At 59.8% G+C, this 108,990-nt stretch carries 118 protein-coding genes and 2 tRNA genes (2 of these 120 running past the window's edge); 54 read left to right on the top strand and 66 right to left on the bottom strand.

Annotated elements, in window-relative coordinates:
* Together DSM14862_RS12420 and gap are read left to right on the top strand one after the other, a co-directional pair.
* Positions 1–471, top strand: partial view of an amidohydrolase family protein gene (locus tag DSM14862_RS12420; RefSeq protein WP_007117599.1) — the 3' portion only. 810 nt of this gene lie to the left of the window's left edge; 471 of the gene's 1,281 nt are visible here — the last part of the coding sequence; the start codon falls outside the window, past its left edge; the stop codon is at positions 469–471.
* Between the two features lie 146 nt (positions 472–617).
* The gene (gap, locus tag DSM14862_RS12415; protein WP_007117598.1) at positions 618–1,619 is read left to right on the top strand and encodes a type I glyceraldehyde-3-phosphate dehydrogenase; all 1,002 of its coding nucleotides are present in this window, start codon (positions 618–620) and stop codon (positions 1,617–1,619) included.
* Between the two features lie 39 nt (positions 1,620–1,658).
* Here gap and DSM14862_RS12410 read toward each other — a convergent pair whose 3' ends face one another.
* Positions 1,659–2,186 (bottom strand): winged helix DNA-binding protein, encoded by a 528-nt coding sequence (locus DSM14862_RS12410; RefSeq protein WP_007117597.1) that lies wholly within the window; start codon positions 2,184–2,186, stop codon positions 1,659–1,661.
* Positions 2,187–2,383: 197 nt separating this feature from the next.
* On the opposite strand from DSM14862_RS12410, the gene DSM14862_RS12405 reads away from it, so the two are divergent.
* Positions 2,384–3,457, top strand: coding sequence for a Hint domain-containing protein (locus DSM14862_RS12405; protein ID WP_007117596.1), 1,074 nt, complete (start codon positions 2,384–2,386; stop codon positions 3,455–3,457).
* A 35-nt stretch (positions 3,458–3,492) separates the two neighbouring features.
* Here the strand turns inward: DSM14862_RS12405 and DSM14862_RS12400 are convergent, their stop codons facing one another.
* A complete protein-coding gene (locus DSM14862_RS12400) occupies positions 3,493–4,062 on the bottom strand; it encodes a TlpA family protein disulfide reductase (RefSeq protein ID WP_007117595.1) in 570 nt (189 codons plus the stop codon).
* 23 nt (positions 4,063–4,085) lie between these two features.
* On the opposite strand from DSM14862_RS12400, the gene argH reads away from it, so the two are divergent.
* The 6 genes from argH to DSM14862_RS12370 are packed head-to-tail and all read left to right on the top strand — an operon-like array spanning position 4,086 to position 10,009.
* Positions 4,086–5,477, top strand: coding sequence for an argininosuccinate lyase (gene argH, locus DSM14862_RS12395; protein ID WP_007117594.1), 1,392 nt, complete (start codon positions 4,086–4,088; stop codon positions 5,475–5,477).
* On the top strand, positions 5,474–5,653 hold the full coding sequence (locus DSM14862_RS12390) for a hypothetical protein (RefSeq protein WP_007117593.1): 180 nt from the start codon (positions 5,474–5,476) through the stop codon (positions 5,651–5,653). Before argH ends, DSM14862_RS12390 begins: the two co-directional genes overlap by 4 nt.
* Positions 5,650–5,811 (top strand): hypothetical protein, encoded by a 162-nt coding sequence (locus DSM14862_RS12385; RefSeq protein WP_165481263.1) that lies wholly within the window; start codon positions 5,650–5,652, stop codon positions 5,809–5,811. The genes DSM14862_RS12390 and DSM14862_RS12385 overlap by 4 nt, the downstream gene beginning before the upstream one ends.
* 1 nt (position 5,812) lies before the next feature.
* The gene (locus tag DSM14862_RS12380) at positions 5,813–6,130 is read left to right on the top strand and encodes a DUF2834 domain-containing protein (protein ID WP_007117592.1); all 318 of its coding nucleotides are present in this window, start codon (positions 5,813–5,815) and stop codon (positions 6,128–6,130) included.
* 28 nt (positions 6,131–6,158) lie between these two features.
* Complete coding sequence (gene lysA, locus DSM14862_RS12375; RefSeq protein WP_007117591.1) at positions 6,159–7,424, top strand: diaminopimelate decarboxylase; 1,266 nt, start codon at positions 6,159–6,161, stop codon at positions 7,422–7,424.
* Between the two features lie 35 nt (positions 7,425–7,459).
* Positions 7,460–10,009: a DUF4175 domain-containing protein gene (locus DSM14862_RS12370; RefSeq protein ID WP_007117590.1), complete on the top strand. Its 2,550-nt coding sequence runs from the start codon at positions 7,460–7,462 to the stop codon at positions 10,007–10,009.
* 6 nt (positions 10,010–10,015) lie between these two features.
* On the opposite strand, the gene DSM14862_RS12365 is transcribed toward DSM14862_RS12370, so the two are convergent.
* Complete coding sequence (locus DSM14862_RS12365) at positions 10,016–11,107, bottom strand: zinc-ribbon domain-containing protein (RefSeq protein ID WP_040700554.1); 1,092 nt, start codon at positions 11,105–11,107, stop codon at positions 10,016–10,018.
* Positions 11,108–11,269: 162 nt separating this feature from the next.
* Here DSM14862_RS12365 and DSM14862_RS12360 point away from each other — a divergent pair, with 162 nt between their 5' ends.
* The 4 genes from DSM14862_RS12360 to DSM14862_RS12345 all read left to right on the top strand — a co-directional run bounded on the left by DSM14862_RS12360 (position 11,270) and on the right by DSM14862_RS12345 (position 14,224).
* Positions 11,270–11,947 (top strand): cell division ATP-binding protein FtsE, encoded by a 678-nt coding sequence (locus DSM14862_RS12360; RefSeq protein ID WP_007117588.1) that lies wholly within the window; start codon positions 11,270–11,272, stop codon positions 11,945–11,947.
* Positions 11,948–11,958: 11 nt separating this feature from the next.
* Positions 11,959–12,852, top strand: a complete 894-nt coding sequence (locus DSM14862_RS12355; protein WP_007117587.1) for a cell division protein FtsX — start codon at positions 11,959–11,961, stop codon at positions 12,850–12,852.
* Complete coding sequence (locus DSM14862_RS12350; protein ID WP_007117586.1) at positions 12,849–13,595, top strand: lysophospholipid acyltransferase family protein; 747 nt, start codon at positions 12,849–12,851, stop codon at positions 13,593–13,595. The genes DSM14862_RS12355 and DSM14862_RS12350 overlap by 4 nt, the downstream gene beginning before the upstream one ends.
* Before the next feature lie 305 nt (positions 13,596–13,900).
* On the top strand, positions 13,901–14,224 hold the full coding sequence (locus DSM14862_RS12345) for an RcnB family protein (protein WP_007117585.1): 324 nt from the start codon (positions 13,901–13,903) through the stop codon (positions 14,222–14,224).
* 65 nt (positions 14,225–14,289) lie between these two features.
* Here the strand turns inward: DSM14862_RS12345 and lpdA are convergent, their stop codons facing one another.
* The 16 genes from lpdA to DSM14862_RS12265 form a co-directional block, all read right to left on the bottom strand.
* Entirely contained in the window at positions 14,290–15,678 is a 1,389-nt protein-coding gene (lpdA, locus tag DSM14862_RS12340) for a dihydrolipoyl dehydrogenase (protein WP_007117584.1), read from the bottom strand.
* A gap of 94 nt (positions 15,679–15,772) precedes the next feature.
* On the bottom strand, positions 15,773–16,168 hold the full coding sequence (locus tag DSM14862_RS12335) for an MAPEG family protein (RefSeq protein WP_007117583.1): 396 nt from the start codon (positions 16,166–16,168) through the stop codon (positions 15,773–15,775).
* Positions 16,165–16,428 (bottom strand): hypothetical protein, encoded by a 264-nt coding sequence (locus tag DSM14862_RS12330; RefSeq protein ID WP_007117582.1) that lies wholly within the window; start codon positions 16,426–16,428, stop codon positions 16,165–16,167. Before DSM14862_RS12330 ends, DSM14862_RS12335 begins: the two co-directional genes overlap by 4 nt.
* Before the next feature lie 12 nt (positions 16,429–16,440).
* Positions 16,441–16,824 (bottom strand): MAPEG family protein, encoded by a 384-nt coding sequence (locus DSM14862_RS12325; protein WP_007117581.1) that lies wholly within the window; start codon positions 16,822–16,824, stop codon positions 16,441–16,443.
* 21 nt (positions 16,825–16,845) lie between these two features.
* On the bottom strand, positions 16,846–17,382 hold the full coding sequence (locus tag DSM14862_RS12320; RefSeq protein WP_007117580.1) for a hypothetical protein: 537 nt from the start codon (positions 17,380–17,382) through the stop codon (positions 16,846–16,848).
* A gap of 43 nt (positions 17,383–17,425) precedes the next feature.
* The gene (gene odhB / locus DSM14862_RS12315; RefSeq protein WP_007117579.1) at positions 17,426–19,012 is read right to left on the bottom strand and encodes a 2-oxoglutarate dehydrogenase complex dihydrolipoyllysine-residue succinyltransferase; all 1,587 of its coding nucleotides are present in this window, start codon (positions 19,010–19,012) and stop codon (positions 17,426–17,428) included.
* Positions 19,013–19,015: 3 nt separating this feature from the next.
* Positions 19,016–21,976: a 2-oxoglutarate dehydrogenase E1 component gene (locus tag DSM14862_RS12310; RefSeq protein WP_007117578.1), complete on the bottom strand. Its 2,961-nt coding sequence runs from the start codon at positions 21,974–21,976 to the stop codon at positions 19,016–19,018.
* An 89-nt stretch (positions 21,977–22,065) separates the two neighbouring features.
* Positions 22,066–22,953, bottom strand: coding sequence for a succinate--CoA ligase subunit alpha (sucD, locus tag DSM14862_RS12305; RefSeq protein WP_007117577.1), 888 nt, complete (start codon positions 22,951–22,953; stop codon positions 22,066–22,068).
* 52 nt (positions 22,954–23,005) lie between these two features.
* Entirely contained in the window at positions 23,006–23,683 is a 678-nt protein-coding gene (locus DSM14862_RS12300; protein ID WP_007117576.1) for a hypothetical protein, read from the bottom strand.
* A complete protein-coding gene (locus DSM14862_RS12295) occupies positions 23,680–24,177 on the bottom strand; it encodes a hypothetical protein (RefSeq protein ID WP_208855085.1) in 498 nt (165 codons plus the stop codon). Before DSM14862_RS12295 ends, DSM14862_RS12300 begins: the two co-directional genes overlap by 4 nt.
* Before the next feature lie 8 nt (positions 24,178–24,185).
* The gene (locus DSM14862_RS12290; RefSeq protein ID WP_007117574.1) at positions 24,186–24,479 is read right to left on the bottom strand and encodes a hypothetical protein; all 294 of its coding nucleotides are present in this window, start codon (positions 24,477–24,479) and stop codon (positions 24,186–24,188) included.
* A gap of 127 nt (positions 24,480–24,606) precedes the next feature.
* Entirely contained in the window at positions 24,607–25,800 is a 1,194-nt protein-coding gene (gene sucC, locus DSM14862_RS12285) for an ADP-forming succinate--CoA ligase subunit beta (protein WP_007117573.1), read from the bottom strand.
* Between the two features lie 224 nt (positions 25,801–26,024).
* The gene (locus tag DSM14862_RS12280) at positions 26,025–27,056 is read right to left on the bottom strand and encodes a MaoC family dehydratase (RefSeq protein ID WP_007117571.1); all 1,032 of its coding nucleotides are present in this window, start codon (positions 27,054–27,056) and stop codon (positions 26,025–26,027) included.
* Entirely contained in the window at positions 27,056–27,259 is a 204-nt protein-coding gene (locus tag DSM14862_RS12275) for a DUF1737 domain-containing protein (protein WP_007117570.1), read from the bottom strand. The genes DSM14862_RS12280 and DSM14862_RS12275 overlap by 1 nt, the downstream gene beginning before the upstream one ends.
* A 13-nt stretch (positions 27,260–27,272) precedes the next feature.
* On the bottom strand, positions 27,273–27,830 hold the full coding sequence (locus tag DSM14862_RS12270; protein ID WP_007117569.1) for an NnrU family protein: 558 nt from the start codon (positions 27,828–27,830) through the stop codon (positions 27,273–27,275).
* Positions 27,827–28,693: an HpcH/HpaI aldolase/citrate lyase family protein gene (locus DSM14862_RS12265; protein ID WP_007117568.1), complete on the bottom strand. Its 867-nt coding sequence runs from the start codon at positions 28,691–28,693 to the stop codon at positions 27,827–27,829. Before DSM14862_RS12265 ends, DSM14862_RS12270 begins: the two co-directional genes overlap by 4 nt.
* 304 nt (positions 28,694–28,997) lie before the next feature.
* Here DSM14862_RS12265 and DSM14862_RS12260 point away from each other — a divergent pair, with 304 nt between their 5' ends.
* From DSM14862_RS12260 to DSM14862_RS12220, 9 genes are all read left to right on the top strand, one after another.
* Complete coding sequence (locus tag DSM14862_RS12260) at positions 28,998–29,324, top strand: hypothetical protein (protein ID WP_007117567.1); 327 nt, start codon at positions 28,998–29,000, stop codon at positions 29,322–29,324.
* Between the two features lie 186 nt (positions 29,325–29,510).
* Positions 29,511–30,599: a PRC-barrel domain-containing protein gene (locus DSM14862_RS12255; RefSeq protein ID WP_007117566.1), complete on the top strand. Its 1,089-nt coding sequence runs from the start codon at positions 29,511–29,513 to the stop codon at positions 30,597–30,599.
* A gap of 154 nt (positions 30,600–30,753) precedes the next feature.
* Complete coding sequence (mdh, locus tag DSM14862_RS12250; protein ID WP_007117565.1) at positions 30,754–31,716, top strand: malate dehydrogenase; 963 nt, start codon at positions 30,754–30,756, stop codon at positions 31,714–31,716.
* 244 nt (positions 31,717–31,960) lie between these two features.
* Positions 31,961–32,344 carry a succinate dehydrogenase, cytochrome b556 subunit gene (gene sdhC, locus DSM14862_RS12245; protein WP_007117564.1) on the top strand — a complete coding sequence of 128 codons (384 nt, stop codon included), beginning with the start codon at positions 31,961–31,963 and terminating at the stop codon, positions 32,342–32,344.
* Between the two features lie 11 nt (positions 32,345–32,355).
* Positions 32,356–32,727 (top strand): succinate dehydrogenase, hydrophobic membrane anchor protein, encoded by a 372-nt coding sequence (gene sdhD, locus DSM14862_RS12240; RefSeq protein WP_040700195.1) that lies wholly within the window; start codon positions 32,356–32,358, stop codon positions 32,725–32,727.
* A 29-nt stretch (positions 32,728–32,756) separates the two neighbouring features.
* A complete protein-coding gene (sdhA, locus tag DSM14862_RS12235; RefSeq protein WP_007117562.1) occupies positions 32,757–34,562 on the top strand; it encodes a succinate dehydrogenase flavoprotein subunit in 1,806 nt (601 codons plus the stop codon).
* Complete coding sequence (locus tag DSM14862_RS12230) at positions 34,562–34,897, top strand: hypothetical protein (RefSeq protein WP_007117561.1); 336 nt, start codon at positions 34,562–34,564, stop codon at positions 34,895–34,897. The genes sdhA and DSM14862_RS12230 overlap by 1 nt, the downstream gene beginning before the upstream one ends.
* 10 nt (positions 34,898–34,907) lie before the next feature.
* Positions 34,908–35,687 carry a succinate dehydrogenase iron-sulfur subunit gene (locus tag DSM14862_RS12225; protein ID WP_007117560.1) on the top strand — a complete coding sequence of 260 codons (780 nt, stop codon included), beginning with the start codon at positions 34,908–34,910 and terminating at the stop codon, positions 35,685–35,687.
* 54 nt (positions 35,688–35,741) lie between these two features.
* Positions 35,742–35,957, top strand: a complete 216-nt coding sequence (locus DSM14862_RS12220) for a hypothetical protein (RefSeq protein ID WP_007117559.1) — start codon at positions 35,742–35,744, stop codon at positions 35,955–35,957.
* 127 nt (positions 35,958–36,084) lie between these two features.
* On the opposite strand, the gene deoD is transcribed toward DSM14862_RS12220, so the two are convergent.
* The 3 genes from deoD to DSM14862_RS12205 all read right to left on the bottom strand — a co-directional run bounded on the left by deoD (position 36,085) and on the right by DSM14862_RS12205 (position 39,389).
* The gene (deoD, locus tag DSM14862_RS12215) at positions 36,085–36,789 is read right to left on the bottom strand and encodes a purine-nucleoside phosphorylase (RefSeq protein WP_007117558.1); all 705 of its coding nucleotides are present in this window, start codon (positions 36,787–36,789) and stop codon (positions 36,085–36,087) included.
* 204 nt (positions 36,790–36,993) lie between these two features.
* Positions 36,994–37,338 carry an H-NS histone family protein gene (locus tag DSM14862_RS12210; protein WP_007117557.1) on the bottom strand — a complete coding sequence of 115 codons (345 nt, stop codon included), beginning with the start codon at positions 37,336–37,338 and terminating at the stop codon, positions 36,994–36,996.
* Between the two features lie 83 nt (positions 37,339–37,421).
* On the bottom strand, positions 37,422–39,389 hold the full coding sequence (locus DSM14862_RS12205; protein ID WP_007117556.1) for a protein meaA: 1,968 nt from the start codon (positions 39,387–39,389) through the stop codon (positions 37,422–37,424).
* Between the two features lie 167 nt (positions 39,390–39,556).
* On the opposite strand from DSM14862_RS12205, the gene DSM14862_RS12200 reads away from it, so the two are divergent.
* From DSM14862_RS12200 to DSM14862_RS12185, 4 genes are all read left to right on the top strand, one after another.
* On the top strand, positions 39,557–40,954 hold the full coding sequence (locus DSM14862_RS12200) for a 1-acyl-sn-glycerol-3-phosphate acyltransferase (RefSeq protein ID WP_007117555.1): 1,398 nt from the start codon (positions 39,557–39,559) through the stop codon (positions 40,952–40,954).
* A 125-nt stretch (positions 40,955–41,079) separates the two neighbouring features.
* Positions 41,080–42,360 carry a crotonyl-CoA carboxylase/reductase gene (gene ccrA / locus DSM14862_RS12195; RefSeq protein ID WP_007117554.1) on the top strand — a complete coding sequence of 427 codons (1,281 nt, stop codon included), beginning with the start codon at positions 41,080–41,082 and terminating at the stop codon, positions 42,358–42,360.
* A 348-nt stretch (positions 42,361–42,708) separates the two neighbouring features.
* Complete coding sequence (locus DSM14862_RS12190; protein ID WP_007117553.1) at positions 42,709–43,428, top strand: helix-turn-helix transcriptional regulator; 720 nt, start codon at positions 42,709–42,711, stop codon at positions 43,426–43,428.
* 80 nt (positions 43,429–43,508) lie between these two features.
* The gene (locus DSM14862_RS12185) at positions 43,509–45,047 is read left to right on the top strand and encodes an ATP-dependent DNA helicase (RefSeq protein ID WP_007117552.1); all 1,539 of its coding nucleotides are present in this window, start codon (positions 43,509–43,511) and stop codon (positions 45,045–45,047) included.
* Here DSM14862_RS12185 and DSM14862_RS12180 read toward each other — a convergent pair.
* The 12 genes from DSM14862_RS12180 to DSM14862_RS12125 form a co-directional block, all read right to left on the bottom strand.
* Positions 45,044–45,811, bottom strand: a complete 768-nt coding sequence (locus DSM14862_RS12180) for a TIGR02186 family protein (protein ID WP_007117551.1) — start codon at positions 45,809–45,811, stop codon at positions 45,044–45,046. The two genes, DSM14862_RS12185 and DSM14862_RS12180, sit on opposite strands and share 4 nt — an antisense overlap.
* Positions 45,808–46,722: a sulfite exporter TauE/SafE family protein gene (locus DSM14862_RS12175; RefSeq protein WP_007117550.1), complete on the bottom strand. Its 915-nt coding sequence runs from the start codon at positions 46,720–46,722 to the stop codon at positions 45,808–45,810. The genes DSM14862_RS12180 and DSM14862_RS12175 overlap by 4 nt, the downstream gene beginning before the upstream one ends.
* 114 nt (positions 46,723–46,836) lie before the next feature.
* Positions 46,837–47,805: an ABC transporter permease gene (locus DSM14862_RS12170; protein ID WP_007117549.1), complete on the bottom strand. Its 969-nt coding sequence runs from the start codon at positions 47,803–47,805 to the stop codon at positions 46,837–46,839.
* A gap of 35 nt (positions 47,806–47,840) precedes the next feature.
* Positions 47,841–49,001: an ABC transporter permease gene (locus DSM14862_RS12165; RefSeq protein WP_007117548.1), complete on the bottom strand. Its 1,161-nt coding sequence runs from the start codon at positions 48,999–49,001 to the stop codon at positions 47,841–47,843.
* Between the two features lies 1 nt (position 49,002).
* The gene (locus DSM14862_RS12160) at positions 49,003–50,616 is read right to left on the bottom strand and encodes an ABC transporter ATP-binding protein (RefSeq protein ID WP_007117547.1); all 1,614 of its coding nucleotides are present in this window, start codon (positions 50,614–50,616) and stop codon (positions 49,003–49,005) included.
* Between the two features lie 135 nt (positions 50,617–50,751).
* Positions 50,752–51,753: a BMP family lipoprotein gene (locus DSM14862_RS12155; protein WP_243254259.1), complete on the bottom strand. Its 1,002-nt coding sequence runs from the start codon at positions 51,751–51,753 to the stop codon at positions 50,752–50,754.
* Positions 51,754–51,860: 107 nt separating this feature from the next.
* Positions 51,861–52,316: a GNAT family N-acetyltransferase gene (locus tag DSM14862_RS12150; RefSeq protein ID WP_007117545.1), complete on the bottom strand. Its 456-nt coding sequence runs from the start codon at positions 52,314–52,316 to the stop codon at positions 51,861–51,863.
* Positions 52,313–52,903 carry a tRNA (adenosine(37)-N6)-threonylcarbamoyltransferase complex dimerization subunit type 1 TsaB gene (tsaB, locus tag DSM14862_RS12145; RefSeq protein WP_243254257.1) on the bottom strand — a complete coding sequence of 197 codons (591 nt, stop codon included), beginning with the start codon at positions 52,901–52,903 and terminating at the stop codon, positions 52,313–52,315. Before tsaB ends, DSM14862_RS12150 begins: the two co-directional genes overlap by 4 nt.
* Before the next feature lie 25 nt (positions 52,904–52,928).
* Complete coding sequence (locus tag DSM14862_RS12140) at positions 52,929–53,489, bottom strand: NifU family protein (protein WP_007117543.1); 561 nt, start codon at positions 53,487–53,489, stop codon at positions 52,929–52,931.
* 100 nt (positions 53,490–53,589) lie between these two features.
* Positions 53,590–54,048, bottom strand: coding sequence for a universal stress protein (locus DSM14862_RS12135; RefSeq protein WP_040700546.1), 459 nt, complete (start codon positions 54,046–54,048; stop codon positions 53,590–53,592).
* Between the two features lie 97 nt (positions 54,049–54,145).
* A complete protein-coding gene (locus DSM14862_RS12130) occupies positions 54,146–55,024 on the bottom strand; it encodes a branched-chain amino acid aminotransferase (RefSeq protein ID WP_007117541.1) in 879 nt (292 codons plus the stop codon).
* A 10-nt stretch (positions 55,025–55,034) separates the two neighbouring features.
* Positions 55,035–55,265 (bottom strand): hypothetical protein, encoded by a 231-nt coding sequence (locus DSM14862_RS12125; protein WP_007117540.1) that lies wholly within the window; start codon positions 55,263–55,265, stop codon positions 55,035–55,037.
* 159 nt (positions 55,266–55,424) lie between these two features.
* Here DSM14862_RS12125 and DSM14862_RS12120 point away from each other — a divergent pair, with 159 nt between their 5' ends.
* Complete coding sequence (locus DSM14862_RS12120; protein ID WP_007117539.1) at positions 55,425–56,150, top strand: M48 family metallopeptidase; 726 nt, start codon at positions 55,425–55,427, stop codon at positions 56,148–56,150.
* 4 nt (positions 56,151–56,154) lie between these two features.
* Complete coding sequence (locus DSM14862_RS12115) at positions 56,155–56,511, top strand: YigZ family protein (RefSeq protein ID WP_007117538.1); 357 nt, start codon at positions 56,155–56,157, stop codon at positions 56,509–56,511.
* On the opposite strand, the gene trhA is transcribed toward DSM14862_RS12115, so the two are convergent.
* The 3 genes from trhA to DSM14862_RS12100 form a co-directional block, all read right to left on the bottom strand.
* Positions 56,508–57,128 carry a PAQR family membrane homeostasis protein TrhA gene (gene trhA, locus DSM14862_RS12110; RefSeq protein ID WP_007117537.1) on the bottom strand — a complete coding sequence of 207 codons (621 nt, stop codon included), beginning with the start codon at positions 57,126–57,128 and terminating at the stop codon, positions 56,508–56,510. The genes DSM14862_RS12115 and trhA overlap by 4 nt on opposite strands.
* Positions 57,129–57,199: 71 nt before the next feature.
* The gene (locus DSM14862_RS12105; protein ID WP_007117536.1) at positions 57,200–57,583 is read right to left on the bottom strand and encodes a hypothetical protein; all 384 of its coding nucleotides are present in this window, start codon (positions 57,581–57,583) and stop codon (positions 57,200–57,202) included.
* A 140-nt stretch (positions 57,584–57,723) separates the two neighbouring features.
* Complete coding sequence (locus tag DSM14862_RS12100) at positions 57,724–58,614, bottom strand: LysR family transcriptional regulator (protein WP_040700543.1); 891 nt, start codon at positions 58,612–58,614, stop codon at positions 57,724–57,726.
* A 95-nt stretch (positions 58,615–58,709) separates the two neighbouring features.
* Here DSM14862_RS12100 and DSM14862_RS12095 point away from each other — a divergent pair, with 95 nt between their 5' ends.
* The gene (locus DSM14862_RS12095) at positions 58,710–59,204 is read left to right on the top strand and encodes a lactoylglutathione lyase family protein (protein ID WP_007117534.1); all 495 of its coding nucleotides are present in this window, start codon (positions 58,710–58,712) and stop codon (positions 59,202–59,204) included.
* Positions 59,205–59,221: 17 nt separating this feature from the next.
* On the opposite strand, the gene rimO is transcribed toward DSM14862_RS12095, so the two are convergent.
* Positions 59,222–60,595, bottom strand: a complete 1,374-nt coding sequence (gene rimO / locus DSM14862_RS12090) for a 30S ribosomal protein S12 methylthiotransferase RimO (protein WP_007117533.1) — start codon at positions 60,593–60,595, stop codon at positions 59,222–59,224.
* A gap of 62 nt (positions 60,596–60,657) precedes the next feature.
* Here rimO and DSM14862_RS12085 point away from each other — a divergent pair, with 62 nt between their 5' ends.
* The 5 genes from DSM14862_RS12085 (at position 60,658) to DSM14862_RS12065 (ending at position 65,670) form a co-directional block, all read left to right on the top strand.
* Positions 60,658–62,595, top strand: coding sequence for an AsmA family protein (locus DSM14862_RS12085; RefSeq protein WP_007117532.1), 1,938 nt, complete (start codon positions 60,658–60,660; stop codon positions 62,593–62,595).
* A gap of 96 nt (positions 62,596–62,691) precedes the next feature.
* Complete coding sequence (trpB, locus tag DSM14862_RS12080) at positions 62,692–63,924, top strand: tryptophan synthase subunit beta (protein ID WP_007117531.1); 1,233 nt, start codon at positions 62,692–62,694, stop codon at positions 63,922–63,924.
* Between the two features lie 434 nt (positions 63,925–64,358).
* Entirely contained in the window at positions 64,359–64,625 is a 267-nt protein-coding gene (locus DSM14862_RS12075) for a hypothetical protein (RefSeq protein ID WP_007117530.1), read from the top strand.
* Between the two features lie 41 nt (positions 64,626–64,666).
* Positions 64,667–64,933: a hypothetical protein gene (locus tag DSM14862_RS12070; RefSeq protein WP_007117529.1), complete on the top strand. Its 267-nt coding sequence runs from the start codon at positions 64,667–64,669 to the stop codon at positions 64,931–64,933.
* A 203-nt stretch (positions 64,934–65,136) separates the two neighbouring features.
* A complete protein-coding gene (locus tag DSM14862_RS12065) occupies positions 65,137–65,670 on the top strand; it encodes a helix-turn-helix transcriptional regulator (protein WP_007117528.1) in 534 nt (177 codons plus the stop codon).
* Positions 65,671–65,685: 15 nt separating this feature from the next.
* On the opposite strand, the gene DSM14862_RS12060 is transcribed toward DSM14862_RS12065, so the two are convergent.
* The 8 genes from DSM14862_RS12060 to trpA form a co-directional block, all read right to left on the bottom strand.
* Positions 65,686–66,264 carry a DUF4893 domain-containing protein gene (locus DSM14862_RS12060; RefSeq protein WP_007117527.1) on the bottom strand — a complete coding sequence of 193 codons (579 nt, stop codon included), beginning with the start codon at positions 66,262–66,264 and terminating at the stop codon, positions 65,686–65,688.
* Between the two features lie 2 nt (positions 66,265–66,266).
* On the bottom strand, positions 66,267–66,650 hold the full coding sequence (locus DSM14862_RS12055) for a DUF2237 family protein (protein WP_007117526.1): 384 nt from the start codon (positions 66,648–66,650) through the stop codon (positions 66,267–66,269).
* Between the two features lie 16 nt (positions 66,651–66,666).
* Entirely contained in the window at positions 66,667–67,842 is a 1,176-nt protein-coding gene (locus DSM14862_RS12050) for a serine hydrolase domain-containing protein (RefSeq protein WP_007117525.1), read from the bottom strand.
* Between the two features lie 78 nt (positions 67,843–67,920).
* The gene (pth, locus tag DSM14862_RS12045; protein ID WP_007117524.1) at positions 67,921–68,628 is read right to left on the bottom strand and encodes an aminoacyl-tRNA hydrolase; all 708 of its coding nucleotides are present in this window, start codon (positions 68,626–68,628) and stop codon (positions 67,921–67,923) included.
* A 183-nt stretch (positions 68,629–68,811) separates the two neighbouring features.
* Positions 68,812–69,468, bottom strand: coding sequence for a 50S ribosomal protein L25/general stress protein Ctc (locus DSM14862_RS12040; protein WP_007117523.1), 657 nt, complete (start codon positions 69,466–69,468; stop codon positions 68,812–68,814).
* Between the two features lie 113 nt (positions 69,469–69,581).
* The gene (locus DSM14862_RS12035) at positions 69,582–70,202 is read right to left on the bottom strand and encodes a hypothetical protein (RefSeq protein ID WP_007117522.1); all 621 of its coding nucleotides are present in this window, start codon (positions 70,200–70,202) and stop codon (positions 69,582–69,584) included.
* Entirely contained in the window at positions 70,196–71,386 is a 1,191-nt protein-coding gene (locus DSM14862_RS12030; RefSeq protein WP_007117521.1) for an alpha-hydroxy acid oxidase, read from the bottom strand. The genes DSM14862_RS12035 and DSM14862_RS12030 overlap by 7 nt, the downstream gene beginning before the upstream one ends.
* Before the next feature lie 138 nt (positions 71,387–71,524).
* Complete coding sequence (trpA, locus tag DSM14862_RS12025) at positions 71,525–72,316, bottom strand: tryptophan synthase subunit alpha (RefSeq protein WP_007117520.1); 792 nt, start codon at positions 72,314–72,316, stop codon at positions 71,525–71,527.
* Between the two features lie 154 nt (positions 72,317–72,470).
* Here trpA and DSM14862_RS12020 point away from each other — a divergent pair, with 154 nt between their 5' ends.
* Entirely contained in the window at positions 72,471–72,662 is a 192-nt protein-coding gene (locus DSM14862_RS12020) for a hypothetical protein (protein ID WP_007117519.1), read from the top strand.
* A gap of 59 nt (positions 72,663–72,721) precedes the next feature.
* Positions 72,722–73,819 carry a redox-regulated ATPase YchF gene (gene ychF / locus DSM14862_RS12015; RefSeq protein ID WP_007117518.1) on the top strand — a complete coding sequence of 366 codons (1,098 nt, stop codon included), beginning with the start codon at positions 72,722–72,724 and terminating at the stop codon, positions 73,817–73,819.
* A 91-nt stretch (positions 73,820–73,910) separates the two neighbouring features.
* On the opposite strand, the gene DSM14862_RS12010 is transcribed toward ychF, so the two are convergent.
* The gene (locus tag DSM14862_RS12010) at positions 73,911–74,207 is read right to left on the bottom strand and encodes a hypothetical protein (protein ID WP_007117517.1); all 297 of its coding nucleotides are present in this window, start codon (positions 74,205–74,207) and stop codon (positions 73,911–73,913) included.
* A 434-nt stretch (positions 74,208–74,641) separates the two neighbouring features.
* Between DSM14862_RS12010 and DSM14862_RS12005 the strand changes: the two genes are divergently transcribed.
* Positions 74,642–74,731: transfer RNA gene (locus tag DSM14862_RS12005), tRNA-Ser, on the top strand.
* Positions 74,732–75,341: 610 nt separating this feature from the next.
* Positions 75,342–76,928: a gamma-glutamyltransferase family protein gene (locus DSM14862_RS12000; RefSeq protein ID WP_007117516.1), complete on the top strand. Its 1,587-nt coding sequence runs from the start codon at positions 75,342–75,344 to the stop codon at positions 76,926–76,928.
* 68 nt (positions 76,929–76,996) lie between these two features.
* Here the strand turns inward: DSM14862_RS12000 and DSM14862_RS11995 are convergent, their stop codons facing one another.
* Entirely contained in the window at positions 76,997–77,386 is a 390-nt protein-coding gene (locus DSM14862_RS11995) for a DoxX family protein (protein WP_007117515.1), read from the bottom strand.
* Positions 77,387–77,662: 276 nt separating this feature from the next.
* Between DSM14862_RS11995 and DSM14862_RS11990 the strand changes: the two genes are divergently transcribed.
* Positions 77,663–77,737, top strand: a tRNA-Asn gene (locus DSM14862_RS11990).
* Positions 77,738–77,906: 169 nt separating this feature from the next.
* Positions 77,907–79,379: a DUF6538 domain-containing protein gene (locus DSM14862_RS11985; protein WP_007117514.1), complete on the top strand. Its 1,473-nt coding sequence runs from the start codon at positions 77,907–77,909 to the stop codon at positions 79,377–79,379.
* 405 nt (positions 79,380–79,784) lie between these two features.
* Here the strand turns inward: DSM14862_RS11985 and DSM14862_RS11980 are convergent, their stop codons facing one another.
* Both DSM14862_RS11980 and DSM14862_RS11975 read right to left on the bottom strand, forming a co-directional pair.
* Positions 79,785–81,236 (bottom strand): hypothetical protein, encoded by a 1,452-nt coding sequence (locus DSM14862_RS11980; protein ID WP_007117513.1) that lies wholly within the window; start codon positions 81,234–81,236, stop codon positions 79,785–79,787.
* 391 nt (positions 81,237–81,627) lie between these two features.
* Positions 81,628–81,885 carry a hypothetical protein gene (locus tag DSM14862_RS11975; RefSeq protein WP_007117512.1) on the bottom strand — a complete coding sequence of 86 codons (258 nt, stop codon included), beginning with the start codon at positions 81,883–81,885 and terminating at the stop codon, positions 81,628–81,630.
* Between the two features lie 203 nt (positions 81,886–82,088).
* Here DSM14862_RS11975 and DSM14862_RS11970 point away from each other — a divergent pair, with 203 nt between their 5' ends.
* The gene (locus tag DSM14862_RS11970; RefSeq protein ID WP_007117511.1) at positions 82,089–82,640 is read left to right on the top strand and encodes a recombinase family protein; all 552 of its coding nucleotides are present in this window, start codon (positions 82,089–82,091) and stop codon (positions 82,638–82,640) included.
* Positions 82,641–82,901: 261 nt separating this feature from the next.
* On the opposite strand, the gene DSM14862_RS11965 is transcribed toward DSM14862_RS11970, so the two are convergent.
* Positions 82,902–83,498 (bottom strand): peptidoglycan-binding domain-containing protein, encoded by a 597-nt coding sequence (locus DSM14862_RS11965; protein ID WP_007117510.1) that lies wholly within the window; start codon positions 83,496–83,498, stop codon positions 82,902–82,904.
* Positions 83,495–83,980: a YbjQ family protein gene (locus DSM14862_RS11960; protein ID WP_007117509.1), complete on the bottom strand. Its 486-nt coding sequence runs from the start codon at positions 83,978–83,980 to the stop codon at positions 83,495–83,497. Before DSM14862_RS11960 ends, DSM14862_RS11965 begins: the two co-directional genes overlap by 4 nt.
* Before the next feature lie 988 nt (positions 83,981–84,968).
* Here DSM14862_RS11960 and DSM14862_RS11955 point away from each other — a divergent pair.
* The 4 genes from DSM14862_RS11955 (at position 84,969) to DSM14862_RS11940 (ending at position 88,067) form a co-directional block, all read left to right on the top strand.
* Positions 84,969–85,322: a phasin family protein gene (locus tag DSM14862_RS11955; protein ID WP_007117508.1), complete on the top strand. Its 354-nt coding sequence runs from the start codon at positions 84,969–84,971 to the stop codon at positions 85,320–85,322.
* A gap of 44 nt (positions 85,323–85,366) precedes the next feature.
* Positions 85,367–85,780 carry a c-type cytochrome gene (locus DSM14862_RS11950; RefSeq protein WP_007117507.1) on the top strand — a complete coding sequence of 138 codons (414 nt, stop codon included), beginning with the start codon at positions 85,367–85,369 and terminating at the stop codon, positions 85,778–85,780.
* Positions 85,781–85,914: 134 nt separating this feature from the next.
* Positions 85,915–86,346 (top strand): hypothetical protein, encoded by a 432-nt coding sequence (locus DSM14862_RS11945; protein WP_007117506.1) that lies wholly within the window; start codon positions 85,915–85,917, stop codon positions 86,344–86,346.
* 326 nt (positions 86,347–86,672) lie between these two features.
* Positions 86,673–88,067 carry an MBL fold metallo-hydrolase gene (locus DSM14862_RS11940; protein ID WP_007117505.1) on the top strand — a complete coding sequence of 465 codons (1,395 nt, stop codon included), beginning with the start codon at positions 86,673–86,675 and terminating at the stop codon, positions 88,065–88,067.
* Positions 88,068–88,086: 19 nt separating this feature from the next.
* Here the strand turns inward: DSM14862_RS11940 and DSM14862_RS11935 are convergent, their stop codons facing one another.
* From DSM14862_RS11935 to DSM14862_RS11890, 9 genes are all read right to left on the bottom strand, one after another.
* Complete coding sequence (locus tag DSM14862_RS11935) at positions 88,087–88,488, bottom strand: CBS domain-containing protein (RefSeq protein WP_007117504.1); 402 nt, start codon at positions 88,486–88,488, stop codon at positions 88,087–88,089.
* A gap of 177 nt (positions 88,489–88,665) precedes the next feature.
* Positions 88,666–89,640, bottom strand: coding sequence for an FAD:protein FMN transferase (locus DSM14862_RS11925; protein ID WP_007117503.1), 975 nt, complete (start codon positions 89,638–89,640; stop codon positions 88,666–88,668).
* Between the two features lie 3 nt (positions 89,641–89,643).
* Positions 89,644–90,867, bottom strand: coding sequence for an NADH:ubiquinone reductase (Na(+)-transporting) subunit F (gene nqrF / locus DSM14862_RS11920; RefSeq protein WP_007117502.1), 1,224 nt, complete (start codon positions 90,865–90,867; stop codon positions 89,644–89,646).
* Positions 90,864–91,466, bottom strand: a complete 603-nt coding sequence (gene nqrE, locus DSM14862_RS11915) for an NADH:ubiquinone reductase (Na(+)-transporting) subunit E (protein ID WP_007117501.1) — start codon at positions 91,464–91,466, stop codon at positions 90,864–90,866. The genes nqrF and nqrE overlap by 4 nt, the downstream gene beginning before the upstream one ends.
* On the bottom strand, positions 91,463–92,125 hold the full coding sequence (locus DSM14862_RS11910; RefSeq protein WP_007117500.1) for an NADH:ubiquinone reductase (Na(+)-transporting) subunit D: 663 nt from the start codon (positions 92,123–92,125) through the stop codon (positions 91,463–91,465). Before DSM14862_RS11910 ends, nqrE begins: the two co-directional genes overlap by 4 nt.
* On the bottom strand, positions 92,122–92,931 hold the full coding sequence (nqrC, locus tag DSM14862_RS11905) for an NADH:ubiquinone reductase (Na(+)-transporting) subunit C (RefSeq protein WP_007117499.1): 810 nt from the start codon (positions 92,929–92,931) through the stop codon (positions 92,122–92,124). The genes DSM14862_RS11910 and nqrC overlap by 4 nt, the downstream gene beginning before the upstream one ends.
* Positions 92,924–93,730 carry an RnfABCDGE type electron transport complex subunit D gene (locus DSM14862_RS11900; RefSeq protein WP_007117498.1) on the bottom strand — a complete coding sequence of 269 codons (807 nt, stop codon included), beginning with the start codon at positions 93,728–93,730 and terminating at the stop codon, positions 92,924–92,926. Before DSM14862_RS11900 ends, nqrC begins: the two co-directional genes overlap by 8 nt.
* Positions 93,727–95,016 carry a hypothetical protein gene (locus DSM14862_RS11895; protein ID WP_040700186.1) on the bottom strand — a complete coding sequence of 430 codons (1,290 nt, stop codon included), beginning with the start codon at positions 95,014–95,016 and terminating at the stop codon, positions 93,727–93,729. The genes DSM14862_RS11900 and DSM14862_RS11895 overlap by 4 nt, the downstream gene beginning before the upstream one ends.
* Before the next feature lie 84 nt (positions 95,017–95,100).
* Entirely contained in the window at positions 95,101–96,180 is a 1,080-nt protein-coding gene (locus DSM14862_RS11890; protein ID WP_007117496.1) for a hypothetical protein, read from the bottom strand.
* Between the two features lie 378 nt (positions 96,181–96,558).
* Here DSM14862_RS11890 and DSM14862_RS11885 point away from each other — a divergent pair, with 378 nt between their 5' ends.
* From DSM14862_RS11885 to DSM14862_RS11850, 8 genes are all read left to right on the top strand, one after another.
* Positions 96,559–97,506 (top strand): DnaJ C-terminal domain-containing protein, encoded by a 948-nt coding sequence (locus DSM14862_RS11885; RefSeq protein ID WP_007117495.1) that lies wholly within the window; start codon positions 96,559–96,561, stop codon positions 97,504–97,506.
* Positions 97,503–97,832, top strand: coding sequence for a chaperone modulator CbpM (locus DSM14862_RS11880; protein WP_007117494.1), 330 nt, complete (start codon positions 97,503–97,505; stop codon positions 97,830–97,832). The genes DSM14862_RS11885 and DSM14862_RS11880 overlap by 4 nt, the downstream gene beginning before the upstream one ends.
* A 105-nt stretch (positions 97,833–97,937) precedes the next feature.
* Positions 97,938–99,824, top strand: a complete 1,887-nt coding sequence (locus DSM14862_RS11875; protein ID WP_007117493.1) for a heavy metal translocating P-type ATPase — start codon at positions 97,938–97,940, stop codon at positions 99,822–99,824.
* Positions 99,821–100,951 carry an ABC transporter permease gene (locus tag DSM14862_RS11870; RefSeq protein ID WP_007117492.1) on the top strand — a complete coding sequence of 377 codons (1,131 nt, stop codon included), beginning with the start codon at positions 99,821–99,823 and terminating at the stop codon, positions 100,949–100,951. The genes DSM14862_RS11875 and DSM14862_RS11870 overlap by 4 nt, the downstream gene beginning before the upstream one ends.
* Complete coding sequence (locus DSM14862_RS11865; protein WP_040700538.1) at positions 100,951–101,736, top strand: ABC transporter ATP-binding protein; 786 nt, start codon at positions 100,951–100,953, stop codon at positions 101,734–101,736. The genes DSM14862_RS11870 and DSM14862_RS11865 overlap by 1 nt, the downstream gene beginning before the upstream one ends.
* Positions 101,736–103,451, top strand: coding sequence for an MlaD family protein (locus tag DSM14862_RS11860; protein ID WP_007117490.1), 1,716 nt, complete (start codon positions 101,736–101,738; stop codon positions 103,449–103,451). The genes DSM14862_RS11865 and DSM14862_RS11860 overlap by 1 nt, the downstream gene beginning before the upstream one ends.
* Position 103,452: 1 nt before the next feature.
* Positions 103,453–104,073: an ABC-type transport auxiliary lipoprotein family protein gene (locus DSM14862_RS11855; protein ID WP_007117489.1), complete on the top strand. Its 621-nt coding sequence runs from the start codon at positions 103,453–103,455 to the stop codon at positions 104,071–104,073.
* Between the two features lie 283 nt (positions 104,074–104,356).
* Positions 104,357–104,770 (top strand): c-type cytochrome, encoded by a 414-nt coding sequence (locus DSM14862_RS11850; RefSeq protein WP_243254255.1) that lies wholly within the window; start codon positions 104,357–104,359, stop codon positions 104,768–104,770.
* An 86-nt stretch (positions 104,771–104,856) separates the two neighbouring features.
* Here DSM14862_RS11850 and DSM14862_RS11845 read toward each other — a convergent pair whose 3' ends face one another.
* The 5 genes from DSM14862_RS11845 to DSM14862_RS11825 all read right to left on the bottom strand — a co-directional run bounded on the left by DSM14862_RS11845 (position 104,857) and on the right by DSM14862_RS11825 (position 108,229).
* The gene (locus DSM14862_RS11845) at positions 104,857–105,309 is read right to left on the bottom strand and encodes a hypothetical protein (RefSeq protein ID WP_007117487.1); all 453 of its coding nucleotides are present in this window, start codon (positions 105,307–105,309) and stop codon (positions 104,857–104,859) included.
* Between the two features lie 55 nt (positions 105,310–105,364).
* Positions 105,365–105,772: a universal stress protein gene (locus tag DSM14862_RS11840; RefSeq protein ID WP_040700533.1), complete on the bottom strand. Its 408-nt coding sequence runs from the start codon at positions 105,770–105,772 to the stop codon at positions 105,365–105,367.
* Positions 105,773–105,947: 175 nt separating this feature from the next.
* Positions 105,948–106,364: a universal stress protein gene (locus DSM14862_RS11835; protein WP_007117485.1), complete on the bottom strand. Its 417-nt coding sequence runs from the start codon at positions 106,362–106,364 to the stop codon at positions 105,948–105,950.
* 100 nt (positions 106,365–106,464) lie between these two features.
* On the bottom strand, positions 106,465–107,304 hold the full coding sequence (locus tag DSM14862_RS11830) for a universal stress protein (protein WP_007117484.1): 840 nt from the start codon (positions 107,302–107,304) through the stop codon (positions 106,465–106,467).
* 241 nt (positions 107,305–107,545) lie between these two features.
* Positions 107,546–108,229 (bottom strand): helix-turn-helix domain-containing protein, encoded by a 684-nt coding sequence (locus DSM14862_RS11825; protein ID WP_007117483.1) that lies wholly within the window; start codon positions 108,227–108,229, stop codon positions 107,546–107,548.
* A gap of 171 nt (positions 108,230–108,400) precedes the next feature.
* Here DSM14862_RS11825 and DSM14862_RS11820 point away from each other — a divergent pair, with 171 nt between their 5' ends.
* Positions 108,401–108,990, top strand: partial view of a response regulator gene (locus DSM14862_RS11820; protein WP_007117482.1) — the 5' portion only. It continues 154 nt past the right edge of the window; 590 of the gene's 744 nt are visible here — the first part of the coding sequence; its start codon is at positions 108,401–108,403; its stop codon lies beyond the right edge, outside the window.

Here is a 108,990-nt window from a genome sequence, read left to right as displayed (position 1 = left end):
CCGCTGATCAACATCACCCTCCAAGGCCGCCACGATACCTACCCCAAACGCCGCGGCCTCACCCGCGTGAAAGAGATGCAGGCCATGGGCATTAACGTCGGTTGGGGGCAGGATTGCGTGATGGACCCGTGGTATTCCATGGGGACGGGCGACATGCTCGACGTGGCCTTCATGGGGCTGCATGTGGCGCAGATGACTTCGCCCGAAGAGATGCGCCGCTGCTTTGACATGGTGACCAACGTCAACGCGCGGATCATGGGGCTGCAAGACTACGGCCTAAAAGTCGGGGCCAAAGCCTCGCTGGTGGTGCTCGACGCGGGCAATCCGATCGAAGCGCTGCGCCTGCGGCCTGACCGGCTTTGCGTGGTGGCCAAAGGCCGCGTGATCTCACGCCAATCGCGCAACGATGCGCGGTTGAGCCTGCCGGGACGCCCCGACAGCGTGCGCCGCCGTCATGGCGCGCATTCGTAAAATCTAGCGTTAACTGACACCTAAAGCGGCGTCCCATAGCGGGCGCCGTTTTCGTTTCTATGGCCAATTGAACTCCGCCGTATCTGCTGTTATGTTAGCGCTAACCGCGCCAATCCGCCCGAAACCGGGCCACCGGAGGATTTACCATGACCACAAAAATCGCCATCAACGGCTTTGGCCGCATCGGACGCTGCGTGCTGCGCGCGCTGATCGAAAACGGCTTTGACGGGATCGAAGTCGTTGCCATCAACGATCTGACCGATGCCGAGAACCTGCTGCATCTGCTGAAATACGACTCTGTCCATGGCCGGCTGACCGTGGATGCCGAGTTGAAAGACGGCATCCTGCATGTGGCAGGCCAAAGCATCCGTATGACGGCAGAGCGTGATCCGGCCAAGCTGCCTTGGGGCGACGTTGACGTAGCCTATGAGTGCACCGGCTTTTTCACTGCGCGCGATGCGGCGGCGAAACATTTGGAAAACGGCAGCAAGCGCGTGCTAATTTCGGCCCCCGGCAAGGGTGTAGACCGCACCGTGGTTTACGGCGTGAACCATCAGGAATTGACCGCCGGTGACCTGATCGTCTCCAACGCGTCTTGCACCACCAACTGCCTCGCCCCCGTGGCCAAGGTGCTTGATGATACCTTCGGGATCGAGACTGGCTATATGACCACGATTCATGCCTACACCGGCGACCAGCCGACCCATGACAGCCCGCACCGCGACCCGTATCGTGGCCGCGCCGCCGCCCTGTCGATGGTGCCGACCTCAACAGGTGCTGCTGCCGCGATTTCTGAGGTGATCCCGCATCTTAGAGGGGTTCTTGAAGGCTCCGCCGTGCGGGTGCCGACGGCCAATGTCTCGCTCGTTGATCTGTGCATTATGCCCAAGAAACCCGCCACGGCAGAGGCTGTGAACGCGGCGATGCAAGAAGCGGCCAACGGCGCGATGAAAGGCGTGTTGGCCTATGAGCCCGCGCCGCTGGTCTCAACCGATTTCAATCACGACCCGCATTCCTCGACCCTCGCGCCCGACCAGACCCGCGTGACCGAAGGCGGCATGATCCGCGTGGTCAGCTGGTACGACAATGAATGGGGCTTCTCGAACCGTATGAACGACACGGCCCGCGCGATTGCCGCGTTGATCTAAGCGACATGGGGCGCGGGGGAACCTCGCCCGCGTCCCGCTCTACAGCGAGGCCGCCGCGCGGCTCGCTTGGTCATATTGCCCCGACATCGCCCGCAGTTGAGCCGCGATTTTGCGCAGCTCCTCGCCCGAGATATCGGTGCGCGGCAACCCGTCGAGGAAGCAAGCCTGCCGGATTGCGCGATACGCGTCACAAAGCTCGGCCCCGGCGGGCGAGGTGCGGTAGAACACCTCCTTACCGCGCTTTTCGGCAGTCAGCAGTTCAGCCTTCACCAGTTTGCGCAGCGCGTAGTTCACCGTGTGCGTATCTTCGATATTGAGCAGAAAACAGATATCCGTCAGCCGCTTCTCCCGGCCCCGGTGGTTGGCATTGTGCAGCACGAGGATTTCCAAGGGCGTCAGGTCGCCATTGCCCGCCGCCGCCATGCAGCGCGACATCCAGCGGGTGAAGGCGTTATAGGCGATGATCATCCCGTATTCGAGCTCGGACGCCTCCCAGCCTTCGCCCTCGGCCAAATGCCGCGAAGAGACGATCCGGCGCGACGGGGTGGGGGGAATTTCTTCCGACATGGGCTGCCTCCGGCTATTTGACCTGCATAACGTTACCAAGACGCTGGCGATTTACAAGCGTTCCGGGCGTCCCTGTCTGTTTGGCGCATGAAGATCAAATTGCAACAGATTGAATTGCCACGTTCTTGACATCTTCCGCGAGGGCAGAGGCTTTGCTAGGCTGGCGTTAATAAAAACACGAGGCAGGCAGAGCAGTAATGAAAACGGGCTTTCGAGGCACGTTCGTCATCAGCTGGTCGCAAACAGAGATCGACGGTCTGGAGGCCGCACCGGTGCAGTCGCTCGAACTGGGCTCTGCCTGGGCGTGGCGCGGGGACACTATCCGCGTGGATGGGCCGAATGATGTATTGCGTCTGGATATGGCGGACGGGGCAGAACAGCTGCGCAAACGCGCGGCCCGCATGGTGCAACGCCTGATCGGCGCGGCGTTGGAGGAGGGGGGCGTGATGCCACCCAAAACTTCGCGTGAAGACCATACCGCCCCACCGCTCGACAACAGTTTTATGGTTACCAATGGCGCGCGGACCTACACGGTTACGCTGATCGATGCAGGCCAAGGCCGGACGCCGCTGTTGATGTTTGTCGATGAATTGCCGCCGCGTGATTGCGAGCTTTGGGTGATGCACAGCACGCTTAAACTGACGCGCAATGCGCAGTCAGGGGCGGAGAGCGGTGGTGTCATCTGCTTTACCCCCGGCACCCGCATCCGCACGCCCCTGGGCAGCACCTTGATTGAAGATCTGCGTGAGGGCGATCTGATCCAAACCAAAGACAACGGCGCGCAGCCGCTCGAATGGATCGGCAGCCGCCGCATGAGCGGCGCACGGCTGCATGCCATGCCACATCTACGCCCCGTACGGTTCCGCCCCGGCGCGTTAGGGATCGCGCAGCCCGACGCTTCGCTGCTGGTCTCACCGGATCACCGGATCGTGCTGCAAGGCCCGCAGGCCCGCGACCTGTTTAACTGTGACGAAGTGCTGGTCGCGGCCAAGGACTTAATCAACGGGCGCAGCGTGGCCAGCGATATGTCCCTGCGCGAGGTGACCTATATCCATGTGCTGCTGGCCGAACATCAGGTGATGTGGGCCAATGGGGTGGAGACCGAAAGCTTCCATCCCGCCGCGGCCCCGCTCACCAGCCTTGGCGCGCAGGACCGGGCACGGCTGCTGGCGGCACATCCGCAGTTGGAGGCTGATCCGCACAGTTATGGTGGCTTCGCACGTCGCAATCTGAGCACCTCAGAGGCAGCGATCCTGCGGCATGTGGCGTAAAGCCGGGCGCGGACGCCCGACCTCAACTTCGGGGCTTAGCCCTCGGCGTCTTCTTTAATCAGGGCCGCGATGATCGCTCGGGCGCTTTCGGAATCCCATTCCGCGTCGCCTTGCAAGCGCGCTATCTCGCGACCCTCACGGTCCAAAAGCACGCTGATCGGCAGGCCGAATATGCCCATTTGACTGGCGAGCTTTTGTTTTGGGTCTTGGTGGCGCGGCAGTCTGTCGACGCCTGCTTCTTCAAAGAAACGTTTGATCCCTTCCTCGGAATTGCGGCCCGTGGCGATGGTCAGCACTTGAAAATCATCACCACCAAATTCCTTTTGTAGCGCGTTCAGTTGCGGCATTTCCTTGCGGCAAGGCGCGCACCAAGTGGCCCAGAAGTTCACCAGCACAACTTTGCCTTCGAAATCCGTCAGCGACATCGCCTCGCCATTATCCTCACGCTCAAAGGTCACGTCGGACGCCGCCTGCGGCGCATCGTGGATCACGAGTTTCTTCATGTCCCCGTCGCGCAGCCCTGCGATGTCAGCCGTTCCGGCAAGGGCGGGGTTTGCACCTGCGACAAGCAGCGTATAAACGAAGCCAAGCACCAGATTTTTCATACGTCCCTCCAAGGGTATTCAACATGACCGACACGACCTCGAACAAAATGTGGGGTGGCCGTTTCGCCGCCGGACCGGACGCGATCATGGAGGCGATCAACGCCTCGATCGGGTTCGACAAACGGATGGCCGCACAAGACATCGCCGGGTCGCGTGCCCATGCCGCCATGCTGGCAGCCACGGGCATCCTGACTGATAGCGATGCCGAGGCCATACGGGAAGGGCTTCTCACGATCTTGTCAGAGATCGAAGAGGGCAAGTTTGAGTTCTCGGCAGCGCTTGAAGACATCCACATGAACGTCGAAGCGCGGCTCAAAGACTTGATCGGTGAGCCCGCAGGCCGTCTGCACACGGGCCGCTCGCGCAATGACCAAGTCGCCACCGATTTCAAGCTTTGGGTGCGTGACCAGTTGGACGCCGCCGATGAGGGTCTGCAAGCGCTGATCCGCGCGCTTTTGTCTCAGGCCGAAGCGGGCGCGGATTGGGTCATGCCCGGTTTCACTCACCTGCAAACCGCGCAGCCCGTCACATGGGGCCATCACATGATGGCCTATGTTGAGATGTTTGGCCGCGATCTGTCGCGCTTCCGCGATGCCCGCAAGCGGATGAACGAATGCCCGCTGGGCGCTGCCGCCTTGGCTGGCACGTCCTTCCCGATTGACCGGGACATGACGGCCGAAGCGCTTGGCTTTGACCGCCCCGCCGCCAACAGCCTTGATGCCGTAAGCGACCGCGACTTTGCGCTGGAGTTCATGGGCGCGGCCAGCATCTGCGCCATGCACCTGTCGCGCTTTGCCGAAGAACTGGTGATCTGGTCCTCGGCGCAGTTCCGTTTCGTGGCGCTGTCGGACCGCTTCTCGACCGGCTCCAGCATCATGCCGCAAAAGAAAAACCCCGATGCCGCCGAGTTGATCCGCGCCAAAGTGGGCCGCATCTTTGGCGCGAACACCGCGCTGATGATCGTGATGAAGGGGCTGCCGCTGGCCTATTCCAAGGACATGCAGGAAGACAAAGAACAGGTCTTTGACGCCGCCGACAACCTGATGCTGGCGCTCGCCGCGATGACCGGGATGGTGGGTGACATGACCGCCGAGCGCGAGAACCTCGCTGCTGCTGCGGGCTCGGGTTTCTCCACCGCCACCGATCTGGCCGACTGGCTGGTGCGGGTGCCGAACCTGCCGTTCCGCGACGCGCATCACGTGACCGGCACGCTGGTCGCTATGGCCGAGAAGCAGGGCTGCGATCTGCCCGACCTTACGCTGGAGCAGATGCAATCGGTCCACGCTGAGATCACGCAAGATATTTTTGATGTGCTCGGCGTCGATAACTCGGTAAACTCGCGCATGTCCTACGGCGGCACCGCCCCTGCGCAGGTGCGTGCCCAAGTTGAGCGCTGGAAGGAAATCCTGAAGTGAAACGCGGCCTTGCGATCCTGTCTCTGCTAACCCTTGCCGCCTGCGGCGCGGATGGCGAACCGGTGAAACCGACGGCAAGCAGCACGATCACCATGTCGTCGTCGGGCGTGTCGGTCGGCACCGCTGTGGGTCTGCGGCGCGGGCCGTTCTCGCTGGCGCTTGGGGTCGGCGGGTGAAGCCGCTTTTTCATGTCACGCTGGTGGCCGGGGTGCTCACCTTAGCCGCTTGTACCCCGCTGCAGTCTTCCGCACGCCAAGATACGCCTACACCACCTGCCGAGCCGGGGGTCAGCTTGTCGGGCTATGCCACCGTCGGCGTTGCAAAAAGTTTTTGAGATGTCACCGCTGCGCATGCTCTACCTCGCCCTTGCGGTCTGGGGCACGATCCATCCAATGTATTACTTCATCACGTGGTTCAACACCGAAGGCTGGAGCCTGAGTGCCATGATTGATGCGTGGCACGCCAATGCCGCCGCCAGCGGGCTGGTTTGGGATTTGACCATCGCTGCCGTCACATTAACCATCTGGATCATCGCCGAGGTCGCCGTGCGCCGGAATTTCCTCAGCTTGATTGCCATTCCCGCCACGTTCTGTATTGGGGTGAGCTGTGGCCTGCCGCTCTATCTGTTCCTGCGGACAGCGCCGATCAAATAGAGCCGGGACGACATAAGGCGACGCGCAGATGGATCATTTTCTTTATAAAGACGGTGTCTTGCACGCCGAAGACGTAAGCTTGGCCGAGATCGCCGCCGCCGTCGGCACGCCGGTCTATGTCTATTCCACCGCGACGCTGCTGCGGCATTTTCACCTGTTTGACGACGCGCTTTCGGGCATGGATCATCTGGTCTGCTACGCGATGAAGGCCAATTCCAACCAAGCTGTGCTGCGCACGCTGGCGCAGGCCGGCGCGGGGATGGATGTGGTGTCGGGCGGGGAATACCGTCGCGCCAAAGCGGCAGGCGTGGCGGGGGACAGAATCGTTTTCTCAGGCGTCGGCAAAACCCGCGAGGAGATCGAACTGGCACTCACGGGCGGCATCCGGCAATTCAACGTCGAGAGCGAGCCGGAGATGATCCTGCTTGATATCGTGGCACGCGAGTTGGGCAAAGTGGCCCCAATCACCATCCGCGTGAACCCGGACGTTGACGCCAAAACCCACGCCAAGATCGCCACCGGCAAGAGCGAGAACAAGTTCGGCATCCCGATCGCCCGCGCCCGTGAGGTTTATGCCATGGCCGCCACGCTGCCGGGGTTGGAGATCATCGGCATCGACGTGCATATCGGCAGCCAGTTGACCGATCTGGCCCCGTTTGAGCAGGCCTATGGCAAGGTGGCGGAACTGACCGAAGTGCTGCGCGCCGATGGGCATAACATCCGGCGGCTGGACCTTGGCGGCGGTTTGGGCATTCCTTACGAGCGGTCCAATTCCGCCCCGCCACTGCCGACGGATTACGGCGCGATGGTGCAGCGCACGCTGGGGCATCTGGATTGCGAGATTGAGATTGAGCCGGGGCGCTTGATTGCCGGGAACGCGGGCGTCTTGGTGAGCGAGGTGATTTACCTTAAGTCCGGCGAGGGCCGCGATTTCCTGATCCTTGATGCCGCGATGAACGACCTGATCCGCCCGGCGATGTATGACGCTTGGCATGACATCGTGCCGCTCAATGAACCCGCACCGGGGGCAGAGCCGCGCCCGGTGGATATCGTCGGCCCGGTCTGTGAATCCGGTGATACTTTTGCCAAGCAGCGGATGATGCCGGTGCTGGGCTCGGGTGATCTGGTGGCTTTCCGCTCTGCCGGAGCCTACGGCGCGGTGATGAGCAGCGAGTATAATTCGCGCCCGCTGATCCCTGAGGTTTTGGTCAATGGCGATCAATTCGCGGTTATCCGCCCACGGCCAAGCTTTGACGAAATGATAAACCGCGATACCATCCCTGAATGGCTCTGACGGCACCCCGCCGCCAGAGCGCGGGAGCGTGACGCATGAAAGCATCCACTGACAGGACAGACGGGCTGCGCGCGCTGCGCTGGCCCTTGCGGCTGACCTGGGGGGGGATGCTGGCTGAAGCGCTGGTACAGGCGCTTTGGCCGATGCTGACGCTGCTGCTGGCGGTGCTGGCGCTGCTGATGATGGGGGCGCAGGACAGTCTGGGCGGTGATCTGCTTTGGGGAGTGCTGGTCGCTGTTGGTCTTCTTTTTCTCGGCACATTGATTTTCGCGCTGCGGCGCTTTCGTATTCCCTCGCAGGCGGCGGCCCTAGCGCGGCTCGATGCCAGCCTGCCGGGGCGGCCCATTCGGGCGCTTCTGGACGATCAAGCGATTGGCGCGGGCGATGCGGCCTCGGCAGCGGTCTGGCAGGCGCATCAGAAACGTATGGCCGCGCGGGCGGCAGCGGCCAAGCCGGTGAAGGGCGATCTGCGCGTCTCGCGGGCCGATCCCTATGCGCTGCGCTATGTGGCGCTGCTGGCTTTCGTCGTTGCACTGGTCTTCGGCTCGGTCTGGCGGTTGGGTGAGGTGACGCAGCTGACCCCCGGCGGGGCGGGCGGCACGCTGGCCTCTGGCCCGGTCTGGGAGGGGTGGGCCGAGCCGCCGCGCCATACTGGGAAACCAACGCTTTATCTGAATGACCTTGAGGCCGGGGCGCTGTCTCTGCCTGCGGGCACGTTGATCACCCTGCGGCTTTACGGAGAGTTGGGTGCGTTGACGGTAGAAGAAACCGTATCGGGCCGCGCGGGGGGCGCGACCTCAGAGCCCGCGCAGGATTTCACCCTGCGCCAAAGCGGCGAGATCAGCATCGAGGGCCCGGGCGCGCGAGCATGGCAGATCACGATGCTGCCCGACGCCGCCCCGCAAATTGAGCGACAAGGCCCGCCCGAGGTTACGGCCTTGGGCGAGATGAGCCTGCCCTTCGTTGCGCGGGATGACTATGGCGTCGAAGCGGGTGAGGCACGGATCAGCCTTGATCTGGCCTCCGTCGACCGTCGCTATGGGCTGACCATCGACCCTGACGCGCGGCCCGAGATTGTTGTGCCGCTGCCCATGCCGATCACGGGCGATCGGCGGCAGTTCGAAGAGAACCTGATTGAGAATTTCTCGAAACACCCATGGGCCAATCTGCCGGTGTCCCTTGAGCTTTCCGTGCTCGACGCCGCCGAGCAACAAGCCGCGACCGAGGCGAGCCAATTGACCTTACCCGGACGGCGTTTCTTTGATCCGGCGGCAGCGGCTGTGATCGAGATGCGTCGCGATCTTTTGTGGTCACGCGCCAATGCGCCGCGCATCGCGCAGGTGCTGCGGGCAGTGGTCTATGAACCGGGGGAGGAACTGCGCTCGGATGTTACGGTTCTGCGGCTCAAGCAATTGATCCGCCGTTTGGAAATCCGTGCGCGCTTCGGGTTGGACGAAGAGGTGCAGGCCGAGATGGCCGAAGACATGTGGGCGCTCGCGATTGAACTGGAGGAAGGCGTGCTGGCCGATGCGCTGGCGCGGATGCGCCGCGCGCAGGATCGGCTGAACGAGGCGATGAAGAACGGTGCCTCACAGGCCGAGATTGCTGAGTTGATGGACGAGTTGCGCCGCGCCACCGAAGACTACCTTGAACAACTCCAACGCCAGCAAGCGCAGGAGGGCGAAGGCGAGGGACAGCAGCCCCAAGGCGAATCCATGCAGATGACCCAAGACGATCTGCAACGCATGATGGACCGCATTCAGGAGTTGATGGAACAGGGCCGCATGGCAGAGGCCGCTGAGGCGCTGCGTCAGTTGCAAGAGCTAATGGAGAACATGCGCGTCACCCAAGGCCAGCCGGGCGAGGGTGGCAATTCACCGGGCGAACAGGCGATGGAGGGTCTCTCGGAGACGCTGCGAGAGCAGCAGGGGCTGAGCGATCAGGCTTTCCGCGACCTGCAAGAACAGTTCAATCCCGGCACCGACGCGGGTGAGAGTGACGGCAACGAGGGCCGCAATGGCGGTCAGGGGCGCGGTCAGAGCCATGAGGGTCAGCAAGGGCAGGGCGGCCAATCCGGCGAAGAGGGCGCCGAAGAGGGGCTGGCCGGGCGTCAGCAAGCGCTGCGCGACGAGCTGCGCCGTCAGGAAGGCCGTCTGCCGGGGCAAGGCACGCCTGAGGGCGATGCCGCGCGCGAGGCGCTAGAGGGTGCGGGAGAGGCGATGGACCGCGCCAGCGACGCGCTGCGCCGCGATGAGTTGGCCGAGGCGATCGACAATCAAGCACAGGCCATGGAAGCGCTGCGCGAGGGGATGCGGTCGCTTGGCGATGCGATGGAGCAAGAGCAGGCCGAGGGCCAGCCCGGCCAAGGCACTGCCGAGGGCGACCGCCGGGCCGAGGCGCGCGATCCGCTGGGGCGCGAGCAGGGGGGCAATGGGGCCAATAGCTCGGACGCGCCGCTGGCTCAGGGTCCAGACGATCAGGGCCGCGCGCGGCGCCTGCTGGACGAAATCCGCCGCCGCTCGGGCGAGACGGAGCGGCCAGAGGTTGAGCGGGATTATCTCAATAGACTGTTGGATCGGTTCTAGGCGGGGTTAGCCCTGCGATTGGGTCGCCACGGTGTCAAGCCAGACAAGCAGGTCCTGCAACTGCCCGTCCAACCAAATCCGCGCGTCGTCCATCCATGCCACATAGGACGACAGGTAGGGATCGGCCTGCGGCATTGATTGCGCAATCTGCGGCGCATAGACATAGACCGCCGCCAAGATGGCCGCCAAGGCGATCATCAAGACGAAACCACGCGTGAATCCTCCCGACTTGCGCTTGCTCTCGGGGCTGTCAAGCGCGGCCGTCGGTGTTGGCCCCGCATGCTGGCCTTGGTTGCGATCATGGCGCAGGGTCGAGTTGATCTCTTCGATATCGGGCAGCAGGTCCCGGCGCGAGGCGCTGCCGTAGGCTTCGCTCTCTGGGATCGGCTCCCCCCGCATCTTGGCCATGCGCAGTCGGGCATCATGGGCGCGGCGGGCATCCTCATCCGCGGGCACATGGTCCGCTTCGGCAATGTCGGGCCGGGGGTCTTTTTGGGGTTCAGAGCGCGGGGCGTCATCAAGGCCCAGATCCGGCTGGGTTTCCAGTGGGTCCGACTGACGCTTGCGGCGGGCATCTTGCTCTGCTGCCGCCTCCTGACGCAGGATTTCGGCGATGGCCGGATCCAGCGGGCGTCTCACGGGTGCGGTGGCGGTGGGCGCGGCTGTCGGGCGCTGCGCCTCCTCCTCCGGCTCGAAATCATAGCCATCGTCGAAGTCCGCGTCATCTTCAAAAGACCCGTCATCTTCGAGGCTATCGTTTTCGTAATCCTCATCCCCGAACGGCTGGAGATCAGGCAAGCTATTGGCTGCTTTTTCTTCGTGACCCGCGTCGTCGGTTGCGCGTTGCTTCATGTGCATCACGTCATCGTCGTAATCCGGGTCATCGTAATCCGGGTCGTCGTAACCTGTGCCGTTGCCGCCCGAATGAGCGCGCTCTGGACTGTCATCCTCTGGATAATCTTCTTCTGGCGCATTGTCGGGATGATACTGAAACCACGTCTGCCCGCAGTTGGAACATTGCACGTCACGCCCCGCTACCGGCATCACTTCGTCGGGGACTTCGTATTGCGCGTCGCAGTTTGGGCAGATCAGCCGCATGGTCATTCCTGGGTTCGTTCGGTGCTCTCGGATCGTAACGGACAGCATATGTCCTAGAATTACGTAGGAAAAGTGATATCTGGACAGGGTGCTAGGGTTCTGGGTGATTGAATCCTTTCCGGTGCTGAGGCACAACAGGTCGAAGTGTTTTAAGGTGGATGCGTGATAGAGCTCGAAAATGTGGCCTACAGCTATGGCGGGGGCGAACTGCTGTCCGACATCACGCTGAAACTTGCCCCCGGATCGTTTCATTTCCTCACCGGCCCATCGGGCACGGGCAAGACCACATTGATGAAGCTCTGCTACGGCGCTCTGCTGCCCACGGCGGGGCACCTGCGGATGTTCGGGGCCGATGTGCGCGGGCTGGGGCGGGATGACATTGCGCTCATGCGCCGCCGCGTTGGTGTGGTGCATCAGGATGTAAAATTCCTCGACCATCTGCCGTTAACCGAGAATATCGCGCTGCCACTGAACGTCTCAGGCCGACAGGCCGAGGCCGGCGGCACGGATTTGGAAGAGTTGATGTCTTGGGTCGGGCTGACCCACCGCGCCGATGCCCTGCCGCCCGAGCTTTCTGGCGGGGAACGGCAGCGTGCGGCCTTGGCGCGCGCAGTGATTATGTCGCCAGACGTGATTTTGGCGGATGAACCGACCGGCAACATTGATTGGGAGATGTCCCAACGTCTGCTGCGCCTGCTGATCGAGTTGAACCGGATGGGCAAGACCGTGTTGATCGCCACCCATGACCTGAGCTTGATCCGTGCCACCAAGGCGCATGTGCAAGCGCGCGTGCTGCGCATCGCCAATCGGCGCATTCAATTGGCGGGGGCGGATTTGTGAAGCGGTTCGACATGGGCGCCCTGCGCGCGATTTTCAAAGGCGACAGGCAAGCGGACCGTGTGGTGCCGCCCTCGGGGTTCACCGCGCAGCTGACCCTGTTTGCTGCGGGCGCCATGGCGTTTTTGGCAGTCTTTGCTTTGGCATTGTCGCTCGCCTCGGGCCGATTGGCGCAGGTTTGGGGGCAGGAGCTGGCGCAGTCGGCCACAGTGCGTATCGTGGCCCCGCTGGATCAACGCGCGGCACAGACTGAGGCGGCGTTGAAACTTTTGCAGACGACCAAAGGCGTCGCTTCGGCCCGCGCATTGACGGATGCAGAGCAGGAAGAACTGCTCGCCCCGTGGTTTGGCCCCGAATTGGCGATGGAAAACCTGCCGGTGCCGCGTTTGATCGAAGTGGTTGAGGAAGGCGAGGGGCTGGACCCGGTTGGCCTGCGCCTGCGTCTGTCCGCTGAAGTGCCGGGAGCCGTGCTCGACGATCACAGCCGCTGGCGCGCGCCGCTGGTGGCGGCTGCAAGTCGGTTGCGGCTGTTGGGGTGGATCTCGACCCTGCTGATCGGGGCGGCGGTGGCGGCGATGGTCACCTTGGCTGCACAGGCCGCGCTGGCGGCAAATGCGCAGGTGATCGCGGTGCTGCGCCTGGTGGGGGCGACTGATGACTATATCGCTCGCGCCTTCATTCGCCGTTTCACCCTGCGCGCGCTTTTGGGTGCGGCGGCGGGCACGGTTCTGGGCATGGTGGCGGTCATCCTGTTGCCCGACGCAGGCGAGGCGGGCGGTTTCCTGACCGGTTTGGGCTTTCGCGGCTGGCATTGGGTGGTGCCGCTTCTGGTGCCGCTGCTGGTTGGCGCAGTGGCCTTTGCCGCGACCGGAGCTGCCGCGCGGCGCACATTGAGGGAACTGACATGAAGCTGCTGCAGTGGATCCGCTCGATCCTCTATATCGTGCAAGTTACCGTGGCCATGCCGGTGATCGGGTTGGCCTTCGCACCATGGGCGATGTTCTCTAAACGTGGGGCGTATCGGGCCTGCAAGGCCTATGCCGCTTGGGCCATGTGGTCGGCGCGCTGGCTGATCGGGTTGCGCTGCGAAGTGCGTGGCACGGTGCCTGATGGCGAGGTTCTGGTGGCGGCCAAACACCAATCGTTTCTGGACATCCTGATGATCTTTCATGCCTTGCCGCGAGCGAAGTTCATCATGAAACGCGAAGTGCTTTGGACCCCGGTGATCGGGCAATATGCCAAACGGATGGGTATGATTGCCGTGAACCGCGGCAAGCGCGGGCAGGCGATTACCCAGATGATGGCTGACGTTAACGCCGGTCGGGTCGAGCCGGGGCAATTGGTAATCTATTCCCAAGGTACGCGCGTCGCACCGGGGATCAGTGCGCCCTACAAGGTCGGTACAGCGGTGCTGTATGACCAAATGGGGCAGGTCTGCGTGCCGGTGGCGACCAACGCGGGCCACTTTTGGCCGCGCCGGGGGCTGTACCGCAAGCCGGGTTTGGCGGTCGTCGAGTTTCTTGAACCGATTGAGCCGGGGCTGGACAAGCGTGCTTTCATGGCGCGCTTGGAGGACGAGGTAGAGAGCCGTTCAAATGCGTTGCTGCATGAAGCTGGGTGGCGGCCCGCTGAAGGGCTTAGCCGTTCTTAAAGGGTGAATTGGAAGCGCTCGAGAAGAGCAGCATTCAAAAGAATTATGGCATTACTTTTCAGCGGGCTATCCCGGCTGAGACCGCCAAGAAAGCCTAAGACCTGCTGTTTGGGGGCGATGTACTGGTCGCCCTCAAACGTTCAATCTCTCTGAAACCATAGTTGGTCTGTATGATCCCCCGGTGATCGCGGCGTGTGTTGCGCTCGGGCGCAACGCCGACCGCAATGGCGAGGTTGTCAAAGTTTTAGCGACGGAAATCCACACCCAAACCGTTCAAATTGGACTGAACCAAAGGGATGGACCCAATGCAAACTCTCGTGAAACGATGCGCAACTGTTCTTGTCTTGGCTACCGCAGTAGTGACTGTGGCGCCGGTCACAGCGATGGCCGGCAAAGCGGTCGAAAGACATGCGGAACGCAATCACCACGCCAAAGTAAAGGTTAAGAAGCAGCATCACCACCACAAAGCCGTCGGGCACCGCTTTCGCAAACAAGAGGTGGTTGTCGTGAAAAACTGGCGCGCCCGCGGCCTTCCGCAGCCCGGACGTAACGAAGTATACGTTGTGAATGATAACAGCATTTACTTGGCCGCGGCGACCACGCTGTTGGTCAAGGCGCTGATTAACTGAGCCCGCGCTGAAGAGCCCATAGCTTATACAGAAAAGGGGCGGACCATTGGCCCGCCCCGCATCGCTTACATGTGGATCGCCCCATCGCCGCAGGCCAGCGCGGCTTCGCGCACGGCTTCGGAATAGGTCGGGTGCGCGTGGCAGGTCATCGCCAAGTCCTGCGCCGAGGCGCCGAACTCCATCGCCACGCAGACCTCATGGATCAGGTCACCTGCGCCGGGGCCGATGATGTGGCAGCCGAGGATGCGGTCAGTTTCCTTGTCGGCGATCAGCTTGACGAAACCGTCTCCGGCAAAGACCGCCTTGGCCCGTGCGTTGCCCATGAAGGAGAACTTGCCGACCTTGTACTCCCGGCCCGCATCCTTGAGGGTTGCCTCGGTTTCGCCGACGCTTGCGACCTCGGGGTAGGTGTAGATCACGCCGGGGATGACGCCGTAGTTCACATGGCCGTGTTTGCCGGCGATGACCTCTGCGGCGGCCATACCCTCGTCTTCGGCTTTGTGCGCCAGCATCGGGCCTTCGATCACGTCACCGATGGCATAGACGCCCTTAACGGACGTTTCCCAATGCTCGTTCACGGCGATCTGACCGCGCTCGGTCATTTTGACGCCGAGATCATCCAGCCCCATGCCTTTGATGACCGGCTTGCGGCCTGTGGCGACCAACACGGTGTCGGCTTCGATCTGGTGCTCGCTGTCGTCTTTGCGCAATTTGTAGCTGACCGTGGCCTTGCCCTTGGCCACTTCGGTCTTCTGCACGGCGGCGCCCATGACGAAGTTCAGCCCCTGCTTTTTCAGCATCCGCTGGAAGGTTTTCTGCACCTCAGGGTCCATGCCCGGCGTGATCGCGTCGAGGTATTCAACCACGGTGATCTCGGTCCCCAGACGCGCGTAGACGCTGCCCAGTTCCAGCCCAATGACGCCCGCGCCGATCACGACCATCTTTTTGGGGATCTTGCCCAGTTCCAGCGCGCCGGTGGAGGTGACGACGACCTTTTCGTCGACTTCGACACCGGGCAGGCCTGCGGGCTCCGAGCCGGAGGCGATGATGATATTCTTGGCCTCATGGACCTCGTCGCCGACCTTGACCTTGCCGGCCTCTGGTACTGATCCCCAGCCCTTGAGCCAGTCGATCTTGTTCTTTTTGAACAGGAATTCGATGCCTTTGGTATTGGTCTCGATGGTCTTGTCTTTGTAGGTCAGCATCTGCTTCCAGTCGACGGAAGGCGCGTCGCCCTTCAGACCCATCTCACCAAAGTTATGCTCGGCCTCGTGCAGCATATGCGTGGCGTGCAACAGCGCTTTGGACGGGATGCAACCGACGTTGAGGCAGGTGCCGCCGAGGGTCTCACGGCCCTCCACACAGGCGGTTTTCAGGCCCAGTTGCGCGCAACGGATGGCGGCAACATAGCCGCCGGGGCCGGAGCCGATCACGATGACATCATAGCTCGACATGGGGGGTCTCCTTAGCAGTCGGGTGTTGCAGGCAAGGTAGGGGGCGCGGGTTTCAGGTGCAAGCGCCGCTGCCTGCGGGTGTTGGGGGGAAGGGTTAAACGAGAGCCGCCAGCAGCATCAGCATGGTCGCGGCAAAGCCGATTACCCAGATGAGTGAGCGGTGTGGGCGCAGGCCCATGGCATAGGCGGGGGCGTAAAGCACGCGGGCGATGAGATAGACCCACGCGCAGGCCGCGGTGAAAGCGGTGTTCTGGGCTGACATCTGCACCACGCCCACGGCGATGCCGAAAAGGATCAGCCCTTCGAAGTGGTTATCAAGCGCGCGGCCCAGTCGGGCAGTGCGGTCCGACAGTGCGCGCGACGGATCACGGTCGCGGGCAGACATGGTATAACCGGGGCCAAGCTCACGGTTGGCGGGCACGGCGTAGACCACGAATTGCACTCCTTGCAGCAGGGCTGCAAGGGTCAGGACGGTCAGTTCGGTGGTCATGCGGATTTCACAAAGACGGCTGTCGCGTTGGTCACGGTGCCGTTGTCATCGCTGCTGAGGGCGTCGGAGCGGGTGATCCATTCCTCGGCTCTTTTGCGATCGTTGACATTAAGCAGGACAGTTGCTTTGGCGCTGCTATCGGCGTGTTTCCAGATTTGCAGTACCGACAGCCCGGCAGTGCGGCGCGCTTCGGCGTCAGCGTCGAAGGCGCTTTTCCAAGCGGCGAAGTCGGTAACGTCGAAGTGGCAGATCATCTGCATTTGAATGCCCTTTCAGAGCGCGTGGAAATAAAGGACCGCGGTGGCGGCGTAGCCTGCGAGCCATGCCAGCGTGCGGATTGTCGGCACGCCGAGTGCGTAGACGATCACATAGATGATCCGCGCCAGCAGGAAGACTTGGGCGGCCAGCAGCGTGGCGTTGTTGTTGCGGCCCAGCATCTCGACCAGCAACACGGCAGGCGCGAAAAGCGCCATGGCCACGACGGAGTTATCAACTGCGCGGCCCAGACGGGCGGTCATACCGGTAGTGGTGCGGGTCTCATCGCGAGAGGACATGAGATAGCCCATCGACAACTGCCGGGTCGCGCCCAGCACTTGCAGCAGGATCGTCAGCATGACCAGAAGGCCATAGGCGGCGAGGAGGGTTGTTTCGGTCAAGTTAATGCTCCCGGTTTCGGTTCAGGCATCGTCAGGTGCTGAGATAAATGTCGGAATACCATCCGGCAACTTTTCTCGATATATAGCAACTTCCATCGGCCGCGGCCAAAGGTGCTTGTCGAGCATAAGCATGGCAACTGAAAAGCAAGTTCTCGCGTCGCTTGGCTTATTCTCCACGTTGAAATCGGACAGGAGCGAAATACTAAGCTCCTTAACTGGGCTGTCGTCGAAGGTAGCCTGAAATGTGTGCGCAAATTCATTTCTAATTTTCGCTGCGACGCGGAGCATTCGTCCAGTATTTCGATGAATGATCTTAAGGCAAATGCACATATTTATCCGGGCGACCATGGTACCAAGTGGTCCGGATGGCTTTAAGAGTTCACGCGCTTCAGGTGATCGATCCATATATTCGAATAGGCAATCTTCAAGCTTACCTTCCAAATACGCCATGCAAACTAGCGCCAGTCCACGATCGCTCTCTTGCTCTGTGGACTTCCAGAAATTTTCCTTCTCAGAGTAGAGTGTGTCGATATAGGTATTGAGGTCAGCCTCCGTCATTTCGGAGAATAGCACATTGGAAGGCTGACCTCGTTTCATCCTATCACAGATCCATCAACAGACGGCGCGGATCTTCGAGCATCTCTTTGACGCGGACGAGGAAGGTGACCGCGCCTTTGCCGTCAATGATCCGGTGGTCATAGCTGAGCGAGATATACATCATCGGACGGATCACGACTTCGCCGTTGATCGCCATCGGGCGGTCCTGAATTTTCGCCATGCCGAGGATGCCGGACTGTGGCGGGTTCAGGATCGGCGCGGTCATCAGCGAGCCGTAGACGCCGCCGTTCGAGATGGTGAAAGTGCCGCCGGTCATGTCGGCCATGGTCAGCTTGCCGTCACGGGCTTTCTTGCCCATGGCGTTCACGGCCTTTTCGATCTCGGCGAATGACATCGCGTCGGCGTCTTTGATCACCGGCACCACAAGGCCCGTGGGCGTGCCCGCGGCGACGCCCATGTGGACGTAGTTCTTGTAGATGATGTCGGTGCCGTCGATCTCGGCGTTGACCTCGGGGATTTCCTTCAGTGCGTGGCAGCAAGCCTTGGTGAAGAACGACATAAAGCCCATGCGGACGCCGTGTTTCTTTTCGAAATCAGCCTTGTAGGTGTTCCGCAGCTCCATGACCTCGGTCATGTCGACCTCGTTGAAGGTGGTCAGGATCGCGGCGGTGTTTTGGGCTTCCTTGAGACGACGCGCCATGGTTTGCTTGAGGCGGGTCATCTTGACCCGCTCTTCGCGCGACGCGTCATCGGGAGCAGACGCCGCGCGCGGTGCAGCGGGCTTGGCGTCGGCTTTCGGCGCGGCGGAGGTGCCAGCGGCGATGGCTTTGGCCACGTCTTCTTTCATCACCCGGCCATCGCGGCCTGAGCCTGTGACCTGATCACGGCTGATGCCGGCCTCGGCCATGGCTTTCTTGGCCGAGGGCGCGTCTTCGACGTCTTTCCCATCGGCAGATTTGGTTTCAGGCGCGGCCCCAGCACCGGATTTCGCGTCTTCGCCCTTGGGAGCGGCAGCGCCTGCACCGGAGGTCAGGACGGCCAGAGTGGCGGAGGCTTCAACGGTGCTGCCTTCGTCGGCGAGGATTTCGGCCAACACGCCAGCGGCGGGCGCGGGCACTTCGACGCTGACTTTGTCGGTTTCCAGCTCGCAGAGCATTTCATCGGCTTCGACTTTGTCGCCGACCTTCTTGAACCAAGTGCTGACGGTCGCTTCGGTGACCGACTCACCCAGTGTGGGCACTTTGACCTCGATGGTTTCACCTTCGCGCGCGGCCACATCCGCCGAGCCTGCGTCGATCGCCTTGGGCGCATCGCCGCCACGGTCGGACTGGGAGGCGGCTGCGTCGTCTTTTGCGGCTTCTTTGGCTTTCGGCGCGGCGGCAGAGCCAGAATCGCCTTCGCTGACATTGGCCAGCAGGGCATCAACGCCGACGGTTTCGCCTTCTTGCGCGACGATCTCGCTCAGGGTGCCAGCGACGGGGCTGGGCACTTCGACGGTGACTTTGTCGGTTTCCAACTCACAGAGCATTTCATCCACCGCGACGGTATCGCCGGGCTTCTTGAACCATGTGGCAACGGTGGCTTCGGTGACGGATTCGCCCAGCGTGGGTACGCGTACTTCGCTTGTCATGGTTTAGTTTCCTTTGATGGTCAGCGCCTCGTCGACGAGGGCGGCTTGTTGTGCTTTGTGCTGGCTGGCCAGACCCGTGGCGGGCGAGGCGGCGGTGGCGCGGCCCACATAGGAGGCGCGGCCATGTTTGGCGTCGATGCGGCCCAGAACCCATTCGATATTTGGCTCGATGAAGGACCACGCACCTTGGTTTTTGGGCTCTTCTTGGCACCAGATCATCTCGGCCCCTTTGAAGCGTTCCAGTTCCTTGACCGCCGATTGCGCGGGGAAGGGATAGAACTGCTCGAACCGCAGGAGATAGACGTCGTTGATGCCGCGCGCGTCGCGTTCTTCCAGCAGGTCGTAATAGACCTTGCCCGAACACATCACCACGCGCTTGATCTTGTCATCCGCGACCAGCTTGGTGTCGGAATGGCCCTTTTGGGCGTCATCCCACAGAACTCGGTGGAAGCTCGACCCGGTGGTGAAATCATCCGCGTTGGACACCGCAAGCTTGTGGCGCAGCAGTGACTTGGGCGTCATCAACATCAGCGGCTTGCGGTAGCTGCGGTGCAGCTGGCGGCGCAGGATGTGGAAGTAGTTGGCGGGCGTGGTGCAGTTCGCCACGATCCAGTTGTCGCCCCCACACATGGTGAGGAAACGCTCCAGACGGGCAGAAGAGTGCTCGGGCCCCTGACCCTCATAGCCATGCGGCATCAGGCAGACGAGGCCCGACATCCGCAGCCATTTGCTTTCACCGCTTGAGATGAACTGGTCAAACATGATCTGCGCGCCGTTGGCGAAGTCACCAAACTGAGCCTCCCAGAGCGTCAGCGCATTGGGCTCGGCCAGCGAGTAGCCATATTCAAAGCCCAGCACCGCATACTCGCTGAGCATCGAGTCGATGACCTCATACTCGGCCTGACCCTCGCGGATGTGGTTCAGCGGGTAGTAGCGGTCTTCGTTGTCTTGGTTGACGAATGCCGAATGCCGCTGGCTAAAGGTGCCGCGCGTGCTGTCTTGGCCAGACAGGCGGACCTTGTAGCCCTCGGTCAGCAGGGAGCCGAAGGCCATTGCCTCAGCAGTGGCCCAGTCAAAACCTTCACCGCTTTCGAACATCGCCTTTTTCGCTTCGAGCAGACGACCGATGGTCTTGTGCAGCGGGAATTTGTCGGGCGCGGTGGTGAGCGCCTTGCCGACTTCCTGCAGGGTTTCGGGTGCGATGGCCGTCTTGCCGCGCTGGTAGGACTTTTTCTTTTTGTCCATGTGTGACCACTTGCCGTCCAGCCAATCGGCCTTGTTCGGACGGTAGTCTTTGCCCGCTTCAAATTCCGCGCCCAGATGGTTCTGGAAGGCGGTCTTCATGTCCTCAATCTCCCCTTCGGGGATCAGACCATCGGCGACCAGACGCTGGGTATAAAGGCTCAGCGTGGTTTTCTGTTTCTTGACGCTCTTGTACATCACCGGGTTGGTAAACATCGGCTCGTCGCCTTCGTTGTGACCAAAGCGGCGGTAGCAGAAGAGGTCGATGACCACGTCTTTGTGGAACTTCTGACGGAATTCGGTGGCCACGCGGGCGGCGTGCACGACCGCTTCGGGGTCGTCGCCGTTGACGTGGAAGATCGGCGCCTCAACCACCAGCGCGTTGTCGGTGGGATAGGGCGAGGAGCGCGAGAAATGCGGCGCGGTGGTGAAGCCGATTTGGTTGTTCACCACGATATGCATGGTGCCGCCGGTTTTGTGGCCCTTGAGGCCCGAAAGCGCGAAACACTCCGCCACGACGCCCTGGCCCGCAAAGGCCGCATCGCCGTGCAGCAGGATTGGCATCACCGCCGTACGGTCCTTGTCGTTCAGCTGGTCCTGCTTGGCGCGGACCTTGCCCAACACGACGGGGTTCACCGCCTCCAAGTGCGAGGGGTTGGCGGTCAGCGACAGGTGAACCGAATTGCCATCAAACTCACGGTCTGAGGACGCGCCGAGGTGGTATTTCACATCGCCCGAACCGTCCACATCGTCAGGTTTAAAGCTGCCGCCTTGGAATTCGTTAAAGATCGCGCGGTAGGGTTTCTGCATCACATTGGCGAGGACCGACAAACGGCCCCGGTGGGGCATGCCGATGACGATGTCTTTGACACCCAACTGGCCGCCGCGCTTGATGATTTGCTCCATCGCCGGGACAAGGCTTTCGCCGCCATCAAGGCCAAAGCGCTTGGTGCCCATGTATTTGACGTGGAGAAACTTCTCAAAGCCCTCGGCCTCGACAAGTTTGCTCAGGATCGCCTTGCGGCCTTCCTTAGTGAACTGAATTTCTTTGCCGTAGCCTTCGATCCGCTCTTTCAACCAGCCGGCCTGCTCGGGGTCGGAGATATGCATGTATTGCAGCGCGAAGGTGCCGCAGTAGGTTGAGCGCACGATGTCGACGATCTGCTTCATTGTCGCCACTTCAAGGCCCAGCACCTGATCGATAAAGATCGGGCGGTCCATGTCAGCGTCAGTGAAACCGTAAGACTTCGGGTCAAGCTCGGGCTGGTTGCCGGTCTCGCGCATGCCAAGCGGATCAAGGTCGGCAGCCAAATGGCCCCGGATGCGGTAGGCGCGGATCAGCATGAGCGCGCGGATGCTGTCGAGCACGGCTTGCTTGACCTGTGCGTCGGAAACCTCAACCCCCTTCTCGGCGGCTTTGGCTTTAATCTTGTCGCCAGCGGCTTGTGCTTCGGCAGGTTCGGGCCAGACGCCCGTCAACGCGCCCATCACTTCGCCCGCAGGTGCAGGCGGCCAATCGCGGCGCGCCCAAGACGGGCCAGCGGCCTCGGCCTGCGCGGTTTCGGCGTCGTCGCCCATCGCCGCGAAAAATTCCTGCCAAGCGCCATCGACCGCGTTGGGATCGTTGGCATAGCGGGCGTACATCGCCTCAAGATACTCTGCGTTTTCGCCTTCCATGAAGGAGGAGGCGCGGAATTGTTCGTTGGCGGGTTGGTCGGTCATGAGAGTACCTCGTGTGGGTTGGGACCGTAGGCATAGGGGTCGTGGGGTCTTGCGGCACCGGAAGGGGGGCCGCAAGACCGGAGGGGGGGTTAGCCCTTATCGATCGCTTCTTTGACCGCTTCGCCCAGTGTCGCGGGGCTGTCAGCCACAACGATACCGGCTTCTTTCATCGCTTCGATCTTACTTTCCGCGTCGCCTTTGCCACCGGCGACAATCGCGCCTGCGTGGCCCATGCGGCGGCCGGGAGGGGCCGTGCGGCCCGCGATGAAACCAGCGGTCGGCTTCCAGCGGCCTTTTTTCTTTTCGTCGGCAAGGAACTGTGCTGCTTCCTCTTCGGCGGAGCCGCCGATTTCGCCGATCATGATGATCGACTGTGTCTCGGGGTCAGCAAGGAACATTTCCAGCACGTCGATATGCTCGGTCCCTTTGATGGGGTCGCCACCGATGCCAACGGCAGAGGACTGGCCAAGGCCCATGTCGGTGGTCTGCTTGACCGCCTCATAGGTCAGCGTGCCCGAGCGCGACACAACACCGACCGAGCCGCGACGGTGGATGTGGCCGGGCATGATGCCGATTTTGCAGGCGTCAGGCGTGATGACACCGGGGCAGTTCGGGCCGATCAGGCGCGATTTGGAGCCTTGGAGCGCGCGGGCAACGCGGGCCATGTCCAGAACCGGGATGCCTTCGGTGATGCAGACGATCAATTCCATCTCGGCGTCGATCGCCTCAAGGATCGAATCCGCTGCGAAGGGGGGCGGGACGTAGATCACGGAGGCGTTCGCCTCGGTCACGTGCTTGGCTTCGTGGACGGAGTTGAACACGGGCAGGTCGAGATGCGTCTGACCGCCTTTGCCGGGCGTGACGCCGCCAACCATCTTGGTGCCATAAGCAATGGCCTGTTCGGTGTGGAACGTCCCCTGCGAGCCGGTCAGACCCTGACAGATGACTTTGGTGTTTTCGTTGACTAGTACGGCCATGATTTCTTCCTTGGTCGGTGATATTTGATCCCGGGGGCGGGCCCCGGGGGCGTCAGGCGCGATGCGCCCGGTTGGTGGGATGCGCCGTGGCAGGCGGTGCGCCGGGCCACAGCAGGATGGCGGCGAGGAACATGACCGGGATGCCAAGCTCCCCGATCTCCTCGACGACGAAAGCGGTGCGTTCGGCATCGGCAGAAATCTCGATCCCCAAGGGGGCGAGTTTGCGGGCGATGCCGTCGAGTAGTTTGTAAAGGATGGTGAAGCCGATCCCGAGCAACACGGCCCCGGCCCATGCGCGCCCCTGAAATAGGGCGGCAAAGAAAGGCCGGACGTGGCGCCACAGCATCAGCAGGATTGCACAGATGATAATTACGAGGATCAGCGCTGCGATCAGTCGCTCGCCCAGTGGTACGTCGTCGCCGGTATATTGCCGGGCCTTAAACAGGCCGCGGGTGAACAGCGATTTGTCGAGGTCGAGCTCGCGTGCTGCCATAACGGCCAGCACCAGCGGCAGGTACCAGACCCGCAGAACCGCGCCGCGTAACGTCCAGATCAGCGCTGCGATGCAGAGCCCATAGCCCACAACGGAAAGGCTTTCGTAAAAGCCACCTTCCGCGAGCAAAGTTTCCTGAGTGGTGACGGGCAGTGTGTTCACGGTGAACATCTGCATGGCAAAGGCCAGCCCCAGTGTCAGCAAAAGGGTCCAGCCCTGGCGTTGAGAGGAGGTCATTGCGACACCTCCTTGGGCAGTCCAAGACCATCATAGAGCCGGTCAACGGCCATGAAAGTCTGCATGGCGGCATTAGCGCTGCGCGTGCCAACATGCACGACTGCCACGCGACCACGCAGCAATTCACGGCCCTCGATCAACGCGGTGCCGGGGGCGGCGCTATGGGTGTCGGGCAGGGGGATCGCATCGCCAAAGACGGGCGGGGTGGCCATTTGCGCACGCAGGGCGGTGATGGCCGCGGCGGTGTGGTCGCCGTCAAAAGCCACTTCGCAGCGCCGCTCTACGCCATGTGGGGCGTTGTCGGGGCGTGGCTCTAGGCTGTCGTCCCAGAAGGAGAGGGCGAAAGGTGCCTCATCGGCGGTCATATTAGCTCGGGCTTGCGCCTCGGTCTGGCCAGCCTTGAAGCACCAGTCATTAAAGTTCGAGATCGCCACCTCTTCCGGCCCGCCAAAAGCGGGGCCAGCCAGAAGGCCGGTCAGAAGGAGGGGTGGCATCAGCGACATCAGTAAAGACGCTCGTTATCGTCGGCGAGAAAATCGAGAGCGCGCAGGGCCAACAAACCGGCGCCCATCACCATCAGGCTCCGGCCAATGGAACCGGTGAGGTTGGACGGCAAGATCATCGCCAAGCCGTCACGCGATTTGCGCGCTGCGCGGGACAGACCCCGGTCGAGGCGTTTTTTGTTCTCAGGCTCGGGCAGCCGCAGGGCATCGGGTTGCCACTGACGGATCAAAAGCCCGGCCCCAAATAGCGCAATACCCGCGAGAACGGGGGAGGATTTGGGAGATTGATCCATGCTGACCTCGTTGCATTCTTAGGTTTGCGCGACATTGCTAGGCCGGAATGCCCCTGCCGCAGCGGGGCGGCAAAGACGGTGGTATCGGCCACCCCAAACGCTGGGCAGGGGTGGCCGACCAGGCAGTTTAGCCCTTAACCGCTTTCACGATTTTCTGAGCGCCGTCTTTCAGGTCATCAGCGGCGATAACATCAAGACCGGAGTTGTTGATGATCGCTTTGCCTTCTTCGACGTTGGTGCCTTCGAGGCGGACAACCAGCGGCACTTTCAGACCGACTTCTTTCACCGCAGCGACAACGCCTTCGGCGATGACGTCGCAGCGCATGATGCCGCCGAAGATGTTCACGAGGATGCCTTTGACGTTCTCATCAGATGTGATGATTTTGAAGGCTTCGGTGACTTTCTCTTTGGTCGCACCACCGCCCACGTCAAGGAAGTTGGCAGGCTCGGCACCGTAGAGCTTGATGATGTCCATCGTCGCCATGGCGAGGCCCGCGCCGTTGACCATACAGCCAATCTCGCCATCGAGTGCGATGTAGTTCAGGTCGTATTTGGAGGCTTCGAGTTCTTTGCTGTCTTCTTCGGTCTCGTCACGCAGGTTGGCGACGTCGGGCTGACGGTACATCGCGTTGCCGTCGAAGCTGACCTTCGCGTCGAGCACTTTCAGGTCGTTGCCGGGCATGACGATCAGCGGGTTGATCTCAAGCATCTCCATGTCCTTCTCGATGAAGGCTTGGTAAAGCTGACCCATCAGCTTGACGCATTGTTTGACGGCTGTGCCTTCGAGGCCCAGCGAGAATGCAACGCGGCGGCCGTGGAAAGGCTGATAGCCGGTGGCCGGATCGACGGAGAAGCTGAGGATTTTCTCAGGTGTCGCGTCGGCGACTTCTTCGATGTCCATGCCGCCTTCGGTGGAGCAGACGAATGAGATGCGGCTGGTCTGACGGTCGACCAACAGCGCGAGGTACAACTCACGCTCAATGTCGGAGCCGTCTTCGATGTAGATGCGGTTAACCTGTTTGCCTGCGGGGCCGGTCTGGTGCGTGACCAGCGTCTTGCCCAGCATTTTTTTGGCTTCTTCTGCCGCTTCTTCCACGGATTTGGTCAGGCGCACGCCGCCTTTTTCGCCAGCGCCGGCTTCTTTAAAGCTGCCTTTGCCGCGCCCACCTGCGTGGATTTGCGCTTTGACCACCCAAAGCGGGCCGTCCATCTCGCCAGCGGCGGTCTTGGCGTCTTCGGCCTTAAGCACGACACGGCCGTCGGAGACAGGGGCGCCATAGCTGCGCAGGAGGGCTTTCGCCTGATATTCGTGGATGTTCATGAAAAACGGTCCCGTTTCTGTTCCAGTTGCCCCTTAGTATGGGGGTGACTCTCGTTCCTGTAAGGGTTTTTTCCGAGAAAGTTGGGTTTGACCAGCTAAAAATGGCATTTGTGATCACACGTCAAATGCGTGTGATCACAAATGCGCTCAGCCCGTCCGAATCGGCTGATTTTTGCTTGTAAAAGGGGGGATAGGCGGCCCGACCGTCTGGTCGGGCCAGCGTTTTAGCGCGGCATGAGCGCCCAGTAGTCGAGGTCAAGGAGAACCTCCGGGCGGTATTTGCCCGCCTCATCGCGCAACTCAAAAGGGGCGCCGCCTTTGGTGGCGACCAACCGTAGACGGATTGCCCCGACACCGGGGGCTGCTGTCTCGGCTTTGTCGAGCACTTCGGTCCATGCGCGGATCGTGTCGCCCGAGAGGCAAGGGTTCGCATGCGCGCCACCGTTAAGGCCCGCAATCATCTGCGCATTGGCCAGCCCGTTGAACGACAACGCCCGCGCCATTGAGATGACATGACCGCCGTAGATCAGGCGAGACCCGTCGGGCCTGGCAGAGGTGTCAAAGTGCACTTTCGCCGTGTTTTGCCACAGGCGCGTGGCGATCATGTGCTCGGCTTCTTCGACCGTCACGCCATCGACGTGGTCGATCTTTTCACCCACTTCGTAATCGCCCCAGCGGTGCGGCTCTCCGGCATGGGCGAAATCGTAGTGGGTGAAGTCCAGCCCCTCTGGCACCCTAAGCTGCTCGACAGTCAGGACGTCGGGCAGGTCAGGCACGGTTGTCTCGGGCGCTGCGGCATCCAGATTGCCTTTGCGCACCATCACCCAGCGGACGTATTCCAACACCTTCTCGTTGTGTTGGTTCAGCCCCGTGGTGCGGACCCAGACAACGCCGGTCTTGCCGTTGGAGTTCTGCTTGAGGCCAATGACCTCACTCTCTGCACGCAGCGTGTCGCCAGGCCAGACCGGCAGTAGCCAGCGGCCCTGCGCATAGCCAAGGTTGGCCACTGCATTAAGCGAAACATCCGGCACGGTTTTGCCAAAGACGATGTGAAAGGCGATCAGATCGTCGAGGGGGCTGGCCTTAAGCCCGCTAGATTGTGCAAAACTGTCCGCAGAATAGAGCGCGTGACGCGCGGGGTAGAGCGCATGATAGAGCGCGCGTTCGCCTTCTCCAACCGTGCGGGGCACGGCGTGGTGCAGCACCTCGCCCAGTTGGTAGTCCTCAAAAAAGCGGCCCCGGTTGGTTTTGCTCATCACTGCGCACCCAGTTTGGTGTCTGGCGAATAGGTGCCGGGGGCATCTTTGATCACGGCTTGGCCGCAGCGCATGACCCCGGCTTTGTGGTCCCATGTCTGGGTCGGGGTGCCGTAAAGCTCCCATCCCTTGTTCAGCGCGTCGGTGACCTTGTGACAAAAGGCGGATGTGTCCTCTTCGGAGAGGAAGCGGTAAACTTTCATGGCAGGCTCCGGGTTAATGGGGGAAGGGGATGACGCCCAGCCACATGTGGATGGCGGCGACAAGAGCGAACATGATCGCGGAGATGACGATCAGGCGGATATAGGTGGCGCGGCCCGCGCGAGGCGGAGGGGTCCAGTTTGGCTCGGCGCGGTTGATGAGGATGACTTCGCTCACGGCCCAGCCGAGCATGGTGCCAAAGAGCAGGATCGCGGCAAGGTCGCCGTTGACCAGCAGGTGGGCGGTGGCCCAGATCTTGACCGCCAGCAGTTGCGGGTGGCGGGTTTTATAGGCGGGCCATGCTTTGGCACCTTTGGCCGCACTTGAGCCGAAGACCCAGAAGGCCAGTAGCATCAGCAGGTTGTTGATATGGGTAAAGAAGCTGGGCGGGTTCCAGACCGGGATGAACTCGGCTGTGCGATAGCCCCAGATGATGAGGGCCAGTGCCACGACGAGCGCCGCCGTCACCGCGCCGCGGCCTGCGCTGCCCAGTTGGGCGCGTTGTGCGGGCATCAGGCGTTTGAAGAGGTGGGCGCCGATCCAAAGGATCAGGCCGAGGATGAGAATGGTCATGAGGAGGACTCCGGGGTCATGGCTGTGATTGCCTCCAGTTTTGCCAGTGTTTCGCGGGCGGTGGCAACATGGAGATTTTCGACAATCTTGCCATCAACGACCGCGACACCTTGGCCGGCGGCTTGCGCTTCTTCATAGGCGTCGATTTGGCGGCGGGCGAGGGTGGCTTCGTCTTCCGAGGGGGTGAAGGCGGCATTGGCGATATCAAGCTGCGCCGGGTGGATCAGTGTTTTGCCGTCAAAACCCATGTCGCGGCCTTGGTCGCATTCGGCGCGCAGCCCGTCTTCGTCCTTGAACGCATTATAAACGCCATCGATGATCGCCACGCCATGCGCCTTGGCGGCCAGCAGGCAGAGGCCGAGGCCGGTGACCAGCGGCAGGCGGTCGGGGCGGAAGCGGGTTTGCAGGTCTTTGGCCAGATCGTTTGTGCCCATGACCATCGCCTGCAGCTGGCGATGCCCGGCGATGGCGGCGGCGTTCAGCATCGCGCCCGGAGTTTCCATCATCGCCCAGAGGGGGATGTCGCCGACAATCTCGGTCAGAGCTTCAAGGTCGGGGGGGGAGCCGACCTTAGGCAGCAAAATCGCGTCGGGTTTCATCGCGGCGGCGGCGCGGGCGTCATCAGCGCCCCATTCTGTGTCCAGCCCATTGATGCGCACCACGCGCATCCGCGCACCGTAGCCGCCCGTTGCCAATGCCTCGGCCAGCGTATCGCGGGCGGCGGTCTTCTCATCAGGTGAAACCGCGTCTTCGAGATCAAAAATCACCGCGTCGCAGGCCAGACCGCGCGCCTTATCGAGGGCGCGCGGCTTGGAGCCGGGGATATAGAGGACGGAACGAAGCGGACGGGTGGTGGCGGTCATGTGAGGCTCCTTGGGCAGGGCGGCGCATTGGCCGCCTAACATTGTTGCGTGCAGAGGGGCATTTTTGTGCGAAAACTTCAAGGTCAAATATGCCGCGACGCAGCGAACCTAGGGGCGCGGCGGTTCCGGACGGCGGGTTAACCACTCCTTTAGTACTGAGGCGCAGTCTGCTCTACATCGCATCTGCCGATCCATCCCATCGCACAGATGCAGTCATTTCAACCAAGGCCGCCCGCGGGGTGATGCGGAAGACCGCGCATTGCCAGTCCTTAGGGCCACGCCTTTTGATGCGAAGGCAGAAGCTATGACACGTTTAATGAAGATCATTCATCTTGCGGCCCTTACCGCGGCGTCGGCTTTGGTGCTGGCCACCACAACCGAAGCGCAGACCCCTCGCAGCTGCGCTCCGCGCGATCATGTGGTGCTGCGGTTGGCCGATGGATATGGCGAAACGCGGCAATCCATGGGGCTGGGCGAGGACAACGCAGTGATTGAGGTTTTTGCTTCTGATCAGACAGGAAGCTGGACGATCACCGTGACTGGCACCAACGGAGTTACCTGTCTTGTGGCGTCAGGGCAGGGGTTCGAAGAATTGGCCGAAGGGCTACCCGCGAAGGGCAAGGACGCCTAACGCGAGCCCTGACTTTGGAATACACGAGTTCTGCGGAATGCACAGGGCGGCCATGGGCCGCCCTTCCTATGTCCGGGTGTCTGTGTGCCGCGTCATTTATTTGTTCAGCCGTGGAACTGGATGAGGCCATTCGGGTTGTGGTTGCAGAAGAGCGAACAACACTCGCTCATTGGAAGGAGTATTACAATGAAACGTTTTCTGAGCACCACGGCCATCGTACTGACCATGACCGGCGCGGCCTTTGCTGACGCACATTCCGAAGGCTTCGGCAACGTCGCCATTGAGCAGACAGACTTCCTCGCCTCCGACCTGATCGGCATGCGTATTTACAACGCGGAAGCCGAAGTTGAAGCCGACGCAACCCTCGCAGCGGACGCTGAAAAAGAGTGGGATGACATCGGTGAAATCAATGACATCATTGTAACCCAAGACGGTGACGTGACTGCCGTGATCCTCGGCATTGGCGGCTTCCTTGGTATGGGCGAGCGTGACGTGTCCATCTCCATGGACAAGATCAAAATCCTGACCGACGAAGACGGCGATCGTTTCCTCGTCGTAAACACCTCGAAAGAGATGCTTGAGCAGGCGCCTGAATTCGAACGTCCCATGATGGACGGCAAGGCGATGAACAACGAAGCTATGACTAAGACCGACGATAACGTCACAGTCGTAACTAAAAACGCCGAAACCGAAACCGAGGAAATGGCCAACGAAGTAGAAGCCGAGACCGAGGAATTGGCACAAGACGCCGAGAACGCGGCTGAGAACGTCGAAGCCGAGACCGAAGAGATGGCCAACGAAGTAGAAGCCGAATCTAAGGAAATGGCAACAGAAGCCGAAACCATGATGGAGAATGCCGAAGCTGAGACAGAAGAAGCTGTCAACGAAGCGGAAGCCAACACCACCGTGATCACCGGCGACGAAACTGTTGAGCGTGAACTGCTGCCGCGCCCCGAAGTTGAGCGTGAAGGCTATGCCGCTGCCGAAGTTGGCATGATCGAACAGATGTCTGCCGATGATCTGGAAGGTTCCTATGTATATGGTGCCAACGACGAAACAGTCGGTGAAATCGACACGCTGCTGATCGGCGACAACGGCAAAATCGACCGTGTTGTCATCAACGTTGGTGGTTTCCTTGGTCTCGGCGAAAAGCCAGTTGCCGTAACATTTGACGAACTGCAGGTTCTGAAAAACGTCGAAGGTGATGATGTACGTATCTACATCGACAGCACCGAAGAGCGTCTGGAATCGCAGCCAGAGTACCAGGGCGACTAATATCTACCCCTGAGTTTCAGCAATTGGCCGCCCTTCGGGGCGGCCTTTTTCGTGGCAAGAGCAGGGTTTAGCCGCTGTGCAATGCTGCAACTTGCACGGGACGGTGCATTTCGGTATCTCCGGCGCAAATGAAACCTCTGTCGGAGACATGACCATGGCCAGACCCAAGATAGCGCTTATTGGCGCGGGGCAAATCGGCGGCACTCTCGCCCATCTCGCAGCATTGAAAGAACTGGGCGACGTTGTCCTGTTCGACATCGCCGAGGGGACACCCGAGGGCAAAGCTCTCGATATCGCGTCGTCGGGCCCGTCGGGCAAGTTCGACGCCACCATGTCGGGCACTCAAGATTATGCCGATATCGCAGGCGCAGATGTTTGCATCGTAACTGCTGGTGTGGCCCGCAAGCCGGGCATGAGCCGCGATGACCTGCTGGGCATCAACCTCAAAGTCATGAAGTCCGTGGGTGAGGGCATTGCCAAGCACGCCCCCGACGCTTTCGTGATCTGCATTACCAACCCGCTCGATGCGATGGTCTGGGCGCTGCGCGAATTCTCCGGCCTGCCGCATGAAAAAGTCTGCGGCATGGCAGGTGTGCTTGATTCCGCACGCTTCCGCCACTTCCTCGCCTCCGAGTTCAACGTGTCCATGAAAGACGTCACCGCATTCGTGTTGGGCGGTCATGGCGACACGATGGTGCCGCTGGTGCGTTATTCCACGGTTGCCGGTATTCCGCTGCCTGATCTGGTAAAGATGGGCTGGACCACGCAAGACAAGCTCGATGCGATCGTGCAGCGTACCCGTGACGGCGGTGCCGAAATCGTTGGCCTGCTGAAAACTGGTTCGGCTTTCTACGCGCCCGCGACTTCCGCGATTGAGATGGCGGAAAGCTATCTGAAAGACCAAAAACGCGTGCTGCCTTGCGCCGCCTATGTTGACGGCGCCTACGGTCTGAACGGTTTCTACGTGGGCGTGCCCACAGTGATCGGCGCCGGTGGTATTGAGCGTGTTGTCGAGATTTCGATGAACAAAGACGAGCAGACCATGTTCGACAATTCCGTGACCGCGGTTAAAGGTCTGGTTGAAGCCTGCAAAGGCATCGACGAAAGCCTCGCGTAAGCCATTCATGGCTTGAGATTGAAAAGCGCGTCCCTTGGGGCGCGCTTTTTTCGTTGGGGCATGTGGTGGTCCCGTTTGTGATCACACGTCAATCTGCTGTGATCACAAATATGCACCCTAAAGCCGCAGCCCATCATTTTTCCGCTAAATGACCGGCCAAATCCCGCAGATTCTCGGGAGTTCCCCGTGACAGTCCCGTAAAAACCGCTATCAAGATGCAAAGCACAGGACAAAGGACCGCGCCATGGCCGATGTGAACCGGGGTAACCGCCCGCTTTCCCCGCATATGACAATCTACCGCCCGCAATTGACCTCCATGACTTCGATCCTCACGCGGATCACTGGCAACGCGATGCTGATCACCGCGCTGCTGATCGTCTGGTGGTTCCTCGCCGCGGCCACGTCGGTTGAGTATTTCGATACGGTTAACGGGATCATGACCAGCTGGTTCGGTGACTTGGTCTTCACCCTGTCGCTCTTGGGCCTGTGGTATCACACGCTCGCCGGCATCCGGCACCTGATCTGGGACACGGGCCGCATGCTTGACGTGCCGACCGCTGAGAAGCTGGGCATCGCCGCGCTGATCGGGTCAGTCGTCCTGACCGTCCTGACCGTCATCATCGTTTGAGGAGCGAAACAATGGCTTATATGACAGACCGCAAACGCGCCCTCGGCCTCGGCTCGGCCAAAACCGGCACCGCGCATTTCTGGGCGATGAAAGTCTCCTCGCTGGCACTTTTGGTGTTGATCCCGCTTTTCGTCTTTACCTTCGGCAGTGCCCTTGGCGGCACCTATGAGGAAATCCTCGCCTATTACGCGCGGCCTTTCCCGGCCATCGTGGCGGCGCTGACGCTGATCGTAGGCTTCAAGCACTTCAATGACGGCGTGCAGGTGCTGATCGAGGACTATGTCCACGGCCTTGCCAATAAAATCGCCATCATCGTGATGACCATCATCAGCTACGGCGCAGCAGCAGTCGGCGTCTTCGCCATTGCCAAGCTCGCCCTGTAAACAATCCGCCCAAACGGGAGACCGATTAAATGGCAGCATATGAATATGAAACCCACGAATATGACGTTGTCGTGGTGGGGGCAGGCGGTGCTGGCCTGCGCGCGACATTGGGCATGGCGGAGCAGGGGCTGCGCACGGCTTGTATCTCCAAGGTTTTCCCAACCCGCTCGCACACCGTAGCGGCGCAGGGCGGCATTGCGGCGTCGCTGAGCAACATGGGACCGGACAACTGGCAGTGGCATATGTATGACACGGTCAAAGGCTCTGACTGGCTGGGCGACACGGATGCGATGGAATACCTCGCCCGCGAAGCGCCCAAGGCGGTTTACGAGCTGGAACACTACGGCGTGCCGTTTTCGCGCACCGAAGAGGGCAAGATCTACCAGCGCCCCTTTGGCGGCCACACCACTGAATTTGGCGAAGGCCCGCCCGTGCAGCGCACCTGTGCCGCCGCTGACCGGACCGGCCACGCGATCCTGCACACGCTTTACGGCCAGTCGCTAAAGCAGAAGGCCGAGTTCTTCATCGAATACTTCGCCATCGACCTCATCATGTCGGATGACGGTGTTTGCCAAGGCGTGCTCTGCTGGAAGCTGGACGACGGCACCATGCACCTGTTCAGCGCCAAGATGGTGGTGCTGGCGACCGGCGGCTATGGCCGTGCGTATTTCTCGGCCACCTCGGCCCACACCTGCACCGGCGACGGTGGCGGCATGGCGGCCCGTGCGGGCCTGCCGCTGCAAGACATGGAATTCGTGCAGTTCCACCCCACCGGCATCTATGGTGCGGGTTGCCTGATCACCGAAGGCGCGCGGGGCGAGGGCGGTTACCTCACCAACTCCGAAGGCGAGCGTTTCATGGAGCGCTACGCGCCGACGTATAAAGACCTCGCCAGCCGCGACGTTGTCTCGCGCTGCATGACCATGGAAATCCGCGAAGGCCGTGGTGTGGGCGAGAACAAAGACCACATCCACCTGCACCTGAACCACCTGCCACCCGAAACGCTGGACCTGCGCCTGCCGGGCATCTCTGAATCCGCGCGTATCTTTGCGGGTGTGGACCTGACGAAAGAGCCGATCCCGGTTCTGCCCACGGTGCACTACAACATGGGCGGCATCCCCACGAACTACTGGGGCGAAGTGCTGAACCCAACGGCGGACAACCCCGACGCCATCGCGCCCGGCCTGATGGCTGTGGGCGAGGCGGGCTGTGCCTCCGTGCATGGTGCGAACCGCTTGGGCTCCAACTCGCTCATCGACCTTGTGGTCTTTGGCCGCGCCGCCGCGATCCGCGCTGCCAAGATCGTTGATCCCGAGACTGCCGTGCCAACGGCAAACCCGGCCTCCGTCGCGAAAGCCTTTGACCGCTTCGACGGTCTGCGCCACGCCAAGGGCGGCACGCCCACGGCGGAACTGCGCCTTGAGATGCAAAAGACCATGCAGGCCGATGCTGCTGTCTTCCGCACCGATAAGACGCTGGAAGAGGGCCGCGAGAAGATGATCGAGGTCGCGGGCAAGCTCAACGATCTGCATGTCACCGACCGCAGCCTCGTGTGGAACTCGGACCTGATGGAGACGCTGGAGCTGACCAACCTGATGCCCAACGCCACCGCCACCATCACCGCCGCCGCCGCGCGTAAGGAAAGCCGAGGCGCACACGCGCATGAGGACTACCCGGATCGCAACGACGACGAATGGCGCAAGCACTCGCTGGCATGGTTCGAAGGCAATGACGCGAAACTCACCTACCGCGCCGTGCACCTCGACCCGCTGACCAAAGAAGACGAGGGCGGGATCGACATGAAAAAGATCGCCCCCAAGGCACGGGTGTATTGATGCTGCGCACCGTACTCATTGCAGCCAGCCTCACGGCGCTCACGGCCTGTGTCGAAGTGCAGCAGGTGGTGGATGACACCGCCCGCCAAGGCTCCAAAGGCGTGGTGACCGAGATTTTGGCCACCCGCTTCCCGCAGGTGCCGAAACAGCTGATCACCCCCTTCACGGATTGCATCATCGACAATGCCGACGCGCTGGAACTGCGCGAACTGGCCCGCGCCGCTGTTGTCGGCGTGGAGGACACCACAACGGGCACCGTGCGCACGATCCTGTCGCGCCCCGAGACCCGATCCTGCCTGCTGGCCGCCGCGCCCGCAGCCGGCATGACGCTTTAGGAGACGCACAATGGTTCAACTGACGCTTCCAAAAAACTCCCGCATGACCAGCGGTAAAACGTGGCCCAAGCCTGCAGGTGCCACCAACCTGCGCGAGTTCCATGTCTATCGTTGGAACCCAGACGACGGGAAAAACCCTGCGCTGGATACTTACTTCGTCGATATGGACGATTGCGGCCCGATGATCCTTGATGCGCTGATCAAGATCAAAAACGAGATCGACCCCACGCTGACCTTCCGCCGCTCGTGCCGCGAAGGCATCTGCGGCTCCTGCGCGATGAACATCGACGGGATCAACACGCTGGCCTGCACCTACGGCATGGAAGAGATCAACGGCGTGGTCAAAATCTACCCGCTGCCGCATATGCCGGTGGTCAAGGATTTGATCCCTGACCTGACCCACTTCTACGCCCAGCACGCCAGCATCCAGCCTTGGCTGGAAACAGAGACGCCCGAGCCGCGCAAAGAGTGGAAACAGTCGATCGACGACCGCGCCAAACTTGACGGTCTCTATGAGTGCATCATGTGCGCCTGCTGCTCGACATCCTGCCCCAGCTACTGGTGGAACGGCGACCGCTACCTCGGGCCAGCAGCGCTGCTGCACGCCTACCGCTGGATCATCGACAGCCGCGATGAAGCCACGGGCGAGCGTCTGGACGAGTTGGAAGACCCCTTCAAACTCTACCGCTGCCACACGATCATGAACTGCGCCAAGACCTGCCCCAAGGGCCTGAACCCGGCAGCAGCGATTGCCAATATCAAGAAACTGATGGTCGAACGGACCGTCTGATCAACACCGTCTGACAACAAGGCCCGGCCAAGCGCCGGGCCTTTGGTTTGCACCATGATCCTGCCATTCGTCATCATAATCGTCTTCGTTGTCGTGATGATCTTTGCCCGGCGCAACGCAGCCACACGCGACTGCCGCTGGCGCGAAGACCGCACAGGCGACAAGGGGAGCTTGCGCAAATACAACTGCATCGCCTGCGGGGCCGAAGCTTACCGCAGCGAAGGGCCGCCTGATCGCTGCCTCAAAGGGCTCGATGCACCGCGCCTGTAAGCCGCGCTCAACGTGTCGCCCAAACAAACGCGCCTAACATCCACCACTACAAAGGCAAAAGGCGCGACCTTGCCGCGCCTTTTCATCCTTTTTCAAATACCGTCCGCACTCTCAGCAGGCGTGACCTTCAGGCAAATGCCGCTTCCAGCGCAATCTCAACCATATCGCCAAAGCTCTTCTCGCGGTCCTCTGAAGGCAACGCCTCACCAGTCTGCAGATGATCGCTTACGGTTAATACCGCCAGCGCCCGACGCTTGTGCCGCGCGGCCAGCGTATAAAGTTCAGCTGCTTCCATTTCGACGCCCAGAATACCGTGCCGGACCATCTGCTCATCCAGATCAGGACGTTCGGCATAGAAGACATCCGAGGAATAGATGCCACCCACATGGGTTTTGGCATCCATTTTCTCAGCAGCCGTCACAGCAGCGCGCAAAAGCCCCCAATCGGCACAGGGGGCGTAGTTCAACTCACGAAAAATACCGGAGGAGGGAGAGGTGATTGTGCTGGCTGTCATGGCGATGATCACGTCGCGAATGCCGACATGGGGCTGCATTCCCCCGCACGAACCAATACGGATCAAGGTCTGGGCGCCATATTCCATCATCAATTCATTGGCGTAGATCGACAGCGACGGCATGCCCATGCCGGACCCTTGGATCGTTACACGGTTGCCGCGCCAAGTTCCGGTAAAGCCCAACATGCCGCGCACTTCGTTGACCAGTTCGGCCCCTTCAAGAAAGGTCTCTGCCGCCCATTTTGCACGGTATGGGTCGCCGGGCATCAATACGGTTTCAGCGATATCGCCGGGTTTTGCGCCAATATGGACGGTCATTTCTATCTCCTGATGTTTGGCGCATTTTGCCTGTGAGGCGCGCGGTTCACAAGGGTAGTGATGGGCCGCCCGGGGGATAACGTGATGTCGTCATGGGGCCCGGCAAAACCGTGCCGCGTTCATTTCGGAAATTGAATTCTCACAAAAAAAGACGCCAATGAAATCTAATTCATCGGCGTCCAATTCCCGCAAATCGAGAATAGTTTAGAGCCGCATCGAGTCTGGATCGGTGCCGTTTTCTACCTGGGCGAGAAACCAATTCGGTTGGCGGCCTTTTCCAGTCCAAGTCTGCGAAGAGTTTTCGGGATTGGCGAACTGGGGTTTCGATTTCGGCCCAGCAGCAACCTTGCGCGGCTTTTTCGCTTTCTTTGGTTCAGGTTTGTCGTCTGCCAAGTCGTTGAGGGAAAAGCCATATTCTGCCGCTGCCTTCTCGGCCGCTTTGCGTGCAGCACGCCGCTCGCGTGTCTGCGCCGCCTGCAACGCCTTTTTGACATCCGACAGAAGTTTCTCCAGATCCTTGCGGCTCATGGATTTCAGGTCTTTTTCCATATCTGCTTTTTCCTTTTCCAGATTGTGCTGGTACGGGAATTATAGAGCGAAATAGTTAATTGCACGAAAATTTTTGTGTCAACTCACTCGGCGGCAACTGCGGCAGGGTCTGCGAGCGTTATGATATCGTTCATAATGACGTTCAATTCAAAGTCCTTTGGCGTATAAACCTGCGCCACCCCGGCGGCCCGCAAACGGATTGCATCGGCTTCGGGAATAATACCGCCGACGATAACCGGGATATGGTTTAGCCCGGCGTCGCGCATACGTTTCATCAGGTCTTCGACCAGCGGCACATGCGAGCCAGAAAGAATTGAAAGACCGACCACATGGGCCTCTTCTGCTTGGGCCGCTTCAACAATTTCTGCAGGGGTGAGGCGGATGCCTTCATAGCTGATGTCCATGCCGCAATCGCGGGCGCGCACGGCGATTTGTTCGGCCCCGTTGGAATGGCCATCAAGCCCCGGTTTGCCGACAAGGAACTTAAGCCTGCGACCCAAACGATCGCTGACGGCATCTACGGCGTCGCGCAAATCTTCCAACCCTTCGGTTCTGTTGGACTGACCTGCGGAAACCCCTGTTGGTCCACGGTATTCTCCGTGAACGGCGCGCATCTGTGCGGCCCATTCACCTGTGGTGACACCGGCTTTGGCCGCGGTGATAGACGCAGGCATGATATTGTCGCCCGCACTGGCTGCGGCGCGCAGATCGGCCAGCGCCTGTTTGACCGCACCCTCATCCCGCGCCCCGCGCCATGCCTCAAGACGGGCCAGCTGATCGGCCTCAGCCCCCGGATCGGATTGCATGATATCCCCGGCGCCGGTCATCAATGGAGAGGGGGCACCCTGCTGCCATTTATTAACACCAACCACGATCGTTTCACCGCTTTCAATCCGGCGTAGGCGGTCGGCGTTGCTTTCGACCAGACGGCCTTTCATGTAGTCAATCGCGGAAATGGCACCGCCCATTCCGTCCAAGTTCGCCAATTCGGCGCGCGCGCCTTCTTTAAGTAATTCGACCTTGGCATCGACCGCTGGGTTGCCATCGAAAAGATCGTCGAATTCCAACAGGTCGGTTTCATGGGCCATGATCTGTTGCATGCGCATTGACCATTGCTGGTCCCAGGGCCGGGGCAGGCCGAGCGCTTCGTTCCATGCGGGCAATTGCACGGCACGGGCGCGGGCCTTTTTCGAAAGCGTCACAGCCAGCATTTCAATGAGAATACGGTAAACGTTATTTTCGGGCTGTTGTTCGGTCAGGCCAAGCGAATTGACCTGCACCCCATAGCGGAAACGGCGAAATTTCGGATCTTCCACGCCATAACGCTCACGGCAGATTTCGTCCCAAAGGTCTACGAAAGCACGCATTTTGCACATCTCTGTGACAAAGCGGATGCCGGCGTTCACGAAAAAGGAAATACGCCCCACCAATTGTGGAAAATCTTCGGCAGGGACACGGGGCTTTAGTGCGTCAAGCACGGCAGTGGCGGTGGCGAGAGCGAATGCCAATTCCTGCTCTGGCGTCGCGCCGGCCTCTTGCAGGTGATAGGAACAGACGTTCATCGGGTTCCATTTCGGCACGTTCTTATAACAATACTCGGCCACATCCGCGATCATCTTGAGCGACGGTGCGGGCGGGCAGATATAGGTGCCCCGGCTGAGGTATTCTTTTATCAGATCGTTTTGCACTGTGCCTTGTAGGGCCGTGACATCCGCGCCCTGTTCCTCGGCCACGGCGATATAAAGCGCCAGCAGCCAAGGGGCCGTCGCATTGATCGTCATAGACGTATTCATCTGCTCAAGTGGAATTCCGTCAAATAGCGCGCGCATATCGCCAAGATGGTTTACCGGCACGCCGACTTTGCCAACCTCTCCGCGGCTCAACACATGGTCGCTGTCATAGCCCGTTTGGGTTGGCAGATCGAAAGCAACCGACAGGCCAGTTTGACCGCGTTCAAGATTCGAGCGGTAGAGCGCGTTGGATGCAGCGGCGGTGGAATGGCCCGCATAGGTACGAATGAGCCAGGGGCGGTCTTTCTGCGGTTGCGTCATCGGGGGCCTCTTGAATCGGTTTGGCAATAAAGTTGCGTTACACCGTTGATAGGGGAAACAATATGCCGCTGTCAATTCGCTGCGTTGCGGCATCACCTGTGCCGCTGCGGCGCATGCAGAAACAGATACATATTGTTCTCTCAGCCCCGCGCTGTAAGGGTTAAGCCATGACGCAGACCGTGCAATTGCCCCTTTGGCTGTTCATCCTCATCGTGGTTTTCGCAGCCGTCACGGCGCTGAGCCACTTTCTGTTGCCTTCGGTGCGCTGGTTCTTTCGCCGGCGGCTGGAGCGCGCGGTGGCGCGGTTGAACAAACGGCTGACCCGACCCATTGAGCCGTTCAAGCTGGCGCGGCGGCACGATATGATCCAGCGGTTGATCTATGATCCGGAGGTCAGCCAAGAGATCGTAAACTACGCCCGCAGCAATGGCGTGCCGGAGAACGTCGCCTTTCAAAAAGCCCGCGAATACGCCCGTGAGATCGTGCCGCGCTTTTCGGCATTTGCCTATTTTAGCTTTGGCATCCGGCTGGCGCGGCTTTTGGCCAATGCGGTTTACCGGATCGAAACGGCAGAGAGCAACGAGACGACTTTTGCCGCTCTGCCGCGCGACGCGACGGTGGTTTTCGTGATGAACCACCGCTCGAACATGGATTACATGCTGGTGACCTATCTCGCGGCCCGCTCTTCGGCGCTGAGCTATGCGGTGGGGGAATGGGCGCGGGTCTGGCCGCTGAGCATTTTGATCCGCTCTTTGGGCGCTTACTTTATCCGGCGGCGATCGCGCGGGGCGCTCTATCGTAAGGTGTTGGCACGCTATGTGCAGATGGCCACGGCTGGCGGTGTGACGCAGGCGTTTTATCCCGAAGGGGGGCTCAGCTTGACCGGCGCGTTGCAGCCGCCCAAGGTGGGGTTGCTGTCTTATGTGGTGGAAGGGTTCGACCCCGAAGGCGAGCGCGACATCATCTTTGTACCTGTTGCGATTAACTATGACCGGGTGCTGGAAGACCGCGTGTTGATCGCCGCCGGGCAGCGGGGCGACCGACGCTTTGGCGCGCGGATCACGGTGATTGTGGGGTTCGTCCTGCGCAAGATGTGGCGGCGGATGCGTGGGCATGACACGCGGTTTGGCACCGCTGCGGTGACTTTTGGCGATCCGCTGTCCTTGCGACGCGCGGGCGCGGATGTGTCGGTCACTGAGCTTTCTGAAATATTGATGGACCGGATCGCGCAGGCGATGCCGGTGCTGACCGTGCCCCTGATCGCGCGGGTGATGTTGCAGGAATCCGCGCCGTTAAATCACGCCGATCTGCTTGCGAAAGTAGAGGCCACGCTGCAGCAGATGCCAGTACGCAACCGCGTGCCGAAACCTGATGTTCTGCCTGACCGTGTTGCCCGTGCCGCTGCCCGGCTGAAAAAACGCGGCGTCATTTTTGAGACTGAGCATGGGCTGCAAGTGGTGGCAGGGCAGGAGCCGGTTTTGGCGTTCTATGCGAATTCTATTGCGCATTTCACCAACGGGGATGCTGCACCTGCGGCGCAAAATGCTGCAACCGCTGGGTCATAAAATTACAAAAGTAGACTTGTAGGGGTTGCAATGTTGCGCGGCGGATCATATTCCAAAGGGGAGCCGCCGCGATTCTGCAGTGCGGCACAGACTTTGTAGACACCGATCACCGGCAGGAGGCCCACATGGCACTGGATACGAAACACGCCGACTATGACGCCCCGCAAAAAGACCTGTATGAAGTGGGCGAAATGCCCCCGATGGGTCACGTCCCGAAACAGATGTATGCTTGGGCCATCCGCCGCGAGCGTCACGGCGATCCGGACAGCGCGATGTTGCAGGAAGTTGTTGATGTGCCAGAGCTCGACAGCCAAGACGTGCTGGTTTTGGTCATGGCGGCAGGGATCAACTATAACGGTGTCTGGGCCGCGCGTGGCGTGCCGATCAGCCCTTTTGACGGTCACGGCCAGCCCTATCACATTGCGGGTTCGGATGCTTCGGGCATCGTTTGGGCGGTGGGTGACAAGGTCACGCGCTGGAAGGTCGGCGACGAGGTGGTGATCCACTGCAACCAAGACGACGGCGACGATGAGGAATGCAACGGCGGCGACCCGATGTATTCTTCCAGCCAGCGGATCTGGGGCTATGAGACTCCGGATGGGTCATTCTCGCAGTTCACCCGCGTTCAAAGCCAACAGCTTATGCCGCGCCCTAAGCATCTGACTTGGGAGGAGAGTGCGTGCTACACGCTGACGCTGGCCACCGCTTACCGGATGCTTTTTGGCCATGAACCGCATGACCTGAAGCCCGGTCAGAACGTGTTGGTCTGGGGCGCGTCCGGTGGCTTGGGCTCCTATGCAATCCAGCTGATCAACACGGCAGGCGCCAATGCGATTGGCGTCATCTCGGACGAAAGCAAACGCCAGTTCGTGATGGATCTGGGGGCGAAGGGCGTCTTGAACCGCAAAGATTTCAACTGCTGGGGCCAATTGCCCACGGTGAACACGCCGGAATACAAAGAATGGTTCAATGAGACTCGCAAGTTCGGCAAAGCCATCTGGGACATCACCGGCAAGGGTGTGAACGTCGATATGGTGTTCGAACACCCCGGCGAGGCGACCTTCCCGGTGTCTACCTTCGTGGTGAAAAAAGGCGGCATGGTCGTGATCTGCGCGGGCACCTCGGGTTTCAACTTAACCTTTGACGTGCGCTATATGTGGATGCACCAGAAGCGTTTGCAGGGCAGCCACTTTGCCCACCTGAAGCAGGCAAGTGCCGCCAACAAACTGATGATGGAACGCCGCCTTGACCCCTGCATGTCAGAGGTCTTTAGCTGGGCTGATCTGCCTGAGGCGCATATGAAGATGATGCGCAATGAGCATAAGCCGGGCAACATGTCTGTCTTGGTGCAGGCCCCGACGACCGGACTGCGTACACTCGAAGACGCGGTGATGGCCCGCGACTAAGCCTGACCCATTGACGAAATTAGGAACCCCCGTGGCCTTGGCTGCGGGGGTTTTCGTTTGCCCCTCAGGGGAAGCAGAGGCTTAGGCGCAGCCGGCCCCGCCATTTAAGGGGGGGTAAAATGCGCGGATGGTGCGAAATCACGTACATGCTATGGTTGTATTAATCTGCCATTAACTAAAACCGGGCGACGCTCATGCAAGACGATTGGATATTGGACGTATTGGCCGATCTTAGGGCTTTCGCTACGGCAAACCATCTGCCCCGCACGGCGGAGCAGTTGGACGACGCGGCGCTTATTGCTCTGGCTGAAATGTCCGCGCAGCGCGAGAGGATCGCAGGCAGGCCGCATGAAAATAGAGCCGCATCTGGAACAGATTTGGGAAAGGCTGGCTCAGGCTGATGGGCAGGCCGCGCTTGGGCAGGTAAGCGAAGCCCTGCGCGACCACTATGGCATTTTGCATGTTGTCTATCATTGGATTGACACGGCGGGCGAACAGTATGGCTGCGGCACCTATGGGGCGCTCTGGTCTGATCGGTACCACGAACACAACTACCTGCGCATCGATCCGGTGGTCAGCGGCTGCTATCGCCGGTTTGAGCCGGTGGATTGGAAAGACCTAGATTGGACCTCGCGGGCGGCGCGAAAATTCCGCCGGGACGCATCGGATCATGGCGTGGGCAATCAAGGGTTTTCGGTGCCTGTACGCGGGCCGCATGGGCAGTTTGCGCTGTTTACGACAAACCACAGCTGCACCGATGCCCTTTGGTCAAGTTTCACCGCCCGGCACCGGCGCGATTTGATCTGGGCGGCACATTGTTTCAACGAAAAAGCGCTCGCGCTTGCGCCGAACCGCAGGCCGGGGGCGGTGCAGGCGTTGTCCCCCCGCGAGGTGGACGCAATGACGCTATTGGCGGTGGGCTATAACCGCGCGCAGGTGGCTCAGCGGTTATCAATCTCGGAACACACGCTGCGCGCCTATGTGGAAAGCGCTCGGTTCAAATTGGGTGCCTCAAACACGACCCATGCCGTCGCGCGGGCGCTAAGCCGGGGATTGATCGTCGTCTGAGCAGGATATTTGCGCGGAATCACGAGCGGGCAGGGCGAAGCCATCTGGCCCCCGGCGCGGGGCTCAATTAGGGTCGCCCAATGACATCTACCGCGCTCACCTATTCCGAAGACCAAGCCGCCGCCCATGATAAGGTGGCTGAAATGCTGCGCTCTGCGGGCATTGATCTGGACGATTCATTGTTGATGCCGCCTGCAGGCGGGCCGGATCAGGTGATGGCGGTGACGGGCAAGGCCGGATCGGGCAAAACGCTGCTGCTGGCCGAGCTTTACCGCGCTTTGGAAGCGGCGGGCGTGGACATCGTTTCGGGCGATTATGAATCGCGCAAGAAGCGTGAGAAACGCACGCTGGCGATCCTTGCGCCGACGAACAAAGCAGCAAGCGTGCTGCGCTTGCGCGGCGTGCCTGCGACGACGATCCACCGCATTCTCTACACACCGGTTTACCACCCCGAATACGAGCACATCGCCGAATGGCTGACCGGGAACGGTGAGAAACCTAACATTGAGGGACTTAGCGATATCGCCCTTGACCGAGCTGCCGCGTTTTTCGCAAACAACAAATCTGTGCCGGGCGCCTTGGCGGCAGCGGGCTTGCGCGGCAGTGATTTCATCACCGGGTGGAAGCGCCGCGAAGACCCGCTAGATATCGGATTTGTCGACGAAAGCTCGATGCTGGATGACAAGCAGTTCGAAGACCTGAAAGAGATTTTCCCGACGCTGCTGCTGTTCGGCGATCCTGCGCAGTTGGCCCCGGTCGGGCAGTCGGGCACGATGGTATTTGAGAAGCTGCCCGAGAAACGGGTGCTGAACCTTAACCGCATCCACCGGCAGCAAGCGGACAACCCGATCCTCGATCTGGCCCATGCGCTGGCCGATCCTCAGCTTGAGTTTCATGACTTTGAGCGGATGATCGAAGACGCCGCGCGCAAAGATGACCGGGTGGTCTGGGGCCAGCGGGTTGAGGTTGATCTAATGGCGCGCAGCCCGGTGCTGGTCTGGCGCAATGCGACGCGTATCCGGCTGATCAACGCCTTCCGCGCGGTCCACGGCGCGCCCGAAGATGCGCTGCTGGCCGGGGAGCCGCTGATCTGCGACGGGATCGAACTGCCGCTGAAACACCGCAAAAAACGCCTCGACCTAGAGGCGCGCGGTCTGATCAAAGGCGCGCAGGTGGTTTATCTGGGCGAGGGGCGCAAGCCGGGGTTCAGCCGACTGCACGTCCTCGGTGCCGAAGACCCGCAGGTGAGTGCCGCGTCGATCGTGAAGATTGAAAAACCGGATGAGGAAGAGCCCTTTATCCCCTTCGCCGCACGCATGGGGGCAACCTTTCTGCACGGCGCTGCTGTGACGATCCATAAGGCGCAGGGCAGCCAATGGGAAAGCGTGCAGGTCTTTGCGCCCGATCTTTATGCTGCCGCGCGTATGGGGCGAAGTGAGGCCGGGCAACCGCTGTGGAAACGCCTTGCCTATGTTGCCATCACCCGCGCGCAGGAGCGTCTGATCTGGGTGGTGCGCAATCGGCTTAGCAAACCATCTGGGCCGCTGCGCGTCGATGATCTGCGCGCCGCTCCGGCTGCGGCCTTGACGCTGGAAGCAACCGAGGACGGCGCGGCTTAGCGGCGCAGTAATCCGAAGACGGCAGAGGCAACCCAGCCCGCCGAAACGGCGATAAACAGCGACAGCAGCCCGTAGATAAACGCTTGTTCGTGGGCGAGGTTGAACAGCCACCGTTCCATCCCGACCTTGCGCACGTCGATCACCGTCTCATATTGCGCGACCACATCGCCGCCACGGGTCAAGAAGATGCGCGTGTCATAGGCGCCTTCGGTGAGGGAGGCAGGCAGGGCAACGGCGGCGCGGAAGAGGGTCTGTTCGTCAACCTTCACGCCGTCTTCGATGACTTGGTAAAGGTTCGAAGCCGTGCGCACGCGGATTAGGGCTTCGGTGAATTTAACCGGGTTTTCGATCTCCATCGGGGCCCCGACCGAGCGGATGGCGCGGGGGATGGAGATGCGGTGGCGCAGGTCTTCGATGCGTTTTAGCACTTCGGACAGCGGGCCAGAGGTGACCACCGCATAGAAGCTCGGCGCGCGGTCGACCTCGACAGCGTCCACGTTGACCCAGATGCCAAACCGCCGCTCCTTGCGCCGTACCATGATCGGCATTGAGGGGCCGGAGACGGTGACCACAACCTCAAGCGGCGCGCCTTCGGGGATCGGGGTTTCACGTTTGACAGCGCCGTAGACGAGGATCTCTGAGCCGTCGAAATTGGTGGTGATGGAGACTTCGGCCTGACTGAGGCCCAGCACGATCTCCTCTTCCGCCGTGGCGGTGAGAGCTGTGAACAACAGGCCAACGAATGCGAAAACTGCGCGGATCATTCTGCCGCCACCGGGCTGAGGGAGTAAAGCTCGGCCGGCTCCAACAGCAGATCAAGTGCCAGCTTGCCGCTGACCGCGAGGACCAGCACCGCCAGCAAAATACGCAGCTGTTCGGCCTGCATCCGCACGCCGATCCGCGTGCCCACCTGCGCGCCCAACACCCCGCCGACCAGCAACAGCACCGCCAGCACGATGTCGACCGTCTGGTTGGTGGTCGCGTGCAGCATGGTGGTAAAGCCAGTCACGAAAATGATCTGCAACAGCGAGGTGCCAATCACGACCTTGGTCGGCATGCCGAGCAGATAGATCATCGCGGGCACCATGATGAAGCCACCGCCGACGCCCATAATGGCCGAGAGCATCCCGACCGCTGCGCCAACCAACACGGGCGGGATCACCGAGATATAAAGACCCGAAACGCGGAAACGCAGTTTGAATGGCAGACCGTGAACCCAGTAATGCTTTTTGCGTTGCACGCGCCCGCCCTTACGGCTGCGGCGGATGGCGCGGAGCGATTCAAAGAACATCAGCCCGCCGATGATGCCCAAAAATATCACGTAGCAAAGGGTCACCAGCAGATCGACCTGTCCGAGCGACTTTAGGTAGTTAAAGATGAACATGCCGATGCCGGAGCCGATCAAACCCCCGGCCAGCAGCACCCAGCCCATTCGGAAATCTACCGTGCGTCGTTTCAGATGCGCCAGCAGCGCCGAAAAAGACGACGCGACGATCTGGTTGGTCGAGGTGGCCACGGCCACGGCAGGTGGGATGCCGACAAAGAAGAGCAGCGGCGTGATCAGAAATCCGCCGCCGACGCCAAACATGCCTGATAAGATGCCCACGATCCCGCCCAATCCCAGAAGGAGAAAGGCGTTAACCGATACTTCGGCGATGGGCAGGTAGATTTGCATGACGTTTCCTAGCCCTGAACGGCTGCGCGATTCAAGATAGCGTGTCGCAGTGATGCGACCCTTAGAATATGTTGCGCCGATCCAGCCCTCGGGTGCAAGGGCTGGAGAGGTTTGTCAGCGTTCTTTCACATAGGGTTCGCCGCCCGCACGGGGCGGGATCGCTTTGCCCACGAAGCCTGCAAGGATCACCACCGTCATCAGATAGGGCAGTGCACCCAAGAGCTGGCCTTGAACCTTGATGCCAATGACCGATTGGATCACGTCAGGCCGGGTCTCCAGCGCGCCGAAGAGGCCAAAGAGCAGGGTGGCCCAAAGCGCGTACCACGGGCGCCATTTGGCAAAGATTAATGCGGCGAGGGCGATGAAGCCCCGGCCTGCGGACATGTCTTTGACAAAGCCTGCCTGAAGCGCAGTGCTGAGGTACGCCCCCGCCACGCCGCAGAGCAGCCCGGCAATGCCGACAGCCGCATAGCGCAGACCGACGACCGAGACGCCAGCGGTGTCCACGGCGGCAGGGTTCTCGCCCACGGCACGCAGGCGCAGGCCAAAGCGCGTGCGGAATAGGATCCACCATGTCAGCGGCACAGCGAGGAAGGCGGCGTAGACCAAGATTGAATGGCCTGAGATCAGTTCTTCGTAGAGCGGGCCGAGGAAGGGGACATCTTCCACAGCTTTAGCGAAGGGCAGGGTGATCGGCTCAAACCGCGCGCCGCCAAAGAGCGACGGGGTGCGGCCGCCTTGGGCGAACCAGTCTTGGGCGATCAGGACGGTCATGCCCGCGGCGAGGAAGTTGATCGCCACACCGGAAATCAACTGGTTGCCGCGAAAGGTGATTGAGGCCAGCCCGTGCACAGCGCTGAGCACCATGGAGGCCCCGATGCCCGCGGCGAGGCCGAGCCAGACCGAGCCGGTGATCGACGCCAGCGCCGCCGAGAAGAAGGCGGCGGCCAGCATCTTGCCCTCAAGCCCGATGTCAAAGACACCCGCGCGTTCGGAAAACAGACCGGCAAGGCAGGCCAGAAGCAGCGGTGTGGCAAGACGCACGGTGCTATCGAGCAGTTGGATGAGCGTGATATAGTCCATAGGTCAGACCCGCTTTCTCAGAGGGGTATAGGGGCTCATTCCGCGCTCTCCGATTGGGCGCTGCGGGGGCCGGGTTTGGGCTCGCTGTCAGCGGAATTTGCAGGGGGGCCGGGGCGGCGGAACATCAGGAACAGGCGCTCCAGCGGCATCCGCACCATATTGTCGAGCGCGCCTGTGAAAAGGATCACCAGCGCCTGAATGACGACGATCAACTCGCGGGGGATCGAGGTCCAGAGCGCCAGCTCCGCGCCGCCTTGATAGAGGAAGCCAAAGAGCAGGGCGGCGAAGAAGACGCCGACGGGGTGCGAACGGCCCATCAGGGCCACGGCGATGCCGATAAAGCCCGCGCCTTCGGTGGCGTTTAGCACCAGACGTTCGCTTTCGCCCATGACGTTGTTGATCGCCATCAGACCCGCGAGCGCGCCCGAGATAATCATCGTGACCATGGTGATGCGCACGGGCGAGATGCCAGCGTATTTCGCCGCCGGTTGCGAATGGCCATAGGCGCGGATTTCATAGCCCAGACGGGTGCGCCAGATCAGCAGCCAGATCACCACACAGGCCGCCACGGCCACCAGCAGCGAAACGTTCGCCGGCGCGGATTTGGAGAATGCGATGCCCAGCGGGGCAAGCAATTCATGCAGCGTCGGCAGATGCACCGCTTCGGGGAAGCGGGCGCTTGCCGGGTCCATGCTGCCGGGCGGGCGCATGACGTTAACCAGCACGTAGTTCAGCAGGGCCGCGGCGATAAAGTTGAACATGATCGTGGTGATGACGACGTGTGAGCCACGTTTGGCTTGGAGCCAGCCGGGGATCGCGGCCCAGATCGCGCCCAAGAGCCCAGCCATTACACCGCAGCCAATCAGCGCCAATGTCCAATGCGGCCAGGGAATATAGAGCGCGGCAATGGCCACGCCGAGGCCACCCAGCATCGCCTGACCCTCGCCACCGATGTTGAAAAGCCGCGCGTGGAAGGCGACGGCGACGGCGAGGCCGGTAAAGATGAAATTGGTCGCGTAGTAAAGCGTATAGCCCCAGCCATAGGTTGAGCCGAGCGCGCCTTTCACCATTAGCGTCACGGCGGCAATCGGGTCTTCCCCAATGGCGAGGATCACCAGCGCCGAGAGGATCGCCGCCAGCAGCAATGAGATCAGTGGCACGAGGATCACCTCGGCCCATTTTGGCATCACGTCCATCTCAGACCTCCTTGCTGGCGTCGCCGCCAACGCGGGCGAGATTGGCTTCAACTTCGGCCACGCTATGTTCGTTTTCAGTGTCGGTGATGCCTGCCATGAGCAGCCCCAATTCCTTTTCGTCGGTCTGATCTGCGGCGCGTTCGCCCATGATCTGCCCGTCGAACATCACCGCGATGCGGTCCGACAGGGCTAGGATTTCTTCAAGCTCGACCGAGACCAGCAAGATCGCTTTGCCCTGATCGCGCAGGGCGATGATCTGCTCGTGAATAAACTCAATCGCGCCGATGTCGACGCCGCGGGTGGGTTGGCCGATCAGCAGCAGGTCAGGGTTGCGCTCAATCTCGCGGGCCAGAACGATCTTCTGCTGGTTGCCGCCGGAGAAGTTCTTGGCGGCGAGCGTGGGATCGGGCGGGCGCACGTCGAAACGCTCCATCTTGTCCTCGGCGTCTGCGCGGATCGCTGCATGGTCCATCAGCATGCCGCTGTTGAAGCGCTCATCCCTGTGGTAGCCAAAGACGTTGTTCTCCCACGCCTGAAAATCCATGATCAGACCTTCGCGCTGGCGGTCTTCGGGCACATGGGCCACGCCGCGCGCGCGCCGCGATTGGCCGTCGGATTTCTTGCCAGAGAGGTCAAGCGGGGTGCCGTTCAGCGTGACGCTGCCGGTGCCATCAGCATAGCCGCCCAGCACTTCCAAGAGTTCGGATTGGCCGTTGCCCGCCACACCGGCAAGGCCCAGCACTTCACCAGCGCGAACCTGTAGATCAATGCCGCGCAGACGCTCGACGCCTTTGCTGTCGACGACCCGCAATCCTTTGACATCCAAAATGACATCGCCTGGCGTCGCGGGCTTTTTATTGACGCGCAGCAAGACCTTACGGCCGACCATCAGCTCTGCCAGTTCGGGCGGCGAGGTCTCGGCGGTTTTCACAGTCGCGGTCATCTGTCCGCGACGCATGACCGACACGGTGTCGGTGATCTCCATGATCTCGCGCAGCTTGTGGGTGATGAGGATGATGGTTTTGCCCTCAGAGCGCAGACGCCCGAGGATGCGGAAGAGCTGGTCGGCCTCGGCGGGGGTCAGCACGCCTGTGGGCTCGTCCAGAATGAGAATATCGGCCTGACGGTAAAGCGCCTTGAGGATTTCCACCCGCTGCTGCATGCCCACGCCGATGTCTTGGATCAGCGCGTCGGGGTCGACGTTCAAGCCGTAGTCCTCGGCCAAGCTGATCAGCGTCTTGCGGGCCTTCGACAGCGAGGGCTTCAGCAGGCGGCCATCTTCGGCGCCCAGAATGATGTTTTCCAGCACGGTGAAGTTTTCGACCAACTTGAAGTGCTGAAACACCATGCCAATGCCCGCCGCAATGGCGGCCTGGCTGTCGGGAATGTCGGTCTTCTTGCCGCTGATGAAAATCTCACCGGCGTCGGCTTTGTAGAACCCATAGAGGATCGACATCAGCGTCGATTTGCCCGCGCCGTTTTCGCCGATGATCCCGTGGATCGTGCCGGGCATCACGCGGATCGAGATGTCTTTGTTGGCCTGTACGGGGCCGAAGGCTTTGGAAATGCCCTTGAGTTCGATCGCTGGTGCGGAGCCGTGTGCGGTGTCGGTCATATCAAAAGGTCCTGCGGGCGTGGCGGCCCTTGATCTGGAATTGGCCCATCTCTGTCCGGGTCACGGTGTCATGTTCGGAAAGGGCCGCGCCGATGGAACGGCGCGGCCCTTAGGGTCATTTTGGTTAATCTAAGTTCAGAAGTCCAGCGCCGGGCAGCTGTCGTTCTCGTAGTAGGAGACCACTTTGATCTCTCCGTCGATGATCTTCTGGCGCGCTTCGTCGACTGCGGCCTTCATTTCTTCGGTCACGAGATCGGCGTTATGCTCGTCCATGGCAACGCCGACACCTTCTTCGGCAAGGCCGAGGGTCACGACTTTGCCGACTTCGAGGTCTTCACCGGCCATCATCGCGTCATAGACCGCGACATCGACGCGCTTCAGCATCGAGGTCAGGACTTTGCCTGGGTGCAGGTGGTTCTGGTTGCTGTCCACACCGATCGACAGGATGCCTTCGTCGGCGGCAGTTTGCAGCACGCCCACGCCAGTGCCACCAGCCGCGGCATAGACCACATCAGCGCCTTGGTTGATCTGCGCCTTGGTGATCTCGGAACCCTTCACCGGGTCGTTCCAAGCGGCGGGGGTGGTGCCTGTCATGTTGGCGATGACTTTGGCATCGGGGTTGGTCGCCATGACGCCTTGGGCATAACCGCAGCCGAAGTGACGAATCAGCGGCACGTCCATGCCACCGACAAAACCGACAGTGTTCGATTTAGACGCCATCGCGGCCATCACGCCAACGAGGTACGACCCTTCATGCTCAGCAAAGCTGACCTGACGGACGTTGGGCAGGTCGAGCCAGTTCACGTCAACCACGGCGAATTTCGTGTCGGGGTAGTCAGGTGCCACTGTGGAGAGCGGATCGGCCATGGCAAAACCCATCGTGATGATCGGGTTGGCACCGGATTCGGCAAAGCGGCGCAGAGCCTGCTCACGCTGTGCTTCGGACTGCATTTCGATCTCTGCGAATTTGCCACCGGTTTCTTCGGCCCAGCGGGTTGCGCCGTTGAAGGCTGCTTCGTTGAAGCTTTTGTCGAACTTGCCACCAAGGTCAAAGATCAGTGCGGGTTCGGCCAGCGCGGCGCCCGAAGTGAGGGCCATGCCTGCGGCTGCGCCGAGGAATTTTGTCATGAGGGTCATTTATCGTCTCCCGGTTTGTGGTGCCGGGCGGTCTGGCAAATGCTGCCGCCTCGGCGTTTGTGGATCAATTGATCAGGTGCAATTTAGGGCGCAGGCAGGGGGGTGGGTCAACCGCTTTTTGCGTGCAGTGCGGCAAGATCGCCAGAGTGACCACGGGTCAAGTCGCGGCGTAGGATGCAAGCATCGACGCCTGGAGCATCGATACGCGCATAATAGGCCCGCCGGGTTGCGACTTGGGCGAAGTGTTCACCGGCATAGAGCGCGCGGGCGGGATGGTTGTCTGCTGCGACCTCAAGAAAGGCGCTGTCGCAGTCGGCGGGCAGGGCGGCCAACCAGTCGCGAAGCAGCGCACGGCCCAAACCTTGGCGTTGGTAGCTGGGATCGACCGCGAGGGTCAGCAACTCAGATTCGCCCGCGATGGTCCGGGTCAGGGCAAAGCCACCGGGCCGGATGAAAAGATGCACGAAAGGGCTGCCGCACAGGCTGGCGAACTCCGCCTCCTGCCAAGGCCTGTCTAGAGTAAAGGCGGCGGCATGGAGGGCGGCAAGCTCTGCCGCTGTCACGGCAGCAGCACCGGGGGCGCATCGCGTGCGGGTGCTGCATCGGCGGGGCGCAGGTAAAGCGGCGCGGGGCGCGGTGGGTTGCTGGCAAAACGGCGGGCGGTGATGCGGGCGATGGCCTCGGCCACTGGCATCGCGGGCGGCTTACCGTCTGCGCCGATCAAGGGGCCGGTGAAGGCGGGGAGGGCGGCCGCGTCATAAAGGCCGGGGGTTGAAATCGCCGCGTTGTCAAAGCCTTGGAGAAAGACCTGATCGCGGCGTGCATCTACGGCACAGGCGCAGGGGCCGTCATGGCCTTCGCGCAATGCGTCAAAGGCATCGACCCCGACCGCCGGAATGCCAAGGCCAAGCGCCAGCCCACGCGCGGCGGAAACGGCGATCCGGATGCCGGTGAAATTGCCCGGCCCAATGCCGACGCCAAGCGCCGTGAGGTCGCCGTAGGTCACACCCGCCTCGGCCAGCAGCTCTTCGCAAAGCACCAGCAGACGTTCGGCTTGGCCTTTGGCCATCGGCTCGACGCGCGACGCCAATACTCGGTCACCCGACAGCAAAGCGGCCGCGCAATGCGCGGCCGATGTGTCGAAGGCCAAAATCAGCGGCCTCGTGTCCGATTGCTCAGGCAACCGGACGAACCTCTGTCACCTCAGGAATGTAGTGACGCAGCAGGTTTTCGATGCCCATTTTCAATGTCAGCGTGGACGAAGGGCAGCCCGCGCAGGCACCTTGCATATGCAGATAGACAACGCCGCGCTCAAAGCCGTGGAAGGTGATGTCGCCACCATCTTGGGCCACGGCAGGGCGCACGCGGCTGTCCAGCAACTCTTTGATCTGGCCGACGATTTCACCATCTTCGCCGTCATGTGCAGCGTGGCCCGATGTGGGCTGGTGGTCGGAGGCCATGACTGCGTCACCGGACTGGAAATGCTCCATGATCGCGCCGAGCAGGGCGGGCTTCACATGGTCCCATTCCACTGCGTCTTGCTTCGTCACGGTGACGAAATCGGTGCCAAAGAACACGCCTGTCACACCCTCAACAGCAAAGAGCCGTTGGGCCAGCGGCGATGTCGCCCCGGCGTCTGGGGTCGGAAAATCTGCGGTGCCCATCTCCAGCACGGTCTGGCCCGGCAGGAACTTGAGCGTTGCGGGGTTCGGAGTGGATTCGGTCTGGATGAACATAGGGTTTACCTCGCTTTCGGCGTGGGTCTGATATGCGCTCGCAGGGGCTGCAAGTCAAGGTTTAGAACGGTTCTAATCTGGTGATGCTTCAGGTGATGCTTCAGGTGATCGCCTCAAGCCGTTCCTTGCTGAGGTCGCCGGGAACGATGGTTATCGGTACTGGCAATGCCCCTGCAGAGCGGGACAGTTGCGTCACCAGGGGGCCGGGGCCTTTCTTGCGATCACCGCTGGCGCCCAGCACCAAAACGCCAATATCGGGGTCATCAGAAAGCTGTTGAATGATTTCATCGGTGGGTTCGCCCTCGCGGATGATCAACTCGGGATCAACGCCCTGTTTGTCGCGCATCCATTTGGCGAAAACCTCAAAATGCACCTCGATCCGTTCGCGGGCCTCTTCGCGCATCAGATCACCAACGCCGATCCAGTGGTTGAACTCTTCGGGCGGGATCACCGAGAGGACGGCCACGCCGCCCCCGGTGCGCGCGGCGCGCAGGGCGGCGAAACGCATGGCGTTCAGGCATTCGGTACTATCGTCCAGCACCACTAGGAATTTACGCATCAAACCCTCTCTCCGCACCACTTGATGGTGCGGTGCGATCATGGCGCGGGCGGGCGGCGCTGGCAAATGCTTTCACGCGCCGCAGCCGACCTCGCCGTTAGCCGCGCTGACTGGCGGCCCAATCCCAATACATTTCACGCACTTGGCGCGTGACCGGGTTTTGGTTTGCACCGGTGCCGTATTTCGTATCGTCAAAGGCGCTGACGGGGGTGACCTTCATCATATTGCCCGACAAGAAGACCTCATCTGCCTCGTGGAAATCATCAAAGCCCAGCACCTTCTCATGCACCTTTATGCCCGCGTTGCGCATGTTCGACATATGCCGCGCGCGGGTGATCCCGGCAAGGAAGGTGCCGTTGGGGATGGGGGTGAAAACCTCGCCATCCTTGACCATAAAGACATTGGCGCTGGCGCTTTCGGCGACATTGCCCATGGCATCGGCCACCAGTGCGTTGCCGAACCCTTTGGAGCGCGCCTCGACCATCATGCGGGCGTTGTTGGGGTACAGACAGCCCGCCTTGGCGTTGACGACGTTGTCTTCCAGAACCGGGCGGCGGAAACGGGTGCGGGTGAGGGTGGTCGCGGCCTCTGGCGGGGCCATGGGGATTGCCTCAAGGCTGATCGCGAATCCGGTGGCGCCTTCGCGCGGCACGATGCCCAGCTCATCGCCGGCCAACGCCCAATACATCGGACGGATATAGACCGCCTGATCGCGCGAATAGCTTTTCAGCCCTTCGCGGCACATTTCGATCATATCCTCGGTCTCAACCGTGGGGGTGATCATCAGCGCGCGGGCCGAGCGGTTGATCCGGGCGCAATGCGCCTCCAGATCGGGGGCGAGCCCGTCAAACAGCCGCGCCCCGTCAAAGACGGTGGTGCCCAGCCATGCGCCGTGGTCTGCGGCCTTGATGGTGGGCAGATCGCCGTCGTGCCATGCGCCGTTGAAATAGGTCTTGATGTCTGTGCCAGTGGCCATGTGACGATCCTTAGGAATTGCTGCGGTAGATGCCCTCGGGCAGGTTTAAGGCCGCTGTCAGATCGCGCAATTGCGCGGGGGACAGGGTGATCTTGGCCACACGGTCTGTGCGCGCGTCCCATTGCTCGATCGTGATCTCCTCTGCAAAGGCAGAGACGGTCACGTCCTCGCGCAGGGGGGCGTCGGATTCGTCAATCAGGGTGATGACGGTGGCGTCGAATTCATGCTCGATGGTAAACATGAGGGCACATTAGGCTTTGTGCTCGCGAGCGCAAGACAGGCTTTATGCTCGCGAGTGCAAGACCACGTTCGGCGGGGCGTCAAAGCTCCGTGAACGGGGGTGGCAGCGGGGGCGGCTCATGATAGAGAGGGGGTCGGACAAACCGAGCGAGGAACTGTCGTGAGATTTATCAATGCCCTGGGCGCATTTGGCTTCATTGCGCTGCTTTCGGCCTGTGACGTGGCACCCATTCAAACAGGGCCGATCCCCTCAGATACGCCTAGAACAACGCAGGAATCCAACCCAAGGCTTAACGCCAGCGCCGCTGCGCGCAGCTTTGTGCAGGTGGTCCGCACGCTTGAACCGGTGGCTGAGCGCGAGTGCCGCAACCGCACCACCGGGCTGAACTGCGATTTCAATATCGTGGTGGACGACCGCCCCGGGCAGCCGGCTAACGCCTTTCAGACGCTTGATGAAAATGGCCGCCCGATTGTTGCATTCACCTTGGCGCTGATCGCGGATGCCCGGAACGCGGATGAATTGGCCTTTGTTCTGGGCCATGAGACGGCGCATCACATCGCAGGCCACATTGCCCGTCAGCAGCAAAACGCCATGGCCGGTGCTGTGATCTTTGCCGGGATCGCCACGCTGAGCGGCGGAGACGCGACCGCCGTACGCACGGCGCAGGAGTTGGGCGCAGAAGTTGGGGCACGGCGCTATTCTAAAGACTTTGAGCTTGAGGCCGACGCCCTTGGCACGGTCATCACTGCGCGGGCCGGATACAACCCGCTGCGGGGGGCGGAATTCTTCACCCGCATTCCCGATCCGGGTGATCGTTTCCTTGGCACGCATCCGCCCAACAGTTCCCGGATCGACACCGTGCGCCGTACCATGGCAGGGCTGTGACGGTTTGCTCAAACTGGGGCATGTGCTGAACGACCGCGGGTCAAAATACGCGGTGTCGGGCTGTGATGCCCGGGACCGTGCTGAGGTTGACGCCGCGCTGAAAGACCTTAAGCGCGACAAGTCCTACGCCAAGGCCACGCATAACACTTGGGCGGTGCTGCTGTCGGACGGAGGCCCGCTTAAAGGGGATGACGGCGAATCCGGGGCAGGGATGGTAATCGTTCGGATGCTGGAGCGCGAAGGGCTGGAGGATCATCTGATCGTGGTGACGCGCTGGTATGGCGGGAAACATCTTGGCGGCGACCGCTTTCGTCATGTCCAGACCTGCGTGCGGGCCTACCTTGATCAACTCGCGGCCTAGAGGCTCAGCGCAATGGCGGCAAAGAAACAGGCCGTGGCGATCAGCACGAACACATGCCAGATCGCGTTTTGATAGCGCATGCCGGGGTGGGCGTAGATCAGCGTGCCTGCCGAGTAGGTCAACCCACCCACGGCCACCAGCGCCAGTGCGGCACCGGGCAGATTGTGCCACATCGGATAGATCAGCAGGACCGAAAGCCAGCCCATCCCGAGGTAGAGCGCCAGTGATCCGCGCGCATCGGTGCGCCAGAACCACAGTTTGGCCACCGCGCCGATCACCGCCAAGGCCCAGACCACGCCGAGGACGCCATAGGCAAAGCCCGATCCAATCACCATCACCAGCGGCGTATAGGTGCCCGCGATTTTGAAATAGATCGCGGCATGGTCGACGCGGCCCAGAAAAGCGCGGCTGCGGTCGAAGGGCAGCAGATGGTAGACAGCGGAGGCAGTGAAAGAGGCGAGGATGCAAGCGGCGTAGACCGCTGTCGCGGCCAACTGCCCCTCTTGCCCTGCGGCGTGGATCATCAGCAAGATACTGGCAGGAATAGCGAATCCGAGGCTGAGCACATGCACGGTGCCGTCGGCTAAAGTCTCAGCGGTGGAGGTCGGATAGCTCATGGAATGAAGGTAGTAGCGAAGTCTACCGCTGCCAGAGGTGACGGCGCGTAAAGAGCGCCGCCCCCCCCAGATCAGCGCGGTTTATTGCCGTCGATCCAACGCGACATTAGGGTTTTATCGCGAAAACACTCCTCTGGCACATCGCGTCGCTTCAGACGGGCGATGCGTTCGGCGAACGCGACCTGTTTTGCCGAAGGGTAGGCGGCAAACGGCCCCTCCAGCGTCTGCGGTTTATGGGCGTCGATCCACTCCGAAACCGCCGTTCGATCCGCCTCGATCCCTTCGGGGAGATCATCGCCGGTTCGCTTGGCAAGGGAGTGCGCGTATTGCATTTGTTTTTCGGTCGCGGGCATGCGGCGGTCGGCCTGTTTAGGCTGCGCACTGTCGCTGCCGCGCGGCGGGCGGCCCTGTTGATCAGGGTCGAAAATGCCGGGAAACTGAGGTTGAAAAGACATGTGGTCATTCCTCTGCTACTGCGTTCTACATATAGAACAGAAAGGGAACATGTTCAAGTCTCTCCGTCGTCGCGCCCTTTCTTGTAGGTATATCTAGTAGCGGGGCGGTTTGGTTCCACAATATCGGCGAATTGTGCGGCCTAGTGCAATCTCGCAGCTGCCTCAGCGATAAGTTCTGCCGCCCTGCGCATTCGGGCGGGCAGGGGCCGCCCACGCCGCGAGGCGAGCCAAAGATCATGCCAGCGTCGTTTCGGCAGCGGCACCAGCCGAAGCCGATCTTTCGCCGCAAAAGTCTCGACCCCGCTGCGGGGCAAAAGCGTGTAGCCCAAACCCCGCGCGACCGCTGCCGGGATCTGGCCGATTTGGTTCACATAGCCGCGCAGGCGCATCCGGTCCGCCCCCGGATAGCTGTCGGGGAAATTAAGCTGCAACAGATCATCGGCATAGGTAAAGCCATCGGGGTGCGCGATGAAGCCGCGCACTTCGAGATCGGCGAAGCTATCTATTGGTTCCAACATATTAACCGGCAGGATAAGACAAAGTTCTTCGCGGCCCAGATGCTGGGCTTCCAGCCGAGCATGGGCGGGATCATCGGCCAAGACGCCCAGATCAAACCGCCCATCAAGCAGTCCGGCGCGGATTGTGGCTTGGGGGGCGGCTTCGAGATGCAGGGTGAGGTCCGGCGCTTGCTCCATCCAATCCAGCAGCAGCGGATGCAGAAGCATGGCGAAACTGCCGGAACAGGCGATATGCACCACGCCCCGGTCGGGCAGGTCGGTGGCGATCCGTTCGCGCAACTGCTGTTCTTCGCGTCGCCGGGCAAGGCCAGTCTCAAACAGCGCCTCACCCGCCGGGGTCAGGGTAAAACTCTTCCCCTCCCGTGCGATCAGCGGTTGGCCCAGTTGATCCTCAAGCTTGCGCAGATGTTGTGACACGCCGGGCTGGGTCATGTTCAACCGCTCCGCTGTGCGGGTGAAATGGCCGGTCTCACAAAGGGTGGTGAAGGTCTCGAGCCAGGTGGCGTTCAGCATGGAAAACGTTTCATTATGATTTTCATGAGGTTTGATAATTTCACACATGGGGTGCGCCTGTCTATCTCAACCTCAACGCAAACAGGAGATTGACTATGACCACCCCCCGTACCTTTTCCCACATCGGCCTATCTGTGCCAGACCTCGACGCCGCCGTTGATTTCTATTCCGAAGTGCTTGGGTTCTACGTCGTGATGCAGCCCACCGAAGCGGTGGAGGATGACACCGCCATCGGCGTCATGTGCACCGATGTTTTCGGTCCCGGCTGGGGATCACTGCGCATTGCCCATCTCGCCACGGCGGATGGCATCGGCATTGAGATCTTCGAGTTCCCCGGCAATTACGCCCCCGAAGAAAAGCTAGAGCACAAGCGCCACGGCACCTTCCACTTTGCCATCCAAGACCCGGATGTCGAAGGGCTATTGGAACGCATCGTCGCGGCGGGCGGCAAGCAGCGCATGCCGGTGCGGGAATATTTCCCCGGCGAAAAGCCCTACCGCATGGTCTATGTCGAAGACCCCTTTGGCATCGTGTTCGAGCTTTACAGCCACAGCTATGAGCTGACCTATTCGGCGGGCGCTTACGTCTAAGGCAGCCCTAGGGGGCGTCAGGTGATCTGACGTCCCCAGAGGTCGTATTCGCCAGCTTCTTCGACTTCGACAGTGACGATATCGCCGACCTTGAGGTTCTGGAAATCCTCATCAATGAACAGGTTGCCATCGATCTCGGGCGCGTCGGCCTTGGTGCGGCAGGTGGCGGCATCCTCGTCGATTTCGTCCACGATCACATCGATGCGCTTGCCGACCTTCGCGGCGAGCTTGGCCTCGGAGATGGCTTGGGCCTTTTCCATGAAGCGATCCCAGCGGTCTTGTTTGACCTCTGCGGGCACATGGTCGGGCAGCGCATTTGAGCGTGCGCCTTCGACGTTTTCGTATTGGAAGCATCCGACGCGGTCGAGTTGCGCCTCGTCGAGCCAGTCGAGCAGGGTTTGGAACTCCGCCTCAGTCTCACCCGGATAGCCGACGATGAATGTCGAACGCAGGGTGATGTCGGGGCAGGTGTCGCGCCATGCGGCAATCTCATCGAGGGTTTTTGACGCCGCCGCAGGGCGGGCCATGCGTTTCAGCACGTCCGGGTGCGCGTGCTGGAACGGGATGTCTAAATAGGGCAGCACCAGACCTTCGGCCATGAGCGGGATCAGTTTGCGCACATGGGGGTAGGGGTAGACATAGTGCAGGCGTACCCAAGCGCCAAGCGAGCCAAGATCACGCGCCAGATCGGTGATATGCGCACGATGGCCACGGTCTTCGGCGTGTTTGATGTCAACGCCGTAGGCAGAGGTATCTTGGCTGATGACCAAGAGTTCCTTAACGCCATTGTCGACCAGCCGTTCGGCCTCGCGCATGACCGCATGGGCGGGGCGCGATTGCAGGCGGCCGCGCATGTCAGGAATGATGCAGAACTTGCACTTGTGGTTACAGCCCTCGGAAATCTTGAGGTAGCTATAGTGGCGCGGGGTCAGCGAGACCTGTTGCGCGGGTAGCAAATCGATAAACGGGTCAGGGCTGGGCGGCACCGCGCCATGCACCGCGTCGAGCACCTGCTCGTATTGATGCGGGCCAGTCACGGCGAGGATCTTGGGGTGATGCTCACGGATGTAATCCGGCTCGGCCCCCAAACAGCCGGTGACGATGACCTTGCCATTTTCCTTAAGCGCTTCGCCAATGGCGTCGAGGCTTTCCGCCTTGGCGCTGTCCAGAAACCCGCAAGTGTTCACGATCACCGCATCTGCGCCCGCATAGTCAGGCGAGACGCCATAGCCTTCGGCGCGCAGCCGCGTGAGAATGCGTTCAGAGTCCACCAGCGCCTTGGGGCAGCCAAGGCTGACCATGCCGATTGTCGGCTGGCCAGGACGGGCGGGGTTGCTGATCTTCGCTTGCGGGGCGAGGTCAGGGCGCAGATTGGGTGGGTTTGTGCTCATGGCTTGCGCTATAAGGCATGCGGGTGACCGGGGAAAGAGCCGCCGGGCAAGAGGAGAGTGCCATGAGATGGATTATACGCGGTATCGGCGCGCTGTTGCTGATTGTTGTGATCATGCTGGGGGCGCTGTTCCTGCTGCCTGGCGAACGGATCGCGCGGATTGCCAGTGACCAACTCAGCCGGATGACCGGGCGGGAGGTGTCGATCACCGGTGATGTGGGCGTGACCTTTTGGCCTGTACTTGGTGTGACAGCAGGCGGGCTTGAGGTCGGCAATGCCGATTGGACCGACAAGGGCGCGATGCTGACGGCGGCCAATGCGGCAATTGGTGTGGATGCGGGCGCTTTGCTACGTGGTGAAATCCGCATCACCAATATTGCCGCGCAAAGCCCGGTGATCCGTCTGGAGCAGCGCCGCGACGGGCGGGCAAGTTGGCAGTTCACCGACAGCGCCAGCGGTGCGCGGATTGAGACCGAGAGCGAACCGACCGCCAGCCGGCGGCCCCTGAGCATTCAGAAACTGACCGTGACAGATGCCACGCTGATCTATGACGCGGAAGGCGCTGATGTGTTGCGCTATGAAGGTGTTGATCTGGCGCTTGATTGGCCAGAGCAAGGCGGGGCGGCGGATATCACCGCCAGCATGGCGCCCGCGGGAGAGGCGGTGCAGCTTACCGCGCGGATCGACGGTTTTGCGGATTTTTTGGAGGGGGGCGTTCAGCCCTTACGTGCGGATGTCGCGACGCGGGGCGGCGAAATCTCTTTTGACGGGCGCGGATCGCTTAATGGTGCGCTGGCGGGCGACCTGCGGATCGACAGCGCCGATACGGCACGGTTTCTGGCGTCCTTTGGCGCGGGCGGTGTCACGCTGCCGCGGGGCTTGGGGCAGTCGGTCGATCTGCGCGGTGGGCTGACGCTGACGGCAGATCGGCGCTTGGCGCTGCGCAACATCGCATTGGATTTGGGCGGCAACAGCCTGACCGGGCAAGCTGATCTGGCGCTGAACGGCACGCCGAGGATTACCGCGAACCTGCGCACCGGGGCGCTGGACCTCTCGGCCCTGTCGGATGAAGCCACAGAGACGGGCAGCAACGGCAGCCCGACAGCGGCGGGTCTTGAGGGGTGGTCACGGCAGGAAATCAACGCGGACTGGCTTGCGGCCTTTGACGGTGACATCGCGCTGAGTGCCGAGAGCATTGATCTGGGGCAACTCGCGCTTGGGGCCACACGCGCCGTGCTGCGCAACGACCGCGCGCGGATGGTGTTCGATCTGCAGGATATGAGCGCCTATGGCGGCAAGGTCGTGGGCGAGTTCGTGATGAACAACCGTAGCGGCCTGTCGGTTGGGGGCAAGCTGACGGCGCAGGGCGTTCAGATGCGCGATCTGTTGGAGGATGCCGCCGGGGTGACGCGTTTTACCGGGGACGGAACTGCCGAAGTGTCGTTCCTCGGCTCCGGGCAATCGGTGGATGCGATCATGCGCTCGCTCAGTGGGTCGGGAGTGCTGACCATGGGGCGCGGCACGATTGCGGGGATCGATCTGGACGCGCTGTTGGGGTCGGTCGATGCCAAGGGCGGCAGCACGGTATTTGATTCCGTGGAGGCGAGTTTTGACATTGCCGGGGGCATCCTGCGCAATGACGATCTGCTGATGCTGCTGCCGAACTTCAACGCGACCGGGGCAGGGCAGGTTAATCTAGGCGCTCGGACGCTCGACTATACGGTCACGCCCAAAGCGCTGCGCGTCAATGCGTCGCGCGGTGGGCTGGCGGTGCCGGTGCGGATCACGGGGCCGTGGGCCGACCCTGAGATCAAGGCCGACCTGCGCGCCGCGATTGATCTGAACTTTGCCGAGGAAAAACAGCGGGCCGAGGATGTGGTGCGCCAGAAAATCCAAGATGAGTTGAACATCGCGCCAGATGACAGCCGCTCGACCGAGGATATCGTGAAGGATGAGCTGGAGAATGCCTTGAAACGCGAGCTGTTCAAACTCTTCGACTAGCGCGAAGCCTTGCCCGCCCACCTTTCGCGCGAAACTCATGGTGGCGCAGGCGGGCGTGCTGCGGTAAGGCTGGCGCGACATTCTAGGAGAGGCGCAATGGCCAACGATCTTTTCAACAGCTTCATGACCGGCCCCGACGAACAGGGCCGTTTCGGCGATTTCGGCGGGCGCTTTGTCTCAGAAACGCTGATGCCGCTCATTCTTGAGCTGGAAGAGCAATATGAGAAGGCTAAGATCGACGATAGTTTCTGGGCCGAGATGCATGATCTGTGGACCCACTACGTTGGCCGCCCCAGCCCGCTTTATCACGCCGAACGGCTGACCGAGCATCTGGGTGGTGCGAAGGTCTATATGAAGCGCGACGAATTGAACCATACCGGCGCGCATAAGATCAACAACGTGCTGGGCCAGATCATTTTGGCGCGGCGCATGGGCAAGAAACGCATCATCGCGGAAACCGGGGCGGGCCAGCACGGGGTCGCCACGGCGACGGTCTGTGCCAAGTTCGGGCTGAAATGCGTGGTCTATATGGGCGCGCATGATGTTGAGCGTCAGGCGCCCAATGTTTTCCGCATGCGCCTGCTGGGTGCCGAAGTCGTGCCTGTGACCTCTGGTCGTGGCACGCTGAAAGACGCGATGAACGACGCGCTGCGCGACTGGGTGACCAATGTGCGCGACACCTTCTATTGCATCGGCACCGTGGCCGGGCCGCACCCCTATCCTGCGATGGTCCGCGATTTTCAAAGCATCATCGGCAAGGAAGTCCGCGAGCAGATGCAGGAGGCCGAGGGCCGTCTGCCCGACACGCTGATCGCCGCTATTGGTGGTGGGTCCAACGCCATGGGTCTGTTCTATCCGTTCCTTGACGACAAATCGGTCAACATCATTGGCGTCGAAGCGGGCGGCAAAGGCGTTAACGAAAAGATGGAGCATTGCGCGTCGCTGACTGGCGGTCGCCCCGGCGTGCTGCACGGCAATCGCACCTATCTGTTGCAGGACGACGATGGGCAGATCCTTGAAGGGTTCTCAATCTCGGCGGGGCTCGACTATCCCGGCATCGGGCCAGAACATTCGTGGCTGCATGACATTGGCCGCGCGAAATATGTCTCGATTACCGACCGTGAGGCGCTGGAAGCGTTCCAGCTGTCCTGTGCGCTTGAAGGGATCATCCCGGCGCTGGAGCCCAGCCACGCGCTGGCGCATGTGATGAAGATCGCGCCTGAACTGCCGAAAGACCACCTGCTGGTGATGAACATGTGTGGCCGGGGCGACAAGGACATCTTTACCGTCGCCCGCGCGCTGGATTTCGACATGGGTGAATTCGCCTAAATCAGCACCGAATCTAAGCCGATCTTGACGGGCCTGCGTGAGAACGCGGGCCCGTTTTGCGTTTGGCGTCACAAAGTTTGCGATTTGCGCATAAACTTTGGGCAGGGGGCGAAGTTCTTTCAAGAAAAAGCACGAAAAAACTTTCCCAAAGGGAAAAGACCGGCTAGCCTTCGTTTACCGACAGCGCGCCTGCCGGCGAAACGTGGTTTCGCCCTTACAGGCTTGACGCTAAGGCAATCTCCCTTCGCTTTTTGCCCTTCGGCTGCCCCATAAACCAAGGTTTATGACGCTCTTCCAGGGGTTTAGATCGGTCGATTTAAACCCCGGGTCGATAGCCAATACCCCCTCGAATGCCCTTTTCCATGTCATCCCGACGATGCCGCATCGCTACTGAGCGGCTCGCAACTCACCCCGGGAATGAAAAGGAACACGATATGAAAAAGACACTCGCAACCGCCGCACTGATCCTTGCAACAGCAGGCACCGCTGCTTTCGCTCAAGGCATGGAAGGCCAGCGCATCGGCTATAACGACAAAGCTGACAATGGCGTCTCCTACTCCAGCCGCAGCGAAACCGTGGATGAGACCAAACTCGAAGTCTTCAAACACGGCATCCTGCGCGCCGAAGACCTGTCGGACATCACGATCACCGTCTTCCCAACCGAGCAGAGCGATGAGTCTGTGAACCGCTTCCCGCGCTAATCGCGGACCAAACCCAACTTTCCCCCCGAAAGGACACGACAATGAAAAAGACACTCGTAACAACCGCCCTGATCCTTGCTACAGCAGGTTCCGCCGCTTTCGCACAGGGCATGGAAGGCCAGCAAATCGGCTATAACGACAAAGCAGAAACAGGCGTTTCCTACTCCAGCCGCAACGACGCGGTCGACAGTGTGAAACTGGACATCTTCAACAGCGGCACCTTCCGCGCCGAAGACACATCCGACGTCACCATCACCGTCTTCCCTGCCGCGCAAGATGCTGCAGAAGTGAACAGCTTCCCGCGCTAAGCTAAGGCCCGTCGCCTGCTAAGGCGTTGCGCTAAAAGACTCTTCCGGCCAGAACCGCAACCTCAAACTGGCCTCAAGAACACGCACTCGCCCTTCGGGGCGGGTGCCAAATCACTAAGGGTTGATCATGGCGCATGGCCGCCATCCCTTGCACTTCGGTGTGCCGCGGTTAGATACGGCGGACATCAAGGCAAGGCTTCACCATGAATAATAAGAAAAAGATCGCGCTGTGGGTTATCGCCGCACTACAGTTCAACGCCACTGTGTATTTCGTGCTCGTTTTTGCACTGGAAGGGCGCGGCGTGACTCTATTTGGGACTCCGCTCGCTGATATTGGACCGAACAAGGGGATCCAAGTTTTGGGTCTGATCCTTGGGGTCGTACTGGGCTGGATGGCCCTTCGGATGAGCCTCCAACGCGCGGAAAAAGCAGAGACGGCGTTGCGCCATTGTACGGTGGAATTCGCTGATGTGCTCGAAGAACACTTTCGCGAATGGCACCTCACCCCGGCCGAACGGGATGTGGCGATTTTCTTGACTAAGGGTTTGAATACACGCGACATTGCTGAGATGCGCGGCACTTCCGAAGGGACCGTGAAGGCACAGACCAATGCGATTTATCGCAAGGCGGGCGTGACCGGGCGAACCCAGCTTTTGAGTACATTTATCGAAGATCTGATGGACGATGCGCTGATGCCGCGTCCCAAGTCGAAACTACAACTCTGCCACGCGGCCTAAGGGCGGCGTGGCGCCTTAGCGCGTCAGTTCCAGAATATCGAAATCGCTTTCCACAGCCGGTGACGGAAACAGCAGCCGGGCCCGTGTCGGACTGATCCGCTGGAAGACCGCCACGTCACTTTGCACCTTACCGCCAGAGGTGAAATCCGCTGGCAGATCGGCATAGTCGGGCGGTGTTTCGCCCCGGACATAGCCCACGCCCGCATAGACAGCGCGGCCATCGCGCAGGGTGATCTCCCCCCGCGTCAGCTGTGATCCGGTGAGCTTTTCAAAGGCAAAACCGCGGTCGGTCGCGGTAAAGCGGCATTTGAAGGGGGAGTAGGCCACCAGCGGGCTGACCCCGCCCAGCTTGATCGTGCGGCATGACCAGTCGCCCTGCAAATCGGCGGAGAAGGCCACCTGAGGCTGGCCTGAAAGGGCGCGGGTTAGGGCGGCGACATCCCCAGATTCACCCGCGGCGAGCGCTTGCATCGCGGCATTCCCAAAGGCGGCATCGAGGTTTTCCAGCCGCGCGCTGTCTGCAGGGCGCAGGATGGGTTCGGCCCAAGCGGTGGCAGGCAGAAGCAGCAGGAGGGGCAGGAGGCGTAGGCGCATGGTTATCCGTCACTCAGGTCTATGGCGTGGGTTTGCAGCACCGCCAGCGGCACGATATCAAGCGCGCGTTGGTGGGTCGCGGCAAGATGGACCTGCGGGGCGCACCCCTCATCCGCAGCCTGCAGGAATCGCGCCGCGCAAAGGCACCATGGATCACCCGGCTTTAGCCCCGCAAAGCCAAACTCAGGGCGCGGGGTGCTAAGGTCATTGCCGACGTATTTCGAATAGGCCAGAAACTCTGCCGTCATCACCGCGCAGACCGTGTGGCTGCCCTGATCATGTGCGCAGGTGTTGCAATGCCCATCGCGGAAGAAGCCCGTGACCGGGTCGGTCCCGCAGATGGCAAGCGGCTGGTTTAAAACGTTGATGCTGCTGTCGGGTGTCATGTCTTCCCCTTGTGCCTTATGTCCCGCCTGAGACTGAGGTAGCGATCTCGCGGAAAATCTCAATGTTCTGGTCCGATACGCCGGCCTCCCGGAACTTGCGGTCGGCGGCGTTGGTGGCGATGACCACATCACGCGCCGTGTCGACATAGATGTACTGGCCATAGATGCCGCGCGCCATATATTCCCCGTCTGCCGCGCCCACGGGGATCCACCATTGGTAGCCGTATCCGATCTGGCCGTCGGCGGTGGGGGCGGTGGGGCTGGTCGAGGCTTGCACCCAGGCTTCGGGCACGACCTGCTGGCCGTTCCATTGCCCGCCTTGGGCGTACATCTGGCCAAAACGGGCATAGTCGCGCGTGGTCATGTTAAGACCGCCCAACACAAAGGCGGTGCTTGAGCCGTCGACGATGTAATAGGGCGCATATTCCAGCCCCAAAGGCGCGATGACCTTTTCGCTCAGCAACTCAGGAATACCGCGCCCCGTGGCGCCGCGCACCACCATGCCGATGACATGGGTGTCGATCGAGACATACTGCCACTGGCTGCCCGGCTCGGTGAAAGTCTCGGTCAGCTCGGCGGTGAAATCGTCCAGCCTGCCCCCCAAGGCCACGACCCGGCCCATGCGGTTGATGTCCGAATCGTAGTCGAGATAGTCTTCGTCGAAGGTGACGCCGCTGGCCATATGCAGCACGTTGCGTAAGCTCGCCCCGTCATAGGCGCTGCCTTTGAGGGTTGGGGCGTATTTGGTCACTTGGTCATCAAGGGACGCAATTTTGCCTTCGTCCAGCAAGATACCCACCAAAGCGGAGAGATAGCTTTTTGCCACGGACCAGCTAATGCGGCGGTCCTCAGGTCCGGTGCCTTGGAAGTAGTTTTCATAGACGATTGCGCCGTCTTTTAACACAACGAGCGAGGTCACGTCGCGGGCAGCGATCCAGTTGTCGACTGTCTCGGGCAGTTCGGTTTCAGGGCCGTAGGGCAGTTCGCTGGTCAGCCCGTCGCCGCGCGAGACGGGTGCATAAAGGAAGGCACCATCCATATGGCTGAAGTTGTGCACGATCTTCTCTTCCGAGAAGAGAGAGTTCACCGCCAGAAGCCGCGCAATCTCTTCGCGTTTCCAAAGTCCGATGACGACCGCTGCCACCAAAAGCGCCAGCAAGACCCGGCCCAGCCATTTTCCGAATGTTCGCATGATGTCCCCCCTGTTGGGTTTTAGTGAACCACGGCACAGGGGCGGGGGCCAGCCCGACATTGCGTCAGGCTGATTTGCTCAGCGGAAGCGGTCCATCAGTTTTTGCAGGGGCGATTGGGCTTCCGCCTCCGGCTTAGATGCGGCGGGAGTGGCGGGGGCGGATTGCGGTTTTGCATCTGCGGGTTTTTTGGGCCCCTTGCTGCCGGTGCCTGAGCGCGGCGGGGCCACGCGCAGGGCCACGGCATTCATGAACCGCCCGGTGTCGCCCCGCGCCAGGTCAGCGGCGCCGTCGGAAATGCCCCGCAGCACATCGTCCAGCCAGCCCTCATCAGCCTTGGGGAAATCGCGCAATACATAGCCCGCCACCGCGTCTTTATGGCCGGGGTGACCGATGCCGAGGCGTACGCGATCATACTCCGCCCCGATATGCGCGTGGATTGAGCGCAGGCCGTTATGACCTGCATGGCCGCCGCCCGTCTTGCATTTCACCTTGCCCGGCGCGAGGTCCAACTCATCGTGGAAGACGATCACATCGCTCGCGTCGATCTTGTAGAACTTCATCGCGACCTGCACCGATTGGCCGGAGTTGTTCATAAAGGTCTCGGGCTTGAGCAGCACCGCCCGGTCAGAACCAAAGCGCCCCTCGCTCACGCTTCCCTGAAACTTGCCCTTCCACGGGGCAAAACCGTGATCCTCCGCGATACGGTCGAGCGCCATGAAGCCGATGTTGTGGCGGTTGCGGGCGTATTTCGCGCCCGGATTGCCGAGGCCGACGATCAGTTTCATGGCGGGTCTCCTGTGGTTCGGTGCAGTTTAGCAAGCGGGGCAGGGGGATGGAATGGCCTGCCGTGCATCGGAATATTTTGAAAATTCCGTAGTGATTTCTTTCAAAGAAATTGCCCGCCCCCCATACGCAAAACGGGGCCGCGTGATGCGACCCCGTTCCAGCAATGCCTTGCGGCAGATTGCTTATTCTTCACCGTCGGGCGGACCCATTTCGGTGGTTGGCACTTCGTCAACCGGAGTGTCGTCTTCGTCGTCATCCGCCGCGGACAGACCGGCAGGTGCCGAAACCGTCGCGATAACAAAGTCGCGGTCGATTGTGGGCTTGGCGCCTTCGGGCAGGTCGACGCGGCTGATGGTTGCGCTGTCGCCGATCTCAAGACCGGTGACGTCCACGGTCACGAACTCAGGGATGTCCGCAGCAGTCACGACCAGTTCAACTTCCGGACGAACCAGAGTGAGCACGCCACCCTTTTTCAGGCCGGGGCATTCTTCTTCGCCTTTAACTTCGACGTTGATGAACAGGTTGATCTTGGTGGTCCGCTTCAGGCGCATCAGGTCGATGTGCGTGGGCAGGTCTTTGACAACATGGCGCTGAACGTCGCGGCAGATCACACGAACGTCGTCGTGGCCTTCAACCTTGAGGTTGAACAAGGTCGCTTTAAAGCGGCCCTGACGCAGGCGGGTCAGCAGCTTGTTGAACGGGATATTGATCGGCAGCGGCTCGTTGTCACCACCAAATACGATACCAGGAACCATGCCGTCACGACGTGCTTGACGAGCGGCGCCCTTGCCTGTCCCCGTACGTACCTGGGCTTCAAGATCAGGAATCTCTCCGGCCATTTTAGTCTCCAATTTATTAGGGCGGGAATCCTCCAAGGCTGTATTCCCGCGTGAAGCCGCGCGTATAGACCGGTTTTGCTTGGCTGGAAAGGGCAAAAGGGCCGGGTGCCGGGCTATTCCTGCGGTGTATGCAGGTAGCCTTCGGCTGCCATCAGCCGGTCATAGAGGGCGAATTCCTTGGCCCGCGCGGCGCGCAGCCGTGCTTCTACCTCAGAGGAAAGCGGCGCAGGCACATCGGGAGAGACATTTTTGGGCTTCAGTTTGATTTCACGGCCCAAACGATCCGCTAGAAAATCGCGGAAGGCAGGTTGGCTTTCATAGGCAAAGAGGTGCTGCACCAACAGGTCGCCTTGGCCTGAGGTGAGAAAGGAGAATTGGCTGCCGATCTGCGCGCGGGGCGGGGGCGCGTCAGAGATCACCTCGAGCGCGAACTGCTCGAAGGTCAAGCCCTTGGTGCTAAGCGCTTTGCCATCCAGTCGCGGCTGGCTGCGATACCGATACCAACTGCGAATTTGCTCAATAGGGTCGCGCATCACCGCCAGCGGCTCGGGTGAGGCCGAGAAGGTATCCTGCAAGAACGGCAGCACACGTTTTTTATAACGCAGGGCCGTGAGGTGCTTGCGATTGCGCGAAAAAACGATTTCTGCCGCAGGCTTTAGCGCCATTTCCACGGCCGTTGTCCCGGTTTTGGGCGTGGCGAGAAAGGTCAGCTCGCGGCTGAGAAAGATCAGCATTTGGCCGGATCACGCGGCCATTCCTGCCAATCGCCACCAAAATTGCGGGGGATCAATAGGTTGTGCCGCCCAAGGTTGGCCACTTGCGTCTCGCCGCAAAGCGCCATGGTCAGGTCCAATTCGCGGTGTATCACCTCTAGCGCGCGGGTCACGCCCTGTTGGCCCATCGCGCCCAGCCCGTAGATAAAGGCACGCCCGATGTAGGTGCCTTTCGCGCCCATCGCCATGGCTTTGAGCACGTCCTGACCCGAACGGATGCCGCCATCGAGATGCACTTCGATCTGATCGCCCACCGCGTCGAGAATTTCGGGTAGCATTCGGATTGAACTGAGCGCGCCATCCAATTGGCGGCCGCCGTGGTTGGAGACGATAATCGCATCGGCCCCGACTTTCAGCGCCATCCGTGCATCTTCGGCATCCAAAATCCCCTTGAGGATCACTTTGCCGCCCCATTGCTCTTTGATCTTGGCAATCTTGTCCCAGTCAAGCGAGGGGTCAAACTGCTCCGCCGTCCACGCGCCGAGGTCGGCATTGTCGGTCACGCCATGCACATGGCCGACGATATTACCGAAATGCCGCCGCTTCGCGCCCAGCATTTCGATCCCCCAGCCCCATTTGGTGGCGAGGTTGGCGATTGTTTTGGCGGTCAGTTTGGGCGGGGCCGACAGACCGTTTTTCAGATCTTTGTGCCGCTGGCCAAGGATTTGCAGATCAAGCGTGATGACCAAGGCCGAGCATTTCGCATCCTTGGCGCGCTGGATCAGGCGGCTGACATAATCCTGATCGCGCATGGTATAAAGCTGGAACCAAAAGGGTTTTGTCGTCGCCTCGGCCACGTCTTCGATGGAGTTGATCGACATGGTCGAGAGCGTGAAGGGCACGCCAAAGGCTTCTGCGGCGCGGGCGGCTTTGATCTCTCCATCGGCGCATTGCATGCCCGTCAGCCCGACAGGTGCGAGGGCCACGGGCATGGCCACATCTTCGCCGATCATCTGGGTCGCGGTGCTGCGGCCCGACATGTCCACCGCCACCCGTTGGCGCAGGCGGATTTGGTCGAAGTCGCTGCTGTTCTCACGGAAAGTCTGCTCCGTCCAGCTGCCCGACTCTGCGTAATCATAGAACATCTGCGGCACGCGCCGTTTGTAGATGCGTTTGAGATCGTCGATGCTGGTGATGACGGGCATGGGCCACCTATGCTGAATGAGTTAACTTTGGGTAGCAATTGGCGAAGGGCTTGGCAATTGTGAACGGCTTACCAACGGCAAAGCCCGCGCGGCCAATCAGGCGGCGCGGGCTTTGGTTAATCTCTTTAGGGTAGTGGGTTACGCCGAATGCGCCCCGTCAGCGAGGGATTTGACGAAAGCCAACACATCCTCGGGACTGTCGCCATTGGCGATGCGGTTGACGATGGCTGAGCCGATCACCACACCGTCGGCCACTTCGGCGATGGCGCGGGCTTTTTCGGGGGTGTTCACGCCAAAGCCCACGATGACGGGCAGGCCGCTGGCCTTTTGAATGCGCTTAACCTCGGGAGAGACATCGGCGGCATTCGCCTCAGCTGAGCCGGTGATACCGGTGATTGAGACGTAATAGACAAAGCCAGAGGTGTTCTGCACCACGCGGGGCAGGCGCTTGTCGTCTGTCGTGGGCGTGGCAAGGCGGATGAAGTTCAGCCCGGCGTCCTGCGCGGGCAGGCACAGCTCGATGTCTTCTTCGGGCGGCAGGTCGACCACGATCAACCCGTCGATCCCGGCGTCTTTGGCTTCGGTTAAGAACTTCTCAACACCCATAGAATAGATCGGGTTGTAATAGCCCATCAATACGATTGGGGTCGTGTCGTCATCCTTGCGAAAGGCGCGAACCATTTCGAGCGTGCGTTTCAGCGTCATGCCTGCTGCAAGGGCGCGCTGACCGGCAAGCTGGATCGTCGGGCCGTCGGCCATTGGATCGGTGAAAGGCAGGCCCAGTTCAATGATATCCACCCCGGCGGCGGGCAAGCCGCGCACGATCTCTAGGGAGCGATCAAAATCCGGGTCACCGGCCATCACATAGGAGACAAACGCCTTTTTGCCGCGGGCGCGGAGGTCTTCGAATTTGGCGTCAATACGGGTCATGTGGCTTGCCTCATTTGGTGCTTTCCTCGGCAATGCCGAATGTGGCGGCGAAAATCAATCCGCCGCGGGGCAGGGGGCGGCAAAATTTCCCCTTTGAGGCCGCTTTGCGCGGCGCGCCCTTCCATTTTGCGCAAAGCCTCCTATCTCATGGCGCATGAATTATGTACTCGCCCTTTTTCTGCCGCCGCTGTCGATCCTGCTGATCGGACGGCCGATCCTGTCCATCGTGGTGTTCCTGATCTGGGTGCCCGCGATTATCTTCTCAGGCGGGCTGACCCATCCGATGTTCATTCTGCTCGCGTGGATCTTGATCTATCAGGCGCATCAGGACCGCCGCGCGCGCTGAGCCTTGCGCTTTGCGCCCGCTACCCCTAACACACGCGCAGCTTTTATAGGGGTATCGTCATGGGTTTCAAAATGGGCATCGTCGGTCTGCCGAACGTCGGCAAATCGACCCTTTTCAACGCGCTGACCCGCACCGCAGCGGCGCAGGCGGCGAATTTTCCGTTCTGCACCATTGAGCCCAACGTCGGCGAAGTTGCTGTGCCTGACGCGCGGCTCGACACATTGGCCGAGATCGCGAAGTCGAAAAGCATCATCCCCACGCGCATGACCTTTGTCGATATCGCCGGTCTGGTGAAAGGCGCTTCGAAAGGGGAGGGCTTGGGCAATCAGTTCCTTGCCAATATCCGCGAAGTCGATGCCATCGCCCATGTGCTGCGCTGCTTTGAAGACGGGGACGTGACCCACGTCGAAGGCCGCGTTGACCCGGTTGCCGATGCCGAAACCATCGACACCGAATTGATGCTGGCAGACATCGAAAGCATCGAGAAACGACTGCAAAACATCGTTCGCAAAGTGCGCGGCGGCGACAAGGAGGCGGTGCAGCAGGAACGTCTGATGCGCAAGGCGCTGGAAGCGCTGGAGGCTGGCAACCCCGCGCGTGTCGTCGAAGTCGACGAAGACGACGCTAAGGCATGGCGCATGCTGCAATTGCTGACCACGAAGCCGGTGCTTTACGTCTGTAACGTGGGCGAGGCCGAAGCCGCCGAAGGCAACGACCATTCCGCCAAAGTTGCTGAAATGGCCGCCGCACAGGGCAACTCCCATGTGGTGATCTCAGCCCAGATCGAAGAAGAGATCAGCCAGCTGGAGGCCGAAGAGGCCGAAATGTTCCTCGAAGAGATGGGCCTGAAGGAGGCCGGTCTCGATCGTTTGATCCGCGCAGGCTACGAGTTGCTACATCTTGAGACCTATTTCACCGTCGGCCCCAAGGAAGCGCGCGCCTGGACGATCAAAACCGGCACATCGGCACCTAAAGCAGCGGGCGTCATCCACGGTGATTTCGAGAAGGGTTTCATTCGCGCCGAAACTATCGCCTATGACGATTTCATAGGCCTCGGCGGTGAGGGACCCGCGAAAGAAGCGGGCAAGATGCGCGCCGAAGGCAAAAGCTACATCGTTAAGGATGGCGACGTGCTGCACTTTCTGTTCAACACCTGATCGCTACATTGGTAGGCCGTTTAGCGTGGCCTTAATACAAAAAGCCCGACAGTTTTGCACTGCCGGGCTTTTTTAATGGGTGGTCAACGGCTTACTTGCTGTCGTTGCCCGCGCCAAAGCCACCATAGATGTAACCTTCACCGGGGCTTCTCAGAGCGTTGCGGCTGCTCATCACGGTATCGTCGTTCTTGGTTACGTCAGCAGTGTTTAACGTGATGTCATTGGCTTTGGTCGACACGCCTGCGGGGCGCATACGGTCATTGTTGCCATAGACTTCGCCCGCGCCAGTCGAGGTGTCCAGGAAGATGTCGTTGTAGCGGGTAGAGTTGTCGGCGACGGCAGCAGTAGAAATCAATGCGGCGACGGCTGTTGTAAGAATAAGTTTCATAATGTGTTCCTTCGGGTTTTTCTAAGATCGCATCATTGCGATGTCATCGTTTGTGGTGAAGTAACGACGCCCGGATGAACAAAGTTTCGGCTCTGCAGCAAGATTGGGGAGAAGTCAGGGTGGTTAAGAGCGGCGGTGCTTCGCTGTGGTGGAAAAAATTAATTTATAACAATAGCATGATGGCAAATTAGTTTGGCTTCACAAGTCATTCACGCTCTCGTGTGAGTTACTACAGTGGCGCTGGACTTGCTAAGAAATGGTGTCGAACGGGATATCGGCGGCAACGTTTTTCTGCAGAGCAGCATTTCGGATGAAGCAGATCTGCACTCAAGGAACCGCGCCCCGGGGCCGGACAAATTAGACCTTCAGAAAATGCTAAATTTCTGGCCAATTTTGCCTTGTCTCTTCGGCGCGACCTCTCTAAACGGGTCGACGGAGACGTGGCCGAGTGGTCGAAGGCGCTCCCCTGCTAAGGGAGTAGGCCCGGAAGGGTCTCGAGGGTTCGAATCCCTTCGTCTCCGCCACCCACACCAGAAACCTCGGCCCATTGCCCCGCGTTTCGGTGTGCCTAGGCACCCATCCCAACTGACCCTCCGTACGCACCTTACGCGGAAAATTTACATCCGCGCGGCATGGTTTTGCCACCCTCCGCCTTATTCTCGGCAGATTCGTAAGCCAGCATTTAATTTATCCGGGGGGACCGAATCCTAGGCGGCAGGGGCAACAAAACGTCCTGACGCTATGCGAAAGGGAGGTTCCAGATGTTGGTTAACGTTAGAGATTGGTCTCGCATCCTTCATAATTGCATCTTCTCGGATGCCGACCAGTCGCTTTGTGCTAGGGCATGGCAGTATCGCGAAGAGAGCCGTCTTTGGGCCGCTTGGGTTGTCGTGTTTACCCCATCTCATTGCGAGCGTAGCTTCCGGCACCATCGGACGCTTCTGTATCGGAAAGCGCGTAAACGGAACGGAGAACCGAGCTAAGGTTCAGACCCCCTGAAGCTGCGATGCAATTGGCGCCTAAAATATCGTCGCCGAGCAGTTGCATGCAGATGCATTCACGTCCAGTTTGCCAGCAACGCCGCAGGCGGCCGGATTTGCCGTGCCGCTGGCCTTACCCAAGCAAAGGACAGCTATGCTTCGTCACGATCCAATCTACCCGTCCCACCGATCCCCCGTGGTTGCCGACAACGTGGTCGCGACCTCTCAGCCGCTGGCCACGCAGGCCGGTCTTATGATGATGCAGCAGGGGGGCAATGCGGTGGATGCGGCGATTGCCACCGCCGCGGCGCTGACGGTGGTGGAGCCTACGGGCAACGGGTTGGGCTCAGACGCGTTTTGCATCTTGTGGGATGGGAAGAAGCTGCACGGGCTGAACGCCTCGGGGCGCGCGCCAGCGGCTTGGTCGCCTGAGCGTTTCCCCAATGGCATGGTCGAGCATGGCTGGGACAGTGTCACCGTGCCGGGCGCGGTCAGCGCTTGGGTCGAGTTAATGGAAAAGTTCGGTAAGCTTGATCTGGCGACCGTGCTGGCCCCGGCGATACGCTATGCCGAAGAAGGTTTTCTGGTTTCGCCGACGATCGCCACGCTTTGGGCGCGCGGGGCCGAGGTCTTGGGCCAACAACCGGGCTTTGCCGAGACTTTCCTGCCAGATGGGCGTGCCCCGCGCGCGGGCGAACGGTTCCGCAATCCGGGTGCCGCACGTACCCTGCGCCTGATCGCTGAAACGAACGGGCGCGCCTTTTACGAGGGTGAAATCGCAGAAGAGATCGTCGCCCATGCAAAGGCCAATGGCGGCGCGATGACCATGGAGGACTTGGCTGCCAATACGCCCGAATGGTGTGGCACAATCAGCCAAAGCTTCGACGACGTAGAGCTGCATGAAATTCCGCCAAACGGGCAGGGGATCGCCGCATTGATGGCGCTCGGCATTCTCGAGCATAGCAAAATTCGCGATCACGGCCCCGATGATCTGATGTCTGTGCACCTGCAGATCGAGGCTTGCAAGCTAGCCTATCGCGACTTGCACGCCTATGTCGGCGACCGTCCGGCGATGACCGAGGTGGATGAAAAGGCATTGCTTGATCCTAGCTACCTCAAGTCCCGCGCGGCGCTGATCTCATCCGAAAAAGCGCAGGATTTCGGTGCCGGTGCGCCTAAGCAGGGTGGCACGGTTTTGATGAGCACGGCTGATGCGTCGGGCATGATGGTCAGCTTCATCCAGTCGAACTATGCCGGTTTTGGCTCGGGCATTGTGGTGCCGGGGACGGGCGTGTCGCTGCAGAACCGGGGATTTGGTTTTACCACTGAGGCCGGACACCAGAACATCGTTGCGGGCGGCAAGCGCCCCTTTCATACGATCATCCCCGGTTTCGCCATGAAGGACGGCCAGCCGCTGATGGCTTACGGCATGATGGGCGGGCCAATTCAGGCGCAAGGCCACATGCAACTGCTGCTGCGCACGCAGCTTTGGGGGCAAGACGTACAGGTTGCCGCCGATGCGCCGCGCTGGCGGATGCTGTCTGGGCTAGAGGTGGCCTGCGAACCGGCGATGAAGCCGGAGTTGCTGCAAGGGCTGCGCGATCTGGGCCATGTCATCCATGTCGAAGCGCCTGACAACGCTTTCGGTTTTGGCGGGGCGCAGTTGGTGCAGCGTCTGCCCGGGGGTGGATATTCCGCTGGGTCCGATCCACGTAAAGATGGGCAGGCTGCGGGCTTCTAAGCCGCACAGAATGTTCTTGAGCGATAGGCGTGGCCCCCTGACGGGCCATGCCTTTTTTTTACCGGGCCTCAGCCCTTGCTGCGCATTGCGTCGACCGACCACGGCCCCGGGCCTGCAGCGGCGAGGTAAAGGAAGGCAAAGCTATAGAGTGCCGCCAGTTCGCCGCCATTCAGCATCGGGAAGAACCCCTGCGGCATATGTGCGATGAAATAGGCCACGGCCGTCAGGCCGCTCAGGATGAAGGCCGATAGGCGCGAGAAAAGGCCGATCACCAGTAGGGCGCCAAAGATCAGCTCAATGACACCCGCGATGCCGCCCATTGACGTGATTGATGCGCCGGACATTTGGCTTGCTGGAAATCCGAGGATTTTTGTTGTGCCGTGCTGTAGCAACAGCAAGCCCGACATGATGCGGAACAACGATAGGATCTGCGGCTGGTAGGGGGTGAGAAAGGTCATAATTTTCCTTTATAGATCTTTGGGTTGCGAAAGCTGAGAAAGTATCAATCGCAGTCAGCGTGATCCGTCCAGCCCGAAGCGCGGGGAGGGGGCATTGTCACACAGCTGTGATCACGGAGTGTGCTCTACCATGCACCAGGCAAATCGATTTCGCCGGGGAATATCGATAATCGAAAAAAATTCGACATTCCTGACCAATTGCTCTTGCACACACCGGACCGCCCACGTTAAAGAGCCGCTGTCCGGTGGCGTTACTCATCAGACAGACATAGGCATTCCGGCGTAGCTCAGCGGTAGAGCAGTTGACTGTTAATCAATTGGTCGTAGGTTCGATCCCTACCGCCGGAGCCAATTTCTCCTCGACGTAGTCATATTTTCTTGACTTTTAGGGTGGTTGGCAGTTTGTGTGGTACGCAAAATCGGTACACACACGGTACACACCACCATCTTTGAGTAGTGAGAAGCGTAGTCTTCATCTCCCGTCCGTGTGGCCTTCTTTGCAAGGGAGATTCGCATAGGCATGGGTAGCAAGTACCTCAAGCGCAGCTCGATGGGTTGGTACTCCTACCGTCGCCGTGTGCCCTCCAGATTGAAGAATGTTATTGGCAAGTCAGAGTTCAAAGAATCTTTCGCTACCAAGGATGAGGCCCTAGCCCTCTGGAAGCTCGGCATCTTCAATCAAGAGGTGGAGAAGCAGCTTGCCACGGCCGAGAAGCAGGCAGCGCTAGGGAGAGACCTCACCCCCGCTGAGGTTCGGGAGGTGGCTTCCAGGTATCTTAAGCGTCTCGGTCTCCACCCAGACCAGCAACCCAGCCTAACGGCCAGCGCTACGGCTGAGGAACGGTCCCGATTTACTGATCAGCGGATAGATTGGAAGGACCGCTACGACAGGTTTCTGTCAGATTTCTATGTCAGCCAAGAGGTTGGCACCGACGCAAAGACATGGCGAACGATCTACAAGCCTGCGGACGCAACCGACGTGTTTCAGACCGCCTACCTCATTGCCTCGGGTGAAGTCGAAGCTCCTGTCAAGCCCACATGGGCAAGTGCATGCAACGATTACCTAGAGGTCAACAGGCAAGAGAAGCGTAGAAACCCCTATAAACAGAGGATCTTTGAAACCAAGGTCCGCGCCCTTTACCAGAAGTTTGCAAGCTTCTTAGGCGGGAAGGACACGCCGCTAGAGGACATTTCCCGGCAGCAAGCCCGAGCCTATCTGGACACCTACAGGCAAGGCAGCGAGCCCGCGAGCGAGGCGACTATAGGGCGCTATTCCTCCCAGTTTGGAGCAGTTTTCAACTTCGCCCGCCAAGAATACCAAAACGAAACGATAAAGAACCCGTTTGAGGGCCTTAGGAACATGTCGCGAGAACGGGACACCGCCAAAGATAGACGATCTTTCACCCCAAGTGAACTAGCCGCATATGAGAAAGCTCTTGTAGAGAAGTTTGCCGGGGGAAGTCCAATCGGCCTAATTGGATTAGTCATGCTCTACACGGGTTGCGCTACCTCTGAAGCAGCTGGTTTAGAGGTGGGGGATATTCGCCTTGAGTGTGAAGCTCCTCACCTGAGAATGCGGGCCAACAGTCACAGGAGGCTTGATAAGGGCCGGGTAGAGAGATCGGTCCCGGTAGCTGCCCCCCTCTTAAAGCATCTTAAAGCCTTAAAGCTAGCAAACCACGCAGACGAAGGTGCTTTCGGAAAATACTCAGATGCTTCATCGTACAGCAACGTCAGTGTTCAGTTAAACAACATCATACGAAACAAGCTCAAGATACCCGACCCCAGTCTTACCGCTTACTCTACCCGTCACACATTCAAAGATAGAGGAAGAGTGGCAAGGGTTGCGCCTGACGTGGTCGATTACCTGCAAGGCCACGTGACGAAGGCTTCTTCCGCTATCGCTCAGAGGTATGGCACGGGAGTTCCTCCGAGCATGTATGTCGAAGACCTGAACAAGATTTTAGCCACGAAAGCTTGGGGAGATAACTAAGTTCGCAATTTTCTGAAAGCTATTGAGAGCATCATCAAGGGGAAACGCTCGACGAGGGTCACCATAGAATGGAGTGGAGCCTGAGAAGCGCTGCAGAGGGTTGTTATAGAACTATAACCAGCTGAGATACTATAAAGGCCGTTTTAATACAGTTCTTGACATTTGAGTTGGGTCCCCAGCCCAATACTGAGGAGGGTCCTAGATCGCTGATTAAAGCTGTCCATATGGCATTGTAGAATGCTGCTTATGCGGGGATTGCATGAAAGCTTTGGAGGGGAGGCCTATTGGTAGGCCTCTCCACGTGCTTTGGTTGTGATGCCAGGAATGCCTAACTTCGACTGGCCCTCATAGCAGCAGTAAAGATGATGAGTGGGCGTGGCTCCTCAGGGATATACTTTTCTTCCTCTATACCCTTCCTTCCTTCCCTAATTGGTATTGTGTTAATCCCGCGAGGTGCTGATAATCTTGATCATCTATTACTAAGAAGTCATCCTCTTCTCCGGGGTGAACAATCATATCTTCCTCGAAGTAATGCTTGAAATGCTCTGGATAGCTAGCCTTATAAATTCGATAAGTTCCGTCTGCGTAGGTAACATCAAGAGCAGGTATTGATCCTAGATATTGGACCAAAATATCCTTAAGGGCCTCGAGAACCCGGCCTTCGTCCGAAGCCTTGCATATCAAACAGTCATGAACTGGGTAGGTAGGAATATCTTTTAGGGCAAGCTGGAGGGTTGTCGCGGTCATGATGTTGCTTTCGATATTCATAAGCTGGAACACATTAAGACTACGTTTCCTCAAGAATGGGTAAGTGTCGTAAATTTGGGCATATAGGCTTTTGGCGGTGACTTTCTTAGGGACATTGAATTTCTGTTTGACTGTTCGCGTTTGGATTCTGCCATCGGAGCCTCTGTATTTTTCGCCTTTCGGAAAGGTGGTCGGTTTACCGTCTACAGACAGAAGCTTTGATACTACCAGCTTCATAAGGTTGCGCACTTCCGTAAACCTGTCTGTTCCCAAATGCTCCTGAACATAAGGAATTACTGCATAAGGATCATCTGGCAGTCGTGTTTTCTGTTTCGCGGCAATGATAGCTAGGTAGCAAGATTTAAGGTCGATTTCGCAGACAGGTTCTCGGTCAATGGTCATAGTCAGTCGCTCACTCTCCGAATAGTTCTGGTAGCTACCGTAGCTTCGTCCGCCTTGCTCTAGATCGGAGTTATTGAAAATTCGGGTGATTGTGCTGAAGGTAGCCCCGTTAGGGTGGGTCAATGGATGCGCTGCCATACAGGCCCGAATTTTCCTCATTTCAGTTTGTAGTTTGGCGATCTGCTCTTGATCGAAGCGCTTAAGACTAAGTTTGTGTCCGCCGGTCTGCTTGCCGCTCCGTCGAACCTTTTGACTGCGCACCTGAACGACAGGGCTTAGGCCGTGGGGTTTGAACCGAGTTAAATGGCCAAAGTCTGGAACTCGTATTTCGTATACCGCACAGAGTTTGTCCTTCTTCGAAGAGAGTTGAAGTTTCTTTAGGTACCGACCCTCGAGGGCCTTTTTGAGCCGTCTTACTATTTCGCCACCATAGGGGCCTCCGGAAAACTCAGCATTCGCGCTTGGCCAAATTACCCGCCCCTCGATGCTTGCCGTGTAAGCCATGCAGAAATCGGATAAGGCTCTAATATACTTTATTTTGGATGTAGGGCGGTCAGGAAAGATGCCGATTTCTCCTAGCCAGAATGCTAGAGCTTCGGTCGTGGTCGGGTCAGCTGGTTCATAATCACAGTATATTTGGCTGGTCGCCTCAATCAAGGCACCGTACTGGGCGGAGTAGGTTTTATAAGTTCGGTTGAGGTCTTTCAAATTTCTTCCTTTCAAGATTTAAAACGCAAAAAGCTCCCCTGGGGGAGTAGTCCTTTAAAAGGAGGCGATTTACGCGGACTTAATGAGTATTATGGCCGGACACGTCTATCTGCGCCGTAAAACGGCTTGGCATCGGACTTTGATAAAATAGGTGTTGTTGAGAATAGATCAACCACAAAGGCATGATTATTTTTCCCTTGTGTTACAGGCTTTCCTGCATTTGGTGCCTGTGCTCGAGTCTGCACCTATATATATTGCTTATTCGCCATGGGTTATGCATCGAATTCAATCAGCAAGTCGATGGTAGGTTTAGCATTTCTTGCTTTGGAATTTTCCTCGGATTGCCTGGCAGGTTTCGCCTCTGACGGCTACTTTTATATCGCGAGGGCCATCAGGCTGCAGAGGTACTCTTGGCGATAGACATTGAAATATCGGTTAAAACTCCGATGATCACGGAGGAAACAAAGCATGAGATGCCCGAAGCGATTATGATGAGATTGTCATCAACGAACCCTGCAAACACAACAATGATGCCGCCAAGCATTCCGATTGCTGCTATGAGCTGCGCAAGCTTAGTATAAATCAGGCCTTTTACGTTCTGGTCGCCGTCTTGTGGGTCGTGGGGTGGTTTGTCAGGCATGAAGGCCATAGTGAAACTCCTTGTGCATTTGGAAACTTACCCACACATGCTGAAACAAGGCAACCAGAACTCCCCATACTAGTAACATAGGGTGTACCTCAGTATTGCTGTTACCGCGTTACTACTTTAAGGGTACCATTAGGGTCATTTATCTTGCAGATGTTACCAGAATCGCTGTAGTCTAGACTCAAATGTTACCTTAGGAGGCCATTATGTCGATTATCGGATACAAGCGTGTTTCTAGCGAAGGCCAGAATCTAGACCGCCAAGACCTAGGGCAGGTTGATAAGACCTTTGAGGAGAAGCTGTCCGGTAAGAGCGCCAAGGAAAGGCCCGCACTCCAAGCGATGATCGACTACGCTCGCGAAGGTGATGCTGTAGTGGTGTATTCCATTGATCGCCTCGCACGTGACCTCAGAGACCTTCAGGACATCATACAGACCCTCAACGACAAGGGTGTAGCTATCAGCTTCCTCAGCGAGCGCCTGACCTTCTCAGCTGACGCAGATGATGCCTTTGCTAAGCTACAGCTTCAAATGATGGGAGCGTTTGCTGAATTTGAGCGTAACATCATTCGCAAGCGTCAGGCTGAGGGTATTGCTAAAGCTAAGGCGAAGGGCGTCTACAAGGGTACCAAGAAGCGCATTAACCGTGAGAAGGTCTATCAACTGAAGGCTGAGGGACGAAGCACTTACAAGATTGCTGAAGAGATGGGCATTAGCCGGATGTCAGTCCACAGGATACTCAACACTGAAACCGCGTAGGTTCGTTCGGCGTAGCTATAAGGATGCGCCACCAAAAAACTTGGGGCCCCCAAGGAAAATGGCGCTTCGGGTTTGATCTATGTTGGTTGCGACACTTAAGCCCGATTTCAAAAAAACTTAAGCGCATGCTTCGCTGTTCCGGATTGTCTTAAATAAACCTGACTGCGCATTTGACAAACATGAAAATGAAAAATCTAGGATGCACTGCAGCGCCCCTCTTTGGTATTAACAATTCTGCTCGCTAACCGCAGTGTTGTATGGCTATTGCCGTGAGGTTTGCTTAGGAAAGGAAAATAGGCAGACAAATTCGGCAACGCTGGTCTCAGCATCATCAATATGCATTAACCAGAACCCTAGAGACTTAAAGTTGGTGCCATAAAACTTAGTGAAACCTGCATACCCACCATATGCATTTTTACCATTGACCTCCCCACAAATTAAATCATCTGTTCCATTTACAGTTTTGTAAACATTTCTGATCTCAGCACTTGACGGATCACGGAGATTCTCAGAAACAGTCGTCCTAATTTGGTTAAGTTGATCTTCTGAGGTTACTTCCTCCCTCGCTTGAATAGACTTTTCAATCATGAACTCCATTACGCCGTCAACATGATCTGGAGCGCCATACTTATCCGAAAAAGCTGCTAAAGCACGTCTTGTCGCTGGACCTAGCTTACCATCGGGTTCTCCCGCTTCAAAGCCGTGTTGGTTTAGTGCATTTTGAATGAAAAGTATCGACACCCGATCTAGTGCAAAAGCCGGTTGAGAAGCTGTTGCCAAGATCAATAAAAATGCACAGCTTCGAAAACTCTTTGCCGCTATGAGCTGTGTTTTCTTAAGTATATTACGTGCCTTCATAATGTAGCTTCCTTACTTTCAAATATCACAGCGGTGCCAGACGCTACCAGTAACACCATATTACCCGCTCCGCTGAGCTCTACGTAATCTAAATCTACCCCTACAACAGCATTTGCCCCGACTTTGTGAGCCTCCTTCTTAAGCTCATATAGGGCAGTGCGCCTGCTATCTCTCAATGTTTTCTGAACTGCCTCAGAACGCCCGCCTACAATGTCTCTAATGCTAGCAAACAGATCTTTGAACATATTCATCCCAAAGGCACACTCAGCCGTTACAATTTCAATGCGGTCTGTAATGTTCAGGTTGGGGGCTGTCTCTGTAGTTAGAAGTACGGCTTCTATCTGTTCGTTCAGGGCTTGCTTTGTTTGAGCTTTTTCTTTGCCGCCCAACCTAGTTTTGTTGCAGGACTTGCAAAGTGTCCCGCCGGGGCCGTAGGTGCTGAACGCTCCCAAGTTGGTTCCACACTCTGCACACTTAGCCATCAAACGCTCCTCTTCTGTACAAGCTGACATGACTATGGGGAGCGGGCAAGTGCTGCTCCGGAGCTATTCCATGCTGCTACATCTTGCCATTGTTGTCCCGCTAAGCAGGGTGATCTCACAAGAGGCTGTTTGTACTAGTAAACTTGGGCCCTAAGGATTGCAGGTTCCTAGAGAGTTTTTAGATGATGGTGCCAGGAAGTTTCAGGGCTTCAGCATTTTGCTTTCGAATGTTGCAGTCCAGAGAACATCTGCCAAATACGGTACACAAAAAACGAAAAATCCGGTACACAAGAAATGGGACTTTTCGACTAAGTATATGTTCTATATGCATCTATTATAGTCCTGTATCCCTACCGCCGGAGCCAATTTCCCCTAAGTGGTTGATTTTATTCGCAGGGCCCCGACCTGAGTCGGAGCCACCCGTGGACGTGCACAAACTGGTGCACAGATGCGTGCCCATACTGGTCCACAGTCCCGATTCCTGGATCAGCTGTCATGACGTCGACGTCCCTCATTTTGAACAGATCACATCCACGTAGTTTGCTGATGCGCTCGATCAAAAATAGATAGGCTGCGCAGTCCATATTGGACTTCGGAGGGACGCCCTAAGGGGGTGTCAGCAAATAGACTTTCAGTCTGACCTCAGATTAATGAAAATCAAATCGATGGTCCGCTAATAGGATATGCTTCTTTGTCACGGGTCGTGGGAAGGGCCTTTGGCGGCCAAGCTTGAAAGTCAAGCCAGCGGATTTGACCCAATCCGCAGCGCAGCGCGGCGCTACGGCCTTTGGCCGCCGGTCGAGGTACTGTGCATCACTGCCCGGTATCACCGTCGTACCCGACATTGAGCACCGCAATTTTACAGACCTTACCCTCCGCCAGAATGATCTAGATCAATGCGGTCGGTTGAACGTGGGTTAAGCTATGGTTGGTCGCTGAGCAGTTTCGGAGCAGCAGAATCGCCGCGCAGATAAGGGGGGTATGTACGATGAAAGTAAACGATAAGGCGTCCACGATTGCCAACATTGACCTTCCCGCGATCACCGTCGCCATGATGGCGACGAACCCGGTCGCCTCTAAGGGCTGGCTCGACATCATTTCCGAGAGCACGCGCTTCGTGAACGATCGGCTGCAAGAGAATATGAACGCTCAAAGCGCCATGCTCGCCTGCAAAAGCCCTGGCGAATTGTTGCAGGTCCAAGCGGAGTTCTACGAGATAGCCTTGGCCCAATATGCGGAAGAATTCACCCGTCTTTACAAGATGATCTCGACTACAACGATCAACACAGCCGGCGATGCGCGAACTGGTCATGCCCGTCGCTATGACGATATTCCGCTTTAAGCATGGCTCACCCACAATTGGACGTCAGTAAAAGCAGGTCACATATGAAACACTTTCTCGCATTGCTCCCGCTTCTCCTCATTGGGACAACTGTGGAGGCCCAAAGCGCTGGGGAAGCTCTTTTTATGGAGAACTGTGTGGCTTGCCACGGCACCGCGGGGCGGGGGGATGGCCCTTTAGCGGCGGGGTTGGCCACGAAACCCGCAAACCTGACCGAGATCGCCGCGCGTCGCGATGGGGTTTGGCCGATGCTTGAAATCATGTCGGTCATCGATGGCTATTCTCGAAATACTCTCCCGCGCGAAGATATGCCTGTTTTCGAGAATCTTTTGGATAACGAGATGGTCGAATTTGATACCGGGAATGGCGCAAATACTTTGGTGCCAGCAAAATTGATCAACATCGTCGAATTTCTGTTAAGCTTACAAGATCCAGCGTCCACCAGCTACGTTCCTTGAACGGTGTTTGATGAGCGACGGGTTCGAGACTGCCACGACCGAAGCCGCAGTTGCGCCCTCAGTTTGATGCATATCAATGCAACGCCGGGGGTTCGTGCGGCAATATTTCATTTAGCTTTAACGGGAGGATCACGATGAAACGCCTTGCAGTAATACTTGTCGCCATAACCGCAGCCTCACAGGCCTTTTCCCAAGGCATGACGACTTATTCTGTCGATGACAGCTTTGAAGATGTCACGTTTGCTGTCGAAAGCGCGATAGTCGACCGTGGGCTCGTTGTCGATTATGTCAGCCATGTAGGGGACATGCTCGCCCGAACGGGTGCGGACGTGGGAAGTGACGTCAAGCTTTTCGACGCAGCAGATGTGTTTATTTTCTGCTCAGCTGTGACCTCCCGTAAGGTGATGGAGGCTGACCCCATGAACATCGGCTATTGCCCCTATGGGATATTCGTTGCCGATCAGGGCGACGAGGTGATCGTCGGTTTCCGCAATTACCCCGAAGGCGCCATGCAGGAAGTCCAAACCCTATTGGACGGTATCGTCAAAGACGCCATTGGGAATTGATTTACGCGAAAGGAGGTCAGTCGAACTTGCCGATATGGGCAGCGCATGCAGACGCCAATCAATGGCACTGAAACTCAGCAGTTTCAGTTTAAGCGGTCCTTCCCCGGCCAACCTCATTTTCAGTCTCGGTTAGGTTCGGATCAATGATCTCGGTGCGCTTTAAGAGGAGATTGGATGTCTCGGTCCTTGTGATGCTGCGACAGCCAGAGAGAGAATTCGTCCTAACCCTCGCTGGGCTACGCAATCTTTCGAAGAAAGAAAGCCAGTAGGGCGGAATGCGACGCCTCGCTCGAACCATTACGGACCTGCAATGAGGATTTGACCGAATGAAACTTTCTTTTCACGGAGCGGCGCAAAACGTCACCGGATCCTGTCATCTTTTGCAGTGTGCCGGTCTGCGTATCTTGATCGATTGCGGCATGTTTCAGGGCCGACAGCATACGGATGAGGAAAACGCAGGGGCTTTTGGTTTTGAGCCTTCCGAGATTGATGTCCTTCTTCTGACCCACGCGCATCTGGACCACTGCGGACGCATCCCGCTGTTGGTGAAACGCGGGTTTAAGGGCGAAATTATCTGCACCGCGCCGACCCGCGATTTGGCCGAATTGATCATGATGGATTCCGCCAAGATTCAGGAAGAGGACGCAGCCCGTGCCACCCGACAGCGACGGCGGCAGGGAAAATCCCCGATCACACCTTTATACACCATTCCAGATGTCCTCGCCGCGCTGAAGCGCTTTGGCCGCGTCTTGGCCTATGAGGAGCCGTTCAAGATCAGCAAAGGTGTCGATGCCCGCTTTATCAATGCGGGTCATATCCTGGGTGCTGCATCTGTTGTTATTGACGCGGTGGATGAGGGGAAGAGCCGGCGCATCGTTTTCTCAGGCGACATCGGCAATCGCGGGCATCAGCTTCTCCCTGATCCGACACCGCCGCCGACGGCTGATTACGTTGTGGTCGAAAGCACTTATGGCGACCGTCAGCACCGCCCGCTTGACGGCTCGATCAAGGAGCTTCTTGAAGCCGTGCGCGAAACCCTCTCGCGGGGGGGCAATGTGATCATCCCCACATTCGCTTTGGAACGCACGCAAGAGGTTCTATTTTATCTGGCGAAGGGCATCGACGAAGATGTGTTTGCTGCGAACACGCCTGTCTTTCTCGACAGTCCGATGGCGATTTCCGCGACCGAAATATTTCGCGCCCATCCTGAGGGGTTTCGCGACCACCTTCGCCGCGGGATGAGCAGGGGGGCCGATCCCTTTGTGCTCCCCGGTTTGCGCCTCACCCGCGACGTTGTCGATTCCATATTGATCAACAGGGTCAGGGGGGGCGCCATCATCATGGCAGGATCAGGCATGTGTACCGGGGGCAGGGTGCGACACCACATGAAGCAGAATATCTGGCGCAAAGAATGCAGCATTGTATTTGTCGGCTTCGCCGCGCTTGGCACCTTGGCGCGTGACATCATCGACGGGGCCAAGTCCGTTCGCCTTCAAGGTAAGGACATGCCCGTCAATGCCAAGATCTACACAATTAATGGTTTCTCAGCGCATGCGGATCAACAGGAACTGCTGGATTGGCTAGGGACGACCGGCAAGCCTCGGATGACCTTTCTGGTGCATGGTGAAAGAGACGGCGGTATGGAAGGTCTGCGGCAGGAATTGGAAAGCAAAGGGCTTCCAGTGCGCTGCCCAGAACTGCATGAGGTTGTTGATATTTGAGTCGTTGCACAGCCCGTGTTCAGGCGGACCAGTTGTCCAGCAACGCACGCAGAATATCAGCACGGCTGATCTGTCCAACAAGGTTACCACCACGAAGCACAGGAAACCGGCGATAGTCGCTGTGCAGGAACCACTCGGCAGCGGTTACGAGATCAAGGTCCGCATCCAAAGTCTCGGGATGTGCGCTCATGTAGGCTGCGACCTGACCGCCCCATTCTTGATAGTAGGCCCCATTCAACGCGGCGCGCAGGCAATCCTTTTTTGACAGCACCCCGACGAGCCGACCTTCGTTATCAACGACGGGCGCGCCGGAGAGTCGTTTTTCCAGCATTGCATTCATGGCATGCAGGATTTCGAATTCCGGTCTGAACAGGACCAAATCAACGGCCATGTAATCGGCGATACAAGGTCGCTCGGTCATGTCTGATCTCCTTTGGCGCCGTGTTTGGGGCAGGCGGCGCAGTCTGCGCCCGGAATGCAGGACAACCCGCCGCATGAGCCTTTGATCGGCGCACGGCCGAAGAGGGCTCCGAGCCCAAGCCCGGCAAAGGCGCATAAGAACAATCCGAATGTGATTAAGAATGCCATCATCGCTGTCTTACCCCCAGATGATCCAGTCCGCGAACCGGCCTGTTATGTCTTGACGCAGTCGCGGCCCGTCGCGCGACAGGAACAGGGCATCGAGCCCGGCGGCCTGTGCAAAGGCCGGTCCCTGTTCCGACCCCATCGCGAAAAGCGCAGTGGCCAGCGCATCCGCCGTTATGGCCCGCGCCGCAAAGACCGAAACCGACGCCAGCGCCGTGTCCGAGGGCGCCAACAGCTGCGGATTGATGATGTGGTTATAGCGGTGCCCGGCGAGGGCGTAGCTGTTTATCAAATCGCCCGAGGTTGCCAGCGCTTCATTTGTCAGCCCCACCACGCATTGCGGTGCCACCTGTCCGGGCAGGGGGCGTTCGACCGCCGCACGCCAGACAGTGCCATCAGGCTTCAACCCGCGTGCCGCAACTTCGCCGCCTAGTTCCAGAAAGAACCTACGAAGCCCGAGTGTCTCTAAAGCGGCGACACACCGGTCGAGCGCGTGGCCCTTGGCAATGCCGCACAGGTCTAACGTTTGCCGTGGATGGGCCTTTCGCGCGCCACCGGCCCCCACCGTGAGGTCACGAAACGCGCCTTCCGGCCCCGCCGTGATCGGGCCGAAACCATATCGGCCCACTAGACCGCCAAGGGTCGGATCAAAAGCGCCTTGGGTTTGGTCGGCAATACGCTGTGCCTCGGCGATGGTTGTGAGGGTCTGGAACGAAAGCGGCTGCCAGTCCAAGGTCTCTGCACGGTTGAACACTGAAATCTCAGACCCCGCTCGAAAGGGTGACATCGCCGCGTCAACTGATGCGATGACGCCAGTGATCACCCGGACAACAGCGGCTGCGTCGGCTCCGCTTCCCACCCGCACCCGCCAACCTGCGCCAAAGGCCGGACCTTCGATCTGCAACAGGTCAGACCCCGCCGCCGGAAGCGCCGTTGCGACAAGCATGGCGCCGCTGCCCCCCAGAAAACCACGTCGAGAGAACCGCATCACCTATCCTCCAAAATCATCGTTAAAAATATGGTCCGGGCCGACCCCCAAATCATCAAGCATGGCGCGGACCGCCTTGATCATCATCGGCGGCCCGCAAAGGTAATACTCGCAGTCATGGGGCGCCGGATGGGCCGCCAACGCTGTGCGCAGGGCAACTTCATGAATAAATCCGGTTTCGCCTTGCCAGTTGTCCTCTGGCGCGGGATCGGAAAGGGCGACGGTCCAGCGAAAGTTGGGGTATTTCGCCTGAAGCCTCTCGAACTCTTTGTCATAGAACAAGTCCACGCGGCTGCGCGCGCCGTACCAATAGCTCATTTTCCGACCTGTGTTCCTGCGCTCCAGTTGGTCCGAGATGATCGCGCGCAACGGCGCCATTCCGACACCCCCGCCGATAAAGACCATCTCACGCTCGGTGGTCCGCGCCGCAAAGCTGCTGAAGGGGCCGGTGACGCTGACCGGATCACCCTTACGCAGACCAAAAAGCCACGACGACACCACACCCGGAGGGGCGTCCGGGTTCTGTGGCGGCGGCAGTGCCAGCCGGACCAAAAGAACGATCCGCCCCGCATCAGCCAATGCATTGTTCGCAATGGAATAGGCGCGCGACACGCTGCTCTTGGACTGCGCCCGCAGTGCATCAAGGCCTTGCTGATCCCAAGCGCTGCGATGCGCGGGGGCGATGTCATAGTCCGCAAAAGTCAGATCATATGTCGGTGCCTCGATCTGCACAAAGGCACCCGGCTCAAATGTGAACGCCGTGTCGCTGGACGGGGCCAGCACGATCTCGCGAATGATGGGGGCGATTGTGCGGGTTGAGACGACTGTGCATTCCCACGTCTGCGCGGTCAGCAAGCTTTCGGGCAGGGTCACGCTGATGTTGCTGCGCAGCGTCGTCTGGCAAGCCAAGCGCAGCCCGGAGGCAAGTTCAACCCGCGAGAGCAGCGCGGCCTCAGTCGGCAGAGCCGGGCTGCGGTTTTCGCCGATGACCATCCGGCACTGCCCGCAGGTGCCCGCTCCACCACAGGCCGAGGGCACCGAAATCCCGCTGTCTGACAAGGCTGTCAGCAGCCGGTCTCCGGCCCGCGCTGTGATGTCCTGCCGTTCATTGATCCGCACGGTCACCGGGCCTGTGGGCAGCAGAACAGACCGCGCCAGCAGGATGACGCTGCACAGCACCAATACGATGACGACGAAGACCACACTGCCGAGAACCACCTCGCTCATGGCAGACCCACCCCGACAAAGGCCGAGAACCCCATCGACATCAGGCCCGTGACGATAAAGGAAATACCGAGACCGCGCAGCCCCTCTGGGATATCAGCATAGCGCAGCCTTTCCCGGATCGCCGCGAACCCAACAATGGCCAGTGCCCAGCCGATACCACTGCCCAAGCCATAGACAACGCTTTCAGGCAGGCTGTAGCGGCGATCCACCATGAACAGGCTGCCGCCCAAAACGGCACAATTCACCGTAATCAGGGGTAAAAATATGCCAAGGCTCCGGTGCAGAAGCGGCACGAAACGCTCTAGGGTCATTTCCAGGATTTGGACAATGGCGGCGATGACACCAATGAAGCAGATCAGCTTTAGATAGCTCAGATCAACTGTCGGCAAACCAGCCCAGCCCCAAGCGCCCTCAATCAAAAGCCCGTTGTAGATCAGGTGGTTGACCGGAACTGTAAGCCCCTGAACCACGATCATCGCGAGGCCAAGGCCAAGCGCCGTGTCAATCCGTTTGGACACCGCGAGAAAGGTGCAAATTCCCAGAAAGAACGACAGCGCGAGGTTCTCTTGAAACACCGATCTCAGGAACAGCTCACTCATGACCGATCCCCGCGTGGATCTGTGCGGAGGGGAAACTCGTCTGGCTCCACCAGCGCCGGGCGGACAGTCCGGATGGCCCAGATCAGAAGCCCGATGATAAAAAACGCACTGGGGGCCAGCAGCATCAGGCCGAGCGGTTGAAACCAGCCCCCCTCCGAGGCCAGCGGCGCGATCTGGGCCCCGAACAGCGTGCCGGCCCCCAATACTTCGCGGATCGCGGCAACGATCATCAACACAAGGCCGTATCCAAGGCCATTGCCGACCCCATCCAGTATGCTGGGCCAAACCGGGTTGCGCATTGCAAATGTCTCGGCCCGGGCAAGGACGATGCAATTTGTCACGATCAACCCGACAAAGACCGACAGTCGCTCGCTCATCTCAAAGGCATAGGCGCGCAAGAACTGATCGGCGATGATCACGAGGGAGGCGATGATGGTGATCTGGACAACAAGGCGGATCGATCCGGGCAGATGAAAGCGGATCAGGCTGATCGCCGCACTCGCCGTGGTCAGCACCGCCGTCAGCGCAAGGCTCATGGTCAGGGCCGTCGCCATCGAGGTGGTCACGGCGAGCGCCGAACAAATCCCCAAGATCTGTAGGGTGATCGGATTGTTGTCGATCAGCGGCGCGGTCAGAAGCTGCAGGTTTTTTGTGGTCATAGCCCCTCTCCTGACCGAAGGCGGGCGAGGAAGGGGCCAAACCCATCGGGGCCAAGCCAAAACCGAACCAGCCGGGCGACCCCGGTGGCGGACCGCGTGGCCCCGGAAATCCCGTCGACCTCCGCAGGCCCGGTGGATTTGCCGCGCACAACCGTGATCACGACTTCCCCAGAGGGGTCTACCGCCTGCCGATCTGACCATAGCGCCTGCCATGCCGGATCGGTAATCCGCGACCCCAGACCCGGCGTTTCGCCTTGTTCATAGATGCTCAGGCCCGCGATAGTGTTTAGATCGGCGGAAAGGGCCAGATAGGCGCGGATCGTCGATTGGTAGCCGGTTCCGTAAACCGGCAGGACCACCAAAGCGAGCCCCTCATCGCCGCGCAACACAAAGACGGGGGCGTAATGCGGGCGGCGGCCAATCCCGGCCATGTCCTGTTCTGCGGTCAGGGCAACTGTTTGGACGGGGTCAGTCTGCGCCGCAAGGAAATCGTAGCGGTCCGGATCAATGCCAGTGGCGACTGTTCCCTCAGCCAGATCCACGATGGCAGTCTCCAAAGTCTCGGCCCCAGTGGCGCGCAGGATGTTGGCAAGGCCCGGAAGTGTCGCGATCATCGTCGCCAGTTTTGCCTCGCGCAGGGCTGCGACATTTGCCTCCTGTCGCGGTTTCAGGGCCACGGAGGTGACAGAAACCGCCGTTGCTGACACGAGGGCGACTAGGAATGCGATGCCTAGCGTCTTGGTTCGGCTGTCGTTCGGCAGCGCAAGGAAGCGGGCCCACAGGGCGATTGGCGATAAGTTAGACATTGCGTAACCGCCGCGCGCGTCGCCGGATGTTGGCCCAGATCACGCCCTGATCGATTAGCGGGGCAAAGATGGCCGCGAGCAATGCCGCAAAGACCACGGACGACAGGATGTCGCCGCCTGCATGCGCCAGCAGTACGAGCAAGCCCCCCGCGAGAAAACCATAGAGCCAGCGCCCGGCATTGGTGCAGGCCGCAGCGACCGGATCACCGATGAGAAATACCAGCCCGAGGATCAAGGTGGCACTCGGCCACGAAGGCCAGATCGTCGGCACTGGCCATTGGGATGCACAGGCGGCCACCGCCACGGAAAACCCGATGACAAGCCGCCAAGACAGTATTCCTGCAATCACCAAGAGCACCCCTCCGGCTAGAGCCGCGAGCGCGCTCGCCGTGTCAGTGGGTTGCGCTGCGTCAACGGGGAAGGAAAACAGCAGGAAGGCTAAGCTGACGGCGGCAGGGCTCAGGAACCCCCGACCGCGACCGCCAAAGATCAGCTCCCCCATGACCAGTCCAAAAGACAGGGCCACCCCCTGTTGCCAGAGCAGCACCGTGGCGGGTACCAGAGTTACAAAGATCATCGCGGTCACGATGCCGCCCCACTCCGGGGGGCGCTTTCGAAGCTTCGCAAAAGCCAGATGCCACAGAGCCGCCAGAACCAGCGCCAAGGCCAGAGCCGCCAGCCGGGCAAAGCCGTGGGCCACGATGCTCGCCGTTAGGGGGGCGAGGATCGCCAACAAGGTGACAAGCGTCAGGCGATTTCCATCCCAAGGACGCGAGAGGAAGGGCGGCGGCGGGGTCATGCGGCGCGCTCTTGGTGTAGGGTGTCGAGAACACCCCGCAAAAGCTGCCCGTAATCGGTGCCCGAGGGGCAGCGCCACGTCAGCAAGGCCAAGTCCTCTTCCAGAAGTTCGAGGCCTCCCAGACGCTCCACCGTTTCGATGTCGCCCACCGCAAGCGCCCGCATCAGCGGTACGGGCAAAAGATCAAAGGGGAAAAGTCGTTCAAAAGCTTCGGACGGCTGGGTTGCCCCCGGGACGGCAAGCGGCAGCCTGCCAATCATGCGCCACAGTGCAGTGCGTGTATGCTTTGGCGTGGCGTTTCTGTCGAAAACCGTCACCTGCAAATCATGACGGCTGAGAAACCGGGCCTCTGTGCCAGTCAGACTGAAGCCCGAGACCAACCGTTGTACGCGGAGGGTTTCATCGGTTCGCGGCTCTCCTAGCAGATCAATCAGCTCCGCCCCCAATGGCGCGCGGACCAAGGCGGGTCTTTCGACGCCGGGTCCGGCCACTGAAATGGTCCGGGTTGTGGTCGCTTCTCCAGAGGACAGCAGTGTGCCGATCGCCGCGACATCCTGATAACCGATCTGCCATACAGACCTTTGGTCCGAAACCGGCCAGAGATGGTGAATATGAGTGCCCGGCAGCCCGGAAGGATGCGGTCCGGAAAACCGTACGACTTGTAGTGTTTCGCTCGGATCTATCAACGAGGGGCCGGGGGCTTGGCAGACAAAGACCGGGTCATCGGTCAGACGCGACAACGCCTGAGCTCCGCGCCGAAAGCTGTCCAACAGCGGCCTCAGCACATGAGTCGGGTCCGGCGCGAGCGGATTGCTGTCGGTCGCGGTTATAAAGATTGCGGAAGGGCGATCCGCTGGATCAGGGATGCGGCCAAAAGGACGGGTCCGAAAGCCCAGCCAAGCGCCGCTCTTCAAAAGCAAATTGCGCAGTGCGCCATCGTTCTGCGCCGCGGCGCCCACGTCAAACCGAAGCCCTTCGTCACCCTCGACATTTACCACAATTGCTTCGATCCGGCGCCGCGCGCCTTGGCGTATCTGATGCACCCGTCCAGATACACTGGCAACAAATCCGATCTCCGGCCGGTGACGATCAACACAGAGAAGCTGACCGCGCCGAACCCGGTCACCTTCACGGACACGCAGGTCAAAAATCACACCTGGATAGTCCCGCGCCATCACGCCGACCTTGCGCACGGTTCGCGCAATCACCGGCGTATCACCGGGTGAGGGGCCCAGATTTATGGTTTTACCTTTGCGTAGCCTGAACTCCACAAGCGTCCTTTCCATTTTTCGGCACCGGAACGGCGACAGCTCTGGCCGGAAGCGGCGCGTAGGGGATGCAAGACGGCTCGGCCCTCGCAGCCCGCCCGGCTATGGACGCACCAACCCGGTTAAATCCACGGCGGCGGCCGTGCCGAGGTCTGTCAGGCTGTCGAACAGCAACTGGATTGAGTAATGCGGGTTATGCGCAAAAGCGCCGGGATCCTTGCTGACAAACTGGTAATTATAGGCCGCTCTGAGTAGGCGTGGTGTCCAGCTTTGATAACGGTTCGGATAAATGGCTTCGCCCGCATCAAGGGCTCCGTTGGCGTTGAGATCATTAAAGAAATACGGATAGGCTGTGCCTGAATATACGATCGCCGTGCCGCTGGTCTGCGCCGCATATGTCATCAGCGCTGCCTTCAGACGCCCGTGCAGATCGTCTATGACCGTCGCGATGCCAGAGGTGGTGTCACCCCGACCTAGTATGTCCATCGGCGTGGTGCGAATGGCGCGGAAATCCGTTGCCCCCTGATGGCAGGTATTGCAGGTGTCAAAGACAACCTTCGTGGCATGAGGGTCATGACAATTGACGCAGGTGTCGAACCCTTCAACATGCTCAAAGACGCCCTTGTAGCTTTGTCCGGGGTATTGATACCCACCTTGGGCAACGCTGCCGAGCTGGGTTGCAGCGGCAGCCGCGTAATGAATGTTAATGAAGGTGATCTTGTCGGAAACGGTATCGTCGGCAAGGCCATCCAAGGCCGCGTCTACCGTGCCGCTATAGGCCCGCCCCTGATGGCAAACTGTGCAAATGGCCGCATCGCCGGTCATTGTGACGACCTGACCGCTGGGGAAAACCACATCCTGCAGGGCTTCTGCTGCTGGATTATGGCAGGCCGCGCATTCAACGGTCGTGCCGGTGGACACCGGGCGGTCGATCACCCCTGCAACGTCACCCGGATTTGCCAGATAATCGATCACTCCAGTCGTCGAATGACAGACGGCGCAGTCTCCGGGAATTTCGCCCTCCGCATCCCAATGTCGGAAGGCCTCGGTCTCGGCATTCGCATGCGGGGATGTCAGCCAAGCGCGCAGAATTTCTTCGGCAGTGGACACGGTCTGGGCTATCGCTGGTGCGGCGACCAAGGCCATGACACCAATTGCCAATACGGATGTGCCAACCTTCATCGAGCCGATCCTTTTGCTGGGACATGATCACGGAGTCACACTCCAGCAATGACGGATCGGGCAGATCGCGCATTGATCTGTATCAATTTCCGCGACCCCCTAGGCGCGCCTCGCACCATCCAAGGCAACACAAATCTGGCGACGGCAGAGGCCTGCGCGAGCCCGCCGCAAAGAAAAATGGCGCGGGTTCAGATGATGTGCCAAGGTGAGACGCGCATACTTCGTCACAGATCGCGCAGTTCTGACTGACCGGTTAGCCGTTCCGCATATCTTGATCTGAATCAATGACAGTCGCTGTTGCGCTATGGGATTGTGTGGTCAATCGACGGGACGCTGATTGGTCAAGGTCCGCTTGAAGCGAATAGAAGGCCCCAATGAATGAGCACTGACCCCTATAAGGTTCTTGGCCTGACGAAAGCGGCGACTGCCGCCGACATCAAAAAGGCCTATCGAAAGTTGGCCCGCAGCAGCCATCCGGACCTGCACCCCGATGACAAGTCAGCGGTTGCGCGGTTCAAGGCGGCTTCTGCTGCTTATGATCTGTTGAAGGATCCCGAAACCCGCGCCCGCTTTAATGCCGGTGAAATCGACGCGCAGGGGGCAGAGCGTCCGCCGCGGCAGTATTATCGCGACTATGCCCAAGCCCCGGATAATGCCTACCAGCAGCGTCGAGGCGCCGGACAAAACAGCGACTACAGCGACATCTTTGCCGATATCCTTCGCAAACGTGCGGCCGAGGGCGGCGGCTTCGACTTTGGCAGCAGGGGCCGCAGCATGGCTGGCGCCGACATCAACTACAGTCTCACGGTGCCCTTTTTGGATGCGGTGCGCGGCTCCGAAACTGCCATCACCTTGGCTGATGGGGCAAGCCTTTCGGTCAAGATCCCGCCCGGTACGCAGGATAGTCAGACCCTGCGTTTGCGCGGAAAGGGCGCGCCCGGCGCAGGCGGTGGCCCGTCGGGCGATGCGCTGATCACTGTGACGGTGCAGGCCCATCCAGAATTCCGCCGCGAGGGCGATGACATTTTGTCGACGCTCGCGTTGCCCTTTGAAGACGCGATTTTGGGGGCGAAGGTCACCGTGCCGACCATTCATGGCCCTGTCGGTATGACGATCCCGGCAGGGGCGAGTTCTGGTCGGGTGTTGCGCCTGCGCGGGCGGGGGGTGAAGCGCAAAGGGTCACAATCGGCTGGCGATCAGCGGGTTGAGATCAAAGTCTCAGTGCCAAAAGCGCCGGACCCGGACCTGCGCGCCTTTCTGACCGAATGGCGCGAGAAACGGGCCGCAGAGGCCCGCTCCAGCGCGCAGAAAGGAACCGCAGCATGACCAACCGGTATTCCGAAGACGAGGTCATCATGACGGTCACGCGGCTGACCCGAGCCCAGCTTGACCGCTATATCGACGCCCAACTGGTGCGGCCGCTGCGGGCAGAAGAGGGGGTATTCTTCTCTAAGGTTGATATCGCGCGGTTGGAACTGGTTTGCGATCTGTCCGAAGATCTTGACCTAGATGAGATCGCCGTTGGCATCGTGCTGTCGCTCATTGATCAATTGCATGAGGCCCGCCGCGATCTGACCCAGCTGGCCGATGTGATCGAGACCCTGCCCAAAGATTTGCGCCGCCGCATTGATACCGCACTGCGGCAGAGTTGAGTTGGGCAGGATGGCAAGGCATTCCGCTCGTTCCCTCTGCTTACGCCGGTCCATCCGCCTTCTGAACTGCCCGTGCGACTTGGCTCTTTGGTCGGGGGAGGTTGCATGACGGGCTTGGCACAGGACCCCCTTAAAGTCACTTTGTTGGCTGTCGCCGTCGCTGGGCTTGCTGGCGGTCTTGGCCTTTGGGCCACCGGCCACGCCGACCTTGCGGCTTGGGTCTGGACGATGGGGGTCGCGCCGGTCCTCGTGGCACTTTGCATTGAGATCCTGCGCAGCCTCGCCACGGGCGATGTCGGACTGGACATCGTCGCGGCGCTTTCGATGGCGGCGGCGTTGCTGGTGGGCGAGACACTGGCCGCAGCGGTGGTCGCGCTGATGTATTCGGGAGGCACCTTCTTGGAAAGCTTTGCCGAAGGTCGCGCCCGCCGTGAAATGCGCGACTTGCTGTCACGGGTGCCGCGCAGCGCAACGCGGCAGCGGGCGGGGAAGCTGGAGGAGGTCTCGCTTGACGCCATTGACCTCGGTGATCTTTTGCTTATCCGGCAAGGCGAGGTGGCGCCGGTCGATGGTATAGTTGAATCACCTCAGGCGCTGTTGGATCAATCGGCTTTGACCGGTGAAACACTGCCCCTACGCCTGTCCCGAGGGATGGCGGTGATGAGCGGGGCCACGAATGCCGGCGAAGCCTTTGAGTTGCGCGCCACGGCCCGGGCCGCAGACAGTACTTATGCCGGGATTGTGCGGCTGGTCGAGGCCGCGCAGCGCGCCAAGGCGCCGATGGCGCGGCTGGCAGATCGCTATGCGCTGGCCTTCTTAGGAATTACGGTGGCCTTGGCTGGCGCGGCATGGTGGGCGACCGGCGACCCGATCCGCGCCGTGGCGGTGCTGGTCGTTGCCACGCCGTGCCCTCTGATCCTTGCGGTGCCGGTGGTTCTGGTCGCGGGGCTGTCGCGGGCGGCGCGCTTTGGGGTGCTGATCAAGGGCGGCAAACCGTTAGAAGCGATGGCGCGTATCCGAACGCTGATCGTAGACAAAACGGGCACCCTTACAGAGGGCCAACCGCAGATCCGTTCCGTAGTGACTACGAGCGCGCTAGATGCAGAACAAATCCTCTATTTTGCAGCGTCCCTTGAACAGGCGTCCCAGCATCCGGTGGCACGCGCAGTGGTGGCCGATGCCCATGCCCGTGGGCAAACGCTGAGCCTGCCCCGACAGGTTGTCGAAACGCCAGGCGACGGCGTGGCCGGGCAGGTGGACGGACATGAGGTGCGGGTTGGCGGCACAGCCTATGTCGCGGCCTACACAGGTTCCTACGTGGCAGAGGTGCAAGCACCGGGTGCGCTCCTGGTCGCCATGGCGGTGGACGGAAAGGATGTCGGATATTTAGTCATGGCCGATATGCTACGACCCGGCACAGCAGAGTTGCTAAAGGGTCTGCGCGAAAATGGCCTCGCCCGGATTGTGTTGGCAACCGGCGACCGTCGCGCAGTGGCTGAGGCAGTTACTGAGGGGCTGGGGCTCGACGCCCTGCAGACGGATCTGACCCCAGAGCAGAAGGTGCAGCTGGTTCTCGATGAGCGACGGGCCGGACCGGTGATGATGGTGGGTGATGGCGTTAATGATGCTCCGGCATTGGCGGCGGCAGATGTGGGCGTCGCCATGGGGGCGCGCGGAGCGGCAGCCTCGGCTGAGGCGGCGGATGTGGTGCTGCTGGTCGATGACCTGAGACGCCTGTTGCCGGGGATGATTATCGCGCGAGGCGCGCGCAAGATTGCACTGGAAAGCCTCGTTGTCGGGATCGGCCTGTCTATTGCAGGCATGATCGCGGCGGCCTTTGGCTACCTAACCCCGGTGCAGGGCGCGCTCTTGCAAGAGGTCATCGATGTTGCAGTGATCTTAAACGCCCTGCGCGCGCTGCGCATTGACCCTGGCCAAATACAAAGCGGGACTGCAGGCGAACTGCCGCACGCCGCAGGGCAACCTGCATGAGCGCCCCTGCCATTCCAGAAACGCAGGCCATTGCGCTGACCCGCTCGGGGTCCAGACTGAGCATCTGCGGCGATCTCGATATTGGCAAGGTCGCGTGTTTGGACCGCGATTGGCTGCATTCTGAGATGCATGGGGCCTCGGTAATCGATATCGCGGGGCTGGCCCGGATAGATACCGCAGGGGCTTGGGTGTTGATTGATCTGCAGGCCCACGCAACGGTGCCGGGTGGCGCAGCTCTTGAAGGCGCAACGCAGGCGCAGGCCCAACTGATCGAGACCGTCCGGCGCAGCATGCTGTCTGACGCCGTGGCGGCGCCACCGACGAAGTCAGTGGGCGACCGTCTCGAAATTCTCGGACGGACTGTTGTGTTGGGGGCGCATAAGACCGTCGCGCTGATTTCCTTTTTGGGTCAGGTCGTTGCTACCATGGGCGGGATCTTGGCGCACCCAAGCCGGCTACGCCTTACGTCTTTGGTGCACCATTGTCAGGAAGTCGGCCTGAACGCCGTCCCTATTGTGGCGTTAATGTCTTTTTTGATCGGCGTGGTTCTGGCGTTTCAGGGGGCGGCGCAGTTGCGGCAGTTTGGGGCCGAAGTCTTTGTCGTCGACCTCATCGCCATCTCCGTGTTGCGCGAACTGGGCATTTTGCTGACGGCGATCATCGTTGCAGGCCGGTCCGGCTCTGCCTTCACCGCAGCTATCGGCTCGATGAAGATGCGCGAGGAGGTGGACGCCATGCGCACCATCGGGCTCGATCCGGTGACAATCCTCGTGGTGCCACGGGTGCTTGCGCTCATGCTGATGCTGCCCGCTTTAGGGTTTATCGCGGATATATCAGGACTTTTGGGGGGCGCGATCATGTCATGGATCGACTTAGGCGTTTCGCCCGCCGTTTTCCAAATGCGACTTACCAGCAACACAGATGTCTGGCACTTCGGCGTCGGCATGATCAAGGCGCCGTTCTTTGCTTTGATCATTGGCATCATCGGCTGTTTCGAAGGGCTGAAGGTCGGCGGCGATGCCGAGTCTCTCGGCCGGCTCACCTCTACATCGGTCGTGCTGTCTATATTTATGGTGATCGTCGCGGATGCGATGTTCTCGATCTTTTTTGCTATCGTGGGGGTATGATGGGCAATCCTGCAGACGCACATATCATCCGGGTGCAGGGTCTTATGACCCGATTTGGCACCCATACCGTGCATGATGGGCTGGACCTTGACGTGCGCCGGGGCGAGATTATTGGCGTGGTCGGCGGCTCTGGTACCGGCAAATCTGTGCTGCTGCGGGCCATCGTCGGCTTGCTGAAACCCGCGGCAGGGCAGATCGAGGTATTTGGCGAAAGCGTGCGGGACACGCCCGAGGCCGCCTACCGTCGCCTGCGCCGTCGTTGGGGCGTCATGTTTCAGGATGGCGCGCTGTTTTCCTCGCTGACCGTGCAGCAGAACGTTGAAGCACCGATGCGCGAGCAATCGCAACTTGCTCCGGAGCTGCGGGAGACCCTAGCCGGGATCAAAGTTCGGATGGTGGGCCTGCCGGAGACCGCTTTGGCCAAATATCCCGCCGAGCTTTCTGGGGGCATGCGCAGGCGGGCCGGGTTTGCGCGGGCCATTGCGCTGGACCCTGAGATCGTCTTTCTGGACGAACCAACAGCCGGGCTCGACCCGATTGGGGCCGCGGCTTTCGATATTCTCATCAAGCAGTTGCAGGCCGCTCTTGGCCTGACGGTTTTCCTTGTTACCCATGATTTGGACAGCCTCTATGCGATTTGCGACCGTGTCGCGGTGCTGGCGGACGGGCGTGTGCTGGCGGTGGGCAGCGTGGCAGATATGGATGCGGTAGATCATCCTTGGGTGCAGGAGTATTTTCACGGCCCGCGCGCCCGTGCCGCACAGGCCACGGCGGGGGGGAGCTAATGGAAACCCGGGCCAATTTCATCCTGATCGGCGCCTTCACACTTGCCATCATTATCGGCACGCTGGGGTTCTTCATCTGGCTCTCAAGTGTCCAAATCGACCGCCAATATGCCACCTATGGGATCCTTTTCGATGACGTGTCAGGGCTGGACCCGTCCGGTAACGTTCTTTTTAACGGCATCTCGGTCGGCAAGGTGACCGGGATAAATATCCACGAGGACGACGCGTCCAAAGTCTTTGTTACGATAGAGATTGATAGCAGCACGCCAGTGCGTGCGAACACGGTCGCGCAGGTACAGTCTCAGGGCGTCACAGGGGTCGCGTATATCTCGCTTTCTGGTGGAACGCCGGGGGCGGCACCATTGGAGGCCGAACAAGACGGTCTGCCGATGATCCCCTCCGAACGATCAACGGTTCAGTTGCTGGTCGAAGATGCGCCCGATCTTATGGTGCAGGCCAATGATCTGATGGCACAACTTCAGGCACTGCTGGGGCCGGAAAACCAGACGCGCGTCGCCGGTATTTTGCAGAACCTCGAGAGTTCTTCCGGGCGGCTTGATCAGGCGCTCACGGATTTCTCTGAGATCAGTGGTACGGTTAATGAAGCGACCGCGCAAATTTCTTTATTTACTGACAAGTTGGACAGTATCACCGGCTCAGCGCAGGCTACGCTCGGCCGCGCAGATGCGGCGCTTGCCTCGGCGCAGAGTGCTTTCGAGACAGCGGAGTCCAGCATGGCCGCAACCGACTCTGCGATCCGTAATGTGGAGGGCACCTTTGATGCGGCGCAGGTCCTGTTACGGAATACGCTGCCGCCGTTGTTGGAAGACCTATCACATACCATCGGACGCGCCGATGATGCCATCGCGGACTTGCAACAGCGCGGGGGGGCCACACTTGATGGTGTCGCCGAAACATCAGGCCTTTTGAATGCTCGGCTGTCTGATCTGGGGCAGACCCTGGATGAGGCCGACCGTGCTTTCGTAAGCGTAACGAGCGCTGCTGACAGTTTTGACATGTTGGTCAGCGGGGAGGGGGCGCAGATGGTCACAGAGGCCCGCACGGTCTTGGGCACAGCAAATGTAGCTCTAGAAACGCTGGAGGGTCTGGTGCAGTCAGATATTCCTGCCGTTGTGACCGATATCCGCCGCGCCGTGGCAACGGCAGCGGAGGCGGTGGAGCAGGTCGCGGTGGATGTAACCGGAGCAACAACGCGCTTCGTTCCGATCACTGCGCAAGCTGAGGCGGCGCTGGGCTCGGCAAATGCTCTGTTTGAGCGGGCGCAGCTTAGCCTAAGCCGGCTTGACACCACATTGGCGGGAACGGACGGAGCCTTGGCCTCAGCCGAAACGGCGCTTGACGCGGTCAGTGGGGTGATCCAGACCGACTTCGCCCCCGTCTTAATGGATTTGCGCACTGCCTCAGAGCGGATCAGCATCGCTGTTGAGGACGTGACGCGCGATGTACCCGCCATCGCAGCAGACCTGCGCGGACTGATTGCGCGCGCCGATACCGTGGTGGCAAGCGCCCAATCGGCCATTGATGCCACGGCTCCGGGCCTGGGTAATTTCGCCCGCACCGGACTTCCCGAATTGACCCGTCTAAGTGCTGAAGCGCGCGGGTTGGTCGCCACCCTGAACAACCTCGTGCGTCGTATCGACAGCGACCCGGCGCGGTTCTTGCTCGACAAACGTGTTCCTGATTACCGGAGATGACATGATGCCCCCAGCAAACCTGACCCGCCGCATCGCATTTCTGGGCGCGATTGCTTCGCTGAGCGGATGCAGTGCCCTGTCCGCCCTGAACACGGCCGCGCAGCCTGTAGATACCTATGACCTGCGGCCAGCGCCCGGATCGCAAAAAGGGCCTCGCAGCGCCGCGAAGCTGCTGATCGCCCGTCCCGAGGCGTCAGCAGCCTTGGCGAGCGATCGGATCATGGTGCGGTCTGACGGTGCGACAATTACTTACCTCCCCGACGCCCGCTGGGTTGATGAGGCTCCGATCGTCCTGCAGGGGTTGCTTGTGCGCAGCATCGCCGCTTCTGGGCGGATCGGGTATGTCGGGCCGAGCGAGGGTGGGCCGGTTCCGGACAAGGCGCTTCTTGTGCGGATGGACAGCTTTGAAGTGACGATAGAACCCGGCGGCACGGTTCTCGTGATGGTCGATCTTGCTTTGACCGTGCTTAATGACAGCGACCAGCGGGTTCTGGGCATTCGTAATTTTGCCCAATCTGCACAGGCTGGGAATGACAGCCCAAGCGCCATCGCTGCCGCATTTCAGGCTTCTCTTGATGTGCTTTTGCCCGACGCGGCTGATTGGGTCTTGCGGGTGGTGTAAGGGCGGGGCTTTCCGCAGTGCCGCCGGTACCGCGTTTGGGCTTTTGCCCCGGTACCTAGCCCGCCGCCGTCACTGGTGTGGCAGGGAGCACTTGATCTAGGTCAAGTTCTGTAACCCTCGCCCGCTCTACACTCTAACTCAATATGAGTGTGACCCTGAAGGTTGAATAGTTAGAAATCGGAAAGGCCCCCGTTGATGCGGGGGGTACCGAGAAATGAGGCCCAAATCGCGCGTCCGCCCCCCCATCGGCTAAAGGCAGGGGCATGAGGGCAGGCGCCGTTTCATGAAAGGAAAAAAGATGAAAAATCAGCTTCTTGCAACGGCGCTTGGTTGCCTGTTTGGACTCCCTGCCTTGGCGCAGGACGCGGACCAGGGTCAGGAAATTTATAGCCAATATTGCGTGGCATGCCACGGCACCGAGGCTCTCGGAGATGGTCCGATCTCGCCTATTCTTCTGGTCAAACCGAGCAACCTGCGCAGACTTTCCGCTACGAATGGCGGGGTGTTCCCCACCAAACGTGTGGTAATGCGCATTGACGGGCGCGACCCGTTGCTGGCCCATGGCTCGATGATGCCGATCTACGGACATATTTTTGACGAGCAAGACACCCCCATGAAAGCAGAGACGGGCCAGCCGATCATGACCAGCGCGCTGATCGTGGACCTTGTTGCGTATCTTGAAACGCTTCAGGAGTAACGGCTGTCGCAGGACGGTTTGATTTTGATGTGACGCGGGGCGGTGTCGCCCTGCAAACGTTTGCCCGCTCGCAGCCCCGTCTGTGCTTATTCCAAATCGCCCTGATGGCTCACCCCGGAGCCCTGCCACGGCGTTGACCCGAATGCCGAGGTCACGATCACGTCGATCACCGCCCCCCAGAAGGCCATTTCCACAACCAGCCACCAAGGGCTGGCAAAGAGACCCGGCAGCCATGCAATCTCTGCGGTTAACTCTGAAAGCGCGCCATATGCGACAAGCACCAGCAAAAGCCCCATCCACGCACCGCACCAAGCGCCTCTGAGCCAGACCGGTATGGGAATGCCGAGAAACGGCATGGTTTGGTAAAAGCCGAGTATTCCAACCAGAGCGCCGAGCGTGACGAACCAACCCACCATACCCAAAAGGAACATGCCGCTCAGCGTGCCTGTAGAACTGAAGATGACATAGCCAAGCGCGCCTAAGGTGAAGCCCAGAAGCTTTGCAAGCGCCACCCGCTTGAGGAATGGGGTAAGATGCATCTTTTGCCCTCCTTTATGGTTCTAAAGTTCGCTCACGCGCCATGCGGACGCGTGGTTAGCGAACGACATGCACCGAGCACTGGGCAAAGCGGACAACACGCGCAGCGGTGGAGCCGAGGAAGTAGTCGCCAAGTCCGGGACGGTGGGACGCCACCACGATACAGTCCGAGCCGTATTGATTTGCGAAATCGACGATGGTCCGGCCCGCGTGTCCGGAAACGAGTTGGACCTGCGCATTTGGAAGGGTTTTGCCCAAGCGGCTCATCGCCTGAGCAATGCCTTCGCGAACCTTAGCCAACACTTCAGTCGGGATTTCCGATGAAGCAATGCTTGGGATCGGCTCCATTACATGCAGCAAGGTGAACCTTGCGCCGGACGTGGCCAATGCCCGGGCCGCGTCGAGCCCCTTTTGATTGTCATGTCCTTCATCAGCCACGACAGGGATGAGAATATTGCTGTACATAACGGCTCTCCAATCGCGTTTGTCGGGTTTGGTCCTGTTAAGCATAGCCTTCTGCGGCAGCGCCCTTTTGATGCATATCAAGTGAAATGCCGGTCCGTCGGCAGTGGCTGATGGCCGTGTCACGCGGCATATGGGCCGCAGGTGGTCATGAATGCGGCACGACCATTGGGACGGGCTATTGCCGCACAATGAGGACAGACAGGTCCGAATGTGAGGCGAGATATCCAGCATTTGACGCAAAGACATACTCAGCCAAGCCAGGGATGTGGCTTGCCATGACGATCAGGTCGATCCCAAGGCCACTCGCGCTGCGATTCAAAACATCGTCAAGGTCCACGGCCGGGTCGTGGCTGGTTTCGACGTGTGGGGCGAAGGTCACCCCGTATGTCTGGGACATCTCTGCAGCAAAGCGGGTCAGCTTTTGCGCAAACTCATCGGGGGTCCGCGCGACTTCGTTCGGGACACTATGCCCGACACCTACGATATGGGTTTCGGCCTTGTATAGCTTGGCGATATCAGCTGCCACCTGAAGGGACTTCCCCAACCGGTCAGCATGTCGCAGATCAACTGGGATCATGATTTTGGTATACATGATTGGCTCCTTTTAGGGCTTTGTGACGCGCCATAGGTCTCTGACGCATTGGGTCAGGGGCCCCCTTGAGGCTGGGCCCCGCCGTTCTGGCAAAATGGTTTCACCGCGAAAACAGGACTGGGATATCGGCTTTTCGAAGCAGTTCGCGGGTGGCGGCACCAATCACGAGATCATAGGCGCGGGAATGGCCAAACGCGCCGACAGCAATCAAATCTGCCCCTTGTTCAAACGCTTCTTTGTTCAGCGCCGCGGCAACCCCGGGGTGTTGCCAAGATCGTTCAACCAAGGTGGTGTCGATCTGATGCCGGGCAAAGGCCGCGGCCAGATCGTTGGAAGTGGCATCAAGACCGGTGTCCTTGCTGTGATCGTTTATGCGCAGGATATGCGCAGAGTCACCGGCGCGAAGCAATGTGCGCGCATCATGCACCGCGCGCACTGCTTCTCGGGTGCCATTCCAACCAATTAAGATCTTCTGGCCCAGCCTGTCGCCGGCAAAGTGCCTCGGCACAACAATCACGGGCCGCCCGGCATCGCGGATCACGTCTTCTAAAAGACGCGTATGCGCGTTGGTCTCGGCCTGAGGGTCGGGGGCGGGCATCAGCACGATGTCTGCGGATTGTGCGCTCTCCACGATCCGTTCTGCGGCGGTGACCGAGCGGCTTTTTAGCAGTCGCCATTCAGAGACAAAATCCTCGGCGTGGGAATGCTGCTCGAAAATCTTCTCAAGTGCGGCGGACTGTTTGGCTTGGGAGGCACCAAATTCCGTGAAAATGATGTCCGGCGCATGCAGCGCGATGCCGGGATAGACCATCAGCGATTCCAAAGTATGCAGGCCGATCACATGGGCACCGTGCCGCCGTGCGAGCAATGTTGCTGCCGCCAACAGACCATCGGCGGTTTCGACATCCATAAGGCAGGTCAGGATCGTCTTTATCGACATGATAGGTCTCCTATGGCCCCATTTGTTGAACCTCGGTAGGGCAGGGCCGCCCGTGCGGGGTATCGGCGAGGGCGCGGCCCATTTCGGCTTGTCTGTTGGCCCATTGGTTCCCTCCGCATGCCAAACCTGTGCAGGAGCCTAACGTTCGGGATCGGATCGCAACTTGATTCAAATCAAACCCACATAGTGGCTTGCGGAGATGGCGAAGCGCTCATGGCCCCGACCTTGGGCACCCCGGCCGCTATTCGCTCACTTGCGAGGCTGAGATCAGGGCCCGCATGTCGCGAATGAGAACGGTCTGGGGGTTTTCCAAGGCAATCATATTTTCCTTGCGCAGGCGGGTTAAGGTGCGGCTGACGGTTTCGACCGTAAGGCCAAGGAAATCTGCGATATCCGCCCGGCTCATGGGCAGCGAACAAGATGTGTAGCCGCCAATGGGCGTGCCATTGCGCTCTGCTAAGGTCACCAGAAAAGAGGCCATCTTTTCTTTGGCCGACTTGCGGGCAAGCATCATGAAGTGATCCTGCATCGCAGAGATTTCGCGCAGGGCGGCGTTCAAGAGGCGCTGGTGGGTCTCATGATCTCCATCGACTGTATCAAGGGCATTCCGGCGATGGACGATAACTTCGGCCGCGGTGATTGCTTCGCAATCGGTGTGATGGCAGGCCCCTTTGGGGAAACCGATGGTGTCCCCCGGAAAGCCAAACGCAATGACTTGACGGCGGCCATTGCCCAGGACGCGCGTCAGGCGAAAGACGCCGGAGACGATCTCATATATGGAGGCCGCAGCGTCGCCTTCTCGGAACAGATGCGCGCCGGCGCCTTGGCTTTTCCTGGACGGTGATCCCGCAGCCCCATTTTGCTGCCGGCTTGGCACCGACACGATGGTTGCAGGTGCGAATTCGTTGAAGAGTGTTACGTACATGTGACCGCCCTTTGTTGTGTGCAGTCACATTCACAGGCAGGTGTCGCAGCGATACCTTTGCTGGTGTATCGGTTTGTAACGGTTTGTCGCGGGGGTGGCCCTGCGTGCCAACCGGGTGGTCACGATTGAGTTTTCAATCTATAAAAACAAAGGTGTCTGTAGGTTGTAGCCGTGGCCGAGAAAAAGATCCTTGTCGTTGATGATGATGTGAGAATCCGAACCCTTCTAAGGCGTTGTCTTGAAGGGGACGGCTATCGCGTGGTTGAGGCTGAAAGCGCCCAAAGTGTCCGGGATGCCTTTGGGGCGGCCGCGTTTGATCTGGTCACATTGGATTTGAACCTCGGCGCGGATAACGGGCTCGATATCCTGCGAGAGCTGCGCCGTACTCATGACGTGCCGATTGTTATGGTGACCGGGAAAGACGATGTGATTGACCGCGTGGTCGGTTTGGAGTTGGGGGCAGACGACTATCTTACCAAACCTTTCCATGTCCGCGAAGTTTTGGCCCGCGTCCGATCGGTCTTGCGCCGGAGCAGCAGGCCCATGCCAGCTGAGACCACCGACAGAGACAGCGATACATCGGATGCGCCGTGGTTGTCCCTCGATGGGTTGAAGATCAGGTTGGATCGCATGCTGCTCGTTGATCGGCAGGGCGAGGATTGCGATTTGACAACCGCGGACTTTAAATTGCTGGCGGCCTTTCTGAAGAATGCCAAGAAGCCCTTGTCCCGGGACCGGTTAATGGACCTGATTGACGGTCA

Source organism: Sulfitobacter indolifex (assembly GCF_022788655.1).
GTDB classification, from domain to species: Bacteria; Pseudomonadota; Alphaproteobacteria; order Rhodobacterales; family Rhodobacteraceae; genus Sulfitobacter; species Sulfitobacter indolifex.
The sequence above is the reverse complement of the archived record's forward strand: the minus strand, read 5'-3'. Positions and strand labels throughout refer to the sequence as shown.

What these genes read in the sequence shown, in the direction of transcription:
- gap (WP_007117598.1), top strand. Translation starts at nt 618, where the DNA reads ATGACCACAAAAATCGCCATCAACGGCTTTGGCCGCATCGGACGCTGC.
- DSM14862_RS12410 (WP_007117597.1), bottom strand. Translation starts at nt 2,186, where the DNA reads ATGTCGGAAGAAATTCCCCCCACCCCGTCGCGCCGGATCGTCTCTTCG.
- DSM14862_RS12405 (WP_007117596.1), top strand. Translation starts at nt 2,384, where the DNA reads ATGAAAACGGGCTTTCGAGGCACGTTCGTCATCAGCTGGTCGCAAACA.
- DSM14862_RS12400 (WP_007117595.1), bottom strand. Translation starts at nt 4,062, where the DNA reads ATGAAAAATCTGGTGCTTGGCTTCGTTTATACGCTGCTTGTCGCAGGT.
- argH (WP_007117594.1), top strand. Translation starts at nt 4,086, where the DNA reads ATGACCGACACGACCTCGAACAAAATGTGGGGTGGCCGTTTCGCCGCC.
- DSM14862_RS12380 (WP_007117592.1), top strand. Translation starts at nt 5,813, where the DNA reads ATGTCACCGCTGCGCATGCTCTACCTCGCCCTTGCGGTCTGGGGCACG.
- lysA (WP_007117591.1), top strand. Translation starts at nt 6,159, where the DNA reads ATGGATCATTTTCTTTATAAAGACGGTGTCTTGCACGCCGAAGACGTA.
- DSM14862_RS12370 (WP_007117590.1), top strand. Translation starts at nt 7,460, where the DNA reads ATGAAAGCATCCACTGACAGGACAGACGGGCTGCGCGCGCTGCGCTGG.
- DSM14862_RS12365 (WP_040700554.1), bottom strand. Translation starts at nt 11,107, where the DNA reads ATGCGGCTGATCTGCCCAAACTGCGACGCGCAATACGAAGTCCCCGAC.
- DSM14862_RS12355 (WP_007117587.1), top strand. Translation starts at nt 11,959, where the DNA reads ATGGGCGCCCTGCGCGCGATTTTCAAAGGCGACAGGCAAGCGGACCGT.
- DSM14862_RS12350 (WP_007117586.1), top strand. Translation starts at nt 12,849, where the DNA reads ATGAAGCTGCTGCAGTGGATCCGCTCGATCCTCTATATCGTGCAAGTT.
- DSM14862_RS12345 (WP_007117585.1), top strand. Translation starts at nt 13,901, where the DNA reads ATGCAAACTCTCGTGAAACGATGCGCAACTGTTCTTGTCTTGGCTACC.
- lpdA (WP_007117584.1), bottom strand. Translation starts at nt 15,678, where the DNA reads ATGTCGAGCTATGATGTCATCGTGATCGGCTCCGGCCCCGGCGGCTAT.
- DSM14862_RS12335 (WP_007117583.1), bottom strand. Translation starts at nt 16,168, where the DNA reads ATGACCACCGAACTGACCGTCCTGACCCTTGCAGCCCTGCTGCAAGGA.
- DSM14862_RS12330 (WP_007117582.1), bottom strand. Translation starts at nt 16,428, where the DNA reads ATGCAGATGATCTGCCACTTCGACGTTACCGACTTCGCCGCTTGGAAA.
- DSM14862_RS12320 (WP_007117580.1), bottom strand. Translation starts at nt 17,382, where the DNA reads ATGACGGAGGCTGACCTCAATACCTATATCGACACACTCTACTCTGAG.
- odhB (WP_007117579.1), bottom strand. Translation starts at nt 19,012, where the DNA reads ATGACAAGCGAAGTACGCGTACCCACGCTGGGCGAATCCGTCACCGAA.
- DSM14862_RS12310 (WP_007117578.1), bottom strand. Translation starts at nt 21,976, where the DNA reads ATGACCGACCAACCCGCCAACGAACAATTCCGCGCCTCCTCCTTCATG.
- sucD (WP_007117577.1), bottom strand. Translation starts at nt 22,953, where the DNA reads ATGGCCGTACTAGTCAACGAAAACACCAAAGTCATCTGTCAGGGTCTG.
- DSM14862_RS12300 (WP_007117576.1), bottom strand. Translation starts at nt 23,683, where the DNA reads ATGACCTCCTCTCAACGCCAGGGCTGGACCCTTTTGCTGACACTGGGG.
- DSM14862_RS12295 (WP_208855085.1), bottom strand. Translation starts at nt 24,177, where the DNA reads ATGCCACCCCTCCTTCTGACCGGCCTTCTGGCTGGCCCCGCTTTTGGC.
- DSM14862_RS12290 (WP_007117574.1), bottom strand. Translation starts at nt 24,479, where the DNA reads ATGGATCAATCTCCCAAATCCTCCCCCGTTCTCGCGGGTATTGCGCTA.
- sucC (WP_007117573.1), bottom strand. Translation starts at nt 25,800, where the DNA reads ATGAACATCCACGAATATCAGGCGAAAGCCCTCCTGCGCAGCTATGGC.
- DSM14862_RS12280 (WP_007117571.1), bottom strand. Translation starts at nt 27,056, where the DNA reads ATGAGCAAAACCAACCGGGGCCGCTTTTTTGAGGACTACCAACTGGGC.
- DSM14862_RS12275 (WP_007117570.1), bottom strand. Translation starts at nt 27,259, where the DNA reads ATGAAAGTTTACCGCTTCCTCTCCGAAGAGGACACATCCGCCTTTTGT.
- DSM14862_RS12270 (WP_007117569.1), bottom strand. Translation starts at nt 27,830, where the DNA reads ATGACCATTCTCATCCTCGGCCTGATCCTTTGGATCGGCGCCCACCTC.
- DSM14862_RS12265 (WP_007117568.1), bottom strand. Translation starts at nt 28,693, where the DNA reads ATGACCGCCACCACCCGTCCGCTTCGTTCCGTCCTCTATATCCCCGGC.
- DSM14862_RS12260 (WP_007117567.1), top strand. Translation starts at nt 28,998, where the DNA reads ATGACACGTTTAATGAAGATCATTCATCTTGCGGCCCTTACCGCGGCG.
- DSM14862_RS12255 (WP_007117566.1), top strand. Translation starts at nt 29,511, where the DNA reads ATGAAACGTTTTCTGAGCACCACGGCCATCGTACTGACCATGACCGGC.
- mdh (WP_007117565.1), top strand. Translation starts at nt 30,754, where the DNA reads ATGGCCAGACCCAAGATAGCGCTTATTGGCGCGGGGCAAATCGGCGGC.
- sdhC (WP_007117564.1), top strand. Translation starts at nt 31,961, where the DNA reads ATGGCCGATGTGAACCGGGGTAACCGCCCGCTTTCCCCGCATATGACA.
- sdhD (WP_040700195.1), top strand. Translation starts at nt 32,356, where the DNA reads ATGGCTTATATGACAGACCGCAAACGCGCCCTCGGCCTCGGCTCGGCC.
- sdhA (WP_007117562.1), top strand. Translation starts at nt 32,757, where the DNA reads ATGGCAGCATATGAATATGAAACCCACGAATATGACGTTGTCGTGGTG.
- DSM14862_RS12230 (WP_007117561.1), top strand. Translation starts at nt 34,562, where the DNA reads ATGCTGCGCACCGTACTCATTGCAGCCAGCCTCACGGCGCTCACGGCC.
- DSM14862_RS12225 (WP_007117560.1), top strand. Translation starts at nt 34,908, where the DNA reads ATGGTTCAACTGACGCTTCCAAAAAACTCCCGCATGACCAGCGGTAAA.
- DSM14862_RS12220 (WP_007117559.1), top strand. Translation starts at nt 35,742, where the DNA reads ATGATCCTGCCATTCGTCATCATAATCGTCTTCGTTGTCGTGATGATC.
- deoD (WP_007117558.1), bottom strand. Translation starts at nt 36,789, where the DNA reads ATGACCGTCCATATTGGCGCAAAACCCGGCGATATCGCTGAAACCGTA.
- DSM14862_RS12210 (WP_007117557.1), bottom strand. Translation starts at nt 37,338, where the DNA reads ATGGAAAAAGACCTGAAATCCATGAGCCGCAAGGATCTGGAGAAACTT.
- DSM14862_RS12205 (WP_007117556.1), bottom strand. Translation starts at nt 39,389, where the DNA reads ATGACGCAACCGCAGAAAGACCGCCCCTGGCTCATTCGTACCTATGCG.
- DSM14862_RS12200 (WP_007117555.1), top strand. Translation starts at nt 39,557, where the DNA reads ATGACGCAGACCGTGCAATTGCCCCTTTGGCTGTTCATCCTCATCGTG.
- ccrA (WP_007117554.1), top strand. Translation starts at nt 41,080, where the DNA reads ATGGCACTGGATACGAAACACGCCGACTATGACGCCCCGCAAAAAGAC.
- DSM14862_RS12190 (WP_007117553.1), top strand. Translation starts at nt 42,709, where the DNA reads ATGAAAATAGAGCCGCATCTGGAACAGATTTGGGAAAGGCTGGCTCAG.
- DSM14862_RS12185 (WP_007117552.1), top strand. Translation starts at nt 43,509, where the DNA reads ATGACATCTACCGCGCTCACCTATTCCGAAGACCAAGCCGCCGCCCAT.
- DSM14862_RS12180 (WP_007117551.1), bottom strand. Translation starts at nt 45,811, where the DNA reads ATGATCCGCGCAGTTTTCGCATTCGTTGGCCTGTTGTTCACAGCTCTC.
- DSM14862_RS12175 (WP_007117550.1), bottom strand. Translation starts at nt 46,722, where the DNA reads ATGCAAATCTACCTGCCCATCGCCGAAGTATCGGTTAACGCCTTTCTC.
- DSM14862_RS12170 (WP_007117549.1), bottom strand. Translation starts at nt 47,805, where the DNA reads ATGGACTATATCACGCTCATCCAACTGCTCGATAGCACCGTGCGTCTT.
- DSM14862_RS12165 (WP_007117548.1), bottom strand. Translation starts at nt 49,001, where the DNA reads ATGGACGTGATGCCAAAATGGGCCGAGGTGATCCTCGTGCCACTGATC.
- DSM14862_RS12160 (WP_007117547.1), bottom strand. Translation starts at nt 50,616, where the DNA reads ATGACCGACACCGCACACGGCTCCGCACCAGCGATCGAACTCAAGGGC.
- DSM14862_RS12155 (WP_243254259.1), bottom strand. Translation starts at nt 51,753, where the DNA reads ATGACCCTCATGACAAAATTCCTCGGCGCAGCCGCAGGCATGGCCCTC.
- DSM14862_RS12140 (WP_007117543.1), bottom strand. Translation starts at nt 53,489, where the DNA reads ATGTTCATCCAGACCGAATCCACTCCGAACCCCGCAACGCTCAAGTTC.
- DSM14862_RS12135 (WP_040700546.1), bottom strand. Translation starts at nt 54,048, where the DNA reads ATGCGTAAATTCCTAGTGGTGCTGGACGATAGTACCGAATGCCTGAAC.
- DSM14862_RS12130 (WP_007117541.1), bottom strand. Translation starts at nt 55,024, where the DNA reads ATGGCCACTGGCACAGACATCAAGACCTATTTCAACGGCGCATGGCAC.
- DSM14862_RS12125 (WP_007117540.1), bottom strand. Translation starts at nt 55,265, where the DNA reads ATGTTTACCATCGAGCATGAATTCGACGCCACCGTCATCACCCTGATT.
- trhA (WP_007117537.1), bottom strand. Translation starts at nt 57,128, where the DNA reads ATGAGCTATCCGACCTCCACCGCTGAGACTTTAGCCGACGGCACCGTG.
- DSM14862_RS12105 (WP_007117536.1), bottom strand. Translation starts at nt 57,583, where the DNA reads ATGTCTTTTCAACCTCAGTTTCCCGGCATTTTCGACCCTGATCAACAG.
- DSM14862_RS12100 (WP_040700543.1), bottom strand. Translation starts at nt 58,614, where the DNA reads ATGCTGAACGCCACCTGGCTCGAGACCTTCACCACCCTTTGTGAGACC.
- DSM14862_RS12095 (WP_007117534.1), top strand. Translation starts at nt 58,710, where the DNA reads ATGACCACCCCCCGTACCTTTTCCCACATCGGCCTATCTGTGCCAGAC.
- rimO (WP_007117533.1), bottom strand. Translation starts at nt 60,595, where the DNA reads ATGAGCACAAACCCACCCAATCTGCGCCCTGACCTCGCCCCGCAAGCG.
- DSM14862_RS12085 (WP_007117532.1), top strand. Translation starts at nt 60,658, where the DNA reads ATGAGATGGATTATACGCGGTATCGGCGCGCTGTTGCTGATTGTTGTG.
- trpB (WP_007117531.1), top strand. Translation starts at nt 62,692, where the DNA reads ATGGCCAACGATCTTTTCAACAGCTTCATGACCGGCCCCGACGAACAG.
- DSM14862_RS12075 (WP_007117530.1), top strand. Translation starts at nt 64,359, where the DNA reads ATGAAAAAGACACTCGCAACCGCCGCACTGATCCTTGCAACAGCAGGC.
- DSM14862_RS12070 (WP_007117529.1), top strand. Translation starts at nt 64,667, where the DNA reads ATGAAAAAGACACTCGTAACAACCGCCCTGATCCTTGCTACAGCAGGT.
- DSM14862_RS12065 (WP_007117528.1), top strand. Translation starts at nt 65,137, where the DNA reads ATGAATAATAAGAAAAAGATCGCGCTGTGGGTTATCGCCGCACTACAG.
- DSM14862_RS12060 (WP_007117527.1), bottom strand. Translation starts at nt 66,264, where the DNA reads ATGCGCCTACGCCTCCTGCCCCTCCTGCTGCTTCTGCCTGCCACCGCT.
- DSM14862_RS12055 (WP_007117526.1), bottom strand. Translation starts at nt 66,650, where the DNA reads ATGACACCCGACAGCAGCATCAACGTTTTAAACCAGCCGCTTGCCATC.
- DSM14862_RS12050 (WP_007117525.1), bottom strand. Translation starts at nt 67,842, where the DNA reads ATGCGAACATTCGGAAAATGGCTGGGCCGGGTCTTGCTGGCGCTTTTG.
- pth (WP_007117524.1), bottom strand. Translation starts at nt 68,628, where the DNA reads ATGAAACTGATCGTCGGCCTCGGCAATCCGGGCGCGAAATACGCCCGC.
- DSM14862_RS12040 (WP_007117523.1), bottom strand. Translation starts at nt 69,468, where the DNA reads ATGGCCGGAGAGATTCCTGATCTTGAAGCCCAGGTACGTACGGGGACA.
- DSM14862_RS12035 (WP_007117522.1), bottom strand. Translation starts at nt 70,202, where the DNA reads ATGCTGATCTTTCTCAGCCGCGAGCTGACCTTTCTCGCCACGCCCAAA.
- DSM14862_RS12030 (WP_007117521.1), bottom strand. Translation starts at nt 71,386, where the DNA reads ATGCCCGTCATCACCAGCATCGACGATCTCAAACGCATCTACAAACGG.
- trpA (WP_007117520.1), bottom strand. Translation starts at nt 72,316, where the DNA reads ATGACCCGTATTGACGCCAAATTCGAAGACCTCCGCGCCCGCGGCAAA.
- DSM14862_RS12020 (WP_007117519.1), top strand. Translation starts at nt 72,471, where the DNA reads ATGAATTATGTACTCGCCCTTTTTCTGCCGCCGCTGTCGATCCTGCTG.
- ychF (WP_007117518.1), top strand. Translation starts at nt 72,722, where the DNA reads ATGGGTTTCAAAATGGGCATCGTCGGTCTGCCGAACGTCGGCAAATCG.
- DSM14862_RS12010 (WP_007117517.1), bottom strand. Translation starts at nt 74,207, where the DNA reads ATGAAACTTATTCTTACAACAGCCGTCGCCGCATTGATTTCTACTGCT.
- DSM14862_RS12000 (WP_007117516.1), top strand. Translation starts at nt 75,342, where the DNA reads ATGCTTCGTCACGATCCAATCTACCCGTCCCACCGATCCCCCGTGGTT.
- DSM14862_RS11995 (WP_007117515.1), bottom strand. Translation starts at nt 77,386, where the DNA reads ATGACCTTTCTCACCCCCTACCAGCCGCAGATCCTATCGTTGTTCCGC.
- DSM14862_RS11985 (WP_007117514.1), top strand. Translation starts at nt 77,907, where the DNA reads ATGGGTAGCAAGTACCTCAAGCGCAGCTCGATGGGTTGGTACTCCTAC.
- DSM14862_RS11975 (WP_007117512.1), bottom strand. Translation starts at nt 81,885, where the DNA reads ATGGCCTTCATGCCTGACAAACCACCCCACGACCCACAAGACGGCGAC.
- DSM14862_RS11970 (WP_007117511.1), top strand. Translation starts at nt 82,089, where the DNA reads ATGTCGATTATCGGATACAAGCGTGTTTCTAGCGAAGGCCAGAATCTA.
- DSM14862_RS11965 (WP_007117510.1), bottom strand. Translation starts at nt 83,498, where the DNA reads ATGAAGGCACGTAATATACTTAAGAAAACACAGCTCATAGCGGCAAAG.
- DSM14862_RS11960 (WP_007117509.1), bottom strand. Translation starts at nt 83,980, where the DNA reads ATGGCTAAGTGTGCAGAGTGTGGAACCAACTTGGGAGCGTTCAGCACC.
- DSM14862_RS11955 (WP_007117508.1), top strand. Translation starts at nt 84,969, where the DNA reads ATGAAAGTAAACGATAAGGCGTCCACGATTGCCAACATTGACCTTCCC.
- DSM14862_RS11950 (WP_007117507.1), top strand. Translation starts at nt 85,367, where the DNA reads ATGAAACACTTTCTCGCATTGCTCCCGCTTCTCCTCATTGGGACAACT.
- DSM14862_RS11945 (WP_007117506.1), top strand. Translation starts at nt 85,915, where the DNA reads ATGAAACGCCTTGCAGTAATACTTGTCGCCATAACCGCAGCCTCACAG.
- DSM14862_RS11940 (WP_007117505.1), top strand. Translation starts at nt 86,673, where the DNA reads ATGAAACTTTCTTTTCACGGAGCGGCGCAAAACGTCACCGGATCCTGT.
- DSM14862_RS11935 (WP_007117504.1), bottom strand. Translation starts at nt 88,488, where the DNA reads ATGACCGAGCGACCTTGTATCGCCGATTACATGGCCGTTGATTTGGTC.
- DSM14862_RS11925 (WP_007117503.1), bottom strand. Translation starts at nt 89,640, where the DNA reads ATGCGGTTCTCTCGACGTGGTTTTCTGGGGGGCAGCGGCGCCATGCTT.
- nqrF (WP_007117502.1), bottom strand. Translation starts at nt 90,867, where the DNA reads ATGAGCGAGGTGGTTCTCGGCAGTGTGGTCTTCGTCGTCATCGTATTG.
- nqrE (WP_007117501.1), bottom strand. Translation starts at nt 91,466, where the DNA reads ATGAGTGAGCTGTTCCTGAGATCGGTGTTTCAAGAGAACCTCGCGCTG.
- DSM14862_RS11910 (WP_007117500.1), bottom strand. Translation starts at nt 92,125, where the DNA reads ATGACCACAAAAAACCTGCAGCTTCTGACCGCGCCGCTGATCGACAAC.
- nqrC (WP_007117499.1), bottom strand. Translation starts at nt 92,931, where the DNA reads ATGTCTAACTTATCGCCAATCGCCCTGTGGGCCCGCTTCCTTGCGCTG.
- DSM14862_RS11900 (WP_007117498.1), bottom strand. Translation starts at nt 93,730, where the DNA reads ATGACCCCGCCGCCGCCCTTCCTCTCGCGTCCTTGGGATGGAAATCGC.
- DSM14862_RS11895 (WP_040700186.1), bottom strand. Translation starts at nt 95,016, where the DNA reads ATGGAAAGGACGCTTGTGGAGTTCAGGCTACGCAAAGGTAAAACCATA.
- DSM14862_RS11890 (WP_007117496.1), bottom strand. Translation starts at nt 96,180, where the DNA reads ATGAAGGTTGGCACATCCGTATTGGCAATTGGTGTCATGGCCTTGGTC.
- DSM14862_RS11885 (WP_007117495.1), top strand. Translation starts at nt 96,559, where the DNA reads ATGAGCACTGACCCCTATAAGGTTCTTGGCCTGACGAAAGCGGCGACT.
- DSM14862_RS11880 (WP_007117494.1), top strand. Translation starts at nt 97,503, where the DNA reads ATGACCAACCGGTATTCCGAAGACGAGGTCATCATGACGGTCACGCGG.
- DSM14862_RS11875 (WP_007117493.1), top strand. Translation starts at nt 97,938, where the DNA reads ATGACGGGCTTGGCACAGGACCCCCTTAAAGTCACTTTGTTGGCTGTC.
- DSM14862_RS11870 (WP_007117492.1), top strand. Translation starts at nt 99,821, where the DNA reads ATGAGCGCCCCTGCCATTCCAGAAACGCAGGCCATTGCGCTGACCCGC.
- DSM14862_RS11865 (WP_040700538.1), top strand. Translation starts at nt 100,951, where the DNA reads ATGGGCAATCCTGCAGACGCACATATCATCCGGGTGCAGGGTCTTATG.
- DSM14862_RS11860 (WP_007117490.1), top strand. Translation starts at nt 101,736, where the DNA reads ATGGAAACCCGGGCCAATTTCATCCTGATCGGCGCCTTCACACTTGCC.
- DSM14862_RS11855 (WP_007117489.1), top strand. Translation starts at nt 103,453, where the DNA reads ATGATGCCCCCAGCAAACCTGACCCGCCGCATCGCATTTCTGGGCGCG.
- DSM14862_RS11850 (WP_243254255.1), top strand. Translation starts at nt 104,357, where the DNA reads ATGAAAGGAAAAAAGATGAAAAATCAGCTTCTTGCAACGGCGCTTGGT.
- DSM14862_RS11845 (WP_007117487.1), bottom strand. Translation starts at nt 105,309, where the DNA reads ATGCATCTTACCCCATTCCTCAAGCGGGTGGCGCTTGCAAAGCTTCTG.
- DSM14862_RS11840 (WP_040700533.1), bottom strand. Translation starts at nt 105,772, where the DNA reads ATGTACAGCAATATTCTCATCCCTGTCGTGGCTGATGAAGGACATGAC.
- DSM14862_RS11835 (WP_007117485.1), bottom strand. Translation starts at nt 106,364, where the DNA reads ATGTATACCAAAATCATGATCCCAGTTGATCTGCGACATGCTGACCGG.
- DSM14862_RS11830 (WP_007117484.1), bottom strand. Translation starts at nt 107,304, where the DNA reads ATGTCGATAAAGACGATCCTGACCTGCCTTATGGATGTCGAAACCGCC.
- DSM14862_RS11825 (WP_007117483.1), bottom strand. Translation starts at nt 108,229, where the DNA reads ATGTACGTAACACTCTTCAACGAATTCGCACCTGCAACCATCGTGTCG.